This window comes from Pseudomonas sp. NPDC089408, from assembly GCF_044749445.1.
In the GTDB taxonomy this organism is placed as follows: Bacteria; Pseudomonadota; Gammaproteobacteria; order Pseudomonadales; family Pseudomonadaceae; genus Aquipseudomonas.
On sequence record NZ_JBIVHY010000008.1, the window covers coordinates 1 to 115343 of the forward strand.

The following is a 115343-nucleotide window of genomic DNA, read 5'->3' on the forward strand; positions in this document are numbered from 1 at the left end:
CATTAGCGTTACGCGCTCTTCGATGGTCAAGTGGGTGTAGTGAGTAGTCATGCAGCACCTTACCTCGGGTGTTGCACTTGGTCACTGAGACCGCCAAGCCCTTGGGCGCATACACCTTCACCTTGCCGGCCTTGACATCCTCTTCATTGATCACACCTCGAACCCCGCCATAGTGGTCGACGTGACTGTGAGTGTAAATCACCGCCACAACCGGCTTCTTGGGCCGATGTTTGTAATACAGGTCAAGCGCAGCCTTGGCCGTTTCACTGGAAATCAGCGGGTCGAAAATGGTGATACCTTCCTTGCCTTCCACGATGGTCATGTTGGAAAGGTCGTAGTTACGCACCTGATAAATACCGTCGGTAACCTCGAAGAGACCCGATATGTTGATAAGCTGCGACTGCCGCCAAAGGCTGGGGTTGGTGGAAGCCGGTGCAGCTTGCCCTTCCTTGATGAAGCTGTACTTATTTGGGTCCCAAATCATATTACCGCTAGGACCTTTAATCGGTTCGGTAGGAAGCGGTGCGATGAAACCTTTGTGAGCCAGTTCAAAAGAGGTTTTGTCGTTAAAGGGAAGCTCCTTGAGAAGCGCATCGTTTGCAGCTTTGGTGGCATCCGTGGCGGGTTTCGGAGCTTCTTCGGCCCAACCCTGAGCTGCAAATGCAATAGCACTTGCTAACAAAAACGACGACCCTAACTTCCATAGTGATGACGGCGTTCCAGAGGCTTTACGAGGCGTATTCGGTTTGGCAACCAATGTCATGACAAACTCCCTTTGAAGTGAGCGCCGTACCAAATCGGCAACTGCCAGCAGTTAAAAAAGCCATAAATTCAAGCACTAACATTCCGCCAACCATGTTAGGACTCTACGGTTTATCGACTCCCGATAAGAAACGGGACGCAACGCTGTCCAACAGAATTTTCACATTAGGCGACTTTCAAAGCCTTTCAAGCAAAAACTCTAAAAACATTTCAAATGCCTCTAGCTGAAACGCTTAATGATGGCCATACAATATCAATCAACATTAATAACTAAGCAAAATAAAAAAATCTTGATACATGACCTTTGGCTATAACGACTATCTCGGCTTACGTGAATTTTATTAAGCTTCGCTTATTGTTTTCCGCATCAAAGCCAGTCTACGCTCTTATCAACGACCCTTTTTCTTCCATCGGACAGAACCTGATGAAAAACACGCCTATTTTAATTAGACATATCTCCGAACTTACAAAAACGCTTTCTGAAATATGTAACGGATCCTTCGATAAGCGACCGAAAAGCTACGGACATACCGCAGTGGATGGTCTGGTTGATTCGATAAATATATTGTTAGATAGGCTGGAGCATAGCGAAGCACGCGACAGAACCATTCTTGAAGGCATGGAGGACGGCTATTTCGAACTAGATATATATGCGCGCATAACGTCCTGCAACCCCGTATTTTGCAGAATGTTGGGCTACGCGGCTACTGTCCTGAAAGGCCGAACCTTTTCTACGCTCCAGCCACACCAGCAAGCGCATTTAACCACAGCACCTAGCGTGACAGAAACGGAAGTCGGAGCACCCGCCTCAACTTGGTTAAATCGCGCAGATGGAAGCGTTGGGTACTTTGAAGCCCACCTCTCGAGGATTTCTGATTCGAGAGGCGGTATTGTAGGTTATCGAGGTATACTGCATGATGTAAGCAAACACGTGCACCATCAAAAAAATTTATATGAAATGGTTTATCGTGATGCGTTGACCGGGCTTGGCAATCGCAAAGCTTTTTATCGTGACCTTGAAATAGCCATCAAGAACGGCAGCTCGCCCCTAACACTGGCCTTCATTGACTTAGATCACTTCAAACAAGTAAACGACACTTTCGGTCACGACGCAGGCGACGCAATTTTAGAATGCAGCGCAGATCGCCTACGCAACGTTCTGCGCTCAACAGATAACGCTTATCGACTTGGAGGCGACGAATTCACACTTATTTGTCAACACACAGAAGACACCGAAGCAATTCAGCTTTCTAAACGCCTTCTCGATGCGTTTTCAGCACCCTTTGCAATCGATGGAACGCTAATTGATTTTGTAACAGTTAGTATTGGTTTGGCTATCGCGCCAAACCATGCAAAAACAGCAGCCACCCTTCTCAAATGCGCGGATGAAGCGATGTATGAAGCCAAGAAGAAGCGTGGCACTTTCTACGTCTACGCTTCAAATTAAAAGAATACCGAAACTGGAGAAGCCCGCCTCTACCATATGGTCTCGCCGGTCGCCATCAACGAGTTGTTCAACCTCGCCAGCAAGCAGGTGCTAAGCCAGCTCAATGAGGTATTTTTGATGGCTTTCAGTGTGCGTCGCTTCGTCTCGCCCAAAGGCCGGGCTTTCGCTGCCTCCACCAGGAAACGGTCGATAATCTGCTTGACTGTATGCCCTACCCGGGTAGCGCGTTCGATAGCACAAGGCTCAGCCAACTCGGTTTCCCGTCGCTTCGCCCAAGCCACCGCAGCCTGTTTGCGGGCGAACATTTGGCTCTCTTGGTAGACTGTCACCTTGTTGTGATTGATGCGGATCTGGACGAGGTAGCTAGCGCTGCCATCGGCCTTTTTACGCGTTCTGACCGCTGCCATTTGAGATTGGTACACCTCGTCTGTCGATTGGTACATTGCATCAAGCGCTTGGTAAAAACGCCCCAAAACCCCGAAAATTGGTACAAAACACGTTGAACGAAATGACTGCAAAATCAGGCTACAAGCCAGAAACCACGCGCCTTGAGCCGTCACGCCGCTTTAGCGTTGCCCCTATGATGGACTGGACGGATAGGCACTGCCGGTTCTTCCTGCGCCTGCTCTCCAAACACACCCTGCTCTACACCGAAATGGTCACCACCGGCGCCCTGCTGCACAACGACGCCCAGCGTTTCCTGCGCCACGACGTCTCCGAGCACCCGCTGGCCCTGCAGTTGGGCGGCAGTGCGCCGGCTGACCTGGCCGCCTGTGCGCGATTGGCCGAAGACGCCGGCTACGATGAGGTCAACCTCAACGTCGGCTGCCCCAGCGACCGCGTGCAGAACAACATGATCGGCGCCTGCCTGATGGCTCACCCAGCGCTGGTGGCCGATTGCGTAAAGGCCATGCGTGATGCGGTGTCGACCCCGGTTACGGTCAAGCACCGCATTGGCATCAACGGCCGTGACAGCTATGCCGAGCTGTGCGACTTCGTCGGCCAGGTGCGTGAGGCGGGCTGCCGCAGTTTTACCGTGCATGCGCGTATTGCGATTCTGGAAGGGTTGTCGCCGAAGGAAAACCGTGAAATCCCGCCGCTGCGCTATGACGTGGCTGCGCAGTTGAAGGCGGACTTCCCGGACCTGGAAATCGTGCTTAACGGCGGGATCAAGACCTTGGCTGAATGCCAGGTGCACCTTGAAACCTTCGATGGCGTGATGCTGGGGCGTGAGGCGTATCACAACCCTTACCTGCTGGCCGAGGTGGATCAGCAGCTGTTTGGCAGTGAAGCGCCAGTGGTCAGCCGTAGCGAGGCGCTGGCGCAGCTGCGGCCTTATATCGTGGCGCACATGACAAGTGGTGGCGCGATGCACCATGTTACCCGGCATATTCTGGGGCTGGCCCAGGGATTCAAAGGCGCGCGGCGCTTCCGCCAGTTGCTGTCGGCGGATATTCACAAGGCGGCGGAGCCGCTGGCGGTGTTTGATCAGGCGGTGGAGTTGTTGCAAGGGCGTTGAAGCAGAAGCAGGAAGGTATCGCGGTCGGTGTAGGAGCGGCCTTGTGTCGCGATGGGCTGCGTAGCGGCCCCAGGATCTTCGGCGCGGCAGCGATTATGGGGCCGCTGCGCGCCCCTTCGCGGGTAAACCCGCTCCTACGGGGGGGGGCCGTGCGGGCTGTGGGTTTTGTGTAGGGGGAACCTCGGGGCTACCTGGGACTCGAATCTTCACCTTCGTACCGCCCTCCTAGGGCAAGCCCACACCTGACGGCCCTTGAGCGGCCGTCGGGGCTCGGGTAATGTCGAGTCATTGCACAGGACAGAGCACGCCCATGACCTCCAAGCTGGAACAACTCAAGCAGTTCACCACCGTGGTCGCCGACACCGGGGACCTGGACGCCATCACCCGCCTGAAACCGGTCGATGCCACCACCAACCCGTCGCTGCTGCTCAAGGCCGCCGCCATCCCGGGCTACGCCGACCTGCTCAAGCAGGTAAAAGCCGATGCCAAGGGCAATGTCGACCTGGCCTGCGACAAATTCGCAGTCGCGGTGGGCTCGGGCATTCTCAAGGTCATCCCAGGGCGTATCTCCACCGAAGTGGATGCCCGTCTGTCGTTCGACGAACCGGCCCTGCTGGCCAAAGCGCGCACGCTGATCGACCTGTACGAAAAAGCCGGTGTCGGCCGTGACCGCGTGCTGATCAAGCTGGCCTCCACCTGGGAAGGAATCCGCGCCGCCGAGAAGCTGGAAAAGGAAGGTATCCAGACCAACCTCACCCTGCTGTTCTCCTTCGCCCAGGCCCAGGCCTGCGCCGATGCCGGGGTGTTCCTGATTTCGCCGTTCGTGGGGCGTATCTATGACTGGTACAAGAAAAGCACCGGCCAGGAATACGTGGGTGCCGAAGACCCGGGCGTGCAATCGGTCACGCGTATCTACAATTACTACAAGGCCAATGGTTACAACACCGTGGTCATGGGCGCCAGCTTCCGCAACATTGGCCAGATCGAACAACTGGCCGGCTGCGACCGCCTGACCATCAGCCCGGACCTGCTCGACAAGCTGGGCAGCGACCAGGGCGAGCTGCCGCGCATCCTGAAGCCGGGCAACGCCGGTGAGGCCAAGCAGGTACTGAACGAAAGCCACTTCCGCTGGGCGATGAACGAAGATGCCATGGGTACCGAGAAGTTGGCCGAGGGTATCCGCCAGTTTGCCCGGGACCAGGAAAAGCTGGAGAAGTTGATGGCTGAAAAGGCCTGATACAGTTCGGGTTTGCCAGACGGGCGGGAAGTGTTCAGCATTTTCCGCCCGTTTTGTTTTGCCAAGTCTCAGTTTTATATTGAATTTTCGGGCCTCTTCGCGGGTAAACCCGCTCCCACATCAATTGGTGTAGGAGCGGGTTTACCCGCGAAGAGGCCCGATAAGCCACCCGAGCTGTCAATGACCTCCTCTACCTCCTTGCCCCTCGTCCTCACCGGCCCGGTACTGCGCCGCCTGGAACCCCAGCGCCTGGCCATCTGGCTGGTCGCTACCCAACCGCTTCAGCCCGCGTTCATTTTCCCGGCTAGCGAGGCCCAGGTCGATTGCCAGGTGATCCCGGTAGGCCAGCATGCGTTCATTCACCTGCTGGATATCCAGTTCGCCCACCCCCTGCCCCGCAACCAGCAGCTCGACTACGACCTGTTGCTCAACGGCCAAGGCATCGCCGGCTGGGCGCCGCACCTGCTCTATCCTGGCCAGCAGCGTCCAAACCTGGTGTTGCGCGATCGCCTTGACCACTTGCTGCACGGCTCCTGCCGCAAACCGCACCACCCGGCTGCTGACGGCCTGCTGTGCGCCGATCGCCTGCTGCAGGCCTGCACAACGCCCGAAGAGCGCCCCGCTGTATTGCTGATGACCGGCGACCAAGTGTATGCCGACGACGTCGCCGGCCCGATGCTGCGCGCGATCCATGGCTTGATCGCGCGCCTGGGCCTGTTCGACGAGCAACTGGATGGCGCGGTGGTCGACGACAGCCAGGCGCTGTACCAGCACCCGGCCAGCTACTATCACCGCGCCGATCTGCTGCCCGCGCAGGAACGTAACGAAACCCTGCGCGAACGCTTCTTCGGCGGCAAGCGCAAGCCGATCTTCTCGTCCAGCAACGCCGACAACCACCTGGTGACCTTTGCCGAGGTCATGGCCATGTACCTGCTGGTGTGGTCGCCCGTCCCTTGGCAGTTGGTAGGCCTGGACATGCCCGAAGGGCTCAGCGACCCGCATCAGGACCGTTACCGGCAAGAACTGCCGCTAATCCAGGGCTTTGCCGACAACCTCGATCAAGTGGCGCGGGTGATGGCCCACCTGCCCTGCCTGATGATCTTCGACGACCACGACATCACCGACGACTGGAACCTTTCGGCGCAGTGGGAGGAAACCGCCTACGGCCACCCGTTCTCGCGGCGGATCATCGGCAATGCCCTGCTCGGCTACCTGCTCTGCCAGGCCTGGGGCAATGACCCGGAAGCCTGCAAGCCTTTGCTCGATCAATGCCAGGCGCTGACCAGCCACAATCAGGACGCGCTGATCGGCGACTTGCTGCGTTTCCAGGGTTGGCAGTTCAGCCTGCCAACCGAGCCACCGTTGCTGGTATTGGACACCCGCACCCGCCGCTGGCGCAGTGAAAGCAACCTGGCCAAACCGTCTGGCCTGCTGGACTGGGAGGCGCTGAGTGAACTGCAACACGCACTGCTCGACCACCCTTCGGCAGTCATCGTGTCACCTGCGCCGATTTTTGGCGTGAAGCTGATTGAAACGGTGCAGAAAGTATTCAGCTGGCTGGGCTACCCGCTGCTGGTGGATGCCGAGAACTGGATGGCCCATCGCGGTGCGGCGCAGGTCATCCTCAATATCTTCCGCCACTCGCGTACGCCGGGGCATTACGTAGTGCTGTCCGGGGACGTGCACTACTCGTTCGTCTACGAAGTGCTGATTCGCCACCGCCAGCGCAGCCCGCATTTGTGGCAGGTGACCAGCAGCGGGATCAAGAACGAGTTTCCGCGGCGCTTGCTGGATGTGCTGGACCGCCTGAACCGCTGGCTGTATTCGCCGCGCTCGCCGTTGAACTGGTTTACCAAGCGCCGGAAGATGGAGGTGGTGCCGCGTACGCCCAGCCACAGCAAGGCTGGGGAGCGGTTGTGGAATGGGGCGGGGTTGGGGCAGGTGTTCTTTGATGAACAGGGGCGGCCGGCGCGTGTGTATCAGCTGGATGCGGGTGGGGGTGAGGCGACCGAGTTTGTTGGCCGAGCCTAGTCAACCCAGGGGTAATCTACTGCCTGGACCGGCCTCTTCGCGGGTGAACCCGCTCCTACATGGGCCAGTACAAATCCCTGTAGGAGCGGGTTCACCCGCGAAGAGGCCGGCACAGGCTAAAGGTCAGGTCCGCTCCAGCGCACTGACCAGGTCATGGAAGGCTTCACGGTTGGAATCGTTCAGGCCCATCAGGATCTTGTGTGCCTCCAATACCTTGGAGCGCACCACGTCTTCGTTCTGGTCCTGCGATGGCAGGTCGGTCAGGCATTCCGGGCACGGAATCGGACGATCGACGATGTTGAACACCTGATCGAAGCCCATCGATTGCAGCAACCGGGAAATGTCCGGGTTGGTGGTGACCACGGTCGGCAGCAGGCCAACCTTTTGCCGCGACAGGATCGACAGCTTGGCCAGCAAGCCCAAGGTGGTGCTGTCGATGCTCTCGGTTTCGGTGAGATCGATGACAATCGCCGAGAAGTTCAGCGCAGTGAAGATCTTCTCGATCGTCGCATCCAGCGCCGAACACAGGGTCAGGCGCACTTCACCGACAAACTTCAGTACGAAGGTACCACTCTGCTCGGCGAACTGGATTCTACCGGTACTCATTGAAGGTTCCTGCTCAACACCAATAGGGCGATATCATCCGGCATCTCCCCAAGCGTAGCCAATCCAAATCGTTGACGCAGCCCATCCAGGCTGCCACCTGCTGCCTTGACGATTTCCGGCAAGGCGGCTTCTTTATCTTTGAGCGTATCACCCGGCAAAAGGTCCAGAATGCCATCGGACATCAGGCTGAGGCTGAACTGCGGCGGCAGCTCCACCACCAGGTCCTGGTAGGTGGCCTCGTCGAACAGCCCCACCGGCAGGCCGCGGCCTTCCAGGTAGCGGGTGTGCTCGGGGGTGTACAGCACCGGCAGCGGCAAATGCCCGCCCACTGCGTAGGTCAGCAGCCCGGACTCTTCGTCGATCACCCCGCCGACCATGGTGACGTGCTTGCCCAGCTTGCTGTTTATCAGGCCGCGGTTGATGTGGCTGAGCACTTCAGACGGTTTGAACTCGCGCATCTTGCTGCGCTTGAGCTCGAACATGAGGCGCGTGGTCATGAATTTCAACAGCACGGTGACAAACGCCGACGACGCGCCATGCCCGGAAACATCGGCAAGGTAGAAGGCAATGCGCCGTTCGTCCACACGGAAGTAGTCGACAAAATCACCCGACAGGTACAACGACGGGATGATCTGGTGCTCGAAGGCAAACGCGCCGGCCGCCCAAGGGCTTTCCGGCAGCATGTTCATCTGCACCTGGCGACCGGCGGTCTGGTCTTCCTGCAGCAGGTGCAGGCTGGCCTCCAGCTCGCGGTTGGCGGCTTCGAGCTTGTCGCGGTAACGCTGGTTTTCCAGCACCAGGCGCGAACGGTCGAGGGCGCGGCGCACCGAATGCTCGAGTACGGCCAGGTCTTCCAGCGGCTTGATCAGGTAGTCGGCGGCGCCCAGGCGTAACGCCTCCACCGCATCACTCATGACGCCTGCACCGGACACTACGATCACCGGCAACTGCGGCGCACGTTCGCTGACCTGGCGGATCAGTTCGAGGCCGCCCATCTGCGGCATGCGCAGATCGCAGATCACGAGGTCGGGCTGGTGTTCTTCGAAGACCTGAAGCCCCTGCTGGCCATTACCGGCCTGGAGGACGCTGAAGCCACTGTCTTCGAGATAGGCGGCGAGGCTCGCACGGACCACGTCGTCGTCATCGATGATCAGCAGCGTTGCACTGGTTTTCTGCATGTGGGCGAACGGCGCCGATTTAGGTTGGTGCAGTGGTGTCGGCAAGGCAGACGGCCAGCTACGGGAATTCTTTGTGGTCACACTCTACTTGAGTTGTAGGACAAGAACACCTGTCCGGCAACTGTCCGGCAACTGTGAGCGCTACCTTGTAAGGCGCAGACGGTACTCCCATCCGCCAGGGGTTTCAAGCATGCAAGGGTAGACCTCGCCGCTCTTTACAGGGCAAATCACCGGGAGTTATAAGAAAGTCGACCAGCGCAACCCGATGGGAAGGATGCAGCATGCCCCACACGCCCTCCAGCCACAGCGAGAAACGCGATTTCATCCGCATGCGCATCGACACCGAGGTCAGCCTGCTGCATGCAGGCCAGGTCATCGCGGCGGTGTGCCTGGACCTGTCCAGCGGCGGCATGCAGGTGCAGGCGCCAGAACATTTTCAGGTAGGGGACCAGATCGAGGTGCGGATCGACTCCGACCACCCGGCGCTGAAGGGGCTGCATGCCAGCACCGAGGTGGTGTGGCTCGCCGACCAGCCGGGCGGGCAACAGAAGTTCGGTTTGCGCATTCTGGCGATGCATTGAACCCGGGGCCGCTTGGCGGCCCCAAGGCTCACCGATCAGAAGTCGTCTTCGACCTCGCCATCCTTGACCTTGAACTCGCGGTTCTGCAGGTAGGCATTGCGAATGAAGATGTACTTGTCACCCTGGATCAGCTTCTCGGCCGACAGCAGGCTGGCGCGGGTGTTGATCACATCCAGGGCAAAGATCGAGTTGCGGGTCGGCACATGATCGATGTAGCGGTACGGTTTGGTATAGGTGTCCGGGTACTTGGCCACGCCATCACGCACAGTGCTTGGGCCCAGCAACGGGATGACCACGTACGGGCCGCTCGGTACCCCCCAATAGCCCAGGGTCTGGCCGAAGTCTTCGTCACTGCGCTGCAGGCCCATTTTGGTGCCCACATCGAAGAAACCGCCCAGGCCGAAGGTGGTGTTCACGATCAGCCGCGCAGTGTCCACGCCCGCCGCATGCGGCTTGAGCTGCAGGATGTTGTTGGCCAGGTTGGTCACGTCACCCAGGTTGCGAAAGATGTTGTGAATGCCATCTTCGAGGAACTGCGGGGTAACCGCCTCGTAGCCCTTGGCCAGCGGCTTGAGGGCATAGGTGTCGACCGTATCGTTGAAACGGAAGATCGGGCGGTTGACCGCTTCCCAGGGATCTTCCTCGGTGGCAGCCTGAGTGGCTGCCACGGGCGCCAGCAGCATGCTGGCGCAGACACAGGCCTGGGTGACTCGTTCGATCACACTGGCACCGATCCTACGCATAGATGTCTCTCCATCGGATTTCTCGGCCGCAAGCGCAACGGGTCGCGCTGCTGTTAAGGCGGCAGTATAGAGGCTTGCGGGCTGATAAACAGCTTTACACATTTTTGCTCAATATTTTGTGAACAACTGTTGCGCAAGGGCCAGTGTCACAGGGCGGTAACAATCAACGCATAGCCTGCGGACTATTTGGGGGAAGTTGCCATGGACGCTGCACCCGCCTTTACCGCTGTGCTGTTCGGCCTGCGCGGCTGCCTGGTGCAGGCCGCCAATGGCGCCCCCTCGCCCGCCCCCGGCGCCCTGGCGACCCTCTCCGGCCTGCGTCAGCGCCAGGTGCCGTGCATCTGGCTGGATGACCTTGCCAGCACGCAAAGCAAGCGCCTGGCCCATGTGCTGCCTGACTGGCTGCCGGGGCATTCGGTGAACGGGGTGCGCTGGCCGGCGCCGAATGCCTGCTGGCAAGCCTTGATGACCCTGGACAGCGAACGCCTGGACGGCTGCGTGTTGGTCAGCGGCGACCCGCGCTTGCTCCAGTCGGGCCTTAACGCGGGGCTATGGACGGTCGGCCTGGCTGCCTGCAGCCCGTTATGCGACCACAGCTCACAGCAATGGCAAGCCCTGAGCCCGCAGGAACAGGACCTGGCCCGCGGCAAGGCGACGCTGGCGTTGTTCAGCCTGGGCGTGCACTCGGTGATCGACCACCTCGAAGCGCTGGACACCTGCCTGCAGGACATTGCCCTGCGCCGGCGCAAAGGCGAAAAACCCTGATACAGCCGCGTTGACGCGGATCATGCAAAGCAGCGGCAGGTGGATTACGCTGAACACAAACCAGAACCTTTGCCGCTTCGCTGAGGTCCATGGTTTTGCCAAGCCATTGATGGAGAACAGCCAATGCCTGCCCGCGAATTGCAAGAGCGCCTGAACAGCTTGCGCGAGCAACTGGACCGTAACGTACCGCTTTCGGAAGAAGAGCTGGCCGCACTGCACGAAGAAGCCCGCCAGATCGAGGCGCAACTGAAGCTTGAAGAAGCCACGCCGGACAATAACCTGGTGGACGGTGTGAACCTGGCGATCGAACGCTTCGAGGCCGACCACCCCGACCTCACCGCCACCCTGCGCAGCATTGCCAATTCGCTGCACAGCATGGGGATCTGAGATAGCTGGGGTGCTTTGCACCCCAGCGCGACACAAGGCCGCTCCTGCAGGGTCCGCGCAATTTTCTGAACTTGCGCGAGCCCTGTAGGAGCGGCCTTGTGTCGCGATGGGCCGCGAAGCGGCCCCGGCATACTTGAACCTTACTGGCGAACCAGGCGTTTATTATCCGGGCTGATCGCCCCCGTGCTGCGGTACGGGTTGATATCCAGCCCACCCCGGCGCACATAACGCGCATACACCGTCAGGTGCTCCGGCTGCAGCAGGTTTTTCAAGTCCAGGTAAATGCGCTCCACGCACTGCTCATGGAAGTCGGCATGCTGGCGAAAGCTGATCAGGTAGGTCAGCAGGCTGGCGTGGTCCAGCGCCCTGCCCTTGTACTCGACCACCACGCTGCCCCAGTCCGGCTGGCCGGTCACCGGGCAATTGGACTTCAGCAGGTGGCTGTGCACGGTTTCTTCCACCACGTGCTCCGTGCTGCAGCACAGCAGTTCTGGCTGCGGCTGCTCGTAGTTGCTGATGGCCACGTCCAGTGCATCGATGCACAGGCCCGGCAAGGCCACCACCCCCTGGGCCTCGACTTCGGCCAAGGTGCGCACCTTCACCCCCACCGGTTTGCCGGCCGCCGCAGAGAGGTCTTTCTCCAGGCAGGCCTGCAACTCACCCAGCGACGCGAACACCGTCTGGTTCAGCGAGTTGAGGTACAGCTTGAACGACTTGGACTCGATGATGTTCGGCGAATCGGCCGGAATGGCGAACTCGCCGATCGCCACCACCGGCTTGCCCGAAGGCAGCAGCCAGCTCAGTTCGAAGCAGTTCCAGTAATCCACGCCCTGCCACGGCAAGGTCTGGGCAGTAACCCCCAGCTCAGCCCATTTGGCAGTACGCGGAATGGGGAACAGCTGCTCCGGGGAGTAGGTGGCGATGTATTCGCTGGATTTGCCCAGCGGGGAGTGTTCGGCAGCGGGATGCATGGAAACTGACCTGAAGGTTCGAAATTGCCCCTAGTCTACCGGTTTTGCACCCCGCCTTGCAGGGCCAGTCACTCGATGGTCAATGCCCCGACCATGCCGGCCTGGTAGTGCCCCGGTACGTTGCAGGCAAACTCGATAGGCGCCGACTTGCGGAAGGTCCAGGTCAGCTCGGCGCGCTGGCCGGGCATGACCAGTGCGGTGTTGCCACCCGCGTGGCCATGGCCGCCACCATGATCCATCGCTTGGCTGTTGCTCATCATCTGGCCATGATCCATGCCCTCATGGTTCATGCCCCCGCTGAACAGCTTGCCTTGCATGGCGACCATTTCCTTCTGGTGCTCGGCATGCATGCCCTTGTCGCCGAGGTTGAATTCGTGCGGCAGCTTACCTTCGTTTACCAGCACGAAGCGCACCGTTTCGCCCGCCTTCACCTCAAGGTTCCCGGGCTCGAAGGCGATATCCTTGAGCACCACATTTACCGTGCGGGTGGCCTTGGAAGCCGGGGCTGGTTCGCCGAAGGCGAAGGTTTGCGCCTCACCGGCAAAGGTCGGCAGGCTGGCCAGGGCAAGGGCGGCGGCGATGAGCAGGCGTTTCATGATGACTCCGGGAATACACAACGGGATGCAGCCACATTAGTCAGGGGCGACTGGCAGCGACCTGACAGGCAGATTACAACTTTGTCAGCTTGAGCGTGCCGGCACATCGTCACGTATCATTTCAGCATCACCCGGTCCCTGTGGGAGTCAAGCCACCTGATGAAACTGCTGATCGTCGAAGACCAGGCCCGTACCGGCCAGTACCTGAGCCAGGGCCTGAGCGAGGCCGGCTTTACCACCGAACTGGCCACCGATGGCGAGACCGGCCAGTTCCTTGCCCTGACCGGTGATCACGCCCTGCTGATCCTCGACGTGATGCTGCCCGGCCGTGACGGCTGGCAGATCCTGCAGGCTGTACGCCAGGCCGGCCTGGACACACCGGTGCTGTTCCTCACCGCCCGCGACGCCGTCGAGGACCGCGTACACGGCTTGGAGCTGGGCGCCGACGACTACCTGGTCAAGCCGTTCGCCTTTTCCGAACTGCTGGCCCGGGTGCGCAGCCTGCTGCGCCGTGGCACCAGCCCCAACCAGGACACCACGCTTAGCCTGGCCGACCTGCGCCTGGACCTGATCCGCCGCCGCGCCGAGCGCGCCGGCCAGCGCATTGACCTGACCGCCAAGGAATTCTCCCTGCTCGAACTGCTGCTGCGCCGCCAGGGCGAGGTGCTGCCAAAGTCGCTGATTGCCTCGCAGGTGTGGGACATGAACTTCGACAGCGACACCAACGTGATCGAAGTGGCAATCCGCCGCCTGCGCCTGAAAATCGACGACCCGCACCCCAACAAGCTGATTCACACCGTGCGCGGCATGGGTTACGTCCTCGAAGAGCGCGCCGACTGATGCGCGGGCTATCCCTCGGCAGCCGCCTGGCCTTGCTGTTCGCCGCCTGCACCGCCGCCGTCTCGCTCGGGGCCGGCTTGCTGTTCAGCCGCGCCAGCGAACAGCACTTCGTCGAACTTGACCAACAACTGCTGGACTCGCGGCTGTCGCTGTTTCGCACGCAGCTGGCGGGCATCAGCAGCATGGATGACCTGAAGGCACGCCTGCCCGCCCTGCGCGACGCGCTTAGCCATCAGGCCGACCTGGCCCTGCGCATCAGCAGCGCTGAAGGCACCCCCTGGTTCGAAAGCCGCAGCGGGCTGCCGCAGGCACCGCTCGCCGCCGGGCTGGCCACCTTGCATGCACAGGGCACCGACTACCGCAGCCTGGCCGTGCACCTGATGCAGGGTGCCACGCAGTCGCCACAACTGACCCTGTACCTCGACATCACCCACCACCAGCACTTCCTGCAAGGCATGCAGCGCCTGATCTGGCTGACGGTCGGCCTGTCGGCACTGGCCACCGCACTGCTCGGTGCCTGGGCCGCACGTAGCGGCCTGCGCCCGCTGCGGCAAATGGGCCAGGTGGCTGCCAGCGTGTCAGCCCGCTCACTGACTACCCGGCTGCCGCTGGCGCAGATGCCCGAAGAACTGGCCGAACTGGCCAACAGCATGAACGCCATGCTTCAGCGCCTGGACGATGCCTTCCAGCGCCTGTCGGCGTTTTCGGCCGACATCGCCCACGAGCTGCGCACACCGCTGTCCAACCTGCTGACCCACACCCAGGTCACCCTCACCCGCCCGCGCAGCCTGGAGGAATACCGCGAAGCCCTGCATGGCAACCTGGAGGAGCTGCAATGGATGGCGCAGATGATCAACGACATGCTGTTCCTGGCCAAGGCCGATCATGGCCTGCTGGTGCCGGGGCAGGCGCCACTGGCCCTGCACGAAGAAGTGGATGCGCTGCTGGAATACTACGCGCCGCTGGCGGAAGACAGCGACGTGCAGATGCTGCGCGAGGGTGAAGCCGTACTGCACGGTGACCGGCATATGCTGCGCCGGGCGCTGTCCAACCTGCTGGATAACGCCTTGCGCTTTACTGCGGCGGGCGGGCAGATACGGGTGACGCTGGCGCCGGGGCCAAGCATCAGCGTGGCCAATACGGGGGCGGCTATCGAGCCGGCTGCTTTACCGCGGTTGTTTGATCGTTTTTACCGGGTGGACCCGGCGCGACGCGAGAGCAGTAGTGAGCATGCGGGGTTGGGCTTGGCGATTACCCGGTCGATCGTGCAGGCCCATGGTGGGCGCATTCGGGCGGAGTGTGAGGATGGATGGACGCGGTTTGTGATTGAGTTCACTGAAGATCGGTGAAATTGGGGCTGCTTTGCAGCCCATCGCGACGCAAGGCCGCTCCTACAGGGATCGTGTCAGTCTGGGAGCGCGCGGTCGCTGTAGGAGCGGCCTTGCGTCGCGAAAGGGGCGCAAGGCGCCCCCAACAATCTCACAGGAAACTATACAGCCAGGCCAATCGCCGGCTGCACCTGCGATGCCCGATACGCAGGATAAATGGTCGCCAAAAAGCTCATCACCAGCCCCGCCGTGCAGATCATTACCACATCCCCCCACTGCAACTGCGACGGCAAACTGCTGACGAAGTACACATCCGAAGTAAAGATGTGCTGCCCGCTCACCCGCTCCAGCCAACCGACAATCTGACTGACGTTGAACGCCGCAATCACCCCCAGCACACCACCAATCAGCGTGCCGACAATACCGATCAGGCTGCCCTGGACCATGAACGTGCCCATGATCTGCGCCGGCGTGGCGCCCAGGGTACGCAGGATGGCAATGTCCGGCCCCTTGTCGTTCACCACCATCACCAGGGTGGCAATGATGTTGAACGCCGCCACCGCGATGATCATCATCAGCAACAGGCCGATCATGGTCTTCTCCATTTTCATCGCACTGAACAGGCTGCCCTGGGTGTGCGACCAGTCATCGGCGCGGTAGGCGTCGCCCAACCCGGCAGCAATGACCTTGGACACCTGCGGTGCGGCATACAGGTCGTGCAGCTTCAGGCGCACGCCCTGTACCTGGCCTGGCGCCCAGCGCTGCATCTCGGCGGCATCGGCCACATGGATGTAGGCCTGCGAGCCATCCAGCTCGGCGCCGACCTTGAAGATGCCGACCACGGTCAGGCGCTGCATGCGTGGGGTGATGCCGCCCGGCTCCTTGCTGATTTCCGGCACGATCAGGGTCAACTTGTCGCCGGTGTTCAGGCGAAAACGCCGAGCCGTCAGCTCGCCGATGACCACACCGAACTCGCCCGGCTGCAGATCCTGCAAGCGGCCCTGGACGATATGCTGGCCAACGATCGAGACCTTGCTTTCCTCGGCCGGGTCGATACCGCCCACCTGGATCGGCTGCATCGCACCTTTGTAAGAGAGCATGCCTTCCATCTCGGTAATCGGCGCTACCGCCATCACCGCCGGGTTTTGCAGGGCCGCGTCGGCCACCTTGTGCCAGTCGCCCAACGGCTGCACGCCAAGGATGGCGGCATGCGGCACCAGGCCAAGGATGCGCGAGCTCATTTCGCGCTGGAAGCCGTTCATCACCGACAGCACCACGATCATCGCCAGCACGCCCAGCGACAGGCCGATCATCGAGGTCATCGAAATGAACGAGATGAAGTGGTTGCGGCGCTTGGCTCGGGTGTAACGCGCGCCGATGAAGATGGGCAAGGGTCTGAACATGTACGAAATCACCCAATGAAAACAGGAAAACGGGGCAGCACCTGCTGCCCCGTGCAGTCGATCAGATTGCCACCAGGTGGCCGTCGTCGAGCTTCAATACACGGTCCATCTGGCGCGCCAGGTTGAGGTCGTGGGTAACCACCAGGAACGCTGTGCGCGAGGCGCTGGACAGCTCCTGCATCAGTTCCTGAATGCCTTGGGCGGTATGGTGGTCGAGGTTGCCGGTAGGTTCGTCGAGCATCACCAGGCCAGGGCGGTTGACCAGTGCCCGGGCAATCGCCACGCGCTGGCGCTCGCCCCCGGACAGCTCGGCCGGCTTGTGATTGAGGCGATGGCCCAGGCCCACGCGTTTGAGCAGTGCCTCGGCGCGCTCACGTGCCTCGGGTATAGGCGTGCGACCGATCAGCAGCGGCATGCACACGTTCTCGATGGCAGTGAACTCTGGCAAGAGGTGGTGGAACTGGTAGACGAAGCCCAGCTCGCGGTTACGCAACAGGCCACGGGCACGCTCGCCCAGCGCGGACAGCTCTTCGCCCGCCAGCCAGACACTGCCCTGGGTTGGCCGGTCGAGGCCACCCAACAGGTTGAGCAGGGTGCTCTTGCCAGAGCCCGAGCTGCCGACGATGGCAATGCGCTCACCGGCGTGCAGTTCCAGGTTGAGGCCGGACAGCACTTGTACCGACTCCGGGCCCTCGTCGTAGGACTTGCCCAGGTTGCGGCAACTCAGAACGGCTTTATCACTCATGCGCGACTCACTCATAACGTAGCGCCTCTGCAGGCTGGGTGCGCGCCGCACGCCAGGCCGGGTACAGGGTGGCGAAGAAACTCAGGACCAGCGCCGCACCACAGACCATGTAAACGTCCTGGGCCTGGATCTGCGATGGCAGGTAATCGATGAAATACACGTCGGCGTTGAGGAACTTGTGCCCGATCAGCTTCTCGATGCCGGCGATCGCTGAACTGACATTCAGCGCCGCAAGAATGCCGACCACCGCGCCGATCAGGGTACCGATCACCCCGATCACCGTACCCTGGACCATGAAGATGAGCATGATCTGCCCGGGCGTGGCGCCTAGGGTGCGCAAGATGGCGATGTCGCCACGCTTGTCGTTGACCACCATCACCAGGGTGGAAATGATGTTGAACGCCGCCACCGCCACAATCAGCAGCAACAGCAGGCCGATCATGGCCTTTTCCATGCGGATCGCCTGGTACAGGTTGCCGTGGGTGCGGGTCCAGTCGCGGCTGTAGTACTCCTGGTCACCCAGCTGCTGGGCGATGCTCCAGGCAACGCGCGGCGCCTGGAACAGGTCGTCGAACTTCAGGCGCAGGCCTTGTACCTGATCGGGCTTCCAGCGGTGCAGGCGGGACAGGTCGCTGATGTTGGTCAGGCCCAGGTAGCCGTCGATTTCGCCCGCGCCAACGTGGAAGGTGCCAACCACGGTGAAGCGCTTCATGCGCGGGAACATGCCGGCCGGGGTCACGCTGACCTCGGGGGCGACAAAGGTGAGCTTGTCGCCAATGGCCACGCCCAGCTTGGCCGCAGCCTTGTCGCCGATCATGATGCCCCACTCGCCCGGGGCCAACTGGTCCAGGCGGCCCTGCAGGACGAAGTTGTCGATGATCGACACCTCGCGCTCGCGGGCCGGGTCGATGCCATTGAGCAGCACCTTCTGCACCTTGCCGTCATGGGTCAGCAGGCCCTGCATCTGGGTGAACGGCGCAACCGCCACCACCTGCGGATTCTGCTTTACTTGTTGGGCAAGGGCCTGCCAGTCGGCAATGGGCTGACCGCTCTCCAGCGTGGCATGGGGAATCATGCCCAGCACGCGGGTGCGCATCTCGTGGTCGAAACCGTTCATCACCGACAACACCACGATCATCACCACCACGCCCAGGGCGAGGCCGATCATCGAGGTCAGGGAAATGAACGAGACGAAGTGATTGCGTCGTTTGGCACGGGTATAACGCGTGCCGATAAATGCGAAAAGAGGTCTGAACATGTCGGGGCTTGTTCGGATGAAAGGGAACGTCCTTGTGGCGAGGCGCCTACGGCGGCTTTACACTCGGACCACCGCCGCTACCTTGGGTTCGCCATGACGACATTAGACGAAGAAGATCGCCGCGAATATTACCGCATCGAAGATCGGATCGCACTTCAAATCAGCCCTCTCAGCGCGGCCGAAGCCCTTGACCCAGATGTGTTGCAAGATGATTCCCCGCTGTTCAACCTGCTCAGCGAGCTGCACCTGTCCGACTTCGAGTCGCAGCACCTGCTGCGCCAGCTGAGCGACAAGGACCGCACCCTCGCCGCCTTCCTGCGCGCGCAGAACAAGCGCCTCGACCTGCTCAGCGCGGTGGTTGCGCACACCCTGCTCGGCGAAGTGGGCCAGCCACAGCCGGTAAAGATTTCCGAGGGCGGCATCGAGTTCGTGCAAACCTCGCCGGTTGCCCCCGGCACCCAGGTAAAAGTAAAAATGGTACTGATGCCGCGCGCCCACGGCCTGTTGCTGCGCGGCAAGGTCACCCATTGCGACGCACGCGCCAACGGCGGCTTCGAGGTGGGTACCGAATTCATCGACATGTCCGACGCCCAGCGGCAACTGCTCGCCCGTTACATCCTGCAGCGCCAACAGCAGCAACGGCGCCAGCAACTGGAACAGAACACCCCAGCCTCCTGAACCTGTTTTCTCTGATTTGAAGGAACGAACGTGACCCTGATCTACGGCCATCGCGGCGCCAAGGGCGAAGCACCCGAGAACACCCTGACCAGCTTCCAGCAGTGCCTGGCCCACGGCGTCAACCGCTGCGAGCTGGACCTGCACCTGTCAGCCGACAACGAGCTGATGGTGATCCACGACGCCACCCTCAAGCGCACCACCGGCCGGCGCGGCAAGGTGGTCGAGCACCCGGCCTCGGAACTGGTCAAGATCGACGCTCGCAAAGGCGGCCCGGGCCATGTACAACCCTGCCCCATTCCGACCTTGCAGGCGTTGTTCGAAAAATGCCCGTTCGAGCACTGGCAACTGGAAGTGAAAAGCGCCTCGCGCACCCGCGCCGCCACCACGGTGCTGGCAATTCGTGAGCTGGCACAGCAATACGGCCTGCTGGACAAAGTGACCATCACCTCCAGTTCGCGCGAAGTACTGGGCGCTGCGCTAGAGCTGGTACCGGACGTAAAGCGCGGGCTGGTGGCCGAATACGCCTGGCTCGACCCACTGAAGGTGGCACAGAACTACGGCTGCGAGCTGCTGGCGTTGAACTGGACGCTGTGCACCCCCGAGCGCCTGCTGAAAGCGCAGGGCCAGGGTTTGCACGTGTCGGTATGGACAGTCAACGAACCGGCACTGATGCGCCGGCTCGCTGATTTTGGCGTGGACAGCCTGATTACAGACTTTCCCGGTTTGGCCAAGACCACCCTCGGGCAGGGTTGAAATCGGTCTCTCCGACCGGCTCAGGCCACCGGTCGGAGCCGCTCAAAAAAGCCGGTTCAGGCCGTCGTAGGCAGCTACCCGATAGGCTTCGGCCATGGTCGGGTAGTTGAACGTGGTGTTGACGAAGTACTTGAGGTTGTTCTGCTCACCCGGCTGGTTCATGATCGCCTGGCCAATGTGGACAATCTCCGAAGCCTGGTAGCCGAAGCAGTGCACGCCGAGGATTTCCAGGGTTTCGCGGTGGAACAGGATCTTCAGCATGCCCTGCGGCTCACCGGCGATCTGCGCACGCGCCATGCCCTTGAAGAAGGCCTTGCCCACTTCGTACGGCACCTTGGCCTGGGTCAGCTCCTGCTCGTTCTTGCCGATCGAGCTGATCTCCGGAATGGTGTAGATGCCGGTCGGCACATCGTTGACGAAGCGCCAGCTGCCATTGTCGACGATGCTGCCAGCGGCCGAGCGACCCTGGTCGTGGGCGGCACTGGCCAGGCTTGGCCAGCCGATCACGTCACCGGCGCCATAGATGTTCGGCACGCTGGTGCGGTAGGCCTCGTCGACCTCGATCTGGCCACGGCTGTTGACCTTGATACCGATATTCTCCAGGCCCAGCTTGTCGGTGTTGCCGGTACGGCCGTTGCACCACAGCAAGGCGTCGGCCTTGATCTTCTTGCCCGACTTCAGGTGCAGGATCACCCCGTTGTCCAGGCCTTCGACGCGCTCATACTCTTCGTTGTGGCGCACGGTGATGTTGTTGTTGCTGAAGTGGTAGCTCAGCGCCTGGGAGATTTCCGAATCGAGGAAGCTCAACAGCTGGCCACGGTTGTCGACCAGCTCTACCAGCACGCCCAGGCCGCTGAAGATCGATGCGTATTCGCAACCGATCACGCCGGCGCCATACACGATCAACTTGCGCGGCGTGTGGCTGAGGCTAAGGATGGTATCGCTGTCGTAGACGCGTGGGTGGTGGAAGTCGATATCCGCCGGGCGGTACGGGCGCGAACCGGTGGCGATGATGATGTGCTTGGCGTTGAGCTTTTCGACCACGCCGTTCGGGCAGACCACTTCGACGGTCTGCTCGTCGGCGAAGCTGCCGGTGCCGAAGAACAGGTCGACGCGGTTACGGGCGTAATAGCCGGTACGCGAGGCGACCTGCTTGGCGATGACCTTCTCGGCGCTTTTCAGCACGTCCGGGAACGAGAACCAGCGTGGCTCACCGATGGCGCGGAACATCGTGTTGGTGTTGAACTGCATGATCTGCCGCACCGAGTGACGCAGTGCCTTGGACGGGATGGTGCCCAGGTGCGTGCAGTTGCCACCAACCTGGCGACGGTCATCGACCATCGCTACCTTGCGCCCTGCTTTGGCGGCGTTCATTGCCGCGCCTTCACCGGCCGGGCCGGAACCCAGCACCACTACGTCGTAGTTGTAGACAGCCATGCGTACTCCTTCAGAACTGGCCCGCAAGCCACGGTCGCTCGCGGGGCGCGATCATGCCGCCGGGGCGTCATGAGAAAATTCGGGTGCAGTCTAATCAAGCGTGAACGCCGCGCACATTAACCCTTGGTCGCGTCGTAGGCCAATTTTGCCCGCACTACATATGCTTCACCCTTTCCCTGGCGGCAATCATCCCTGCTTGTGCTTTCACTCGCCTTTCACCGCCCGTTCGAACGCGGGCGTAGCTCGGGAGACGAAGCCACCCTCTGCCCGAGTCACCAAAACCGCGGCCAGGCCATGCGCCACGGCAAAATCCCAGCCCTGTTCAGGGCCCAGGATCAGCAGCAGCGTCGAATAGCCATCAGCCTGCAGCGCCGAGGCGGCAAGCACGGTAACCGCGGCCAGGTCGTGTTCGACCGGGCGCCCGAGGCGGGCATCGAAGGTGTGTGAATAGCGCCGGCCATTCTGCTCGAAATAGTGCCGATAGTCACCCGAGGTTGATACTGAAAGGCCATTGACCGGGATGATCTGGCGGGCGATCTGGCGGTCCTCGCGTGGCAGCTCCAGGGCGATGCGCCAGGGGCTGCCATCGGGTTTGCGGCCGACCGCCTTGAGTTCGCCGGTGGCCTCGGCGACAAAACTGGCGATGCCCATGGCCTGCAGCCTGGCAGCGATCAGGTCGACAGCATGGCCAGCGGCGATGCTGTTGAAATCGAGCTGCACCGGGGCGTCCTTGCACAGGGCCTGGCCGTCGATATGCAGGTGCCGGTAACCGACGCGCTGGCGCACCTGGGCCAGGGCCTGCGGGTGGGGCACTTGCTCGTGGCGGGCCTGGGGGCCAAAGCCCCACAGGTCGAGTAATGGCTCTACCGTGAGGTCGAAGGCGCCGTCGCTTTGCTCAGCCAGGTGCTGCCCGAGGCTGACCAGTTCGAGCATGTCGGCCGGCAAGGCCAGGCACTGGTTGGCGGGCAACTGGTTGAACTGGCTGACGGTGGAGTCGCCGCGGTAGGTCGAATAGTGCTGGTCGATGCCGTGCAGAATGGTTTCGACTGCAGCCTGCACCTGAGCCGGCGCGGGGCCGCCCGGCTCGCGCACGTACTGGATGCTGTAGCTGCTGCCCATGGTCGGGCCGCCCAGGCGCTCCAGGGTTGGGCCTTGGTTGCAGGCGGTGAGCAGCATCAAGATGAACAATAGAGCTGTGCGCAATCGGAGTTTCTCAGTTCGACATGCCTGCACGGTCATTGTAGGAGCGGCCTAGTGTCGCGAAAGGGCCGCAACGCGGCCCCAGCAATTTTTGCATCACCACCGAAATCCTGGGGCCGCTTTGCGGCCCTTTCGCGACACAAGGCCGCTCCTACAATGACCGCGCCAGCACGAACAATATTCAGGCAAAAAAAACGGGAACCCGAAGGTTCCCGTTTTTTCATTGCCTTACAAGCGAATCAGCGTGGAAACGCTGGCGGGTTCACACCGGCCATGTCTTCCATCACGCGAACCACCTGGCAGCTGTAACCGAATTCGTTGTCGTACCAGACGTACAGGACAACGCGGTTGTCGTTGGCGATGGTTGCTTCAGCGTCAACCACACCGGCGTGGCGCGAGCCGACGAAGTCGGTCGAAACCACTTCCTGCGAGGCAACGTAGTCGATCTGCTTGTGCAGTTCGGAGTGCATCGCGGTCTGGCGCAGGTACTCGTTGATTTCGTCCCGAGTAGTGGCCTTTTCCAGGTTCAGGTTGAGGATGGCCATCGAAACGTTTGGCGTCGGTACGCGAATGGCGTTGCCGGTCAGCTTGCCCTTCAGCACTGGCAGTGCCTTGGCGGCAGCGGTGGCGGCGCCGGTTTCGGTGATGACCATGTTCAGCGGCGCGGCACGACCACGGCGGCTGCCCTTGTGGAAGTTGTCGATCAGGTTCTGGTCGTTGGTGAACGAGTGAACGGTTTCGACGTGGCCATTGACGATGCCGTACTGGTCGTTGATGGCCTTGAGCACCGGCACGATGGCGTTGGTGGTGCAGGAAGCGGCCGAGATGATCTTGTCATCGGCAGCGATGTCGCCGTGGTTGATACCATGCACGATGTTCTTCAGCGCGCCCTTGCCAGGTGCGGTGAGGATTACACGGGCAGCGCCCGGGCAGGCCAGGTGCTGGCCCAGGCCATCGGCATCACGCCATACGCCGGTGTTATCGACGATCAGCGCGTTATCGATGCCGTACTGGGTGTAGTCGACTTCGCTCGGGCTCTTGGCGTAGATAACCTGGATCAGGTTGCCGTTGGCGGTGATGGTGTTGTTGGCTTCGTCAATGGTGATGGTGCCATCGAACGGGCCGTGCACCGAGTCACGGCGCAACAGGCTGGCACGCTTGACCAGGTCGTTTTCGGCGCCCTTGCGCACGACGATGGCGCGCAGGCGCAGGCCGTCGCCGCCACCGGTTTTCTCGATCAGGATACGCGCCAGCAGGCGGCCGATGCGGCCGAAGCCGTACAGGACAACGTCAGTGCCTTTGCGCGCCGAAGCGTTCTGCTGGCCAACCACTTCGGCCAGCTCTTCACGGACGAACTGCTCGGCAGTGCGGCCATTGCCTTCCTGCTTGAACTTGTTGGCCAGCTTGCCCAGGTCAACCGAAGCGGCGCCCAGTTTCAGCTCGCTCATGGCCTTGAGCAGGGGGAATGTCTCGTGGACGGACAGTTCGGTTTCGTCGGCTTGACGGTGACGCGCAAAGCGATGCGCCTTGAGGATCGAGATAACCGAACGGTTGATCAGGCTACGGCCATAAATCGAGCTCACCACGTTGTTGTTGCGGTAGAGCTGACCGATAAGCGGGATCATCGCTTCAGCCAGGGCTTCACGATCAATCCACTCACCAAGACACTGGTCGGGCTTCTGAGTCACGGGAACCTTCCACATGTAGGGACAGAAAAAAGGGGCTACATTATGACGCCCCAACGCGGAACCGGCAATGAGCGCCTGTCGTAGGGACGCACGCCAGCGTTCATGGCCTTTCGAGCCTGACAGCCGGCACCGTCACCGGTACAATCGGTCTCTTTGCCGCAACGCTTGGAGTGCAATCTCCCGTGTCAGTTCTGCGCCTACCGCAAATGTCGGCCACGGCCGGCAAACAAACCTGGGGCAACCTGCCCGGTGCCGCCCTCAGCCTTGCCATCGCCGAGGCCGCCAGCAGCGCTGGCCGCTTCACCTTGCTGCTGACGGCCGACAGCCAGGCCGCCGACCGTCTGGAACAGGAGCTGCGCTTCTTTGCCCCGGACCTGCCGGTGCTGCCGTTTCCCGATTGGGAAACCCTGCCCTACGACCTGTTCTCGCCGCACCAGGACATCATCTCGCAGCGCATCGCCAGCCTGTACCGCCTGCCGGAGCTGAGCCACGGCATCCTCGTGGTGCCGGTCACAACCGCCCTGCACCGCCTGGCGCCCACGCGTTTTCTGCTGGGCAGCAGCCTGGTGCTGGATGTCGGCCAGACCATCGACGTCGAGCAGATGCGCTTGCGTCTGGAGGCCAGCGGCTACCGTTGCGTCGACACCGTCTACGAGCATGGCGAGTTCGCCGTGCGTGGCGCACTGATCGACCTGTTCCCGATGGGCAGCAAGCTGCCCTACCGCATCGACCTGTTCGATGACGAGATCGAGACCCTGCGCACCTTCGACCCCGAGACCCAGCGCTCGATCGACAAGGTCGACTCGATCCGCCTGCTGCCGGCGCGCGAGTTCCCGATGCAGAAAGAGGAAGTCACCCGCTTCAAGGCGCGTTTCCGCGAGCGCTTCGACGTCGACTTCCGCCGTAGCGCAATCTTCCAGGACCTGGCCAGCGGCATCATCCCTGCCGGTATCGAGTACTACCTGCCGCTGTTCTTCGAAGAAACCTCAACCCTGTTCGACTACCTGCCGGCCGATACCCAGGTGTTCTCGCTGCCGGGCGTGGAGCAGGCCGCCGAACACTTCTGGAACGACGTGCGCGGGCGTTATGAAGACCGCCGCGGCGACCTCAGCCGGCCACTGCTACCGCCGGCCGAGCTATTTCTGCCGGTAGAAGACTGCTTCGCCCGGCTCAAGCAATGGCCGCGGGTGGTGGTCAGCAGCGACGACCTCGACGCGGGTGCCGGCCGCGAGCGCTTCCCGGCACGCGCCCTGCCCAACCTGGCCATCGAAGCCAAGGCCAACCAGCCACTGGCCGAACTGGCCAGCTTCCTCGACCAGTTCCCGGGCCGCGTGCTGTTCACTGCCGAATCGGCAGGCCGCCGCGAAGTATTGCTGGAGCTGCTCGAACGGCTGAAGCTGCGGCCGCACACCGTCGACGGCTGGGACGACTTCATTACCGGTGCCGAGCGCCTGGCAATCACCATCGCCCCGCTGGACGACGGCCTGCTGCTGGACGACCCGGCCATCGCCCTGATCGCCGAAAGCCCGCTGTTCGGCCAGCGTGTAATGCAGCGCCGGCGCCGTGACAAGCGCGGCGAAACCGCCAACGACGCGGTGATCAAGAACCTTACCGAGTTGCGCGAAGGCGCGCCGGTGGTGCACATCGACCACGGTGTAGGCCGCTACCTGGGCCTGGCCACCCTGGAAATCGACGGCCAGGCCGCCGAATTCCTCACGCTGGAATACGCCGAAAACGCCAAGTTGTATGTGCCGGTGGCCAACCTGCACCTGATCGCCCGCTATACCGGTAGCGACGATGCCCTGGCACCCTTGCACCGGCTCGGCTCGGAAACCTGGCAGAAAGCCAAGCGCAAGGCCGCCGAACAGGTGCGTGACGTGGCCGCCGAGCTGCTCGACATCTATGCCCGCCGCGCCGCGCGCAAGGGCTATGCATTTGCCGACCCGTCGGCCGACTATGCCACCTTCAGCGCCGGCTTCCCGTTCGAGGAAACCCCTGACCAGCAAGCCGCCATCGAGGCCGTGCGTGCCGACATGCTGGCACCCAAGCCGATGGACCGCCTGGTCTGCGGCGACGTCGGCTTCGGCAAGACCGAAGTGGCCATGCGCGCAGCGTTCATCGCCGTGCACAGTGGCCGCCAGGTGGCCGTACTGGTGCCCACCACCCTGCTCGCCCAGCAGCACTACAACAGTTTCCGTGACCGCTTTGCCGACTGGCCGGTAACCGTCGAAGTGATGAGCCGCTTCAAGTCGGCCAAGGAAGTGGCCGCCGCCGCTGCCGACCTGGCCGAAGGCAAGATCGACATCCTGATCGGCACCCACAAGCTGCTGCAGGACGATGTGCGCTTCAAAGACCTGGGCCTGGCCATCATCGACGAAGAGCATCGCTTTGGCGTGCGCCAGAAGGAGCAACTGAAGGCCCTGCGCAGCGAGGTCGACATCCTTACCCTCACTGCAACGCCAATCCCGCGTACGCTGAACATGGCAGTGGCGGGCATGCGCGACCTGTCGATCATTGCCACGCCGCCAGCGCGCCGCCTGTCGGTGCGCACCTTCGTCATGGAACAGAACAAGAGCACGGTCAAGGAAGCGCTGCTGCGTGAGCTGCTGCGCGGTGGCCAGGTGTATTACCTGCACAACGATGTGAAAACCATCGAGAAGTGCGCCGCCGACCTCGCCGAGCTGGTACCCGAGGCACGTATCGGCATCGGCCATGGGCAGATGCGCGAGCGCGAGCTGGAACAGGTGATGAGCGACTTCTACCACAAGCGCTTCAACGTGCTGGTGGCCTCGACCATCATCGAAACCGGTATCGACGTGCCCAGCGCCAATACCATCGTCATCGAGCGCGCCGACAAGTTCGGCCTGGCGCAGCTGCACCAACTGCGCGGCCGGGTTGGCCGTAGCCACCACCAGGCCTATGCCTACCTGCTCACGCCCACCCGGCAGAAGGTCAGCGCCGACGCCGAAAAGCGCCTGGAGGCAATCGCCAACACCCAGGACCTGGGCGCCGGCTTCGTGCTGGCCACCAACGACCTGGAAATCCGCGGTGCCGGCGAGCTGCTGGGCGAAGGCCAGAGCGGGCAGATCCAGGCGGTTGGTTTCACCCTGTACATGGAAATGCTCGAGCGCGCTGTCAAGGCAATCCGCAAGGGCACCCAGCCCAACCTTGAGCAGCCGCTGGGCGGTGGTCCGGAGATCAACCTGCGCCTGCCGGCGCTGATCCCCGAGGACTACCTGCCCGACGTCCATGCACGGCTGATCCTGTACAAACGCATTGCCTCGGCCGCCGACGAAGAAGGCCTCAAGGACCTGCAGGTCGAGATGATCGACCGCTTCGGCCTGCTGCCGGAGCCGACCAAGAACCTGATGCGCCTGACCTCGCTCAAGCTGCACGCGGAAAAGCTCGGCATCAAGAAAGTCGATGCCGGCCCCAACGGCGGCAAGCTCGAGTTCGAAGCCGAAACCCCGGTCGACCCGCTGACCCTGATCAAGCTGATCCAGGGCCAGCCCAAACGCTACAAGTTCGAAGGCGCGACCCAGTTCCGTTTCCTGGTGCCGATGGAACGCCCCGACGAACGCTTCAATACTCTGGAGGCGCTGTTCGAGCGCCTGACCCCACAGCCTGCCTAAGGAAGATCCATGCGTGCCATCCGTTGCCTGACCTTGCTGCTGGCGCTGTTCGCCCCGGCGGCCTTCGCCGAAGGCCTGTATCAGGTAGAAATGATCCTGGTGCGGCAGAACAGCGTGCCTGCCTTTACCAGCCCGTTCGCCCCGGAAGACTGGAGCGCCGGGGCCCCGCGCCTGGAGAAAGACGCCGAGCGCCGCCTGGCACTGGAAGATGAAGCCACCCGCCTGGAGGCTACCGCCGACTACACCGTGCTGATGCACAAAGCCTGGCAGCAACAGGTTGGCAGTGCACCCAGCCGCATCGCCCTGGGCGAAGGCGCCGAGCAGTTCGGCCACTTCCCTATCGAAGGCAACCTGAGCATCGGCGAAGGCCGCTTTATCGCCGTCGAGGCCAATTTCTGGGTCAACCAGCTGGACGGCAACGGCAGCGTGCTGCAAAGCGAGCAGTTCAAGCAGAGCAACAGCAACGTCAAGGGCGGCCAGCTGACCTTCCTCGACGGCGGGCACCTGGCAGTGCTGCTGAAGGTGACACCGCCGGGTACGCCGAAAATGCCGGCGATGGACCCGGAGATGATGGAGCAGTGATGTGAGCGATGGCGACGCGCAGTTCTACACACAGGCAACCGATGATTGGTACAACTGGTTTGAGCGCGGCACGCTCAGCCGAGGCCGTGCCTATTCCCTGGAAGGCCGAGTAGGGCAGTTATCCATCGAAGGCATGGTGATCCATGCCGAGTGCGTAGGCTCGCAAGGCCGCGTTTACCAGCAGTACATCACCTTGACGGCGAGCGAGGACGGTCTGGAGGTCAACGGTAATTGCAGTTGCCCGGTCGCCATCAACTGCAAGCATTGTGCAGCAGTACTTTTTCACCTGCGCCATGCCCCACCCCCCGCCCCCGCTCGCGCCCCATCCTCCTCAGCCTTGTCGCCCGAGCTGAACTCTTGGGTTTGCGCCCTCGAACAACCTGCAGAACAACCGTCCGCCAAACCCGATCGCAAGGGCCGCGCACTGTACTATCAGATAGTGCCGGATCAGGATGTCTGCCACTTGAGAGTACTCAAGGGGACACGCCAGCCAGACGGTACGCTTGAGTTACTGCGGGTCACGTCACTTCCGGAACTGATTTATTACCCACCTCGGTATGTCACCGATGCCGACAACCGCTTGCTCAGGCTCATGGGCACCCTGGCGGAACGAGGCGGTTTGATGGGCGGGATCGTCTTGTCAGGCACCGAGGGGGCAGAACTGCTGGGCTACGCCATGTCCACGGGGCGCCTGCTGCTTGACAAACAGGGCGATACGCCCCTGCGCCAGGGCCCGCAATGTCATGCGCATTTCCGCTGGATACGGCTGGACAGCGGCTCCTATCGTGGCAGCTGGCACGCCGCAGAGCACACGTTCAACGTAGTCCTGCCCCTTGAACCACTGCACTACGTAAACACTGAAACGGGCGAAATCGGCAAGCTCACGCACGATCTGGACCCTTTCATCGCCAGCCAACTGGCCCGCGCACCGGTTGTCCCAGAGCATCTGGTAGTGCCCTTGAGCCACAGGCTCAATGCGCTCAATCGCCAGGTCCCTACCCCTACTCCGGTAAAGACCGAAGACATTGACGGCATTTCACCTAATGCCCAACTGACGCTTGGCAGCCTGGAGTTCAGCGCCTACATGCCCAAGACGGGCCGCATGCAACGACAGTTGCAACACCGCGCCGCACTGGCGTTTGACTATGACGGCCTGCATGCCAGTGGCAGCGACGACAAACCGCTGACCCGTCTGAAAGGCAGCGCCAGCCAGCGTATCCGTCGTCAGCCCCAGGCTGAACAGGCGCTGCGCAAGATACTGCGCGACTTCGGCTTCAAACCCGCCACCCGTCAGAGCAAGGCTTTGCCCGACAGCGCCGGCGAGATGTACCAACTGCCCGACGACGAAGCCTGGCTGCGCTTTGCCCGCGAAGGGCTGCCGCGCCTGCGCGAAGCCGGCTGGGACATCGACATCCACCGCGACTTTGCCTTCAACCTGCAAGAGGTAGACGACTGGTACGCCACCATCGACGAAGCCCCCGGCCACGAATGGTTCGACCTGGAGCTGGGTATTGTGGTCGACGGCCAGCGTCACAGCCTGTTGCCGATCGTGCTGCAACTGCTGCGCAGCAGCCCTGAGTTGCTGCGCCCCAGCGAGCTGGCCCGGCGCAGCGACGACGAACACCTGCTGATCGACCTGAATCGCGGCCGCCTGGACGCCCCGGCCCTGCGCGTCGCCCTGCCCTACGGCCGCATCAAGGCCGTGATGGGCACCTTGGGCGAACTGTACCTGCACGAAGACACCGCAGGCCCGGCCCTGCGCATGGAACGTGCCGACGCCGCGCGCCTGAATGAAATCGAAGGCCTGCCGCTGCACTGGGAAGGTGGCGAACATGTGCGCGACCTGGGCCGCCGTCTTCGCGATGCCCGCGACCTGCAGGTAGAGCCACCCACCGGGCTACAGGCCAGCTTGCGCCCCTATCAGCAGCAAGGCCTGAACTGGTTGCAGGCACTGCGCGAGATAGGTACCGGCGGTATCCTCGGCGACGACATGGGCCTGGGCAAGACCCTGCAGGCCCTGGCCCACCTGCTACTGGAAAAACAAACCGGGCGCCTGAACGCCCCGGCTCTGGCGGTGATGCCGACCAGCCTGATACCCAACTGGCTGGACGAAGCCCAGCGTTTTGCCCCCGACCTTCATGTACTCGCCCTGCACGGGCCGGGGCGCAGCAAGCACTTTGCCAAGCTGCATGAATACGACCTGGTCCTGACCACCTACGCGCTGGTGCCGCGCGATCTCGAACACCTGCGCACCCAAGCCTGGCACGTACTGGTTCTGGACGAGGCGCAGAACATCAAGAGCAGCACCAGCAAGGCCGCCCTCGCCGTCTGCGAGCTACAGGCCAGCCAGCGCCTGTGCCTGACCGGCACGCCGATGGAAAACAACCTGGGCGAACTGTGGTCGATCTTCCACTTTCTGATGCCGGGCTGGCTGGGTGATCTCAAGCGCTTCAACCAGGACTATCGCACGCCGATCGAGCGCCACGGCGACACCGAACGCATGGCCCACCTGGCCAGCCGCATCCGCCCGTTCCTGTTGCGTCGCACCAAGGAACAAGTGGCGACCGAGCTGCCAGCCAAGACCGAGATGGTGCACTGGGTCGAACTCAGCGACGCCCAGCGCGATACCTACGAGGCCGTGCGGGTAGCCATGGACCAGAAGGTCCGCGACGAAATCGCCCGCAATGGCGCCGCGCGCAGCCAGATCGTGATCCTTGACGCGCTGCTTAAGCTGCGCCAGGTGTGCTGCGACCTGCGCCTGGTCAAGGGCGTGGAAAGCAAAGGCAACCAGGCCGACAAAGGTAAGTTGGGTGCGCTGCTGGAAATGCTCGAAGAGCTGCTTAGCGAAGGCCGCCGGGTGCTGTTGTTCTCGCAGTTCACCTCGATGCTGGCGTTGATCGAGCAGGAATTGGAAAAGCGCAAGATCCGCTACAGCTTGCTGACGGGCGACACCCGCGATCGACGCAAGCCGGTGCAGCAGTTCCAGCAGGGTGACAGCGAGGTATTCCTGATCAGCCTCAAGGCCGGTGGCGTGGGCCTGAACCTGACGGCGGCGGACACGGTGATCCACTTCGACCCGTGGTGGAACCCGGCCAGTGAAAACCAGGCGACCGACCGCGCCTACCGCATTGGCCAGGACAAGCCGGTGTTCGTGTTCAAGCTGATTACCCGGGGGACGGTGGAAGAGAAGATCCAGTTGTTGCAGCAGGAGAAGGCGGCGCTGGCGGCAAGTTTGCTGGATGGCGGGCAGGCTGGGCAGTGGCGGCTGGGGGATGAAGAGATCGAGGCGTTGTTTGCGCCATTGCCTGGGAAGCGTGGGCGGTGAGTGTTTCGGGGCGCATGACTTGAGGGTTTTGTCGCCTGTGAGATCGAGCGGCGCTTCGCGGGACAAGCCCGCTCCCACATCTGTTTCGGGCCAATCACTCCTGTGAGGCCACCGCTGTCCGCCTTGTTTGTTCCATTCAATATTGAAGGTTACGCAGTTGCTTTTCATCCATCTCCAGCCATGCACCAAAACTGCAACCTATCTGGCACAGGAATGATTGGCCCGAAACAGATGTGGGAGCGGGCTTGTCCCGCGAAGCGCCGCGCGGGCGGCGCTCGATCTCACAGGCGCTGAAATGTTTCGGCGAACTCCCCAACCAGGTCAATCGACCAGCTGCGCCTCCTTCAACGCCCCCAACGCCTCCAGCCACCGCGGCTGCTGGCGATAGTCGGTCCGCGCAAAGCCCTGCCCGCGCATCCGCGCAATCCGCGGCGAGGGCTTCACCTTCATCCGCTGCGCCGCACTCAACGCCAGCTCCGCCGCGGCCCGGTCATTACACACCAGGCCCATGTCACAGCCAGCGCTCAACGCCGCCTCGATACGGCTGGCCGCATCACCCACCACATGGGCACCAGCCATCGACAGGTCATCACTGAAAATGACGCCGTCAAAGCCCAACTCGCCACGCAGGATGTCCTGCAGCCAGCGCCGCGAGAAGCCAGCCGGCTGGTTGTCGACTTGCGGGTAGATCACATGCGCCGGCATCACCGCCGCCAGCTGCCCGCTCAGGCGGCTGAACGGCACCAGGTCGGCCTGGCGCAGCTGCTCAAGGCTGCGCTCATCGGTCGGGATGGCCACATGCGAGTCGGCCTCGGCCCAGCCGTGCCCCGGGAAGTGCTTGCCACAGGCAGCCATGCCCGCCGCATTCATGCCACGGATGAACGCCCCAGCCAGTTGCGCGGCGCGTAGCGGGTCACCCTCGAAAGCACGGCTGCCGACCACGGCGCTGCGCTGATGATCCAGGTCGAGTACCGGGGCGAAGCTCAGGTCAAGGCCAACCGCCAGCACCTCGGTCGCCATCAGCCAGCCACACTGCTCGGCCAGGTATTCGGCGTTGTCGTTGTCGGCCAGCGCGCGCATGGCTGGCAGCCGTACAAAACCCTGGCGCAGGCGCTGCACGCGGCCACCTTCCTGGTCCACCGCCAGGATCAGCTCAGGGCGAATGGCGCGGATGGAAGCACACAGCTCACGCACCTGGCGCGGGCTGTCGATGTTGCGGGCAAAGATGATCAGGCCAGCCACTTCGGGCTGGCGCAGCAGGTGACGGTCTTCGGCGGTCAGCCATTTACCGGCGATATCCACCATCAGGGAGCCTTGCAGGCTGACGGTCATGGGTAATCCTTCATTGAAGACTGAACAGAAGCCGCGCTAGCTTAGCCCAAGCGCAACGCCCCGCCCAGCCTTCACGCCTTGGCGGTGGTAGCGCTGGTCTTGCTGCGCGGGCGCAGTTGCGCAGTGGCCATGGCGTCATCGGTAACGCCACTGTCAGCGCGCATGCCCGCCGCCAGGAACGGCACCATCAGGCGCATCACCTGCTCGATCGAGGTGTTGATGCCAAAGTCGGTCTCGGCGATCGCACGCAGGGCCTTGATGCCCGACATACTGAAGGCGGCGGCGCCGAGCATGAAGTGCACGCGCCAGAACAGCTCCAGCGGCGGAATACGAGGCGCGGCTTCGTTGACCAGCAGCATGTAGCGGCGGAACACCTTGCCGTACATGTCTTCCAGGTAACGCCGCAGGTGGCCCTGGCTCTGGCTGAAGGCCAGGCCAAGCAGGCGCATGAAGATCGACAGGTCGTTGTTGCTGCGCGGCTGCACGGCCAGTGCCTGCTCGACCAGCATTTCCAGCAGCTCTTCGAGGCTGGGCTTTTGCTCCGGCTTGGCCTGGCGACGCTCCAGTTCACGCTCCAGGCTGGCGCAGAACGGCCCGAGGAAGCGTGAGAACACCGCCTGGATCAGCGCCTTCTTGGAGCCGAAGTGATAGTTGACGGCCGCCAAGTTGACCCCGGCCTTGCTGGTAATCAGCCGCAATGAGGTCTCGGCGAACCCCCTTTCCGCGAACAACTGCTCGGCAGCATCGAGAATGCGTTCAACGGTTTCCGATTGGGCCATGACTACTCCGAGTACTCCGCCAGACAAACAGGTGTTTGAAACATACGTTTCAGCCCTGCATCTGTCAAGGCTCGGTGACCGGGCGGTCGCCATTTAAAAGCGCCAGCCGGCAAGCTGCAAGCGCCACCTCTACTGTTTATTGCGCGTTATCGCTTGCAGCGCATCCAGTACTGTATATAATCCCAGTCACTGTACAAAAAGACAGAGCGCACAACATGTTGAAACTGACGCCACGCCAAGCCGAAATTCTCGCGTTCATCAAGCGTTGCCTGGAAGACAACGGTTTCCCGCCAACCCGCGCCGAGATCGCTCAGGAGCTGGGCTTCAAGTCGCCCAACGCTGCCGAAGAACACCTCAAGGCCCTCGCCCGCAAGGGTGCGATCGAAATGACCCCGGGCGCCTCCCGCGGCATCCGCATCCCGGGCTTTGAAGCCAAGGCCGAAGAAAGTGGCCTGCCGATCATCGGCCGGGTGGCTGCCGGCGCACCGATCCTTGCCGAACAGCACATCGAGCAATCCTGCAACATCAACCCGGCATTCTTCCACCCCCAGGCCGACTATTTGCTGCGCGTACACGGCATGAGCATGAAGGACGTCGGTATTTTCGACGGTGACCTGCTGGCCGTACATACCTGCCGCGAAGCCCGCAATGGCCAGATCGTGGTAGCCCGCATCGGCGACGAAGTCACCGTCAAGCGTTTCAAGCGCGAAGGCAGCAAGGTCTGGCTGCTTGCCGAAAACCCCGAATTCGCCCCCATCGAAGTCGACCTGAAAGAACAGGAACTGGTGATCGAGGGCTTGAGCGTCGGCGTCATTCGCCGCTGATCCAGGAGGCGTCATGCAGCAGTTCATTCACGCACCCGAGCAAGCCCAGTTGCCGTTGTTCGAAGCATTCCTCGCCCAACCCGTACTACCTGGCCTGAAAGCCAGCGAACTGGCACGCAAGATCACCCAGCCCGAGCTGTTCAGCGAACTGTCGCTGCGCGGCGCCCCCGGGCACTGCCAAAGCCTGCTGGCACCGGTACTGCGCGAGCTGAGTGAAGAGGACGAGACCCGCTGGCTGACCCTGATCGCCCCGCCATCGAGCCTGACCCAGGCCTGGCTGCGCGATGCTGGCCTCAACCGTGAACGTATCCTGCTGCTGCACCCTCGCAGCAACCAAAGCCCGCTGCAACTGGCGTGCGAAGTCTTGCGCCTGGGCCTCAGCCACACCGTGGTCAGTTGGCTGGGCAGCGTCAACGCCACTTCGCGCCAGCAACTGCTGCGCGCAGCCAGTGCCGGAAATGCACAAAGCCTGAACATCCGCCTCGGCTGATGTTCAGGCTTTGCCTGTCACTTCAAAAAGCCTGACGCCCTGCTGCATCATCAGTGCAGCACGCGTGGTCCTTCATCTTTCTCCAGCTCGCCATCCATCAGGCGACCGGCCATCTGCACGCCCACGCTGAGCATGGCCTTGGCCACTTCAACATGCTGGCCCTGCAGGAATACCTTGGCGTCTTCCGAGAAATCCAGGGTTACCAGAGAGCCCTCATCCTCGGCGCGACGCAGTTCGATGCGGCCATCGGGCAACTCGACAATTTCCAGAAACGACGTAGACATAAATGGCAGTTCTCCGCGAAAGGCCAGTATTGTACCAGCCGCTGCGGTTATCAGCACTCACTCAACGCGTCGCGGAAACGTCTCACCAGGCCTTTAAGGTTGTTGCGCCAGCTTTCCAGCTCGGCACGCGACAGCGCTGGATGCTCCGGCTCATCGAGGTTGACCGCCTGGATCAGTGGCTGGGTCACATCGGTTTTTGGCGCTTTCCTGGCGACAGGTGGTCGGAACAAATCGGCATAAGCACTGAGCATTTGCGCCAGCCAGGTCTCGCGCTGGCGGGCCAGTTCCAGCAACTCGGCCACTTCCGGAATGGCGATGCCATTAAGGGTGTCGTCGGCCAGGGCTTGCTCGACCGTTGCCACAACTGGCAGGCGGTAGAACGCGCCGATTTCATGGCACATGCCCAGCAACGCGCCGTACAGGTGAAACAGCGCCGACTCACGCTCGGCCTGGACCAGGCCCTGGGCGTTCATGGCCTGGCTTTGCTCGGCCTTGGCCATGGACTCCAGGGCGAGGCCGGCGAAGAACAATTTCTGGTTGGTGCGGGTGTAGGTTTCCTGGGCCATTTCTGGGCCCTCCCGTGAGGCTGCAAGGCAAGTATTTGCATCATAAATGATTGGGGCCGCTTTGCGGCCCTTCGCGGCGGTTCGGCGCCCCGATGAACCCGCTCCTACAAGGTACTGCGCCGTATTCAAGGGCGGCGCGATACTGTGTAGGAGCGGGTTTACCGGGGCGCCGAACCGCCGCGAAGGGGCGCGAAGCGGCCCCAATTTACAGCACGGTCAGATCAGCGCTTGTCTTCAACCTTCCACGCACCACCATCGTAGAACGCCTTCCAGCCGGTCGGCTTGCCATCCACCTCGGACTGCACGTACTGCTCCTTGGTCTTGCGGCTGTAGCGGATCACCGCCGGGCGACCATCCGGGTCTTTCTGCGGCGCATCGCACAGGAAGTGGTATTTCGGGTCGATCTCATGCTTGTGCGGCACGATCTCCATTACCAGCGGTGCGCGGGTTTCGCGGTTCTTGGGGAACTGGCTGGCCGCCAGGAACAACCCCGAAGCGCCGTCGCGCAACACGTAGGTGTCGTCGACCTTCTCGCACTTGAGTTCCGGCATGTCCACCTTGTCCATCTTCGGTGGTGCCGCTTCGCCGCTCTTCAGCAGCTTGCGGGTGTTCTTGCACGCCGGGTTGGTGCAGCCGAAGAACTTGCCGAAACGGCCCGTCTTCAATTGCATCTCGCTGCCGCATTTGTCGCACTCCAGGCTCGGCCCTTCGTAGCCCTTGATGCGGTAGCTGCCTTCCTCGATCTCGTAGCCGGCGCAATCCGGGTTGTTACCGCAGATGTGCAGCTTATGCTTCTCGTCCAGCAGGTAGGCATCCATCGCCGTGGCGCAGATCGGGCAGCGGTGCTTGCCCAGCAGCACGCGCGACTCCGACTCACCCTCGTCATCCGCAGCAATCTCGTCGCCCGGCACCAGGTTAACGGTGGCCTTGCAACGCTCTTTTGGCGGCAGGCTGTAGCCCGAACAGCCGAGGAACACACCCGTGGAAGCCGTGCGGATCATCATCGGCCGGCCACATTCCTTGCACGGAATGTTGGTCATGGTCGGCTGGTTGGCACGCATGCCGTCTTCACTGGACTCGGCAGTCTGCAGCTTCTTGCTGAAGTCGCCGTAGAACTCGTCAAGCACGTTCTTCCAGTCACGCTCGCCCTGGGCCACGTCGTCGAGGTTCTCTTCCATGTCGGCGGTAAAGCCGTAGTCCATCAGGTTGGAGAAGCTCTCCGACAGGCGCTCGGTGACGATATCGCCCATCTTCTCGGAGTAGAAGCGCCGGTTGTGCAGGGTCACGTAGCCACGGTCCTGAATGGTGGAAATGATCGCCGCATAGGTCGACGGGCGGCCAATGCCGCGCTTTTCCATTTCCTTGACCAGGCTGGCCTCGGTGAAGCGTGCCGGTGGCTTGGTGAAGTGCTGGCTCGGGTCGATCTGCAGCAGCTTCAGCGCCTCACCCTGGACCATCTCTGGCAGCACGTCATCTTCGCCCGGCTTGCTCTGCTGTGGCAGCACGCGGGTATAACCGTCGAACTTGAGGATACGGCCCTTGGCGCGCAGCTCGAAGTCGCCGGCAGCCACAGTAACGCTGGTGGACAGGTACTGCGCCGGTGGCATCTGGCAGGCCAGGAACTGGCGCCAGATCAGCTCGTACAGGCGCTCGGCGTCCCGCTCCATGCCACTGAGCTTGGTCGGGTGAGTGTTCACGTCGGAAGGACGAATGGCTTCGTGCGCTTCCTGGGCGCCTTCCTTGCTGCCGTAGACCAGCGGCGCCTCAGGCAGGTACTGCTTGCCGAATTCGCGCTCGATGTAGCTACGCGCCATGTCCAGGGCGTCGCCCGACAGGTTGGTCGAGTCGGTACGCATGTAAGTGATGTAGCCCGCTTCGTACAAGCGTTGGGCCATCATCATGGTCTTTTTCACACCGAAGCCCAGGCGATTACTGGCTGCCTGCTGCAGGGTGGATGTGATGAACGGTGCCGACGGCTTGCTGCTGGTGGGGCGGTCTTCGCGCTTGACCACACTGTAGCTGGAAGCCTTGAGCTTCTCCAGCGCCGCCATGGCCTGGGCTTCGTTCAACGGTTTGAAGGCCTCGCCCTTCTCGCGCGCCACTTCGAAACGCACCTTGGCGTTTTTCGCCGTACCGAGGTCGGCGTGGATCTCCCAGTACTCTTCCGGGATGAACGCACGGATTTCACGCTCGCGCTCCACCACCAGCTTCACTGCTACCGACTGCACGCGACCGGCGGACAGGCCACGGGCAATCTTGGACCACAACAGTGGCGAAACCATGTAGCCGACCACACGGTCGAGGAAGCGCCGGGCCTGCTGGGCGTTGACCCGGTCGATGTCCAGCTCGCCCGGTTGCGAGAACGCTTCCTGGATGGCCTTCTTGGTAATTTCGTTGAACACCACGCGCTTGTAGCGGGTGTCGTCGCCGCCGATGGCCTCGCGCAGGTGCCAGGCGATGGCTTCCCCTTCGCGGTCCAAGTCGGTTGCGAGATAGATGGTGTCAGCATCTTTGGCCAGGCGGCGCAGCTCTTCGATCACCTTTTCCTTGCCAGGCAGGATCTCGTACTTGGCCTTCCAGCCGTGGTCGGGGTCCACGCCCATGCGCGCCACCAGTTGGCGGCGGGCCTTTTCTTTTGGCGACAGGGCCGGAGCCTCACCCGCAGCAGCCTTGCCACGCTTGGCGGCCGGCTCTTTGCTTGCGCTGGCCGAACCGCTGGTGGGGAGGTCTCGGATATGGCCGATACTCGACTTCACCACGTACTGGTTGCCCAGGTACTTGTTGATGGTCTTGGCCTTGGCCGGGGATTCCACAATGACCAGCGATTTGCCCATGGATCGGAGTATTCCTGAATCTGAAGATAAAAAACGCGTCAGGTGCCAGACGCGGCACCGCTATATATAGTGGCAAAAGTGTGAGGTCAAGTTCGAACGATCACGCCCGCGACTTGCCGAGCAACCCGGGCAGCCCCTCTTCGGCCTTGACCAAAGCAAAGCGTGGCACCTGCTCGCCGTCAACCTCGACGGACTCCTGGAACATCGAAAGTGGCCGCACCCAGAAGCTGTAATCACCATACAGGCATTGGTAGAACACCATCCACTCTTCGTTCTCGGAGTGCCGCGCAACACTGAAGACACGGTACTCAGGCCCTTTGTAATGCCGGTATACGCCTGGTTGTATCTGCATGTTGCCCACCCTCTTGAATAAACCTGAAAAAAACAAAACCGGGGCACAAGGCCCCGGCTGCTGTCCCGCTACGCGATCAGACGCGTTCGAAGACAGTGGTGATACCTTGACCAAGGCCGACGCACATGGTCGCCACCCCCAGGGTACCGCCATTTTGCTTCATGACATTGAGCAGGGTGCCGGAAATACGTGCCCCGGAGCAACCAAACGGGTGGCCCAAGGCAATGGCGCCGCCGTGCAGGTTAACCTTCTCATCCATCTTGTCGAGTACTTTCAAGTCTTTCAGCACTGGCAGGGCCTGTGCAGCGAAGGCTTCGTTGAGCTCGATGAAGTCGATGTCGGCCATGGTCAGGCCGGCGCGCTTGAGGGCTTTCTGGGTCGATGGCACCGGGCCGTAGCCCATGATTGCCGGATCGACGCCGGCCACCGCCATCGAACGGAGTACCGCCAATGGCTGGATACCCAGGTCCATGGCACGCTGGCCGGACATGACGATCATGCATGACGCGCCGTCGGTGATCTGCGACGAGGTACCGGCCGTGACCGTACCGCCCTTCGGGTTGAACGCAGGCTTGAGCGACGCCAGGCCTTCGAGCGTGGTTTCCGGGCGAATGGTTTCGTCGAAATCGAACACCTTCAGGAAGCCGTTCTCATCAAAGCCCTGCATCGGGATGATCTCGTCCTTGAACTTGCCTTCGACCGTGGCCTTGTGGGCCAACTGGTGCGAACGCACGCCGAACAGGTCCTGCTGCTCACGGGTGATGCCGTGCATCTTGCCGAGCATTTCTGCAGTCAGGCCCATCATCCCGGAAGCCTTGGCGGCATGCAAGGACAGGTGCGGGTTGGGGTCGACGCCGTGCATCATGCTGACGTGGCCCATGTGCTCCACGCCACCCACCACGAACACATCGCCGTTACCGGTCATGATCGCCTGGGCAGCGGTGTGCAGTGCACTCATCGACGAGCCGCACAGGCGGCTGACGGTCTGCGCTGCGGAGGTGTGCGGGATCTGGGTCATCAGCGAGGCCATGCGGGCAATGTTCCAGCCCTGCTCCAGGGTCTGGTTGACGCAGCCCCAGATCACGTCCTCGACTTCTTTCGGGTCGACCTTGCCGTTGCGTTCCAGCAGCTTGCTGATCAGGTGCGCCGACATGTCTTCGGCGCGGGTGTTGCGGTGCATGCCACCCTTGGAGCGGCCCATTGGCGTGCGACCGAAGTCGACAATCACCACGTCTCTTGGATTCAGGCTCATATCAAATCTCTCGCTCTAGCTCGTTGACCGCTCAGTTGAAGAAGCGCTGGCCGCTCTTGGCCATTTCACGCAGCTTGGCGGTCGGGTGGTACAGCGGCCCCAGGTCGGCGTACTGATCGGCCAGGGCAACGAATTCGGCGACACCGATCGAGTCGATGTAGCGCAGCGCACCACCGCGGAAAGGAGGGAAACCAATGCCGTAGACCAGGCCCATGTCGGCTTCGGCGGCGGTTTCGACGATGCCGTCTTCCAGGCAGCGCACGGTCTCCAGGCACAGCGGCACCATCATCCAGTTGATGATGTCTTCGTCGGTGACTTCACGCTGTTCGAACACGACCGGCTTGAGCACGTCGAGCACGGTGGCGTCGAAGACCTTCTTCGGCTTGCCGCGCTTGTCGGTTTCGTAGGCGTAGAAGCCCTTGCCGTTCTTCTGGCCCAGGCGGTTGGCTTCGTACAGCGCATCGACGGCCGAGCGGCGCTCGTCCTTCATGCGGTCCGGGAAGCCTTCGGCCATGACGTCACGGCCATGGTGGCCGGTGTCGATGCCAACCACGTCCATCAGGTAGGCCGGGCCCATCGGCCAGCCGAACTTTTCCATGACCTTGTCGATGCGCACGAAGTCGACACCGGCGCTGACCAGCTTGGCGAAACCGCCGAAGTAAGGGAACAGCACGCGGTTGACCAGGAAGCCCGGGCAGTCGTTGACCACGATCGGGTTCTTGCCCATTTTCTTGGCGTAGGCCACGGTGGTGGCGACCGCCACTTCACTGGACTTCTCGCCACGGATCACTTCCACCAGCGGCATCATGTGCACCGGGTTGAAGAAGTGCATGCCGACGAAGTTTTCCGGGCGCTTGAGTGCCTTGGCCAGCAGGTTGATGGAGATGGTCGATGTGTTGGAGGCAAGGATTGCATCCTCTTTTACCTGCCCTTCCACTTCAGCCAGTACCGCCTGCTTGACCTTCGGGTTCTCGACCACCGCCTCGACTACGATGTCGACATTGGCGAAATCGCCATAGGACAGGGTCGGGCGAATGGCGTTGAGTGCCTCGGCCATCTTGGCCGGGGTCAAACGCCCCTTGTCGACGCGGTTGCCGAGCAGCTTGGAGGCCTCGTTCAGGCCCAGCTGGATGGCTTCCTCGCGAATGTCCTTCATCAGGATCGGGGTGCCCTTGACCGCCGACTGGTAGGCGATGCCGCCCCCCATGATGCCGGCGCCGAGCACGGCGGCCTGCTTCACGTCGTGGGCGATTTCGTCATGCGCCTTGGCCTTGCGCTTGAGCTCCTGGTCGTTCAGGAACAGGCCGATCAGGCTTTCGGCTACCGAGGTCTTGGCCAGCTTGGCGAAGCCTGCGGCCTCGACTTCCAGGGCCTTGTCGCGGCCGAAATTGGCGGCTTTCTGAATGCTCTTGATGGCTTCGACCGGGGCCGGATAGTTCGGGCCGGCCTGGCCGGCGACGAAGCCCTTGGCGGTTTCGAAGGCCATCATTTGCTCGATGGCGTTGAGCTTGAGCTTTTCCAGCTTCGGCTGGCGCTTGGCCTTGTAGTCCAGCTCGCCGCTGATGGCGCGCTTGATCAGGTCCAGGGCACCGGCCTGCAGCAGCTCTGGGGCAACCACGGCATCGACGGCACCGACTTTCAGGGCGTCTTCGGCGCGGTTTTCCTTACCGGCGGCGATCCACTCGATGGCGTTGTCAGAGCCGATCAGGCGCGGCAGGCGCACGGTACCGCCAAAGCCCGGGTAGATACCCAGCTTGACTTCCGGCAGGCCGATCTTGGCGCTGGTGGACATGACCCGGTAGTCGGCCGCCAGGCACATTTCCAGGCCGCCACCCAGGGCGATGCCGTTGATGGCGGCAACGGTCGGCACTTCGAGGTCTTCGAAGGCGTTGAAGATGCGGTTGGCTTCCAGGTTGCCGGCGACCAGTTCGGCCTCGGGCAGCTTGAAGTTGTCGACGAACTCGGTGATGTCGGCGCCGACGATGAACACGTCCTTGCCACTGCTGACGATAACGCCCTTGACCGAGGCGTCGGCCTGGATGGCTTCGACGGCCTGGCGCAGCTCGTTCAGGGTCAGGCGGTTGAACTTGTTGACGGACTCACCCTTGAGGTCGAACTTGAGCTCGACGATGCCACTTTCAAGAGCCTTAACCGTGATGGCTTTACCTTCGTAAATCATCAACTGATCTCCACGATATGGAAGCTGAACTGTACACGCCGATCGCTGCAGCAAGAGCAGGCCTATCTGCCCCGCCCCAGGCACACCCGTCAGCGCGCTAGTCGGAAGTATGGCTTGGCGTCATGACATACAAACGCTCAATTCATACGCCCGTTTGATTTGGGTGTGCACACATTCTCCGAAAAGATCGACGTTGTCAAATGCTCACGAGCACGGCGAAAACGCGACTTTCCGGTCATTTTGTATCGCCCTGGTACAAAACATGATGACAGTGATCGCCGAACATTCATGTCAGCGATTGACTATGGCGCCGAAGGAACGTTGCAGTTTTCTGGTGTAGGGCCTGGGTTTGATGATGGCATTGAGATCGAGCGCCGCCCGCGCGGCGCTTCGCGGCACAAGGCCGCTCCCACATCTGTTTCGGGCCAGTTATTCCTGTGCCCTTGGTGCATGGCTGGGGAACAATGAAAAGCAACTGCTTCCCCTTCGATATCGAATGGGACAAACAAGGCGGACAGAGGCGACCTCACAGGAGAGATTGGCCCGAAACAGATGTGGGAGCGGCCTTGTGCCGCGAAGCGCCGCGCGGGCGGCGCTCGATCTCGACAACACCGCAAATCCCCCGCCAGGCACCTCGCAGCCCACCCTCACCCGCCCCAAAAAATTCCCCAACCACATCACTGGCAACCGGCTACACTCCCACTTGCTTGAAATGTATACCCGGCCTGCCTGGCCTTTTCTGCGACAGCAGAACGCAAAGCGGCGACTTGGCACCCCACCCCTTCAGGGGTATGCCAAGCCGCCGCTTTGTCGTTATGTGTTGTGAAACTCCCACAGGGAGTGGTGTCAGCTCAAGAATCAGCTGTCAGGCCAAGGTTTCAAGGACGTAGGCAACATCCTGCAATACAGCCGTATCGCCCCGCTCGGTCCAGTACAGGGCAATCATCCGCGCATCGGCCTCGACCTTGTAAACGCTTGCCGGCAAGCGCGCCAATGCCTCGACAAAGCGAGGATCTTCGCAGGGTTCACGCCACTGGTTCCACCACACTCCCGGGCTGACTTGCCAGAAGCTGAAGCTGTCTTCATGCCCGCGGCGGCGCGCCCGATGGTACTGCGGGCAAGGGCTTGGCGGCTCTTTCTCCAGCCAGTGCGGCCACTGCTGCGGCGCCAGTTGCATGGCCAGCCCCATGCGCCGCGCCTCCAGGCGCAGCTTCATCTGCTCGCTCTGTTTGCGCGAACTGCGCAGCCAGGAAAGCGGGCTGAGAATCAGCGCAAGGATTGACACCACCAGCAATACCGTCATATCAGTAGACCCCATAAAGCGTTGCAAATGAGCTGGTTAGCCATTTTTCACGGAAGACCCGCCCAAAAGCGACCATACTTCTTCTATCGCGATTGTCAGGAGTACCGCTCATGCAATACGAACATTTGTTGGTCGCCGTCGACCTGACCGAAGAATGCGACCCGGTGATCAAGCGCGCCATGAAGCTCGCCGAGCCCTCAGGCGCCAAGGTGTCGCTGGTGCACATCGTCGAGCCGATGGCCATGGCCTTTGGCGGTGACGTCCCCATGGACCTGTCGCAACTGCAACAGCAGCAGTTCGACCAGGCCAAGGAGCGCATGGAGCGCCTGTTCAACAAATACCCGGATATCAACCGCGGCGATTCGCACCTGACCTACGGCCAACCGCGCCAGGAAATCCACCAGTTGGCCAAGGACCAGAAGTGCGACCTGATCGTGGTCGGCAGCCATGGCCGCCATGGGCTGGCCCTGTTGCTAGGGTCGACAGCCAATGACGTGTTGCATGGCGCGCCGTGTGATGTGCTGGCGGTGCGGTTGCAGAAGAAGGATTGATTTAACCTGTAAAGGGTCTTCGCGGGTGAACCCGCTCCTACAAGGGATCGCATACCCTTGTAGGAGCGGGTTCATCGAGGCGTCGAACCGCCGCGAAGAGGCCGGATCAGGCTAACGCCAATCAGCCTTCCAGCTCAGCCCAGCGCTCTACCAATACATCCAGCTCGCCCTGCAGCTTCTCGATCTTCGCCAGTACCGCGGAAGTTTCCGCAATCGGCCGCTGATAGAACCCCGCCGCATTCACTTCTTCCTGGGCTTCTGCCATGCGCTGCTCCAGTGCGTCGATCTGCCCCGGCAGCATCTCCAGCTCACGCTGCAACTTGTAGCTGAGCTTCTTCTTCGAAGCCTCTTCCACCACCGGCGCAGCAACAGGCTCTGGCTTGGCCTCGACTTTCTCCACCACCGCACTGTTGAGCGCAGACTTGCCGCCCTTGCTCTCGGTCACGCCCAGCAGCTTCGGCGAGCCGCCCTGGCGAATCCAGTCTTCGTAGCCACCGACGTACTCACGCACCTTGCCCTCGCCCTCGAACACCAGGGTGCTGGTGACGACGTTGTCGAGGAAGGCCCGGTCGTGGCTGACCATCAGCACGGTGCCCTTGTAGTTGGACAGCACCTCTTCAAGCAGCTCGAGGGTTTCCACGTCCAGGTCGTTGGTCGGTTCGTCGAGGACCAGCAGGTTGGCCGGCTTGCTGAACAGCTTGGCCAGCAACAGCCGCGCACGCTCACCACCCGACAGTGCCTTGACCGGCGTGCGCGCACGCTGGGGGCTGAACAGGAAGTCGCCCAGGTAGCTCAGCACGTGGCGGTTCTGGCCATCGATCTCGATGAAGTCGCGGCCTTCGGCAAGGTTGTCGATTACCGTCTTTTCCAGGTCAAGCTGGTGGCGCATCTGGTCGAAATAGGCCACTTCCAGCTTGGTGCCACGCTCCACCTTGCCTGCGGTCGGCTCAAGGTCGCCCAGCATCATCTTCAGCAGGGTAGTCTTGCCGGTACCGTTGGCGCCCAGCAGGCCAATACGGTCCTGGCGCTGCAGGACCATGGAAAAGTCCTTGACCAGCAAAGGCCCGTCGGCGTGATGGAAGCTGACGTTCTCCAGCACCATCACCTGCTTGCCGGACTTGTCTGCCGCTTCGATCTGGATGTTGGCCCTGCCTTGGCGCTCGCGGCGCTCGCCACGCTCCACGCGCAGGGCCTTCAGTGCACGCACACGGCCTTCGTTGCGGGTACGGCGCGCCTTGATGCCCTGGCGGATCCACACTTCTTCCTGGGCCAGGCGCTTGTCGAACAGCGCGTTGGCGGTTTCTTCGGCGGCCAACGCCGCCTCCTTGTGCACCAGGAAGCTGGCGTAGTCGCCGTTCCAGTCGATCAGGCCGCCACGGTCCAGTTCGAGAATGCGGGTGGCCAGGTTCTGCAGGAAGGAACGGTCGTGGGTGATGAACAGCACCGCGCCGTTGAAGCCGCGCAGGGCCTCTTCGAGCCAGGCGATGGCACCGATGTCCAGGTGGTTGGTCGGTTCGTCGAGCAGCAGCAGGTCAGGCTCCGACACCAGCGCCTGGGCCAGCAGCACGCGGCGGCGCCAGCCACCGGACAGCTCGGCCAGGGTCTTGTCGGCGGGCAGTTGCAAGCGGCTGAGGGTGCTTTCCACCACTTGCTGCAGGCGCCAGCCGTCACGGGCTTCCAGCTCGTGCTGGACATGCATCAGCTTTTCCAGGTCTTCGTCACCCTGGATGTTCATGCTCAGGTGGTGGAACTGCGCCAGCAGTTCGCCGACGCCATCCAGGCCAGCCGCTACCACGTCGAACACCGTGCGCTCGTCGGCCACCGGCAGCTCTTGCGGCAGTTCGCCGATCTTCAGGCCCGGGGCGCGCCAGATTTCGCCGTCGTCGCCCTTCTGTTCGCCCTTGACCAGGCGCAGCATGCTCGACTTGCCGGTGCCGTTGCGGCCGATGATGCACACCCGCTCGCCACGAGCGATCTGCCAGGACACTTTGTCCAGCAGCGGCATGGCGCCGAATGCGAGGGACACATCGCTGAATTTGAGCAGGGTCATGTTGGTCTCCATAAATCGGGCGCGCATTCTACCTGACTTGGCACCCGACGGCACCCGCCAGGGTAAACGGCGAGCAGCTGGCGACATCCGGTCGAACTTAATATCCCGATACAAGCACAGTGCTTTCACCCGCAGCCGGCAAACGGCTAAGCTAAGGCAATAGCTTCCAACAGTGCTGGCTTCGCCGTCACTTCCCCATGGTTCAACTGCCCGGACGTATCATGCGCAGCCGCCTGTTACATATTGCATCCTGCCTGCTGCTTACCGCTGCCACCTGCGCGGCACAGGCTGCCGACCTGACCTTGCAACGCCAGTACTACGACGAGGCCAAGCGTGCGCTGGCCAAGGGCGACAAAGGCCCGTACCTGCGTTATGCCCAAGCCCTGAGCGACTACCCGCTGACGCCCTACCTGGCCTACGATGAGCTCACGGCCCGCCTGAAAAGCGCCAGCAACCAGGAAATCGAGGGTTTCCTCGCCAAGCATGGCGACCTGCCCCAGGCCAACTGGATGAAACTGCGCTGGTTGCGCTGGCTGGCCGAACGCGGCGAGTGGGATACCTTCGTCAAGTACTACGACCCCAAACTCAACTTCACCGAACTGGACTGCCTCAATGGCCAGTACCAGCTCAGCCATGGCCTGCGGGCCGAAGGCAACGCCACCGCCGACAAGCTGTGGAACGTCGGCAAGTCGCAACCTGCCGCGTGCGACACACTGTTCGGCATGTGGGCGACCGAAGGCCAGCTGACCGAGAGCAAACGCTGGGAACGCACCAAGCTGGCGGCCCAGGCGCGCAACTACGGCCTGGCCAACAACCTGGTCAACACGCTGACCACCCTTGGCCCGCAGGGGCGCCTGCTGGTTGACGTGGCACAGAAGCCCGAGCTGCTCAACCAGCCGTCGCGCTTCACCCCGGCCAACGAGGCGATGTCCGATGTGGTAAGCCTCGGCCTGCGCCGCCTGGCCCGCCAGGACCCGGAGCGGGCCATGGCGCTGCTCGACGATTATGCCCAGCGCATGCACTTCTCCCGCGACGAAAAGGTGGCCATCGCCCGCGAAATCGGCCTGACCCTGGCACGCCGCTATGACCCGCGTGCGCTCGACCTGATGACCCGCTACGACCCCGAACTGCGTGACAACACCGTCAGCGAGTGGCGCCTGCGCCTGTTGCTGCGCCTGGGCCGCTGGGAGGACGCCTACGAGTTGACCAAGCGCCTGCCGCAGGACCTGGCCGCCAGCAGCCGCTGGAAGTACTGGCAGGCACGCAGCCTGGAACTGGCACAGCCGAACAACCCGCAGATCCCGCTGCTGTACAAGACCGTGGCGCGCGAGCGTGACTTCTATGGCTTCCTCGCTGCCGACCGGGCGCAGACGCCGTACCAGCTCAACAACAAGCCGCTGCTGCTGAGCCCGCAACTGGTCAAGAAAGTGCGCAACACCCCGGGCATCCAGCGCGCACTGGAGTTCCACGCCCGCGGCCAGATCGTCGAAGGCCGCCGCGAGTGGTACCACGTGAGCCGCCACTTCACCCGTGACGAGATGGTCGCCCAGGCGCGCCTGGGTTATGAGCTGCGCTGGTACTTCCCGGCCATTCGCACCATCAGCCAGGCGCAGTACTGGGACGACCTGGACATCCGTTTCCCTATGGCCCACCGCGATACCCTGGTACGCGAAGCCAAAGTGCGCGGCCTGCATTCGAGCTGGGTGTTTGCCATCACCCGCCAGGAAAGCGCCTTCATGGAAGACGCACGCTCACCAGTGGGTGCCAGCGGCCTGATGCAGCTGATGCCAGCCACGGCCAAGGAAACCGCTCGCAAGTTCAGCATTCCGCTGGCTTCGCCGGCGCAGGTGCTGAACCCGGACAAGAACATCCAGTTGGGCGCGGCCTACCTGAGCCAGGTGCACAGCCAGTTCAACGGCAACCGGGTACTGGCCTCGGCAGCCTACAACGCCGGGCCGGGGCGTGTGCGACAGTGGCTGAAAGGCGCCAAGCACCTGAGCTTCGATGTGTGGGTAGAGTCGATCCCGTTCGACGAAACGCGCCAGTATGTGCAGAACGTGCTGTCGTATTCGGTGATCTATGGGCAGAAGCTGAACGCGCCGCAGCCGCTGGTGGACTGGCATGAGCGGTATTTTGATGACATGTGAGGTTTGCTGAGCCTCTACCGGCCTCTTCGCGGGTAAACCCGCTCCTACAAGGGTTATGAGCTCGTTGTAGGAGCGGGTTTACCCGCGAAGAGGCCGGTACAGGCAATATATCTACTCCAGCACCTCCACCTGCATCCCTACCTCCAATCTGCCACTGCCATCTACCGCCAGGTTCTGCCCGAACAGCACATCCCCCTCCTTTTCACGAAAGGTCTTCAGCGTAGCCATCGGCTCGCGGTCTTCACTGCGCTCGCCCGTAGCCGGATCGATGGTAGTGAAGACGCAGCGCACACTGGGCTTGAGCACACGAAACTCCAAGCTGCCAATACGAATGCGCTTCCAGCCATCTTCGGCAAACGGTTCAGCGCCCTCCACCACCAGGTTGGGCCGAAAGCGCAGCATCTCCATCGGCCGACCAACGCGCCGGCTCAGCTCGTCCAGCGAGCCCTGGCCAATCAGCAGCAAGGGGAAGCCATCGGGAAACGCCGCCCGGTCACTGTTGAAGCCATAACCGTTGGGCAAGTAGCGCGCACGCTGTTCCGGGCAATGCACCAGGCGCACGGGCTTGCCCAGCAGCTCGCTCAGCCAGGCCGCCGCCGCATCTCCTGCGTCCGGCACGCGCAGGGTATCGCGCCAGATGGTCACCCCGCGCAGGGCATCATCGGCAGGCGGCACCGCCACCCACAGCGGCGCCTGACCAGGTGCCTGCAACAGCAACCGGCCGTTGTCGTCATCGCTCGCCGTGATCTGGCCGAGCCGTGGCCAGGCGCGTTGGGTCAGGAAGCGTCCGTTTTCTTCCTCCACCACCATCCAGCGCCGGTCGCCCTGCAACCCCAACAAACCCACCGCTGAAGCCTGCAGGCCTTGTGCCTGCCCCGACTTCAGCGGGTATCGATACAACTCACTGAGAAACATCCCTGCCGCCTCGCGTCATGCCAAAAGCCAAGCTTATACCTGGCCGGCCCGGCAATCACGCAGTGGCGGTATCCAGCAGCAGGCGTTGCTTGACCACGTCGACCAGGCGATCGGGCTGGAACTTGGAAAGGAAGTTGTCACAGCCGACCTTCTTCACCATGGACTCGTTGAAACTGCCCGACAGCGAGGTGTGCAACACCACGTAAAGCTGGCGCAGGCGCGCATCGCTACGAATCTCGGTGGTCAACCGGTAGCCGTCCATTTCCGGCATTTCGGCGTCGGTGAACACCATCAGCAGCTTTTCGCATACGTCTTCGCCGGCATCGGCCCAGCCCTTGAGCATGCGCAGCGCTTTCAGGCCATCACTGGCCACATGCAGCTTCACGCCCAGCTGGGACAGGGTGTCGCGCAACTGCGCCAGGGCCACGCTGGAGTCATCCACCAGCAGCACCTCGCGCCCACGTGCCCGGGCCAGCACCGGGTCGGCAAGTTTTTCGCCAGAGACGCGGGCGTTGTACGGCACGATTTCGGCCAGCACCTTCTCCACGTCGATCACCTCCACCAACTGGTCATCGACCTTGGTGATGGCAGTCAGGTAATGCTGGCGCCCGGCGCTGGAAGGCGGCGGCATGATCGACTCCCAGTTCATGTTGACGATGCGGTCGACACCGCCCACCAGGAAGGCCTGCACTGAGCGGTTGTACTCGGTGACAATGATGGTGCTGTCCGGCCCCGGTTGCAGCGGGCGCATGCCGATTGCCTGGGACAGGTCGATCACCGGCAAGGTCTGCCCACGCAGGTTGACCACACCACAGACAAAGGGATGACGCTGCGGCATCAGGGTCAGCTTGGGCAGCTGCAGCACTTCCTGAACCTTGAACACGTTGATCGCGAACAACTGGCGACCGGCCAGGCGGAACATCAGGATTTCCAGGCGGTTCTCACCTACCAGTTGCGTGCGTTGGTCTACCGTGTCGAGAATGCCAGCCATTGGAAAACCCCCAGGCTTGAGTCGAAAAAGGTGAAATCATCTACCCTGTATCGGCGGCTTCCCGCACACCTTGACCCATGCGGGAAAATGCCGAGCAGGCAATTGATATCACTTTACCATCATGCTTTACTGCGGGCACTCCGTGACAAAACAACGGCAGGCCAAAAGTTCCCCACCTTAGCTTCGCATCAGGGAAACCCTTAGGAGCAATCGGGTGCAACCTGATGTTCGCGATATCCTTTAGCCATTAATGTGACGCCATTCTCATTGCATGAATGGAGTCAGGCTTTTGTTAGCTATCGTTTTGGCGTGCCCGTCCCTTGCGCCTACCCCACGCGCGGGGACCTGATCATGGACACTGCCTTATCGTTCGATGACGCCCTGCAGGGCTTCCTGCTGGATGCCCAGGTACTGCTGTCCCAGGCCCAGGAATGCCTGCAGCATCTGGAGCTGATCGACAATGACCCGGATGCCTGCCGTTGCCTGGACAACGCCCTCGACAGCCTCGCCCGGCAGGCCACACGCCTGGGCCTGCGTGAAGTCGCCCACTACGCCACCGCCCTGCAACAGTTACTTGCCCCGGCTTGTCACGGCGGCTGCCTGCCCCGTGAAGCCCTACCCGCGATAGGGGCCTGCCTGACCCTGCTGGCCTGGCAGCTGGAACTGGTCGATACCCGTACCGGGCGGCTTAACCTGGACATCGGCGAGCAGCTGGTACTGCTGGGTGAGCTGGCCAAGGTCGTGCAACAGCCGTTCGCACCCGCCTGCGCGTCCTGCGATGAAGAAGGCAACGTGTGCATTCACCCACATGACACCATGATCTCCGGCAGCCGCAGAAGCCGGTCCAAACCTGCGCACTAAAACTGAGCCAAAGTGCAACTAAGCACGATTATCCAAGCCCCATCAGGGTCAAACTTGGAAAGTTCTCCATGTTTTCAACGGGCCCTGTTGAAACATTACCGCATAGTTGCTGCACAAGTTCGACCAGCGCGATTAAAGGGTGGCACTTTGCTACTCGCCACGGCCCGACCAGCAGGCGTTTCAAAGCGTTACCCAGCCGCGACCGATGCCAGGCGAAGTGGTAATATGCGCCCCCACACACGTTTGCGACCGCAAAAAAGGTTGCACATCACGTGTTCGAAAAAACATCGAAAGTACTGCGCCAAAGCCTCTGACCAGCATTGTGCAAGGCCTCCATCAGCAATACTTCAGTGGCTTCCTTATTTATGCTCCCACGCTTGAAGATTCCCATGCGTTGCTGTTCCCGCGCTGCCCTGCTGCGTTGGCTGACAGTCGGGCTGTGTGTGGCCTCGCTGGTCACCAACCTGCTGCTGTACCTGGCCAACCTGGCAATCCCCGCCAGCCTGCTGGTGCTGCAATTCGCCGCAACGCTGGGGGCGGCCGTGCAACTGGGCCTGGGCGCCAGGTCGATCAGCCTGCGCCCGGCCGAGCTCGCCGAGCGCATGCTCAAGGTGCAGGAAGACGAGCGCCAGCATCTGAGCCGGGAGCTGCACGACGATATCGGCCAGTTGCTCACCGCCGCCAAACTGCAGCTGCAATGGCTGCAACGGCGCATGCCCGACGAACTGCAGGGCCACTGCGATGCCCTGCGCAGCACGCTGGATGACACCCTTGGCGCCGTGCGCGATGTGTCCTCCCTACTCAACCCGCGGCAACTGGCCAGCCTGGGGCTCGAAGCCAGCCTGCGCGCACACTTGGTGCGCACCCTGGCCAGCAGCGGGGTGCAATGGAGCCTGGCATGCAACCAACGCCTGGGAGGCATCGACGAAGCCGTGGCCATGGCGGTGTTTCGCATCACTCAGGAAGCCGTGACCAACATGCTGCGTCACGCCCAGGCACACAACCTGGTCATCCGCCTGCAACGCACCCCCGAGGGCCTGGCGTTGTCGATCCGTGATGATGGCCGTGGCTTTGTGCCCGCCCGCCACCCGGCCGAAGCTGGCCAGCGCGGCCTGGCCGGCATGCACGAGCGGGTCACCGCCTTGCACGGCAGCCTCGACATCACCAGCCAGCTTGGCCTGGGCACGCGGATAGAAGCGGTGTTCCCGTGGCCACCGCGCACCCAGCAACGCGCCAGGAGTACTGCCACCCATGACCTGTAGACTGCTGCTGGTAGACGACCACTCGCTGATCCGTGCCGGGGTACGTGCGCTGGTTTGCGACATCCCCGGCTACGGTGTGATCGGTGAAGCCGATGATGGCAGCCAGCTGCTCGAACAGGTGCGCACACTGGCGCCCGATATTGTCCTGCTGGACATTTCCATGCGTTCAACCAGCGGCCTGGACGCCCTCACTCAATTGCGGGCCAGCGGCAGCACCTGCAAGGTGCTGGTCTTGTCGATGCATACCGACCCGGACCTGATCATGCGCGCCCTGGAAAGTGGCGCCCACGGCTACCTGCTCAAGGACACCAGTGCCACCGAGCTGGAGCAGGCCCTGGAGGCGGTGCGCCACGGCGAACGCTACCTCAGCCCGGCCATCGCCCACACCGTCATCAACCAGGCATTACAGCACACCAGGCAAGGCAAGCACGGCACTGGCGAGCGGCACAACCTGACCGCGCGGCAGCTGGAAATCCTGCGCCTGATCGTGCGTGGCAAATCCACTCGGGAAATCGCAGCGGGCCTGGGCCTGTCGATCAAGACGGTGGAAACCCATCGCTCGCAGATCATGAAGCGCCTGCAGATTCACGATGTGGCTGGCCTGGTGCTGTTTGCCGTGCGCGAAAAAATCATCAGCCTGGACGACTGAGCAACGGCGACCCGGGCGGCAGGTGCAGCTGCAAGGCAGCGGGCCTGGCCTGAAAGCGCAGGTTGTCGGCTTGCAAGGGTTCGCCATCAAGGTTGATGTCCAGCCCCTGCGAACTCTTGATCTCCACCCACGGCAACCTGGCCCGTACGAACAGGCCGTCGCCCGCCAGCAGGTCGCGCAACGCTCCGACCACCTCTTGTGGCGCAGGCAGGATGGCGACGTCGAGCAAGCCGTCGTTGACCACGGCTTCCGGGCACAGTACCTGCCCGCCACCGGCCTGGCGGCCATTGCCGATACCCAGCGCCAGCAGCGGCCCCTGCCAGTGAAAGTCCGGCCCTTGCAGCTCCACCGAAGCGGCCTGCAGTTCGCTGAAGCGAGACAACCCCGTGAACAGGTAGGCGGCACCGCCCAGTACTTTCTTCAGGTCTTCGGAAGTATTGGCGGTGACCTGGCTGCCGAAGCCGCCCGTCGCCATGTTGAGGAACAGCTGATCGCCGACCTGACCAAGGTCGATGGGTTGTGGCTCGACATTCAGCAAGGCCAGCGCCGCGGCCGGTTCGAGGGGAATGCCGGCGGCCCTGGCAAAATCGTTGGCAGTGCCTAATGGCAACAGCGCCAGGCTGGCGTTGGTAGCGGCCTGCCCCATGGCCTGCGCCACATCGCGCAACGTGCCGTCGCCGCCACCCGCGACGATATGGCTGTAGCCCGCCGCCAGCGCCTCGGTAACCAGGCGCTGCGCGTCACCCGCCTCCCAGGTCACCCGCACATCCAGCACCCAGCCGGTGTCGCGCAGGTCGCCCACGGCACTGCGCAGTTCTTCGTTCATCGCCTGCTTGCCGTGCAGGACCAGCATCGCCTTGCGCTCTTGCATGTGCGCGTCTCCGTGAAATTGGCCAACCCTGATCTCGACCACAGGCTTGCACAGATCGTTGCATGCCCGCCCAAAAACAGGGATAGCACCAGCCTTCGGTTTGAGAAAATGATGGCATTCTTCACACAGTCGACAATGCCCGACTATGCTCTGCTAATGAACTTTTGACACGTTTTTGACCTGAGCAGGAAACACCTTCAGATGAGTCAGCTTTTTGACTTCTGAATGCCCAGGCCCGCCTTACCCCTAGCCAAGGACGCGCCTCCCGGCAGTGCGTTGCACACTGCCGTCGGGCGCGTCTTGCCATCTGCAGCCGTCAGCGAGGGCCACAGGCCATGCGCATTCTCTGGACACTGCCTTACCTGCCCTGGCCGACCACCAGCGGCTGCAAGACCCGGCAATATCACCTGATACGCGCACTGGCCCAGCGCGGCCACCGGATAACCCTGCTGGTACAATCGAAAATCCCCCTCAGCGATGCCGCACGAGAGGCCCTGGAACCGCTGCTCGAACGCCTGATCGTGCTGCCGCGACGGCCGCTGCACAACCCGCTGAACCTGCTGGCATCACCGATCATCGACTACCCCATGCGGGCGATCATCAATGGCCTGTCCTCGCGCCTGCGGCACCGCTTCGAGCAATTGCTGGACGAACCCTGGGACGTGATCCAGATCGAGCACAGCTATAGCTTCCAGCCGTTCGAAAAAGCGCTACAGGCCCGTGGCCTGCCCTACATGCTCAGCGAGCACAACCTGGAGTCGGTGACGGGCAGTGCCTGCCACGATCGCCTGCCGCTGTGGCTACGCCCTCTCAATGCCTTTGACCGCTGGCGCTACCGGCGTTGGGAACACCGGGTGCTGCGCCAGCCCACCGAACTGGTAGCAGTCAGCGCCCACGATGCCGAACTGATCGGGCAGATCAGCGGGCGCCCGGTGAACGTGGTGGTGAATGGCGTGGATTGTGATTTCTATGAGCCCGTGCAACCTTCGCTGCACAGCCAGCGCCTGCTGTTTGTCGGCAACTTCGAGTACGGTGCCAACCTGGAGGCCATCGAGTGGGCACTGGAAGACATCATGCCTCAGGTGTGGATGAGCAACCCAGCCGTGCGCCTGGCGATAGCCGGGCATGCCATGCCGACCAGCTGGAAGCTGCACTGGAATGACCCGCGCATCGAATGGTTCGGCTACCGCCCCGACCTGCGTGAACTGCAGCGGCGTTCCGCGCTGTTTTTTGCGCCACTGCGCTATGCCGGAGGCTCAAAGGTGAAAATCCTCGAAGCGATGGCCGCCGGCTTACCGGTCATCACCACCGGCAAAGGCATTTCCGGCCTGGCAGCGAACAATGGCGAACACTACCTGGGCAGTGATGACGGCGACCAACTGGCGTTGTTGATCACCCAACTGCTCAACCAGCCTTGGCGCATGAGCCAGTTGAGCGCGGGTGGGCGCCAGTTCGTCCGTCAACGCCACGACTGGAGCGTGGCTGCCCAGCAACTGGAAACCGTGCACATGCGCCTGACCCAGGCGGCACCGGCCAAAGCAGCGCCGCTGGCCGGGGCTTGGGTGGGACGCTCAGCCAAGTAGCTCGCTGAAAGGAATGAACGGCACGCTGTCACCCGGCTTCGGCGTGCTGCCTTCGCGCACCTCCACCAGCCCCTCGGCCCAGGCCGCGCTGCGCAGCACACCCGAACTCTGGTTCTTGTAGATGCGCACCTGGCCGTGCTCGATGCGCGCGCGCAGGTATTCGCGGCGCGTGCCTGGCTTGGGCCAGTCAAAGCCCGCCGGCATGTCGAAACGCAGTGGTGTAACATCGGCCACCCCTTGGCGCCGCAACAGATAGGGCCGGGTCAGCAGGCCAAAGGTGACCAGGGTCGAGGCCGGGTTACCTGGGAGGCCGATCACCGGTACGCCCTGGAAGTGGCCGAAGGTGAGCGGCTTGCCCGGCTTGATCGCCAGCTTCCATAACACAAGCTCGCCAGCTCCGCGCAGGGCAGCGCCGAGGTAATCGGCCTCGCCCACCGAAACCCCGCCAGTGGACAGGATCAGGTCGACATGGCCCAGCCCGGCCAGGCAGGCGCGGGTGCGCGCCAGGTCATCCGGCAGGATACCAGCATCGACCACCTCGCAACCCAGCCGCTGCAACCAGCTGACCAGCAGCCTGCGGTTACTGTTGTAGATCTGCCCAGGCCCCAGCGGCAGGCCAGGCTCGACCAGTTCGTCGCCAGTGGACAGCACGGCCACTTTCACCTTGCGTACCACGTCCAGGCGGCCATGGCCCAGCGTCGCCGCCAGGCCTAGCTCGATCGGCCCAAGGCGGGTGCCGGCGTTCATCACCTGCTCACCCTTGCGGGTTTCCTGGCCCTGAGGCCGAATGTTCTGTTCGGCTTGCAGCGGCTCAAGGAAGCGAACCCGGCCGTCTTCAAGCACTTCGGTGTTTTCCTGCATCTCGACGCAGTCGGCACCTTCCGGCACGGGTGCGCCGGTAAAAATGCGTGCGCAGGTACCTGGTTGCAGCGGCTGTGGCGCATGGCCGGCGAAAATCCGCTGGCTGACCGGCAACGGCTGGCCCTGCCAGTCGGCCTGGCGCAAGGCGTAGCCGTCCATGGCGCTGTTCGGCCAAGGCGGCAGGTCGAGCGAGGCCACCAGGTCGGTGGCCAGCACTCGGCCTTCAGCCTCGGCCAATGGCAGGTTTTCGGTTTCGCGAATCGGCGCCGCCTCGGCCAATGCCAGCAGTTGTTCCAGGGCTTGTTCCACCGGCATCAACGGCCGGGCCGGGCGGACCTCAGCCACGGCTGTCACAGGCCGCTGCCTGCTTCAGGTGGGGTACGAAGTTGCACGGGCGATGGCGGGCGTCGAGCTGCTCGGCGAGGATGCCGTCCCAGCCGGTACGCACGGCATTGGTCGAGCCCGGCAGGCAGCACACCAGGGTGCCGTTGGCCAGCCCGGCCAAGGCACGCGACTGTATGGTGGATGTGCCGATATCAGGCACGGAGATCTGCCGGAACAACTCGCCAAAGCCATCCACCTGCTTGTCCAGCAGGCAGGCCACCGCCTCGGGGGTGCTGTCGCGGCCGGTGAAGCCGGTACCGCCAGTAATCAGCACGACCTGCACGCGGTCATCGGCAATCCAGGTGGCGACCTGGGCGCGAATCTTGTAAAGGTCGTCCTTGAGCAGCACACGCTCAGCCAAGCGGTGGCCGGCGGCGCTCAGGCGGTCGACGAACATCTGCCCGGAGGTGTCGGTATCAAACGTGCGGGTGTCGCTGACCGTTAGCACGGCGATGTTCAGCGGCACGAAGGGGGTATCTGCCTTGGCTTTCATGGGTGTCGGTCACCAGAAGAGGGATGGCCGCATTTATATCACAGCGCGGCTTTTGCGACGCTGCGCCCCTCCGGTTTGCCCTGGGTCAACGGCACGGATTTGTCGCTATGCTGCACTTGGAGTGAACTTGCACTAACGTGCTGCGTCATAACTGTCATCCAGCACCATCGCAATTGGAGAACAACGATGATCAAACGGACCCTTCCCGCCTTTCTGCTTGTCCTTGGCTTGGGCGCCCTCGCCGGTTGTGCCTCGCCGACCGTCATTACGCTGAACGACGGTCGCGAGATCCAGGCCACCGACACGCCGAGTTTCGATGAAGACTCCGGTTTCTACGAATTCGAGCAATTGGACGGCAAACGTACGCGCCTGAACAAAGACCAGATCCGCACCGTCAAAGAGCTCTGATCTGGTCCCGGTTTTGGCAAAGGCCCTTTCAACAACAAGGGCTTGCTGGCCAAAACCGGATGCAGTAGGATTTTGTTCATCGGAGTGTAGCGCAGCCAGGTAGCGCGTCTCGTTCGGGACGAGAAGGCCGCAGGTTCGAATCCTGTCTCTCCGACCAGATCCTCATGAAAAGCCCGCCTTGTGCGGGCTTTTTTTGTGGGAGCGTGTCAACCATGAGGGTGTTTCAGGCAGTCAGGCGCGAGGTGACTTCGCCCAGTTGCCCCGACAAGCCATGCAGGCGCTGGCCGGCCTGTTCGGTGTGTTGCACGGCCTCCTGGTTGGCCGTGGCAATGCGGGTGATCTCGATCAGGTTGCGCGAGATGTCCTCGGCCACGCTGGTTTGTTCTTCAGCCGCAGTAGCAATCTGCCGGTTCATGTCGCGAATCGCCTCTACGGCCTGGGTAATGCGCTGTAGCATTTGCCCGGCCTGCTCCACCTGTTTCGCCCCTTCCTGGCTGCGTTGCTGACCACTTTCGATGGCCTTCACCGCCTCCACCGACTGCACCGCTTCGATGATCTGGTGGATTTCGGCAATCGACGCGGCCGTGCGCTGAGCCAGGCTGCGCACCTCATCGGCGACCACCGCAAAACCGCGCCCGGCCTCGCCAGCGCGGGCCGCTTCGATGGCCGCGTTGAGCGCCAGCAGGTTCGTCTGCTCGGCAATGCCGCGGATCACTTCCAGCACTTTGCCTATGCGCGTGCTGTCATGCTCGAGGTCGCGAATCACCGCCGCCGTGCCGGCAATCTCGCGGTTGACCACACCGATGATGTCGATGGTCTGCTGCATCACCTGCTCGCCCGCCTGGGCACTGTGGTCAGCGTCGTCTGCCGCGCGGGCGGCCTCGGCGGCATGCCGGGCGACCTCTTGGGCGGTGGCAGACATTTCATGCATGGCCGTGGCCACCTGGTCGGTCCGCTGGAACTGGTCATGGGTGCCGCGGGCCATGTCGCCAGCAATACTGCGCAGCTGGCCGCTGGCGCCTTCCAGCTCCTGGGCATTGTCCTGCAACCGGCCAACGGTGTCGGCCAGGAAATCGCGCAGGGTGTTGGCGGCCCGCGCCAGGCGCCCCAGTTCATCCTCGCGACGGCTGTCGACCCGGGCGGCAAAACGGCCCTGGCTGAGCTGGGCGACATACTCGATCAGCTGGCGGATCGGCTCGATCAGGTTGCGGTTCAGCAGCCACAGGCTAAACAGGCCCACCAGAAGCGCCGACCCCAACATCACCAGCACGCCCAGCCATACCGTGCGCTCGGCACTGGCATTGATACTGGTCGCCCGCTGGCGGGCATCGGCACGCAGTTGCTCGACCAGTTCGCTCATCTGCTCACTGGCAGCGCGGTCCACGCCTTTTACCGCCTGGTCGCCGGCTACCGGATCACCGCCTGCCGCCAGGAAAGCCTGACGCCCCTGTGCATAGGCCTGACCCAGCTGCCGGTGGCTTTCTCGCAGTTGCTGCAGTGGCGCCTTGAGCCTGGCATCGCTGCTGTCAATCAGTTGCCCAAGCAGTTGCTGCACCTGCTGCTCACGGGCCTGGAACTGCTGCCAGTACTTGTCCATCTCTGCCGGCTGGCGCCCGCGCAGCAGCACGTTCTTCCATTCCTGCACCTGGATCTTGAACTGCAGGTTTGCTTCGTCGATCAACTGCGAGGCGCGCAGCGGCCCGTCTACCAGCTCGGCATAACCGCGCACACTGGACGACAGAAACTGGAAACACACCAAGGCGATCAGCAGCATCGCGACCACACTGCCGCCGACCAGCGAGAGAATTTGCACTCTGAGGGATTTACGCAACATCGAGGGTCTCGAAACCAGAGGGAAAGACTGGGGCCGCTGTGCGGCCCATCGCAGGCAAGCCAGCTCCTACAAAAGCAGCGCAATGCTTCAGCACATACGCAACCCGTGTAGGAGCTGGCTTGCCTGCGATGGGCTGCAACGCAGCCCCCATGACTGGCAGGCAAAAAAAAGCTGCCATCAAGCAATGGCAGCCAGGTCGAGCACTTACGCAACAGTCGAGGCAGATACTCTCAGGCAATTGCTACAGAAATATTACAACGCCGCGACACCTTACCCACTGGTGAACTGCAAGGCCGCCAGCCGTGCATACAGCGGGCTTTCCTCGATCAACTGGCGATGGCTACCCACCGCCACCAATCGGCCTTGGTCAATCACCGCAATGCGCTCGGCATGCTGCACCGTGGCCAGGCGATGGGCGATGACCAGCGTGGTGCGCCCGGCCATCAGGCTGGGCAGCGCTTGCTGGATCAAGTGTTCGCTTTGCGCATCGAGGGCGCTGGTGGCTTCGTCCAGCAGCAGGATCGGCGCATCGACCAGCAATGCCCGGGCAATCGCCAGGCGCTGACGCTGGCCACCGGACAGGCCGATGCCGCCCTCGCCCAGCGGGGTCTGGTAGCCTTGCGGCAGCTGCCGGATGAATTCGTCGGCATGTGCGCCGCGGGCCGCTGCTTCAACCTCGGCCTGGGTCGCCTCGGGGCGGCCATAACGGATGTTGGCCTCCACCGTGCCACGAAATAGCGCGGGGTTCTGCGCCACCAGGGCGAACTGCCGGCGCAACAGGTCAGGGTCCAGTTCGGTCAACGGCTGGCCGTCGAGCAGGATGCGCCCTTGCTGCGGGTCGTAAAAGCGCAGCAACAGATCGAACAAGGTCGACTTGCCTGCCCCCGAGGGGCCTACCAGGGCGACGGTCTGCCCAGGTTCGATGGCCAGGCTCAAGCCATCGACCGCCGCCACGCCGGGCCGTGACGGGTAGGCAAACACCAGCGACTGCAGCTCGATACGCCCGCTGGCCCGCTGCTGTGGCAGCGCCACGGCAGGTGGCAGAATAGCGCTGCGTGCTGCCAACAGTTCGGCAATGCGCTCGGCGGCACCTGCGGCACGCTGCAGCTCACCGATCACCTCACTGAGGGTGCCGAAGGCGCTGCCGACGATCAGGCTGTAGAACACGAATGCCGCCAGTTCGCCAGCGGAGATACGCCCGGCGATCACATCCATGCCACCCACCCACAGCATCACCCCCACCGCCCCCAACACCAGCACGATCACCAGGGTGATCAGCCAGGCACGCTGGGCAATGCGCTTGCGGGCCACGGTAAAGGCTGCCTCGACCGTACCGGCGAACAGTTCACGGTCATGCGCCTGGTGGTTGTAGGCCTGCACGGTCTTGATCTGCCCCAGCGTCTCGGCCACGTAGCTACCCACATCGGCAACCCGGTCCAGGCTCTGCCGCGACAGGCTGCGGACCCGGCGGCCAAATAGCAGGATTGGCGCCAGCACCAGCGGCAGCGCCACCACCACGATGCTGGTGAGTTTGGGGTTGGTGATGAACAGCAACACCACGCCGCCGATGACCATCAAGGCATTGCGCAGGAACATCGACAATGACGAGCCGATGACAGATTGCAGCAGGGTGGTGTCTGCGGTCAGCCGTGACTGGATCTCAGAGCTGCGGTTGTCTTCGAAAAAGCCCGGATGCAGGCCGATGAGGTGGTCGAACACGGCACGGCGGATATCGGCTACGCAGCGTTCACCGATCCATGACACCAGGTAGAAGCGGCTGAAGGTGCCTACTGCCAGCGCCAACACCAGCAGCAGGAACAAGCCGATGGTCTGGTTGAGCTGGTGCGCGGAACGGGTCATGAAGCCCTGGTCGACCAACAGGCGGATACCTTGGCCCATGGACAGGGTAATGCCGGCGGTGACCACCAGCGCGAGCAAGGCCAGCATGACCTGCCGGCGATACGGGCGGATGAACCGCCAGGCCAGGCGCAAGGCGCGGCGTTGGCGCGGGGAGACTGATTCGGGCATGGCAACGACCATAATCACAGGGAAACCGCAGACTACCATTCATCCTGCCGGGGGAAGTGCCCGTAGGTTGCTATAGCCCATTGGTCTAACCAGACTATGGAGCTTTCACACCGTTTCTGTTGGACTGTGCCTGCCGAGACACGGTAGCTGTCACAGGCCGGTCACGGCGCAGGTCTAACCTGAGCTTGAACCTGATGAGGAGAAAGTGCATGAGCTTGCAGCATGGCAATGACAACCAGAAGCCCCAGACCAACCCGCAACCGCAGGTGTGCGGTTCGCTGATCGACGGCCAGGGGCGCGAAGTACCGATCACCGAGCAGATGATCCAGCAGGCCTGCAAGGTCCTGGAAGAAAGCCGGGTCGAGCGCGTACGCAAAGGTTGATCGGCGAATTCCTAGCAACCCGGCGCTTGCGCCGGGTTTTTATTTGCCTGGCAGTCGGCGTGCGCATAGCCCTGTAGGAGCGCATGATCCTGGAGCGGGGACTATCAGACCAACACACCACCCAGGGCACTCACCAATTGCGCCAGCTGCGGCGACTCGCCACGCAGGCGCACGGCCAGCCCCTCGATTTCGCGCCGTGGCGGGTACTGCTTGCGCAACTGGTCGAACGCCGCACGCTGCTGTTGCGGGTCATCGCTCAGGCTGCGGCGGAAATCGGCATCGTCGCGGCGCGGGTCATACACGGCGCGACACAGGGTGGCCAAGGCCCAGGCCGGGTCGGTGCTGGCATCCAGTTCGATCTGAGCCAGCGTTGGCCTGGGCAGCAGGTCGGCCAGTTGTACCTGCTCGTCCACACCGAGGAAGCGGCACAGCGCCTGGTAGATCTGCGCCGTGCCACGCTGGCGGCCGTCCAGGCTGTAGCCGGCGATGTGCGGTGAGGCCAGGGTGCACAGGTCGGCCAGTTGCAGGTCGACTTGCGGCTCGCCCTCCCAAACGTCCAGCACCGCATGCACGTCTTCACGGTCCAGCAGCAGCTCGCGCAAGGCGGCGTTGTCCACCACCGGGCCACGGCTGGCGTTGACCAGCCAGGCGCCTGGGCGCAACTGCGCCAGCTGCGCCTGGCCCAGCAGGTGCCAGGTCGGGTGCTCGCCACCGCGCTGCAACGGGGTATGCAGGCTGATCACATCGCACTGCTGGACGATGGTTTCGAGGCTGACATAGTCACCACCTTCGGCAGCCTGGCGAAGCGGGTCGCACACCAGCACCTTCCAGCCCAGGCCGTGCAGCACGCGCACCAGGCGCCCGCCCACTTCACCTGCACCGACCACGCCGTAGACGCGCTCGGGCAGCGCCACGCCATCCAGTTCGGCCAGGGTCAGCAAGCTACCCAACACGTAATCGACCACGCCGCGGGCATTGCAACCTGGTGCACTGCTCCAGCGAATGCCGGCTTCGGCAAAGTAGTCCAGATCCAGGTGATCGGTCCCGATGGTACAGGTGCCAACGAAGCGTACACGGCTGCCTTCGAGCAACTGACGGTCGACCTTGGTCACCGAGCGCACCAGCAGGATATCGGCGTCCTTGACGCAGGCTGCATCGAGGCTTCGGCCGGGGTAGCGGCGAATTTCACCGAAACCTTGGAAGAAGGCATCGAGCAGCGGGATGTTCTCGTCGGCAACTATCAGCATGGCGCTCTCCTGTCTGGGGAACGCAGTGTAGGCGCAACGCCGGGCGTGTTCCAGAGCGCTTCAGTCGGCTTTTTTGCGAATCCAGTAGAGGAACGTGCCGGCGTCCTCTTGCTGTTGCAGCAGTTCGTGGCCGAGGAAGTTGCAGAATTTGGGGATATCGCGGCGGGTCGACGGGTCGGTGGCGATGACCTTGAGCAGGCCGCCGGCGGCCAGGTTGCGTACGTGCTGGTGCAGCATCATCACTGGCTCTGGGCAGTTGAGGCCGGTGGCGTCGAGGACGGCGTCAGGGGTGAAATCGGTCATGGGGGGCTCCGAAAATGTTCGCTATTGTCGCGCATAGCGTTGTTTCGACCAAGGGGCCTCGGACATATGCCTTCAGGTTTGTGTGTGCATCGAGATCGAGCGCTGCCCGCGCAGCGCTTCGCGGGGCAAGCCCGCTCCCACAGTCTGTTTCGGGCCAATCAGTCCTATGAGGTCACCGCTGTCCGCCTTGTTTGTCCCCTTCGATATCTGAAGTGGGCGCAACTGCTTTCCATTGATACCAGTCATGCACCAAGGCGGGCACCGGTAATTGCACAGGAGAGATTGGCCCGAAACAGACTGTGGGAGCGGGCTTGTCCCGCGAAGCGCCGCGCGGGCGGCGCTCGATCCCAACACCAACCCAAAACTCCAGCCATGCACCTGCAGCCACACAGAATCCAAGCTCTGCGCTATAGCCTCAGCGCGGTTTCAAGTCCAACCTACGCAGATGACAAGTCACTTCCTCACGGTCGTGATACAGCTGCTTGCAAGCAATCGAAACCCGAATCTTGCGTGCCTTGAACGTCGCTTCCATGCGATCAAGCAACCGCCGCACCTCGGCATAGCGTTGCTTCATCGGCAACTTCAGGTTGACCACCGCCTCGCCACACAGCCCCTCCCCCAACCAGGTCTCGATCAGCGAGGTAGTACGCGCCGGCTTCTCGACGATATCGCAGACCATCCAGTCCACCGGCTGCTTCGGCTGCCAGGTAAAACCATCGGCCATCAGGTGCTGAACCAGCCCGGTATCCATCAGGCTCTCGGCCATCGGCCCGTTGTCGATGGCCGTCACCAGCATGCCGCGCCGCACCAACTGGTAGGTCCAGCCTCCCGGCGAAGCGCCCAGGTCGACGCCGGTCATGTCATCACCTAGCCGCTGCTCCCACTGCTCACGCGGGATAAACTGGTGCCAGGCCTCTTCCAGCTTGAGCGTCGAGCGGCTAGGGGCTTCGCGGGGGAACTTCAGGCGCGGGATGCCCATGGGCCACAATGCGCTGTTGTTGGCCGCAGCTACGCCGGCAAATACCCGTCGGCCACTGATGAAGGTGAGCAGCAAGCGTGGGCGGCTGGCGTCGTCGACCAGGCGGCCGGCCTTTTCCAACGCTTTGCGCAGCGGCACTTCGAACTTGCGGCAGAAGGTAGACAGCTCCTTGCCTTCGTTGCTGTCCAGCACTTCCAGCCACAGGCTGCCGAACACCGGGAAGTCGGCCAGGTGTGCCAACAATACGCTGATGCGGTCACTTTCCGGCAGCTCGACATAACCACCGCGGGCCCACTGCCGCGGGAAAATCAGCTGGTTGAAGCGCAGCTCACCCGTCAACCGCTCGGCTCCGCCCTCCTCGCTGCAGACAAACTCGGCGCTGGCACTTTGCGGCTTGCCTTTGGCATAGCCGGCAACACCCAGGCGGGCGGCATGTTCGCTGATTTCAGCGCAAACCTCACCCTCGAAACCGGGCCGGCAATGCATGAACAGGGTATTCATCTCTCACTCCACTACGGCGGGCGCGCAACAGGCGCCGGCAGGGCGGCGATAATAAAGGAAGTTCGGAACCAGCGACACGTCCCGCCGGTCCAGAAAAGGGTCAGGGGCCACAAACCGGTCTAACCTGACCATTCAGCCAGGTCCGTGCCGTGCGGACCGATACAGAGCGGTGCCACCGGTAAACCATGAGTAATTGCCGGGCACCGGCGCAGAAGGAGTTGGCAATGCCCTCGCTCGATAGCCTGAACACCCTCACGCCGCTCAAGGTCGGCGACCAGACCTACCACTACTTCAGCCTCACCAAAGCCGCCAGCCAGTTGGGCGACCTGCAGCGCTTGCCCATGTCACTGAAGGTGCTGCTGGAAAACCTGCTGCGCTGGGAAGACGGGAAAACAGTCACCGGCGACGACCTGCGCGCCCTTGCCCAGTGGCTGGGCGAGCGCCGCTCCGACCGCGAAATCCAGTACCGCCCGGCGCGGGTACTGATGCAGGACTTCACCGGCGTACCGGCAGTGGTCGACCTGGCCGCCATGCGTGCCGCCATGGCCAAGGCCGGCGGCAACCCGCAGCGCATCAACCCGTTGTCGCCAGTCGACCTGGTGATCGACCACTCGGTCATGGTTGACCGCTACGGCACACCGCAAGCGTTTGGCGAAAACGTCGACATCGAAATGCAACGCAATGGAGAGCGCTATGCCTTCCTGCGCTGGGGCCAGAGCGCCTTCGACAACTTCCGCGTGGTACCACCGGGTACCGGCATCTGCCACCAGGTCAACCTGGAGTACCTCGGCCGCACGGTGTGGACCCGTGAAGCCGATGGCCGTACTTACGCCTTCCCCGACACGCTGGTCGGCACCGACTCGCACACCACCATGATCAACGGCCTGGGCGTACTCGGCTGGGGTGTCGGGGGTATCGAGGCAGAAGCGGCCATGCTTGGCCAGCCGGTGTCGATGCTGATCCCGGAAGTGATCGGCTTCAAGCTGACCGGCAAGCTGCGCGAAGGCATTACCGCCACCGACCTGGTGCTGACGGTGACGCAGATGCTGCGCAAGAAAGGTGTGGTGGGCAAGTTCGTTGAATTCTACGGCGACGGCCTGGCCGAGCTGCCTCTGGCTGACCGCGCAACCATCGCCAACATGGCCCCGGAATACGGCGCCACCTGCGGTTTCTTCCCGGTCGATGACGTCACCCTGGGCTACCTGCGCCTGTCGGGCCGCCCCGAAGCGACCGTGCAACTGGTCGAGCAGTACTGCAAGGCCCAGGGCATGTGGCGCCTGCCCGGCCAAGAGCCGCTGTTCAGCGACACCCTGGCGCTGGACATGCACGAGGTCGAAGCCAGCCTGGCCGGGCCCAAGCGGCCACAGGACCGTGTGGCGCTGGGCCAGGTCAGCCAGGCCTTCGACCACTTCATCGAACTGCAACCCAAACCGCTGGCCAAGGAAGTTGGCCGCCTGGAAAGCGAAGGTGGCGGCGGTGTGGCGGTGGGCAATGCCGACCAGGCCGGCGAGATCGACTACAGCCACCAGGGCCAGAACCACACCTTGCGCGATGGCGCCGTGGTAATTGCCGCCATCACCTCGTGCACCAACACTTCAAACCCCAGCGTGATGATGGCGGCCGGGCTGGTGGCGAAAAAGGCCCTGGAAAAAGGCCTGCAACGCAAACCCTGGGTCAAGAGCTCGCTAGCGCCTGGCTCCAAGGTGGTCACCGAATACTTCAATGCCGCCGGGCTCACGCCCTACCTCGACCAGCTCGGTTTCGACCTGGTCGGCTACGGCTGCACCACGTGCATCGGCAACTCCGGGCCGCTGGATGAAGCGATCGAGAAAGCCATTGGCAGTGCCGACCTCACCGTCGCCTCGGTGCTGTCGGGCAACCGCAACTTCGAAGGCCGCGTACACCCGCTGGTGAAGACCAACTGGCTGGCTTCGCCGCCACTGGTAGTGGCCTATGCCCTGGCCGGCAGCGTGCGCGTGGACCTGACCCGCGACCCGCTGGGCACCGGTAAGGACGGCCGACCGGTCTACCTGCGCGATATCTGGCCTAGCCAGCAGGAAATTGCTGCAGCGGTGGCCAAGGTGGATACGGCCATGTTCCACAAGGAATACGCCGAGGTGTTCGCCGGTGATGCGCAATGGCAGGCCATCGAAGTGCCACAGGCCGCCACCTACGTGTGGCAGGACGACTCCACCTACATCCAGCACCCACCGTTCTTCGACGGCATTGGTGGGCCGCCACCCGCTATCGCCAACATCCACGGCGCGCGAGTACTGGCACTGCTGGGCGACTCGGTGACCACCGACCACATCTCCCCGGCCGGCAACATCAAGGCCGACAGCCCGGCCGGGCGCTACTTGCGCGGGCAAGGCGTGGAACCCCGCGACTTCAACTCCTACGGCTCGCGACGCGGCAACCATGAAGTGATGATGCGCGGCACCTTTGCCAACATCCGTATCCGCAACGAGATGCTGGCGGGTGAAGAAGGCGGCAACACCTTGCATGTGCCCACGGGCGAGAAGCTGTCGATCTACGACGCGGCCATGCGTTACCAGCAGGCAGGCACCCCGCTGGTGGTCATCGCCGGGCAGGAATACGGCACCGGCTCCAGCCGCGACTGGGCGGCGAAGGGCACCAACCTGCTTGGGGTGAAAGCGGTGCTTGCGGAAAGCTTCGAGCGAATTCACCGCTCCAACCTGGTAGGCATGGGCGTGCTACCGCTGCAGTTCAAGGCCGGACATGACCGCAAGCAACTGGGGCTGACCGGCAAGGAGCAGATTGACGTGCTGGGCCTGGACGGGGCCCAGATTCGCCCGGGCATGAGCCTGCCATTGCGCATTACCCGCGAGGATGGCCGGCAGGAGCAGATCGATGTGCTATGCCGCATCGATACCCTGAATGAGGTGGAGTACTTCAAGGCCGGGGGGATTCTGCATTATGTGTTGCGGCAGTTGATTGCGGGGTGAGGGCTGTAAGTCCGGCTGGAGAAGTGTAGCGCCTGTGAGATCGAGCGCCGTTAGTGTTCACCGAGACATTTTCAGCGCTTATGAGATCGAGCGCCGCCCGCGCGGCGCTTCGCGGCTAAAGCCGCTCCTACGTTTGTTTCGGGCCAATTATTCCTGGGGGATTTGCGCGCGAACGCCTTGGCGCACGCCTCGATATCGTGTCGTACAAACAAGGCGGTCGCGCGCGCCTGACACAGGAGGGACTGGCCAGAAACAAACGTAGGAGCGGCTTTAGCCGCGAAGCGCCGCGCGGGCGGCGCTCGATCTCACAGGCGCTGAATGTGTCAAGGCGAACGCTCCGGCGCTCGATCTCGCAGGCGCTGAAAATCCTTCGGTGAACATCTGCGGCGCTCGTCTCACAGGCGCCAACCCTCTAACGCCCCACACCTCTTCCCCCAACCACCCAGCACTGGCTCTTTGCCATGCATTCGGTCATCATCCGACTTACCCGTCATTAAACAGCAGTAAAACCGCAATAATGACGCCAACGGTTTCGAACGTGCATTTCGCCTAGACCAAAGCGACTGATGGCTCATTGCCACAGATCAAGCACTTTAAATAATCATTCAATAAAACCAGTGGCTTGCCGATACCTGTCGAAAGCCCTGCGGACTATCAACCCATGCGTAACAACCAGCCGATTACCCAGAGAGAACGGACTTTCCCTGCCCAGCAGCGGTTGATCTCCACCACCAACGCCAAGGGCGTGATCACCTATTGCAACGATGCCTTCATCGATATCAGTGGCTTCACCCGCGAAGAGCTGACTGGCGCACCGCACAACCTGGTACGTCACCCCGACGTGCCGCCTGCAGTGTTTGCCCATATGTGGCAAACGCTCAAGCAGGGCCAGCCATGGATGGGTATCGTCAAGAACCGCTGCAAGTCTGGCGACCATTACTGGGTGAACGCGTACGTCACGCCAATCTTCGATAACAATCAGGTGGTCGGCTTCGAGTCTGTGCGGGTCAAGCCCACTGCCGAACAGATCCGCCGCGCCGAAGCCCTGTACCAGCGCATCAACCAGGGCAAGCCGCCGGTACCGCGCCGTGACAAATGGCTGCCGGTACTGCAGGACTGGCTGCCATTCATCCTGATCAGCCAGGTAGGCTTCCTGATTGGCAACTGGCTGGGCCATTCGTGGGGCTTTGCCTTGGCCGCCGGGCTCTCGGTACCGCTGGGCCTGCTCGGCCTGAGCTGGCAGCAGCGCGGCCTCAAGCGCCTGCTGCGCCTGGCCGAGCAGACCACCTCCGACCCGCTGATCGCGCAGATGTTTACCGATAGCCGTGGCGTACAGGCGCGCCTGGAAATGGCCATGCTCAGCCAGGACGCCCGCATGAAAACCTGCCTCACCCGCCTGCAGGACAGTGCCGAACACCTCAGCGACCAGGCGCGCCAGTCCGATGCCCTGGCACACAAGAGCTCTTCGGGGCTGGAGCGCCAGCGGGTGGAGACCGAACAGGTCGCCGCCGCCGTCAACCAGATGGCGGCTACCACCCAGGAAGTGGCCAACCATGTGCAGCGCACGGCCGACGCCACTCAGGAAGCTAACCGCCTGACCAGCCAGGGCCGGCAGATTGCCGGGGAAACCCGCGAGGCCATCGAGCGCCTGTCGGCGGCGGTGGGCGAAACCGGGCAAACGGTTACGCAACTGGCCAAGGACAGCGACGAGATTGGTGGTGTGGTCGACGTGATCAAGGGTATCGCCGACCAGACCAACCTGCTGGCACTGAACGCGGCCATCGAAGCGGCGCGTGCCGGTGAAATGGGCCGCGGCTTTGCCGTGGTGGCCGACGAGGTGCGCCAGTTGGCCCAGCGTACCGCCGAATCCACCGGGCAGATCCACGGCCTGATCGCCAAGCTGCAACAAACCGCCAGCAATGCCGTACTGACCATGGAAACCGGTCACCGCCAGGCGCAGGAAGGTGTCGATCGGGTTATGCAGGCCGACGAGGCGCTGGTGGGAATCAGCGAAGCGGTAGCCAACATCACCGACATGGCTACCCAGATTGCGGCCGCGACAGAAGAGCAGACAGCGGTGGCCGACGAGATCAGCCGCAATATCAGCACCATCGCCCAGCTGGCCGACCAGACCGCCGAGCAGGCGCAGCATTCGGCGTTGCTGAGCGAAGAGCTGACCAGCACCGCGGGGAGCCAGTATTCGTTGGTGGAGCGGTTTAACCGCTAAGTACAGGCTTGCGCGGTCTTTGTAGGAGCGGCCTTGTGTCGCGAAAGGGCCGCGAAGCAGCCCCAAGATTTCAGGGCATATGCATAAATTGCTGGGGCTGCTTCGCAGCCCTATCGCGACACAAGGCCGCTCCTACAAGGAACGCGCAGCCTGACTGGCGGCATTACCAATCCAGCCGCAAACGGCTTTCGAAATAGCGCTCTTCCCCACTCAACGGGTCCTCGAACCGCAAGCTCTGCGCCAGCAGTTTCAGCGGCCGCTGGTAATCGTCTTCCCCGTTGAGCAACTGCGGATAGAACGGGTCATTGCTGATCCCCGCTCCCAAGGCTGCCATGTGCACGCGCAATTGATGGGTCTTGCCGGTCACCGGCGACAGACCATAGCGCCACAGCTCGCCATTCTTCTCCAACACCTCAGCCAGGGTTTCGCTATTGGCCTCGCCTTCTACCTCATGCATGCGGAAAAACGGCTCGCCATGCACCAGGCGGCTTTTGTGCACCAATGGGAACTGATGCTGCGCCATGGCGGCAGCGATGGCCTGGTAGCGCTTGTCGATGCGTCGCTCGGGAAACAGCCGCTGGTAGGCGCTGCGCGTGTGCGGGTTGGCGGAAAACAACACAAGCCCTGCAGTGTGCCGGTCAATGCGATGTAACGGCACCAGGTGCGGGTTATCCAGGCGGCGGATCAGCCGGCGCAGCAAGGTCTGCTCAACGTACTCACCCGTCGGTGTCACTGGCAAAAAATGCGGCTTGTCGGCTACCACCAGATGCTCGTCCACATGCAGCACGGCCTCATGCACGGGGATCGGCCGCTCATTTGGCACTTCGCGGAAATAGTGCAAGCGCATGCCCCGCTTGTACGGCAGCTCGGCGGCAATTGCCCGCCCTTCGGCATCCAGCACGCGACCACGGGCAAAGCGGTCGAGCCATTGGGCGCGGTCGATGGCCTTGAAATGGTCACACAAGCAATCGAGCACTGTCGCCCAGTTGCCGGGGGGCAGGCACACCGTGCTGGCTTGCTGGCGGGCGGGGTCGAAAGGTGCGGTCATGGCAGGGCTCAAAACGTTCACGGCCGCGCATTATCCCCCAAGCCTGCGAACTCAACCAGCCTGGGCCATCGCCTCGCTGCGCGCCTTCAGCCAGCGCAGCACTTGCACCGGTTCCCAGCGGGCTGGGTCGTACAGGGCATAGAGCAACCCTTGGTAACCCACCACATCCAGCCCACGGTGGTAGCCGGCACGCTGGAACAAGGCTTCGATCTCGGCGAAGCAGGTATTGAAGTGGACCTTGCCGAACGGCGTGCGGTCGTCGGTCACCAGGCCTTCGAGGCGCAGTTCCAGAACGGCGTCGGCCACCCGTTCCACGGGCATGCGGTTGACGCTGTACTTGAGTTGCTCAACGTTGAGCATGGCTTTACCTCGATACTGTATTTATATACAGCATACGAACATCCCCTTGTTGCCGTCAATGCGCTTCATTGCAACCCCGGCAGATAGCGGCCGCCTTTATGGATGGTCAACACCTGCCGGCGCGGCGTACCACGCGCCACGGACAAATGCACCCAGTCATCGAACTCCAGGATCAGCTGATCAAAGGGCACAGCACTTTCCATGATCCGGCGCACGGTTTCCCGTGGGCTCACTTCGATCACCGTGAAATCTGCTGCCAGCCCTTGTACATGCTGGCTGTTCGGGGAACCGCCGATAAGCCGGTTGACCTTCTCGCTGCGAAAACCGCTACTGACGATGATTGGCATACCGAACAATGCGCGAACCTGTTCCAGGGCACAGCACAGCAGCTGCAGGTTGGCCTTGGCTTCGGGAGGGGGGGTGTTATCGAAACCGTCCCTGGCAGCGAGCTGGGAGACGGTCATTTCAGCGAAGGTGAAATGGGGAGTGATCAACATGGCGAACTATTCCGATGATGGAGAAGGACACCGGCACTCGTGCGCCGGCACCTGATCATCAGCTCGCATCAACCGCCATGGAGCAGGGTTGCAACTCCTCTGCAGCCATCATTGCCCAAGAAATGCCACCACCTGTTCGGCATCGAACGGCCAATGCAGTTCGCCACCGTTGTCGCAGCGCCGCAGCACCGGAATGATCAGGCCGTAGCGCTCGAACAGGGGCTCGCTCTCGGCGACATCGACCAGTTCCACCAGCAGGCCATGGTCGACGAAGGGCATCAGCACCGCCTCGGCCACTTCACACAAGTGGCAGCCGAGGGTGCCGAACAGTTGGCATTCAGGCAGCATGGGGCAGGTCCCGGTTTGGCATGCAGAGAAGCCTATTCTAGGTCGACCGCGCCCGTCATGCACTTGGCCTGGATCAATCCTGGCTGGTGGCGCCAATACGGTGCAGCGACAAGTCGGCACCCTGGAACTCCTGCTCATGGCTCAAGCGCAGGCCATGCACCGCGCGCAGGGTACCGTAGACGGCAAAGCCACCGGCCAGTGCCACCACCACCCCCATCAGGCTGCCCAGCAACTGGCTGAACAGGCTGACACCGCCCATGCCGCCGAGCGCTACCTGGCCAAAGATGCCGCAGGCAATGCCACCCCACACACCGCACAGGCCATGCAATGGCCACACACCCAGCACGTCGTCGATCTTCCAGCGGTTCTGCGCCGCGGTGAACGTCCAGACGAACAGCGCGCCCGCCACCAGCCCGGTCGCCAGCGCACCCAACGGGTGCATCAGGTCGGAGCCGGCGCAAATCGCCACCAGCCCGGCCAGTGGGCCATTGTGCAGGAAGCCCGGGTCGTTGCGCCCGGCCAGCAACGCCGACAAGGTGCCGCCAACCATGGCCAGCAGTGAGTTGATCGCCACCAGGCCGCTGACGCCTTGCAAGGTCTGGGCGCTCATGACGTTGAAGCCGAACCAGCCGATGATCAGGATCCACGAGCCCAGCGCCAGGAACGGAATACTCGACGGCGCGAACGCCACCAGCCGGCCGTCGCGATAACGCCCGCGGCGTGCGCCCAGCAGCAGCACCGCCGCCAGCGCCAGCCAGCCGCCCATGGCATGCACCACCACCGAGCCGGCAAAGTCATGGAACGGCGCACCAAAGCGCGCCTGCAGCCAGGCCTGCACGCCCAGGTTGCCGTTCCACACCACGCCCTCGAAGAACGGGTAGATGAACGCCACGATCAATGCCGTGGCACACAGTTGCGGCACGAAGCGCGCGCGCTCGGCGATACCCCCGGAGATGATCGCCGGGATCGCTGCGGCAAAGGTCAGCAGGAAGAAGCACTTGACCAGCGCATAGCCATGGTCGGCCGCCAGCGTTGCTGCAGGCTGGAAGAAGTTGACACCATAGGCGATCCAGTAGCCTATAAAGAAGTACACCAGCGCCGAGATGGCAAAGTCGCTGAGGATCTTCGACAAGGCGTTGACCTGGTTCTTGTGGCGCACGGTGCCCACTTCGAGGAACGCGAAGCCGGCGTGCATGGCCAGCACCAGAATGGCGCCCATGAGAATGAACAGGGTGTTGGAACCGTGGACCAGGGAGTCCATTGCGCTGTGCATGTTATCCATGAAATAGGCAGACCTGCTGAAAAAGGCACCAGGACAGTTCAAGAACCTGCATCCCTGCACCGAATCGGTGCCAGCCCCTGCCCTGTTTCAACAACGTGGCTTGGGCCTGCGTGGTTTTTTCTTGGGTTTGTCGTGGATTGGGTTAAGGTTTAACGGTATTTGCTGCGCTGACGCCCTGAATCGGCGCAAAACCCGCCAGTGGTGCCCCGCAACGTGGCAAAGACATAGCAAGGCCCATACCAGCACACGTACCAGCACCGGCACTTGAACCTTCCACGCGTGCTGTCACTCGAACTACCAACATTCATCGACAGGGAGAGACCCATGGCCAGCAAATCGGCAAAGACTGCTCAAGAGATATTGATGGCGGACTTCCAGGCCTTGGTGCGCGACACCGAGAAACTGCTGGCTGACACCGCCAACCTGGCCGGCGACCAGGCCGACGAATTGCGCGAACAGATTCACGACCGCCTGGCCCAGGCCCGCGAAACCTTGCAACTGACCCAGGACTCGGTGCGCGACCGTGGCCAGGCGGCACTGGGCAGTGCCGAGCAGTATGTGCAGGAAAACCCGTGGCAGGCGATCGGCATCGCCGCGGGTGTCGGCCTGCTGATCGGCCTGCTGGCCAACCGGCGCTAAGGGGTTCCCATGGAGAATGAAGCCAACGGCGCCGGCCCCTCGGGCAGGCGCCTCGGCGCGGCCGCGCTGGGGCTGCTGCACAGCCATATCGAACTGTTCGGTATCGAGTTGCAGGAGCAGAAGGGCCGCACCTTGCGCCTGCTGCTGTTCGCCGGTCTGGCACTGGTGTTCGCCCTGCTGCTGCTGACGGCGCTTTCCGGGTTGCTGCTGGTATTGCTGTGGGACAGCTATCGCCTGGCCGGCATCATCGGCCTATGCGTGTTCTATGGCATTGCAGCGCTGTATTGCGGGTTGCGCCTGAAGGCGGCGGTGTTCGACGAGTCGTCACCGTTCGGCGCCACCCTCGAAGAACTTGCCAAGGACCGGGAGCGCCTATTGCCATGAGCCTGCCAGAACTGCCAAACACGCGTAACCCGCGCGAGCTGCGCAAGGCACTGCTGCGTCTGCGCATGGAGATGCACCGCCAGGAAATCCGCCATGAATCCGGGCAACTGCTGGAGCCGCTGCGCCGCGTGCGCGGCATGGGCAGCTCGCTGCACGAGGGGCTGGGTATCAAGCATGCGCCACTGTGGGGGATCGGTGCCGTGGTGGCGCTGGGCTTCCTGACCGGCAAGGGCGTACGCAGTGGCAACCTGGCACGGCTGGTGCGCCTGGGCAGCAGCCTGCTGCCGCTGGTGCGCCTGTACCTGCAAGGCAACCGCCGCCCCTGACGACGTGTATTGCCCCCTGTGGGAGCGGGTTTACCCGCGAATGCGGCAGTGGAGCCAGCGACGCATTCGCGGGTAAACCCGCTCCCACAGGGTCTGTATCGACCTGCCCCTTGCGCATCTGTACATGACACCGGAAGCTATAACCTTCGATCCACAGGAGACCGCGCCTTGGACTGGCACACCCTGCTCACCCGCGAACGCCTGGGCAAAGCCCTGTACAGCGCCGATGAACTCGGGCGCAGCCCCTTCCACAAAGACCATGACCGCATCATCTTTTCCGGTGCCTTCCGCCGCCTCGGGCGTAAGACTCAGGTACACCCGGTTTCCAGCAATGACCATATCCACACGCGCCTGACTCACTCGCTGGAAGTCAGCTGCGTCGGTCGCTCACTGGGCATGCGCGTGGGTGAAACCCTGCGCGACAGCCTGCCGGACTGGTGCGCCCCCAGCGACCTGGGGATGATTGTGCAGTCGGCTTGCCTGGCCCACGACATCGGCAACCCGCCGTTCGGCCACTCCGGCGAAGATGCCATCCGCCACTGGTTCCAGCAGGCAGCCGGTCGTGGCTGGCTCGATGACATGAGTGACGACGAGCGGGCCGACTTCCTCAACTTCGAAGGCAACGCCCAGGGCTTTCGTGTGCTCACTCAGCTGGAGTATCACCAGTTCGACGGCGGTACCCGGCTGACCTACGCCACCCTCGGCACTTACCTCAAGTACCCCTGGAGCGCCCGTCACGCCGACGCCCTCGGCTACAAGAAGCACAAATTCGGCAGCTACCAGAGCGAGCTGCCGCTGCTCGAGCAGATCGCCCGCAAGCTCGGCCTGCCACAGCTGGAGCACCAGCGTTGGGCACGCCACCCGCTGGTTTACCTGATGGAAGCGGCCGATGACATCTGCTATGCACTGATCGACCTGGAAGACGGCCTGGAGATGGAGTTGTTGCAATACGCCGAAGTCGAAGCCCTGCTGCTCGACCTGGTTGGCGACGACCTGCCGGAAACCTACCGCCAACTCGGGCCGGGCGATTCCCGCCGGCGCAAGCTCGCCATCCTGCGGGGCAAGGCCATCGAACACCTGACCAACGCCGCCGCCCACGCCTTCGTCGAGCAGCAGCGGGCGCTGCTGGCCGGGCAGCTGGCAGGTGACCTGGTCGAGCACATGCACGGCCCGGCCAAGCGTTGCGTGCTGCAGGCCAAAGACATGGCACGCAACAAGATCTTCCAGGACAAGCGCAAGACCCTGCACGAAATCGGTGCCTACACCACCCTGGAGATTCTGCTCAATACCTTCTGCGGCGCTGCACTTGAACAGCACGGCGGGCGCACGCCGTCGTTCAAGAGCCGGCGCGTACTCGACTTGATCGGCAACAATGCGCCAGACCCGCACGGCTCGTTGCACGGCGCGTTCCTGCGCATGATCGATTTCATTGCCGGCATGACCGACAGCTACGCCAGCGAAATGGCCCGGGAAATGACCGGGCGCTCCAGCCCGACCTGACCTGCCGCGGTGCAGACTGGGCTCGACCCGGCGCTGCACCGCATATTGAAGGAAACTTCCTACATATACTGGCGGCAAACTAAACAGCACGTATAAAAATCAATGAAAAGTTACCAAACACGCTTTGACACCGGGTTAAACACGCCTATTTCGTAGCCCGTTTTGTTTTATCCTGTAAGCCATTTCCCATAAACGGCTAACAGCCCTTCCTCCCGTGCCCGACGACTTCCAACTGCGATAAGGTGCCGGCTGTCACCCTCAGTCGCCCGCAGGGAAGTTGAACATGCACTCCATATTTATTGTCGACGACCATCCGGTCATCCGCTTGGCCGTCCGTATGCTGCTGGAAAACCAGAACTACAAGATTGTCGGCGAATCGGACAACGGCGTGGACGCCATGCAGATGATTCGCGAGAGCAACCCCGACCTGGTCATTCTCGACATCAGCATCCCCAAGCTAGACGGGCTGGAGGTACTTGCCCGCTTTCAGGCCATGGCCCTGCCCATAAAGGTTCTGGTACTGACCGCACAATCGCCGGCATTGTTTGCCATACGCTGCATGCACTCGGGCGCTGCCGGCTACGTGTGCAAGCAGGAAGACCTGAGCGAGCTGCTCAGTGCAATCAAGGCGGTACTGGCCGGCTACAACTATTTCCCCAGCCAGGCAATCAAGCACAATCAGGCGGTAGATGCCGACTTGCAACTTTTTCGCCAGGTGAATGACCGCGAACTGATGGTGCTGCAACTCTTCGCTCAAGGCCGCAGCAACAAGGAAATTGCCAAGGGCATGTTCCTGAGCAGCAAGACCGTCAGTACCTACAAGAAGCGCCTCATGCACAAACTTCAGGTCAGTACACTGGTCGACCTGATCGAGATGGCCAAGCGCAACGCGCTGGTCTGAGCACGGTCATGGCTCGCCCTATCGCCTACCTGTTCGTCGCACTGCTGCTGTTCTGCAGTGTGGCACGGGCTACCCTGCACGAGGCCTCATCCTTCACCCTGCTTCCTCGATCTCCGAGCGGGCCGCCCCATTACCTGTTAACCGACGAGCAACGGCAATGGCTCGAAAACCGCGATGAGCTGGTGCTGGGGACATCCGCCCCCGACTACCCGCCGTTCGACATCACCAGCGGTGGCCGCGACTATCAGGGTCTGACCGCCGAATACGCAAACATGGTCGGCAACGCCTTGCAGTTGCCGGTGCGGGTGCTGCGTTTCTCCAGTCGAGAGGCAGCGGTGGAGGCGCTGAGGCTCGGTGACATCGACTTGCTGGGCAGTGCCAATGGCTACGAAGCAGCCAGCGACGGTTTGGCCTTGTCACACCCCTATGCTGTCGACCAGCCCGTGCTGGTCACCCGTGAAGACGAGACCCGGCCACTGGATACCGGCTTGAAGGGCCTGCGCCTGGCCATGCTCTATCACTACCTGCCCAAACAGGAAGTGCTTGGCGCCTACCCCAAGGCCGAACTGCTGGCGTTCGGCTCCACCAGCCAGGCCCTGAATGCCGTGGCCTTTGGCCAGGCCGACGTGTTCATCGGCGATACCATTTCAACCCACTACCAGCTAAACCGCGGCCACCTGCCACGCCTGCGCATGACCCACTTCGGCAAACACGAGGCCGTCGGCTTCGGCTTTGCCCTGCGCCAACAAGACACGCTGCTGTTGGAGCTGGTGAACAGCATCCTCGACAGCCAGACCCCGGCCATGCGCTCCAGTATCTTCAAACGCTGGAGCGCAGGCAGCGACCTGTTGCTGAGCGACCGTAAACTGCAACTGAGCGAAGCCGAGGAACAATGGCTCCTGGATCATCCGGTCATGCGTGTGGCCATCGATGACACGGCGGCGCCGTTATCCTTCTTCGACGGTTCGGGGCATTTTCGCGGCATTACCGCCGATCTGCTCGAACTCATACGCCTGCGCACCGGTTTACGTTTCGAAGTGCAACATGCCAGCGGCATCGCCGACATGATCGCCCGCCTGAAAGATGGCCGGACCGATGTCATCACCGCGCTGACCAGCACCGGGCTGGCAGAGGACGACCTGCAACTCAGCCGCCCTTATCTGGAAAGCGCCTATGTGCTGGTCAGCCGCAAGGACGACAAGGCGCCAGTTTCTCTGGAAGCATTGGGGGGGCATCGCGTTGCCATTACCCGTTACAGCACAATGGACGCCATGTTGTCCCGTGAATATCCGCAAGTCGGCTGGGTTGAAACCGAAAGCGCGTTCTATGCCATGGCATTGCTCAACAGCGGCGCAGTCGATGCAGTCATCACCACCCTGATCGATGCCAACTACGCGTTGGCAAACAACCGCGAACTGGTCATCCGTGCTTCGGTCGGCAGCGAACCTGCCACCTTCGCCATGGCTACCACCGCCGCGTCGTCGGCGCTGGTGTCGATCCTCGACAAAGCCCTGTTGAGCATTTCACCGGAGGAGCTGGGGGTGATCAACAACCGCTGGCGCGGGTATGGCCAACACAAGGGCAACAACACCAAGGGCTACAGCCGCCTGGCCTTGCAAGTGGTGATGGGCACAGCCGGGCTGTTGCTACTGGCTTTGCTCTGGAACGCTCGGCTGCGGCTGCAGATTCGCCAGCGCCAGCGCGCCGAACGCGCGCTGAACGATCAACTGGCATTCATGCGCGCCCTGCTCAACGGCACCCCCCACCCGATGTACGTACGCGACCGCGAAGGCTGCCTGAAAAGTTGCAACTACAGCTACCTGGAAGCCGTGCAGGCCCGCTCCGAAGAGGTTATCGGCAAACAGCTGGAAGCCAGCCTGTTCACCGACTGCGAACAGACCCGGCAAATCCAGGCCGACTACCTGCAGGTCATGGCCGCAGGCTCGCCGCTGATCAAAGACCGACCGCTGCGAATCAAGGGCCGGGAGCTGACCATCTACCACTGGATCCTGCCCTATCGCGACTCGCTCGGCGAAGTGCAGGGCATCATCGGTGGCTGGATCGATATCAGCGAGCGCCGCCAACTGGTCATGGAGCTGCGCCAGGCCAAACAGCAGGCCGACGATGCCAACCGGGCCAAGAGCACCTTCCTGGCCACCATCAGCCACGAAATCCGCACGCCGATGAACGCCGTGATCGGCATGCTCGAACTGGCGGTAAAGCATGCCGACCAAGGCCGGGTGGACCCTGGCGCGCTGGAGCTGGCACACCATTCAGCCAAGGACCTGCTAGGCCTGATCGGCGATATTCTCGATATCGTGCGCATCGAGTCCGGGCACTTGTCGCTGGCCCCGGAGGTGGTCGACCTGGCTGCCCTGGTCGAATCGGTGGGGCGCATTTTCGATGGCCAGGCACGCCAGAAAGGTCTGGCCCTGGAGGTTACAATCGACCCATCCGCGCGCTGCCACGCCTTGCTCGACCCCTTGCGGTTCAAGCAGGTGCTGTCCAACCTGGTGAGCAACGCCATCAAGTTCACCGAGCATGGCCAGGTGCGTATCTGCGTCTGCCTGCTGGATGAGGGTACCAGCACACCCGCCGTGCTGGAGCTGGAGGTGCGCGACAGTGGCATTGGCATCCATGCCGACGACTTGCAGCGCCTGTTCAACCCCTTCATCCAGGCCAACCCGCACAGCCAGGGTGCCCGCGCAGGTACAGGGCTGGGCCTGGCTATCTGCCGCAACCTGTGCGAGATGATGGGTGGCAGCCTGTCGATCAAGAGCCTGGAAGATGTAGGTACCCAGGTACGCATGAAAATGCCACTGCATCGGGTCGATGCGGCTGAGCAACCCACACCGCTGCCCGAGCGCCTCGACGCGCCCGACCCACGCCTGAGCGTACTGGTGATCGATGACCACCCGGCCAACCTGCAATTAATGGCGCAACAGCTTGGCTACCTGGGCCTGAAACACGCCAGCGCCCCCGACGGCCGTGAGGGCCTGGCGGTCTGGCGAGCCGGCGACTTCGATGTGCTGGTACTGGACTGCAACATGCCGCACATGAATGGTTACCAGCTGGCCACTGCCGTGCGCGCCGAAGAACGGCATGGCAAGCGGCCGCGCTGCACCATCCTCGGCTACACCGCCAACGCGCAGCCGGAGGTACACCGCAAATGCCTGAGCGCCGGGATGGACGACTGCCTGCTCAAGCCTATCAGCCTCAGTACCCTCAGCCAGCGCCTGGCCGGCATTCGCCCGCGCCGCCGTTTGCGCCCCCGACGCAAGCTGTACCAACTGGATGGCCTGGCCGCAGTGGTCGGGCCGGACCCGGACGATCGCCAGCGTTTCCTGCAGGCCTTGCAGCAAAGCCTGCAGGCCGACCTGACCCACCTGATGGCGCTGCATCCGCAGCATGACAGCGGTGCCATTGCCGATCAGGCTCACAAGGTGCTCAGTGCCGCACGCATGCTGGAGGCGCCCTGCCTGATGGCAGCCTGCGAAGCGCTTGAGGTCGGCGGCCTGTCCACCGACCAGGTGCGCCTGCGGCGCCAGGCACTGGCACGGCACATGTGCCGAGTGGAACGCGCCCTGGCCAAGGAACTGGCCACCAGCAACGATACTCAGGCAGGCAGCCAGGCGTGTTAACTGGTAGACTGCGCGGCGTTATTACCTAAGAGGATTGTTTCATGGCCACAAACCGCTCCCGTCGTCTGCGCAAGAAGCTGTGTGTCGACGAGTTTCAGGAATTGGGCTTCGAGCTGAACCTGGAATTCAAGGAAGATCTGGATGACCAGGCAATCGATGCTTTCCTCGACGCGTTCCTGGCAGACGCCATGGACGCCAACGGCCTGGACTATGTAGGCGGTGACGATTACGGCCTGGTGTGCTCGGTCAAACGCGGCTCGGTCAGCGAAGAACAGCGCGCCGCCGTTGAAGCCTGGCTCAAAGGCCGCAGCGAACTGACCAAGGTTGAAGTCAGCCCGCTGCTGGACGCCTGGTACCCGGAAAAGCCAATCAACAAGGCTGAGTAATACCCAGCCCGGTTTGATTGATGAAAAGGCCACCCTTCGCGGTGGCTTTTTTATTGGCGATGCTTTTCCGTCGAACGTGGCGCATCGTCGCTACGCTTGGGGCATAATGCGTACTCTTTACGTCGTGGGGCCATCATCTCTTACAGCCCCAAAGCCCTTTTCCCTCGCTGCAGGGTACTTACTCACTATGATTAAAACGCTTCGTCCCCTCATGCTTGCCGGCCTGCTGTTGCCACTCGCCTTGCCCAGCCACGCCGCCGCCGTCAATACCACGCTGCCTGCCAAAGTGCAGCAGGCACTGAAGGCCAACAAACTGCAGGACACCGCGCTGTCGCTGGTCATGCTGCCGCTGGACGGCCCCGGCACCCCGACCGTGTTCAATGCCGATGTCTCGGTGAACCCGGCCTCGACCATGAAACTGGTCACCACGTACGCGGCCCTCGAACTGCTTGGCCCGACCTTCCAGTGGAAAACCGAGTTCTACACCGACGGCACCCTGAGCAACGGCGTGCTCAATGGCAACCTGTACCTCAAGGGTGGCGGCGACCCGAAGCTGAACATGGAAAAGCTCTGGCTGCTGATGCGTGACCTGCGCGCCAATGGCGTGCGCACCGTCACGGGTGACCTGGTGCTGGACCGCAGCCATTTCGTGCAACCCAACCTGCCGCAGTTCAACGACGACGGCGGCGACGTCAACAAGCCCTTCCTGGTCAAGCCCGACTCGCTGCTGGTCAACCTCAAGGCCCTGCGCTTCGTGGCCCGCAACGATGGCGGCAAGGTCACCATCGCGGTCGAGCCGCCGATTGCCAGCATCCGCATCGACAACCAGGTCAAGGCCGTGGCGTCGAAACAGTGCACCGGTGACGTGCGCTACAACCCGGTGCCCCAGGGCGACGGTATCAGCGTAACGGTCAGCGGCCAGTTGGGTGACGGCTGCAACTCGCAAACGTACCTGTCGTTGCTTGACCACCCAACCTACGCTGCCGGTGCCGTGCGTGCCATCTGGAACGAGCTGGGCGGCACCATCCAGGGTGGCGACCGTATCGAGAATGTGCCGAAGAGTGCCCGCCTGCTGGCCCGCGCCTTCTCGCCTGACCTGGTGGAAGTGATCCGCGACATCAACAAGTACAGCAACAACACCATGGCCCAGCAGTTGTTCCTGAGCCTGGGCGCGCAGTTCCGCACCGATGCCGATGGCGACGATGCCCGTGCTGCCCAGCGCGTGGTGCGCCAGTGGCTGGCGAAAAAGGGCATTACCGCACCGCACCTGGTGATGGAAAACGGCTCTGGCCTGTCACGTGCCGAACGGGTCAGCACCCGGGAAATGGCCGAGATGCTGCAGGCCGCCTGGAAGAGCCCCTACGCCGCCGAGTTCATGAGCTCGATGCCGCTGGTGGGCATGGACGGCACCATGCGCAAGCGCCTCAAGCGCACGGCCATGACCGGTGAAGGGCATATCAAGACCGGCACACTGAACACCGTGCGGGCGATTGCAGGTTTCAGCCGCGACAGCAACGGCCACACTTGGGCCGTGGCGGCCATCCTCAACGACCCGAAACCGTGGGGTGCCTCGCAGGTGCTGGACCAGGTGCTGCTGGACCTGTATCGCCAGCCGAAGCTGGCAGGTAGCACTGCAGCTAACTGATTTTACCGCCCCTTCACGACATGACCGGCTGACGCGGTCGGTGTAGGAGCGGCCTTGTGTCGCGATGGGCTGCGCAGCAGCCCCGGCAATTCTTGCTGCGAAGCTGAAATCCCAGGGCTGCTGCGCAGCCCATCGCGACACAAGGCCGCTCCTACACCGACCGAGCCGCCCTACAGTCACCCTTTCAGGCCGACTCACCCTCCACCCGGTCCCGCCCGGCCTGCTTGGCCGCATACACCCCGGCATCGGCGCGTAACAGCAGGGCATCAGCACCCTCACCCGGCCGCCAACCGGCCACACCAAAACTCGCCGTCACCTTGCCCACGCCGTCTACCGTCGCATTACGCACGCCTTGCCACAATTCCAGCGCCAGCAGCCGTGCCTGCTCGGCATCGCTGCCCGGGCACAGCACCATGAATTCTTCCCCGCCCAACCGGCAGAACACATCGGTGCGCCGCAACCGCTGACCGATGCGCTGGCACAGGCTGCGCAGCACCCGGTCGCCGACAGCATGGCCAAAGCGATCATTGATGCGCTTGAAATGGTCGATGTCGAGCATGATCACCGCCAGTGCCTGGCCATCGCGCTGGGCCCGCTCCAGTTCGACCTTGAGCCGCTCCTGGAAGTAGCGACGGTTATGGATACCGGTCAGCGAGTCGGTCACCGACAGCGCCCGCAACTCTTCCTCCACCCCCTTGAGGTCGGAGATGTCGGTCAGATAGCCGTGCCACAGCGTGCAGCCCTGCTCACCCACTTCCGGCGTTGCCTCGCCACGTACCCAACGCAGCCCGGCCCGCGGCAGGCAGACCCGGTACTCCTCACGCCACGGCGACAAGTGCTCGGCCGAGTAGCGCACCGAGCGGCGCACGCGCTCCAGGTCATCAGGGTGAATACGTTCGAACACCACCGTGGCATCCTTACGCAGCTGCTGCAGGTCGACTTCGTAGATGTCGTACAGCCCCATGCTGGCATACGGGAAACACGAATGGCCGTTGGCATCCAGGCGATACTGGTAAATGCCACCCGGCACCTCGGCACTGAGTTTCTCCAGCAAACGGTCACGCGCCGCCAAGGCTTCATGCACCCGGCGCCGCTCGGTAACATCAATGCAGATGGCCAGGTAACCTACCCACAACCCCTGCTCGTCGAGCATGGCAGTGACCAGCATGTTGGCCACCAGTTGGCTGCCATCGGCGCGCAGCAAGGTCCACTCACCGGGCTCGGCACCTTGCTCCTGCACCGTTTCGGCAAACATCGCCTGGCCGCCGGCAATGGGCCGTCCAAAGCGCACGCTCAAGGCATGGGCGCGCAGGTTCAGCTCTTCGGGCAGCACCAGGTGTTCAAGGTGCAACTGGCCAATCGCCTCGCTGGCCGGGTAACCGAGCATGCGTTCGGCGCCGGCGTTGAAGGTGCTGATCACCCCTTTGAGGTTGGTGGCGATGATCGCCACCTGGGTCGCGGCATCCAGCACGCTGCGCAACTGGTTGTGGGTGCCACGCAGCGACTGTTCGCTGACTTGCAGCTCGGCAGTACGCTGCTCGACCAGGGCCAGGGCACGTTGGCGCTGGCTGAACAGGCTGTACAACAGCACGCTGAGCAGCACGCTCAACAAGCCCCCCAGCAAGCTCACCGCCTGCACCGCCGAAGAACGGTTGGCCTGCACGAAGGCCAGGCTCGGCTGGATACTCAGCTGGAAAGGGTGGTCGGCCAGGTGCAACAGCTGATGGCTGGCCAGCGCCAACGGCGCGACCGGGTTCTGCGAATCGAACATCACTTCAGGGCCATGCAGCCCCGAGGGATCGACAATGCGCACCACCAGGTTGTCATCCGCCGCGACCGGCCGACCGTCACTGACCAGCTGCCGCAGGCTCAACAAGGCCAACACATAACCCGCCGCTGCGCCATTGGGGTTGGCATCGGAAAACACCGGCGCCACCATCAGCAGGCCGCGCGCGCCCGAGTGGCTATCGAACATGGCCAGCGGTTCGGACACGGCCATACTGCCCGGCCCCAGCGCCCGCGCGAGCGCCGCCTGCGGCGCGCCCTGGCCAGCCAGGTCAAGGCCATACGGCAGCCCAGGCGATTCGCCGGACTGGGTATACAGCACGGGAAAATAATGGTCGCGCAACGGCGCACGCTGCCATTGGCCAAGCTCATCCTGATCGCGAATCACATAGCCCGGGCCGGAATGGACACTGGCCTGGCGTTCGAACTCGGCACGCTGTGCAGCCTCGACGCGCGGCGCCCAGGCATAGGCCAGGGTACGCTGCAGCAATGGCCGAGCGTAACCGTCGAATTCGCGGGGGGTAATGTCGTTGGAAAAGCTGAAAAACCGCCGCAGCCCGTCCAGGCGCTGCTGCTGTTCGTCAAAGCGCTCGGCTATTCGGCTGAAGCGCTCGCTGGCCAGCAGCTCGAAGCGCTGGCGCAACTGCTGCTTGTAGAAGGTTTGCGCGGCCAGTGCCAAGGCGGCTGTCAACAGGCCGCCCGCCACCAATGCAACCAACGCCATCGCCCAGGCGGACACCGCCTCTGTACGCAGGCCAAGTAACCCCGCACGCACGCCACACTTTGACATACACCCATCTCGTCACGTCAGCGTCCTGCGGATTATCTTGCCCTGCACTCAGTTATAGCTATTGGCCATTAGCCGTGCAATGTACCTCGTCGCCTCAGCGCAATTGCAGACGCCAGGCACGGTGGATGCGATTGTTACGGGCGAAGTCCGGGTCCAGGGTCTGGGCCGTGATTTCTTCCACCGCGTAACGCGTCATCAGGTGTTCGTCCAGCTGGAACTTGCGGAAGTTGTTGGAGAAGTACAGCACACCACCGGGTGCCAGGCGGGCCATGGCCAGGTCCAGCAACTGCACGTGGTCACGCTGCACGTCGAACACACCTTCCATGCGCTTGGAATTGGAGAAGGTTGGCGGGTCGATGAAGATCAGCTCGTAGCTTTCGCGGCAGGCTTCCAGCCAGGCCATCACATCGCCCTGCTCCAGGCGGTTGCGCTCGGAGAAGCCATTCAGCGCCAGGTTGCGCCGTGCCCAGTCCAGGTAGGTTTTCGACAGGTCGACACTGGTGGTGCTGCGGGCGCCGCCCTTGGCTGCATGCACGGTGGCCGTGGCGGTGTAGCAGAACAGGTTGAGGAAGTGCTTGCCGGCAGCCTCGCGCTGGATGCGCATGCGCATCGGGCGGTGGTCCAGGAACAGACCGGTGTCGAGGTAGTCGGTGAGGTTGACCAGCAGCTTGACGCCGCCTTCGTTCACCTCCTGGAAGCGTCCCTCAGTAGCCTGGCGTTCGTACTGGCGGGTACCGCTCTGACGCTCGCGGCGCTTGAGCACCACGCGCTGAGGGGAAATGCCCAGTGCCTGCGGGATGGCTGCCAGCGCATCGAGCAGACGCGCCTGGGCCTTCTCCGGGTCGATCGAACGGGGAGCTGCGTACTCCTGTACGTGAACCCAATCCTGATAGAGGTCAACCGCCAGGGCATATTCGGGCATGTCGGCGTCGTACAGCCGGTAGCAATCAATCTGCTCGCGCCGGGCCCATTTGCCCAGTTGCTTGAGGTTCTTCTGCAGGCGGTTGGCAAACATCTGCGCACCTTCCGACAGGCGCGCCGGTTCGCTGGCCGCTGACACTTGCTGGCGGACTTCGGCATTGTCAGCCTGGGCTTCGCGACGCTCACCGGTCACGAACTGGTCTGGCTGTACCTTGAACAGCAGCAGCTTGCAGGGCAACGCGCCGTTCCAGAATGCGTATTGCTTGTGGCTGCGGATGCCCATGCGCTTGCCCAGTTGAGGCGCGCCGGTGAACACCGCCGCCTCCCAACCCATGCAGGCCTGGCGCAGGCGCTCGCCAAGGTTCTGGTAGAGGTACAGCAGGCTGGCTTCGTCACCCAGGCGCTCGCCGTACGGCGGGTTGCTGATGACCAGGCCTTTCTGGTTCTGGTCCGGGCGCGGCTCGAAGGTGCTGACCTCGCCCTGGTAGATCTTCACCCAGTCACCCAGGCCGGCTCGCTCGACGTTGTTGCGGCCTGGCTGGATCAGCCGTGGGTCGGCTTCGTAGCCACGGATCCACAGCGGTGGCTTGGCCAGGCCGGCCTGCGCGCGCGCCTGCGCCTCGTCGTGCACCTTGCGCCACAGGGCTGGCACATGGCCCAGCCAGGCGCTGAAGCCCCAGCGTTCACGCTTGAGGTTGGGCGCAATATCGGCGGCGATCATTGCCGCTTCTACCAGGAAGGTACCCACACCGCACATCGGGTCGGCCAGCGCGCCACCTTCAGCGGCAATGCGAGGCCAGCCAGCGCGGATCAGCACGGCTGCCGCGAGGTTTTCCTTCAGCGGCGCAGCGCCTTGCTGCAGGCGGTAGCCACGCTGGTGCAGGCTATGCCCGGACAGGTCGAGCGAGAGGATCGCCTCGCCACGGTCCAGGCGCAGGTGCACGCGCACGTCAGGGTCGATTTTTTCCACCGACGGGCGCAGGCCTTCGCGGTTGCGCAGCTTGTCGACGATCGCATCCTTGACCTTCAAGGCGCCGAAATGGGTGTTGTCGATGCCCGAGCCATGGCCGCTGAACTCCACGGCCAGGGTGCCATCGGCCGCCAGGTGGTCGGCCCAGTCGACGGCATTGACACCGTCGTACAGGTCATCGGCGTTCTTCATGGAGAAGCGCTTGAGCACCAGCAGTACGCGGTTAGCCAGGCGCGACCAGACGCACAGGCGGTAGGCGGTTTCCATGTCGGCTTCGCCGCGAATGGCCGATGTGTGCTCACGCACTTCGTCAAGGCCAAGGCCCTTGGCCTCTTCGGCAAGCAGGCCTTCAAGGCCTTTGGGGCAGGTGAGGTAAAGTTCGAAACGGTCCGACATGAGTATTCCAGAGCCTTGGGCTATTTGACTGACGAGGCGACGCATCGCCCCGCGATGTTTGCCCGCACCCCTTTCCAGCAGGCGTGCGGGTGGCGATTTGCGGCACACCCATGTGCCGCAAGAGGCCGGGCCACCTGACCGATCTGCGCTTGGCCGGGTGGCAAAGACAGCTTAGATCATCAGGCAGTACTAAAAATTCTGGCGATGCCGGGGACGATGTGACCCTTCGTCGCATTTCAAATTATTTCTTTCACTCACCGGCAACGCTGGCGAAATGACGTCAATGATCGGCAAACCCCGATCATAGCGGCCTCAGGGTCAAACAAGGTTGAGTCGCATTTATTTACTTATCCCCTCACCCTCACAAACGTTACGCCCTTATGACAAATCGATCATTCACACCGTGACTCGCATTCGATAGAACTGGTCTCAGGCCGCTTCGCAACGAGGCGGCACTTTCAGCTCGCCACGCCGGCAGCGAGCGCAAACCGGCAGAAAGACTCTGCCCGGCCTCGGAGAGGCCGACGGGACATTACAGTCAACAAGTGAGGGCAACACCCTATGAGAAGACTTAAGCGTGATCCGTTGGAAAGAGCATATTCACGTGGCTACCAATACGGGGTCACCGGCAAATCCCGCGAACTTTGCCCGTTCAATCTTCCTTCTGTTCGCCAAGCCTGGATTAACGGCTGGCGCGAAGGTCGCGGTGATAACTGGGACGGAATGACTGGCACCGCTGGCATCCATAGACTCAACGAAAATCACGCCGTTGGCTGATCGAGGACACTGAATTCGATTTACCATGCACGCCCTATCCGGGCGGCGGGCGAAGGCCCAGGGGCCCCTTGAAGGGGCCCTTTTTATGCCTGGAAAATTTCGTCAACTGCACTGGCCTATTCGCGGGTAAACCCGCTCCTACAACTACCTACTTCCTCTGTGGGAGCGGGTTTACCCGCGAATGGTCCTGTCAGGTTTACCGCGGCATAGCAGCGATAGCATCCACCGCCTCGCGAATCAGCGCCGGCCCCTTATAAATGAAGCCCGAATAAATCTGTACCAGGCTCGCCCCCGCCGCAATCTTCTCGGCAGCATGGCGGCCTTCGGTAATGCCACCGGCGGCAATGATCGGCAACTTGCCACCCAGCTCACCGGCCAGCACCTTGACGATGTGGGTGCTCTTCTCCAGCACCGGCGCGCCCGACAGGCCGCCCGCCTCGCCACCAAACGGCAGCGCTTCGACACCCTCACGGCCCAGCGTGGTGTTGGTGGCAATCACCGCATCCATGCCTGACTCCATCAGCGCAGCGGCCACCAAGGCAGTTTCTTCATCGCTCATGTCCGGGGCAATCTTGATCGCCAGCGGCACGCGCTTGCCATGGGTTGCGGCCAACTGCTCACGGCGCTCGGCCAGGGCATCGAGCAGTTGCTTGAGCGAGTCACCGAACTGCAGGCTGCGCAGGCCAGGGGTGTTTGGCGAGCTGACGTTGACGGTGATGTAGCTGGCGGCGGTGTAGACCTTGTCCAGGCAGACCAGGTAGTCATCGACGGCGCGCTCGACCGGGGTGTCGAAGTTCTTGCCGATGTTGATGCCCAGTACGCCGTTGTAGCGCGAAGCGCGCACACGGCCGAGCAGGTGATCGACGCCTTGGTTGTTGAAGCCCATGCGGTTGATGATGGCCGTGGCTTCGGGCAGGCGGAACAAGCGTGGCTTGGGGTTGCCCGGTTGCGGACGCGGGGTGACCGTGCCGATCTCGACAAACCCGAAGCCCAGTTGGGCGAAGCCGTCGATGGCTGCGCCATTCTTGTCCAGGCCAGCGGCCAGGCCCACCGGGTTGGCGAAGTTCAAGCCCATGACCGAAACCGGCAATGCCGCCGGTTGCTTGCACAGCATGCCATTGAGGCCGAGACGGCCACCGGCGCCGATCAGGTCCAGGGACAGGTCGTGGGAAGTTTCCGGGGAAAGCTTGAACAGCAGCTGGCGGGCCAGGGTATACATGGGCGGGCAAGGCTCAGGGTGAGTGAGGGGGCGATTATAGCCAGCGCGGGGCCGGCAGGACAGTAAATCGTGGGCGCGCTTGGCACATCGGTTGCACCGGTTCAGCCCACAGCCTTATCAGTACGGGCGAGGAACCTTGTGAACACTGTACCCCGAGCAACGCCCCTGGCCTGGGTAAACGGCAGCGACGCACCCGAAAAGCCCAGCCTCGACATCGGCTTCATGGCCCTGACCGACTGCGCCTCGGTGGTTGTTGCCGCCACTCAAGGTTTCGCCCAGCAGCACGGCCTTACCTTGAACCTCAAGCGCCAGGGCTCGTGGGCCGGGCTGCGCGACAAACTGGTCAGTGGCGAACTGGATGCCGCGCATTGCCTGTATGGCCTGGTCTACGCCGTGCACCTGGGCATCGGTGGCGTCCCTGCCAGCGACATGGCCGTGCTCATGGGCCTTAACCAGAACGCCCAGGCCATCAACCTGTCCCCGGCCCTGCAACGCAAGGGCGTGACCAACCCTGAAGCACTGGCGCGGTTGGTGCACCAGCACGGCGCACGCTTGACGTTCGCCCAGACCTTCCCCACCGGCACCCACGCCATGTGGCTGAATTACTGGCTGGCCAGCCAGGGCATCCACCCGCTGCGCGACGTCGACAGCGTAGTGGTACCGCCTGCACAGATGGCCGCACACATCCAGGCCGGGCGCATTGACGGCTTTTGTGTCGGCGAGCCCTGGGCAGCCGATGCCGCGGGCAAAGGCCAAGGCTTCACCCTGGCCACCAGCCAGTCGATCTGGCCGGACCACCCGGAAAAAGTCCTGGCCTGCGGCCGTGCCTTTGCCGAGCAATACCCCAACAGCGCTCGCGCGCTGATCAAGGCGATCCTCGCCGCCAGCCGGTTCATCGAGCAAAGCCCGGAAAACCGCCGCAGCACTGCGCAACTGCTCAGCGGCAGCGCGTACCTGGACACCACGCTGGACAGCATCGAGCCCCGCCTGCTCGGCCACTACCAGGACGGCCTGGGCAACCATTGGCAAGACCCGCATGCCCTGCGCCTTTACGACCATGGCCGGGCCAACCTGCCGTACCTGTCCGACGGCATGTGGTTCATGACCCAGTTCCGCCGCTGGGGCCTGCTGCGCGAAGACCCGGATTATCTCGGCGTGGCCCGCCAGGTCCAGCAACTGGTGCTGTACCGCGAGGCAGCGCAGAGCCTGGGCGTGCCGTGCCCTGAACAACCGATGCGCAGCAGCCTGCTGATCGACGGCACCCGCTGGGACGGCAGCGACCCTTATGGCTATGCCCGCAGCTTCAGCCTGCATGCGCTGGGCGAACTGCCCGATGCCCGTGTTGGCGCGTGAGGGAACGAACATGTTGCGCATCCTGCTGATCGACGACACCCAACGTAAACTCGGGCGCCTCAAGGCAGCCTTGATCGAGGCCGGCTTCGAGGTCACCGAAGCCCCAGGCCTGACCATCGACCTGCCCGCCTGCGTCGAAACGGTGCGCCCGGATGTGGTGCTGATCGATACCGACTCACCGGACCGCGATGTGATGGAACAGGTGGTGCTGGTCAGCCGTGACCAGCCACGCCCCATCGTGCTGTTCACCGATGAGCACGACCCCGGGGTAATGCGCCAGGCGATCCAGGCCGGCGTCAGCGCCTATATCGTCGAGGGCATCCATGCAGCGCGGCTGCAGCCGATTCTGGATGTGGCCATGGCCCGCTTCGAAAGTGACCAGGCGCTGAAGGCGCAACTAGTGGCGCGCGACCTGCAACTGGCCGAACGTAAGCGCATCGAGCAAGCCAAGGGCCTGCTTATGAAAATGAAGGATTGCAATGAAGAGCAGGCCTACACCCTGATGCGCCGCCAGGCCATGAGCCGCCAGCAGAAGCTGATCCAGGTGGCCGAGCAGATCATTGCCATGCACGAGATGCTGGGGTGATGGGCTAGCCATGGCATTTTCAGCGCCTGTGAGATCGAGCGCCGCCCGCGCGGCGCTTCGCGGGGCAAGCCCGCTCCCACATTTGTTTCGGGCCAGTATCGCCTATGCCAGCGCGAAACCGCCTTGTTGGTCCGACACGATATCGAGGAGCACGCCAAAGGGTCGCGCGCCAATGGCGCAGGCATAACTGGCCCGAAACAAATGTGGGAGCGGGCTTGCCCCGCGAAGCGCCGCGCGGGCGGCGCTCGATCGCACAGGCGCTGAAAATCTCAAGCCAGCCCCAGCCCACAGTTGGCCCATCTCTTGCTGAGCAAACCTCACCGGTAGCCAACGGCGGTTGCCCCACTTAATCCCGACAAAGACGTCGCTCTCCCCTCCACCTTCCGTGGAGCGGGTGGCGGCGTCTTTTTCGTTCCGTTGCATTGCCGAGTGAGGTGTTCGATGAGTACCAGCTTCTGGAAATCCGGGCATGTGCCCACGCTGTTCGCCGCGTTCCTGTACTTCGACCTCAGCTTCATGGTCTGGTACCTGCTGGGCCCGCTGGCGGTGCAGATTGCCGCCGACCTGCAACTGAGTGCACAACAACGGGGCCTGATGGTGGCGATGCCTATCCTGGCCGGGGCGATCCTGCGCTTTGCCATGGGCGTGCTGGTCGACCGCCTGTCACCCAAGACCGCCGGGCTGATCGGCCAGCTAGTCGTCATCATCGCCCTGGCCGCTGCCTGGCACCTGGGCGTGAACAGCTATGAACAAGCATTGCTGCTAGGCGTTTTCCTCGGCTTCGCCGGTGCCTCATTCGCCGTGTCGCTGCCGCTGGCCTCGCAATGGTACCCGCCCCAGCACCAGGGCAAGGCCATGGGCATCGCCGGCGCCGGCAATTCCGGCACGGTATTCGCCGCCTTGCTGGCGCCGGCACTGGCAGCCGGCTTTGGCTGGAGCAATGTGTTCGGCTTCGCGCTGATCCCGCTGTCACTGGCACTGGTGGTGTTCGCCCTGCTGGCGCGCAATGCCCCGCAACGGCCCAAGCCAAAGGCCATGGCCGACTACCTCAAGGCACTGGGCGACCGCGACAGCTGGTGGTTCATGTTCTTCTACAGCGTCACGTTCGGCGGCTTCATCGGTCTGGCCAGCGCCCTGCCCGGTTACTTCAGCGACCAGTACGGCCTGAGCCCGATCACCGCCGGTTACTACACCGCAGCCTGCGTGTTCGCCGGCAGCCTGATGCGCCCGATCGGCGGCGCCCTGGCCGACCGCTTCGGCGGTATCCGCACCCTGCTGGGCATGTACAGCGTGGCAGCCATCTGCATTGCCGCAGTCGGCTTCAACCTGCCGTCTGCAGCGGCGGCCCTGGCACTGTTCGTCAGTGCCATGCTCGGTCTGGGTGCCGGCAATGGCGCGGTGTTCCAGCTGGTACCGCAGCGCTTCCGCCAGGAGATCGGGGTAATGACCGGTCTGATCGGCATGGCCGGCGGCATCGGCGGCTTCCTGCTGGCGGCCGGGCTGGGCACCATCAAGCAGCACACTGGCGATTACCAACTGGGGCTGTGGCTGTTTGCCAGCCTGGGCCTGCTGGCCTGGTTCGGCCTGCATGGCGTGAAACTGCGCTGGCGCACTACCTGGGGCTCGGCTGCAGTCACTGCAGCGCGGGTCTGAGGCACACCGATGAGCCTGCAACTGAGCTTTGCCCAGGCCAGCGCCACCGGGCCGCGCGCGGAAAACCAGGACGCCCTGCGCCTGGTCACCCCGACGCCGGAGCTGGCGGCCAGCAAAGGCTACCTGTTCGCCCTGGCCGACGGTGTCAGCCAGTGTGCCGACGGTGGCCTGGCGGCGCGTGCCAGCCTGCAGGCGCTGGCGCTGGATTACTACGCCACCCCGGCCACCTGGAGCGTGGCCCAGGCCCTCGACCGCCTGCTGCTGGCACAGAACCGCTGGCTGCGCGCCCAGGGCAGTGGCCAGCCGTTATTGACCACGCTTAGCGCGCTGGTGCTGCGCGGCCGGCGCTTTACCCTGGCCCACGTGGGCGACTGCCGGGTGTACCGCTGGCACGCCGGGCACCTGCAATGCCTGAGTGAAGACCATGTGTGGGACCAACCGGGCATGCAGCATGTGCTGAAGCGCGCATTGGGCCTGGACCAGCACCTGCTGGTGGATTACCTGGAAGGCGAGCTGCAGCCAGGCGAATGTTATCTGCTGCTCAGCGACGGCGTCTGGGCCAGCCTGGGCGACCGGCATATCCAGGCGGTGCTGCGCGAGCAACCCGACCTGCAACTGGCCGCTGACACTTTGGTTGCCAGCGCGCACCTTAAGGGTAGCCAGGACAACGCCAGCGCCTTGCTGGTGCAGGTCGAGCAACTGGGCACGAGCAACCTCGGCGACACCCTGGCACAACTGCAGCACTGGCCGGTGCCCCAGCCGCTGCGAGAAGGCGAGGTAATCGACGGCTGGCAGGTAGAAAAACTGCATGCACACAGCCGCCAGGCCCTGCTGTACCAGGTGCGCGATGAGCAAGGCCAGGCATGGCTGCTCAAGACCCTGCCACCTGCCCGCGAGCAAGAGCCTGGTGCTGCACAAGGGCTGTTGCTGGAAGAGTGGTTCTTGCGCCGTGTCGCCGGCCGGCACTTCCCCGAGCTGCACGCCTGCAGCCAGCGCCAGCAGTTGTACTACGTGATGCGAGAATACCCCGGCCAAAGCCTGGCGGCGCTGCTGGCCGAAAACGGCCCCTTGCCGCTGCCCCAATGGCTGGAAATCGCCCGGCAGTTGCTGCAGGCAGTCGGGGTGTTGCACCGGCGTAACCTGCTGCACCGCGACATCAAGCCAGACAACCTGCACCTGGGCCGCGATGGCCAGTTGCGCGTGCTGGATTTTGGTGTGGCCTACTGCCCTGGCCTGTCCGAAGACCCGCTGCACGACCTGCCCGGCACACCTTCGTACATTGCCCCTGAAGCGTTCGACGGCCACCCGCCCTGCCCGCGCCAGGACCTGTATGCCGTGGGTGTGACGCTGTACCAACTGCTGACCGGGCACTACCCGTATGGCGAAGTGGAGGCCTTCCAGCGCCCGCGCTTCGGCCAGCCGGTCAACCCCGCACGCTACCGGCCCGACCTGGCGGAATGGTTGCAGCACAACCTGCAACAAGCCGTGGCTGCCGACCCGGCGCAGCGCTTCGAAACGGCCGAACACTGGTTGCTGCTGCTCGAGCGCGGCGACCGTCAGGAACTGCCTAGCCGTTCACGGCCATTGCTGGAGCGCGAGCCGCTGAAGGTGTGGCGCACCCTGGCCCTGCTGTCCCTGCTACTCAACCTGATATTACTGCTCACCCTGCTAAAGGGCTGACTGCAGCTTGCCGATGAGGAAACCCTGATACATGCAAAAGTGTGGCGGGTCTGTGCCGGCCCTGGTGACCCTGAACTGCTCAATCCAGGGGACAAGTTGAACCTGTGGGAGCGGGTTTACCCGCGAATAGGCCTGCACAGGAAACACAAATCCAAGGCAAAGAAAAACCCGGCCGAGGCCGGGTTTTCCGTGAAACTTCAGGCCAATTACTTGGACTGAGCTTCAACCTGCGCTTCAACGCGACGGTTAACAGCGCGACCTTCTTCGGTGGCGTTGTCAGCAACCGGACGGGTTTCGCCGTAGCCAACCGAGTCAACACGGCTGGATTCTACGCCGTACTGCTGGGTCAGGACTTGCTTGACAGCGTTGGCACGACGCTCGGACAGCTTCTGGTTGTAAGCGTCTGGACCCACGGAGTCAGTGTGACCTTCAACCACGGTAGTGGTTTGTGGGTACTGCTTCATGAAGTCAGCCAGGTTTTTGATGTCGCCGTAGCTGTTTGGCTTGACGACCGACTTGTCGAAGTCGAACTTGACGTCCAGCTCAACACGAACGACTTCGGCAACAGCCGGGCAGCCGTCGGCGTCAACGGTAACGTTGGCCGGGGTGTCTGGGCACTTGTCGACGTTGTCGCACACGCCATCGTTGTCGGAGTCGGAGCAGACTTCAGCAACTGGAGCTGGAGCGGCTGCGGCTTGCTTCGGGCTACCGCCGAAGTTCAGACCAACACCAACGCTTGGCGCCCACTCGGTGTCGCCCTGGTCGATGTTGTACTGAGCTTCTACGCCGGCACGGGCGTAGAACATGTCGGTGATGTACCACTTGGCGCCAGCGCCAACGTTGGCGAAGGTGGAGTGGTCACGACCGCCACGGCCGGTCTGGCCCAGCGACTGGTGCGAGAAACCAGCAGATACGTACGGACGGATGGCGTCGTACGGGTTGTTGAAGTGGTAAACGGCGTCCAGGGCGGTGTTCGAGCCCTTGATGTTCTTGCCGTCTTCGCCACGAGCGTTGTGCACTTCGTCGTAGCCCAGACGCAGTTCAACGTCGTCGGTCAGGAAGTAACCGATCGAACCGCCGAACAGGTTGCCGTCGTTCTTGAAGTCGCGCTGGCTGTCGAAGAATTCTTTCTTGTAGAAGATTTCAGTCTCGACGGCGCCTTGACCTTGTGCCATAGCGCCAATCGAAGTGGCGGCTACGAGCGAACCAATGGCCAAGCCCAAGGTGTTTTTCAATTTCATCCGTTAAATCCCCATCTGGTGATAGTTAAGCAGTCCCACCACAAACAAGGGGGACAACTCGACGGCAAGTCTAGCAGAACTCGCCGATCCGTTAGAGATATTTGCACGCCACTAAGTTTCATCCAGGCCTGCAAATTTCTCCCGAAGCTTGTCTAGCGCGCGCTTGTAGCGCATTTTCGTCGCGCTCAGGCCCATGTGCATGATGTCGGCAATTTCCTGAAATTCCAGTTCTGCGACAAAACGCAGCACCAGGATTTCCCGGTCAATCGGGTTCACATGCACCAGCCATTTGTCCAGCCCGCCTTTTTCTTCCGGTTTCGGGGCCTTGTCTTCGGACGCCTCTTCTATAGGGTCCAGACTCAAGGCATCCATCAACCGGCGCTTACGGCGCTCCTTGCGATACTGGGTAATGCACTCGTTGTAGGTGATGCTGTAGAGCCAGGTCTTGAACTTGGATTTACCCTCGAAGTTCTTCAGCCCGTACAGCACTTTCAGCATCACTTCCTGACAGACATCGTCCGCGTCACGGTCGTTCCCCAGATAACGCGCACAGACGTTGAACAGGGTCCGCTGGTAGCGCCGCATGAGCTCCTCATAGGCACGGGTAACGTGGTACAGCTCCTCATGCGAACGCGCCACCAACTCTTCGTCGGTGAGCTCGCGGGGGTCATAACGCATGGGCGGCGAATGAACTTTATTCAAAACGGATCTGGCCGACAGTCAGGTCAATGTCGCCGCGCGACCCCGTGGGTCGAATTTCGCGGCGGCATACATTAACAGCTTTTGTGCGGTTAGCGGCTATTGACACGCTGCTCAAGCAACTCGCGGTTGGAAAGCGATACCAGTTCGCCATCATCTGTCAGCAGCGTGGTCTTCACCGTTCCGATCTCTTCGATGTGCCCTTCAACCTCTCCAATCCGCACCTGCTGGCCGACCTGATACAGCTCGCGCACATAGATGCCCGCCAGGATTTGCCCGGCGATTTCGCGGCTACCCAGGCCCATGGCCAGGGCAACGGCCAGACCAACGGTAATCAGCCCGATCACGATCACGTGGTTCAGCAGGTCGGTTTTCACCTCCAGCTGGCTGATGGCGACCGAGATACTGATGATGATCACCAGGCCCTGGGTGATACGCCCGAGGCCCGCCGAATATTCCAGGCCGATGCCTTCGGCAGCACCGCGCACCAGGCCGTTGGCCACCTGCGCCAGTAGCACGCCGGCCAACAGCACCAGCGCTGCGCCGAACACTTTGGGCAGGTACAGGGCGAGCATGTCAAGGGTCGCCGATACCCGCTCAAGGCCCAGCGATTCAGCCGCCGAAACCAGGAAGATGAGCAGCACGAACCAGTAGACGATCTTGCCGATCAGGGTCGAGATCGGCACCTGGATGCCAACCCGGCCGAGCATCTTGGTCAGGCCGGTGCCGGCCATCAGGCGGTCCAGGCCAAACTTGGCCAACAGCTTGGACAACAGCGTGTCGAGTAGCTTGGCCACCACGAAACCGAGCAGCACCACGACCAGCGCGCCGAACAGGTTAGGGATGAAGTTCGCTACCTTGGTCCAAAGGGCGGTCATTGCGGTGACCAGGCTCTGGGTCCAGAGATCGAGTTCCATATTCAATCGGCCTTATCTGCTTTGCTGCCGCTGGCAGCGTTGCGGGAAGAGTGTCGACGCACCGGCGCGACATGCGCCGAGCCATTGTTCACGGCGATCAGCAGCGCCTGGCACCAGCGGCCAAGCAAGCTGAACAGATCACCTGCGCCCACCTGACGGTTGGCGGTTTTCAGTACACGACCCAGGCAAGCGGCGTCGTCCCGGTCGTCCCGGTCGTTGCCGGAGGGTGATGCCTTGAGCAGGTCGCGCAGGGATTCTTCAAACGGATCGTGCATGGGCACCTCGCGCAGTGTCAGTCAGAGACGAGATGGCCGGGCGATGGGTCACACATCGCGTTGGGACGAATGTTTCGAATTGAGTGCGCGCTGGCTTCTTCGCGGGCAGGCAATACATGCCTATACCCACCGCAACCGCCGGAACAACCACCACTGCCCCACTGCCAACCCCAGCACGACTATGCAGGCAAACAGGAAGCCCAAGGGGTTTTCCGCCCCGGGGATGCCGCCGACATTGATGCCCAGCAGCCCGGTAATGAAGCTCATCGGCAAGAAGATGCAGGTGATGATGCCAAAGCGGTACATGGTGCGGTTCATCCGCTCGCTGCGCCGCCGGTCTTCGCTTTCCAGCACCAGCGCGGCACGCTCACGGGTCAGCTCCAGCTCTTCGAGGTAGCGGATCAGGCTGTTGTTCAACTCGTTCCAGTAATCGGCATCGGCATTGGCGAACCAGCTCCACTTGCTGCGCGACAACTGGGCGTAGATTTCCCGCTGCGGGGCCAGGAAGCGGCGCAAGCCGGCGGCGCGACGGCGAATCTGCTGCAGGCTGCCGTGCTCCGGCGTATACCGTTCGTCGGATTCGACCTTTTCTTCCTCCAGGTCGACCAGCTCGGCCAGGTCACTGACCAGGCCCTGGACCTTTTCGGTCAGCAGCTCGCCCATCAGCAGCAACAGCTCGGACGCCGATTTCGGCCCCCTGCCCTGCTCCAGCTGCTGGAGTATTTCGTCACTGGCGCGCAACGGCCGCAGGCGCAGCGAGATCACCCGCTGCGCCTCGGCAAAGATACGCACCGAAACCATGTCTTCGGGCTCGGCGCCCGGGTTGAGGTTGACCCCGCGCAGAAACAGCAACAGCTGCTCCTCGGCCATGGGCAGCAGGCGCGGACGGGTGTTTTCTTCCAGCAGCAGCTCGCAGGCGAACTCGCTCAGGCCGCTGTCGTGCAGCAGCCAGGTGCGGGTTTGCGGATGACTGCGGTCCCAGTGCAGCCACAGGCTCTGCTCCGGTTGCAGTTGCAGGTCGTCCAGTTCGGTACGGGCAATCGAGCGCGCGCCACCTTTGCCATCGAGCACCAGGGCATGCACCAGCCCCCACTGCGCGTTGTCTTCCTCGAACATCAAAGCTCCATCAGCGCGTGCGGCGCATCACTCCGGCATTTTCAGCAGGCTTGGCGAAACCAGTACGCCATTGTTGTCGGCATACACATATTCGCCCGGGCGGAAGGTGACGCCGGCGAAGGTCACTGCCACGTTAAGGTCGCCGATGCCGCGTTTGTCGGTCTTCATCGGGTGGCTGGCCAAGGCCTGCACGCCGACGTCGGTCTGGATCAGCACGTCGACGTCACGCACACAGCCATAGATCACCAGGCCTTCCCAGCCATTTTTGGCAGCCTTTTCGGCGAGCATGTCGCCCAGCAGGGCCCGGCGCAGCGAACCACCGCCATCGACCACCAGCACCTTGCCCTTGCCATCGAGTTCGACCTGCTCCTTGACCAGCGAGTTGTCTTCAAAGCACTTGATGGTGACGATCTGGCCGCCGAACGAGTCGCGGCCACCGAAGTTGCTGAACATCGGCTCCAGCACTTGTACCAGGTCCGGGTAGGCGTCACACAGGTCGGGCGTTACGTAATGCTGCATGGGAAGCTCCTGTCAGTCACAACGAAAGCGGGTATCGGCCAAGGCTACACCTTGGAGGCCGTTGCAGTCATCCCGGACCGGGTGGTCATATGTGTTTTGTCTGTGCCGGCCCTTTCGCGGCTAAAGCCGCTCCTACAACGGCACGCGCCGTCCTCTCATTGTAGGAGCGGCTTTAGCCGCGAAGAGGCCCGCACAGGCGCAATCAACTCAACTGGCAGGCACAGCTTCCACAGCCACAGTGGACGCATGCACCGCCAGCAGCGGATTACGCAGCCAGCGCTCAACCAGTGGCCACACCTGCACCTGCGCAGCCTTGCTCACCAGCATGTCGACATGCCCGAAAGCCTCGAAACCTTCTTCACGCCCCAGCCGCAGGAACTGCTTGCGCTCGCCCCCAAACTGTTCGAACAGCTTGCGACAGGCCCACACCGGGTCTTGGAAATCGCCCGCGCCAGCCACCGCCAGCAGCGGCACATCGACCTCGGCCAGCCCGGCCCACCAGTCGTGCTTCTTGTCGCCAAAGCGCCCGAACAGGCCATGCCAGCGCATGCTTTCAAGGGCCAGGCCAATCGGCTCGTCCTCCGGCCCACGCTTGAAGCGAGGCCCGGAAATCTGCCCCCAGCGCTTGAGCACCAGCTTCGCGCCCCAGGCCAGCGGCGGTACTTTCAACGGCCAGTACACGCGGCTGATCTGTGTACCGAACAGCGCCACGCTGGCGACTTGATCAGCCTCCAGGAAGCCACCGCCCAGCGCTGCAGCCAGGGTCGTGCCCCCCAGTGAGTGGCCAACCCAGTGCGGCGCCTGGCCCGACTGCTCGCGCACAAAGGCATTGATCAGGGGCAGGTCCTCCCGGGCATAGGCGGCTACGCTGTTGTGCTTCCAGGCAAGGTTGCGCGGCGACAGGCCGTGGCCGCGCATTTCCGGGATCCACACATCGAAACCAGCGCGCGCCAGGTAGGCGCCAAGGCCGACGCCTTTGGGCGAATACCAGAAACGCCGGTTGGAAAAACTGCCGTGCAGAAGAATGACCGGCACGCCCTGGGGCTGGCGTTGGTCAGCCAGCCCTAGGCGGGTCACGGCCAACTCGACGCTGGGGTCAGGGCTGTTGCCGGCCTTGATCCGGTACACGTCTTCGCTGAGGTCACCGCGGCGCTCGGCACTGAGCAAGGCCACGGGAAATAAAGTGCTGCTGCTTTGCATAAGGTTGCTTGGTGCACAAAAAAGGCGGGATCCATTGCTGGAGCTCGCCCTGGAAAAAACCAGGCGGGGGTACGCCAGACGTCCCTCCGCATTTTTACTGCGTCAGGCCGCGCCTTGGCCTTCGGCCAGGAAGAACCAGGTTTCGAGTACCGAGTCCGGGTTCAGCGACACGCTTTCGATGCCCTGTTCCATCAGCCACTTGGCCAGGTCCGGGTGGTCCGATGGGCCTTGGCCGCAGATGCCGATGTACTTGCCGGCCTTGTTGCACGCGGCAATGGCGTTGGCCAGCAGCTTCTTCACCGCGGGATTTCGCTCGTCGAACAGGTGCGCGATGATGCCCGAGTCACGGTCCAGGCCCAGGGTCAACTGGGTCAGGTCGTTGGAGCCGATCGAGAAGCCGTCGAAGTACTCCAGGAACTCTTCGGCGAGGATGGCGTTGGACGGCAGCTCGCACATCATGATCACGCGCAGGCCGTTGTCGCCGCGGGCCAGGCCGTTTTCAGCCAGCAGGTCGACAACCTGGCTGGCTTCGCCCAGGGTGCGTACGAACGGCACCATGATCTCGACGTTGGTCAGGCCCATCTCGTTGCGCACACGTTTCAGCGCACGGCACTCGAGCTCGAAGCAGTCACGGAACGATTCGCTGATGTAGCGCGAAGCGCCGCGGAAGCCCAGCATCGGGTTTTCTTCTTCGGGCTCGTACAGCTTGCCGCCGATCAGGTTGGCGTACTCGTTGGACTTGAAGTCCGACAGGCGCACGATGACCTTTTTCGGGTAGAAGGCGGCTGCCAGGGTGCTGATGCCTTCGACCAGTTTCTCGACGTAGAAGCCGACCGGGTCGCTGTAGCCGGCAATGCGCTTGTCGACGCTGTCTTTCAGGTCGGCTGGCAGGCCGGCGTAGTTCAGCAGCGCCTTGGGGTGCACGCCGATCATGCGGTTGATGATGAATTCCAGGCGCGCGAGGCCAACACCTTCGTTCGGCAGTTGGGCAAAGTCGAAGGCGCGGTCCGGGTTACCGACGTTCATCATGATCTTGAACGGCAGCTCGGGCATGGCATCGACCGAGTTCTGCTTGACGTCGAAGCCCAGTTCACCTTCGAAGATGAAACCGGTATCGCCTTCGGCGCAGGAAACAGTCACGCCCTGGCCGTCCTTGAGTATCTGGGTGGCGTTGCCGCAACCGACCACGGCCGGGATACCCAGCTCACGGGCGATGATCGAGGCGTGGCAGGTACGCCCGCCACGGTTGGTGACGATGGCGCTGGCGCGCTTCATGACCGGTTCCCAGTCCGGGTCGGTCATGTCGGATACCAGCACGTCGCCCGGCTGGACCTTGTCCATTTCCGATACGTCGTTGATCACGCGGACCTTGCCGGCGCCGATGCGCTGGCCGATGGCACGGCCTTCGACCAGCACGGTGCCCTTTTCCTTCAGCAGGTAGCGCTCCATGACATTGGCGCTGGAACGGCTCTTCACGGTCTCAGGGCGGGCCTGGACGATGTACAGCTTGCCGTCGTCACCGTCCTTGGCCCACTCGATGTCCATCGGCCGCTGGTAGTGCTGCTCGATGATCATTGCTTGCTTGGCCAGTTCGCTGACCTCGGCATCGCTGAGGCAGAAGCGTGCGCGCTCGGCGCGGTCGACTTCGACGGTCTTGACCGAACGGCCGGCCTTGGCTTCGTCGCCATAGACCATCTTGATCGCCTTGCTGCCCAGGTTGCGGCGCAGGATGGCAGGGCGGCCGGCCTGCAGGGTGTTCTTGTGCACGTAGAATTCGTCAGGGTTGACCGCACCCTGCACCACGGTTTCGCCCAGGCCGTAGGCGCCGGTGATGAACACCACGTCGCGGAAGCCCGACTCGGTGTCGAGGGTGAACATGACGCCGGCGGTGCCGGTTTCCGAGCGGACCATGCGCTGTACGCCGGCAGACAGTGCCACCAGCTTGTGGTCGAAGCCCTGGTGCACGCGGTAGGCGATGGCGCGGTCGTTGAACAGCGAGGCGAACACTTCCTTGGCCGCGCGGATCACGTTATCGACGCCACGGATATTGAGGAAGGTTTCCTGCTGACCGGCGAACGAGGCGTCCGGCAGGTCTTCGGCGGTAGCCGAGGAGCGCACGGCAACGGCCATGTTGTCGTTGCCGGCGGCCATTTCGGCGAACGCCGTACGGATTTCCGAATCCAGACGTGCCGGGAATTCGGCTTCCATGACCCACTGACGGATCTGCGCGCCGGTCTTGGTCAGGGCATTGATGTCATCCACGTCCAGCGCGTCGAGCGCGGCGTGAATCTTGTCGTTCAGGCCACTCTGCTCGAGAAAGTCACGGTACGCCTGCGCCGTGGTGGCAAAGCCGCCCGGCACGGACACCCCGGCACCTGCGAGGTTACTGATCATCTCGCCCAGGGATGCGTTCTTGCCCCCCACATGCTCTACATCATGGACGCCGAGCTTATCGAGGGAAACTACGTACTCTACCAAGGTGATCTCTCCACTAACTGTGTTGGAAAAGCTCAAAAGGCGCCCGCCTGTCTTCTATGACTTGGCCGGGCGTTTGTGGCCTGTACCTGGAAAATAGGCTTTGCAAATGTGGCAGAATGACGACAGCCGCATTCGGCAAACCGAACTTATCATATCCAAGAATCTTCATCAGCTTAAGGCCCAGATCGCAAATGAAACGAACCGCGTTCTTCATCTCCGACGGCACCGGTATCACTGCCGAAACCCTGGGCCAGAGTCTGCTCGCGCAATTCGAGAGCATTCCGTTCAACAAATTCACCCGTCCGTACATCGATTCACCCGACAAGGCGCGAACCATGGTCCAGCAAATCAACGCTGCGGCCGAGCGCGACGGGGTGCGCCCGATCATCTTCGACACCATCGTCAACCAGGACATCCGCGAGATCCTGGCCACGTCGAACGGGTTCATGATCGACATCTTTTCTTCGTTTTTATCCCCGCTCGAGCAGGAATTGACCGCCCATTCGTCGTATTCCGTCGGCAAATCGCACTCGATTGGCGGCAACTCCAACTACATGGAGCGCATCGAGGCGGTGAACTTCGCCCTCGACAACGACGACGGCGCGCGCACCCATTACTACGACAAGGCCGACCTGATCCTGGTGGGTGTGTCGCGTTGCGGCAAGACCCCAACCTGCCTGTACATGGCCATGCAGTTTGGCATCCGCGCCGCCAACTACCCGCTGACCGAAGACGACATGGAGCGCCTGCAGCTGCCGGCGGTGCTGAAAAAGCACCACAACAAGCTGTTCGGGCTGACCATCGACCCTGACCGCCTGACGGCCATCCGCCACGAGCGCAAGCCCAACAGCCGTTATTCGAGTTTTGCCCAGTGCGAGTTCGAGGTGCGCGAGGTGGAAAGCCTGTTCCGGCGGGAGAACATTCCCAACATCAATTCCACGCATTTTTCGGTGGAGGAGATTTCGGCGAAGATTCTGGTGGAGAAAGGGGTGGAGCGCAGGTTCAAGTAAGCCTGTACAACCCTTGAAGCCTGCACAGGCCCTGTGGGAGCGGCCTTGCGTCGCGAAAGGGGTGCGTAGCGCCCCCATGATTTCAGCTACGCCGCACATATCGCCGGGGCTGCTTTGCAGCCCTTTCGCGACACAAGGCCGCTCCTACAGGGATTGCGCAAGCCCCAAAACAAAGCCCCGGCATCGCTGCCGGGGCTTTCTTTTACCTCACTACACGCCTCAGGACGGCACCACTGCCGCCTGCCCGCTCATGGCCAGGTCGACCAGCTCGCGGTTGGCCACCGCGTACATCGCATAGTCGGTGCCGGTGGCGTTGCGCAGGTCGTCGAGCATGGCGCGCCAGCGCTCCACCATCACCCGGTGCTGCTCGGCCCACAGTGCCACACGGGCGTCCATGTCATCCGGGGCATCGGCCATCTGCAAGACCGAGATGGTGATAGCCCGCTGCTGCAGGTCGATGTCGTCGCGGAACGCCTCGCGGGCCAGTGCCTGCCAGTTGTTCTCCACCGGCAGGTTGCTGATTTCCTGCAGGTACCAGGTCAGGTCCAGCGCGCTGCCCACGGCGAAGAACGCCTTGGCCACCTGCGCCGGCTCATGCCCGGTCACGTCGGCTGCTTCGATGATCGGTAGCAGGGTATACAGGTGGCTGGTGCCGGCAACCATGCGCGCCAGCAACTCCGGCACACCGGCCTCGACGAAGCCCTGGTAGCGCACCATCCAGCGTTCGCGGGTCGGCCCTTCGAGCAGTTCGTCCAGCTTGAGCCCCAGTTGCGCGATCTTCGGCCCGAAGTGCGCGGTGTCACGCCCGGCATCCTGCTCGTTGCGCCGGCTACGCAAGAACCAACGGGTAGCCCGGCGGCCCAGGCGCATCAGCTCGTCCATCAGGGTCAGCTGGATTTCGGCCGGCACCTGGTAGTCGAGCGCCTCGATCTGGCGGAACCAGTGTGGCAGGTGGAAAATGTCACGCACGATCACGTAGGCCCCGGCCACATTGGCCGGGCTCATGCCAGTCGACTCTTTCAGGCGCTGGACGAAGGTGATGCCCATGTTGTTGACCAGGTCGTTGGCGATCTGGGTGCTGACGATTTCGCGCTTCAGGCGGTGGCGGCGCATGGCCTCGGCGAACTTGCTGACCAGCGACGGCGGGAAGGCGGTTTCCATGTCGCGGGTCAGGTAGTCGTCGTCCGGTACCAACGATTTGAGCAACTGCTCCTTGAGGTCGATCTTGCTGTACGAGATCAGCACCGACAGCTCGGCACGGGTCAGACCCTGGCCGGCAGCCAGGCGTTCTGCCAATTGCTCTTCGGACGGCAGGAACTCGATGGCGCGGTCCAGCTTGCCGCGTGCCTCCAGGTCGGCCATCAGGCGCTTGTACTCGGCAATCCGCTCGCGGGCACGGCGGGCGGCCAGCGACAGCGCCTGGGTCTGCTTGTAGTTGTTGCCCAGCACCAGGCCGGCCACTTCATCGGTCATGCTACCGAGCAGCTGGTTGCGCTGCTTTTCGGTCATGTCGCCACCCTGCACCACTTCGTTGAGCAGGATCTTGATGTTGACCTCGTGGTCGGAGCAGTCCACGCCGCCGGCGTTGTCGATGAAGTCGGTGTTGGTGGCGCCGCCGTTGAGGCCGAACTCCACCCGGCCAAGCTGGGTCATGCCCAGGTTGCCGCCCTCGCCGACCACCTTGCAGCGCAGTTCGTTGCCGTTGACCCGCAGCGCATCGTTGGCCTTGTCGCCGACATCGGCGTGGCTTTCGGTGCTGGCCTTGACGTAGGTACCGATGCCGCCGTTCCACAGCAGGTCTACCGGGGCCTTGAGCAGCGCATTCAGCAGCTCGGTCGGGGTCAGGCGGTCGGCTTCGATGGCGAAGCGTTCTTTCATCTGCGGGCTGATGGCGATGCTCTTGGCACTGCGCGGGAAGATCCCGCCGCCTTCGGACATGATGCTGGTGTCGTAGTCGCTCCAGGCCGAGCGCGGCAGGTCGAACAGGCGCTTGCGCTCGGCAAAGCTGGAGGCAGGCTCGGGGTTGGGGTCGATGAAGATGTGCAGGTGGTTGAACGCCGCCACCAGTTGCAGCTTGTCGGACATCAGCAAGCCGTTGCCGAACACGTCGCCGGCCATGTCGCCGACACCAATGACCGTGATCGGGTCTTGCTGCACGTTGATGCCGCGCTCGCGGAAGTGGCGTTGCACGCCCACCCAGGCGCCGCGGGCGGTAATGCCCATCTTCTTGTGGTCGTAACCGGCCGAACCGCCCGAGGCAAAGGCGTCGCCCAGCCAGAAGCCGTAGTCGATGGCAATGCCGTTGGCGATGTCGGAGAAGGTCGCGGTGCCCTTGTCGGCCGCCACCACCAGGTACGGGTCGTCATCGTCGTGGCGCACCACGTTGGCCGGCGGCACCACGCCACCGTCCTTGAGGTTGTCGGTGATGTCGAGCAGGCCGGAAATGAAGATGCGGTAGCACGCCACGCCTTCGGCGGCGATCTCGTCACGCCCGCCGCCCAGCGGCAAGCGACGCGGCAGGAAGCCGCCCTTGGCGCCGACTGGCACGATCACCGAGTTCTTCACCTGCTGGGCCTTGACCAGACCGAGCACTTCGGTGCGGAAGTCTTCTTCGCGGTCGGACCAGCGCAGGCCGCCGCGGGCAACATTGCCGAAGCGCAGGTGCACGCCCTCGACCCGTGGCGAGTAGACGAAAATCTCGAACTTGGGTACCGGCTTGGGCAGCTCGGGGATCAGCTTGGGGTTGAACTTGAAGCTGAAGTACGATTTGTTCTGGCCGTTGGCGTCCGGCTGGTAGAAGTTGGTACGCAGGGTGGCCTTGATCAGGTCCAGGTAGCGGCGCAGGATGCGGTCTTCGTTCAGCACCTGCACGTCGTCCAGCGCGGTCAGGATAGCCTGTTCCAGGCGCTGCTGCTTGTCGTCCAGGTCGTCCTGGGTGAGCTTGCGCGCCAGGTAGAAGCGGGTCTTGAACAACCGGGTCAGCTCGCGGGCAATGTCGGTGTGGTTGTTCAGGGTGCTGGCGATATAGCCGAGGTCGAAGCCCAGGCGGATCTGCTTGAGGTAACGGGCGTAGGCGCGCAGCAGGGCAACGTCGCGCCATGGCAGGCCAGCGGTGAGCACCAGGCGGTTGAAGGCGTCATTTTCGGCATCGCCCCGGACGATGTGGATAAAGGCGTCCTGCAGGGTGTCGTTGAGCTGCTGGATATCCAGGCTCAGGCCTTCGCTGTAGGTAAAGGCAAAGTCGTGGATCCAGTATTCACGGCCACTGGCATGGCGTAGGCGGTACGGGAACTCACCGAGCACGCGCAGGCCGAGGTTTTCCAGGATCGGCAGCACGTCGGACAGCGCCAGCGGCGTGTCGGCGTGGTACAGCTTGCAGTGCAGGATGCGCTCGCCCACCTGGGTCAGTGGCTGGTAGAAACTCATCGCCAGCGGCTTGTGTTCCGTCAGGTTCAACACATGCTGCAGGTCGACCACCGCCGAGTGCGCGGCAAAGCGCTCACGGTAACCGGCCGGGAAGCCTTTGGGGAAGTCGGCAAGGATGTTGGTGCCCTGGGCTTCGCCGAAGTTCTCCACCACCAGCGCCGAGTAGTCGTCATGCCACGAGCGGCACGCCTGGATGACTTCGCGCTCCAGTTGCTGCGGGTCGATATCGATACGGTTCTTCGGGTCGACCCGCAGAATCAGCTGCACACGGGCCAGTACCGATTCCGAGAAGAAGGTCCAGAACTCGCAGTCGCTGGCCTTCAGGCGCTCCATCAGCACTTGCTGGATCTTCTGGCGCACTTCGGTGGAGTAGATTTCCCGCGGCACGTAGGCCAGGCAGTAGCAGAAGCGGCCGTACGGGTCCTTGCGCAGGAACACACGGATCTTGTTGCGCTCCTGGATCTGCACGATTGCCATGACCGTGGTGAACAGTTCGTCGATCGGCGTCTGGAACAGGTCGTCGCGCGGCAGCACTTCCAACACCTGGGCCAGTTCCTTGCCCAGGTGTGCCTTGGGGTCGAAGCCCGAGCGGCGCTCCACTTCGGCCACTTTCACGCGGATATACGGAATGGCATGCACGCTTTCGCCATACACCGACGAGGTGTACAGGCCCATGAAGCGGTGCTCCTTGATGACCTTGCCGTCGGCGTCCAGCTGGCGGATCGACACGTAGTCCGGGTAGGCCGGGCGGTGGACGCGGCTAGGCAGCGCGGCCTTGGCGAACGACAGCAGCAGCGGCTCGTTGAGGTAGGCCACGGCGTAGTCTTCGATGCGCAGCTCTTCGGCGGTCAGGCCCACCCGCAGGCGGCGCGGCAGGCCGAGGAACGACTGCTCGTCGTAGACCATCTGGCCACCGGAGGCGTCGCCCTTGACGGTGAATTCTTCATAGCCCAGGAAGGTGAAGTGGTTGTCCAGCAGCCATTCCAGGAAGGCCTTGACCTCGCCCTTCTCGTTTTGCGCCGGGCCGAAGGCGGTCTGTTCCACCTCGGCCACCACTTGACGCAGCTTGGCCTTCATCGGCTCGAAGTCGGCAACCGCCACCCGCACCTCAGCCAGCACCTGCTCGATCTCGCGGGCCAACACGGTCAGCTCGGCGGCGTTGGCGCAGCGGTCGATTTCCAGGTACATCAGTGACTCATGCTGCACGCCCTCGCCCTGGCTGCCTTTTGGCAGCAGTTCCAGCAGCTCGCCCTTGGCGCCACGGCGCACGCTGAGCACGGTGGTCTGCAGGGTGTGAATGCTGTAGCCGCGGCGGTTGAGTTCGGTGCGTACCGAATCGACCAGGAACGGCAGGTCGTGGTGCAGCACTTCGACCACCGAATGGGTCGACTGCCAGCCGTTACGTTCGTAATCGGGGTTGTACACCCGCACTTGCGGGGTTTCGGGGTCGAAACGTTCGATGATGCGCCAGGCTGACAGGGTGCAGCCGGCCAGGTCGGAAAGCCTGCGCTGGGTGAGTTCGTCCAGAGAGATGATGCCGAAGAACTGCTCGGCGAATAGCGCCACTTGTGGCAGGGACTGTTCGCTGATGTGCTGCGCCAGGGCCGCTTGCAGTTGATGCTGGAAGTCGGCTTTGCTGGCTGCGGTGAAGAACGCCATCTGTGGTACTCCGCTTGGGCTTTGTAATAGTTGAAGCGTCGCTGCGTGCGCCATGTACGGATCAACGATAGCCAACCCGTGGCAAGGCGGACGGTAAAAACCAGGCGTTGAACGTGCGCAGGCACGCCCAGGGCTGGGCGAAGCTTAACGACTGATCGGTCATCAAGGCTTGCAGCGCTGCGACAATTTCGGTCAAGGGGCGGTAACTTTACGTTTATGCATGTAGCCAAGACTGTCAGAATTCCCTTCCGTTTCCTTTGATCCGAGCCTGATCATGCAAATCAACACTGCCCTGCTGTTCGCCACCCCTTGCGATGACGAGGAAGACAACATGGCGACCCTGTGCTGCCACAGCGACAAGGGTCAGATGTTTCTGCTGACCCGCTACCCGGACGAAGACACCGTCGACCTGACCCTGGATGACGAGCCGTCGACCCTGGACGGGCTGAAAGTGACCTTGAGTGCCAAGCGCCTGCTGATCGAAGTGGCGGCCGGCGACCGTGATGCGCTGAAGGGCGACGAGGTGCTGGAGATCAACCTGACCAGCGAACTGAGTGACCTGGATGAGGTGAAGGAAACCTTGGAGAACATCCTGGCCGGAACTGGAACCTTTGTCTGCGAGCTTTGAATTATCACTCGCTGCATAGCGAGAACACGGTCCCACCTGGCCTGCATCACCTTCAAGGCACAGAACCTGTAGGAGCGGCCTTGCGTCGCGATGGGCTGCGCAGCAGCCCCGGCAATTTATGCATCTGTGCGCAAACCCTGGGGCTGCTGCGCAGCTCATCCGACCGGTCCGGCGCCCCGGCAAGGCCGCTCCTACAAGGGCCAGTGCTGGCCAGAGGAATCATGAAAGACAGTTGCTCCCACAAGGATCACTCAAGCGCTTGTTGCATTTCTTGGGCCTGCACCCGCAACGCCTCACAAAACGGCTCCACCGCCGCCGAAGCCGGCCTATGGTCCGGCCGGATCAGCATCACCTGGTACGGCACCGACACCCGCAAGCGGCGGATCGGCAGCCCGCCCTGCGCCGCCTCCAGCCCGCTCAGCGGGTTGATGATCGCCACCCCCAGGCCTTGGCGCACCATCGCACACACCGACGCCGCACTGGTGGTCTCGATCACCGTGCGGCGGTTTACCCCCGCGGCACGAAAGTGCTGGTCCAGGCGCTGGCGGTAGGTGTCCAGGCTGGCCAGGTTGATGAAGTCAACCTCGTGGAAATCGCTCAGCTCCAGCTCGGCCTTGGCCTGCAACGGGTGGTGCGCGGGCAATACGCACACCATGTTGGCGCTGAACAGCAACTCGCCATAGGCACCGCGCGGTATCTGCTCGACCTCGGTCAGGCCCAGGTCATGCTGCTGGGCCACCAGTGATTCCTCCAGCAACGGCGACTCCTGCGCCAGGATGCTCACGCTCACCCCCCGGTGCTGCTGGTGAAAGCGCTGGCAAGCCTTGGGCAACAGCGTTTGCGAGAACAGCGGCAGGCAGGTGATGGCCAGCCGGCCCTGCTCGAAATTGCGAATAGCCTGGGCAAAGCGGTCGATCCGCTCCAGCCCGACGTAGGCGCGCTCGACCTCCTCGATCAACAGCAGCGCCTGGGCCGTCGCCACCAGGCGGCCACCCTCGCGCTCGAACAGGTTCAGCCCGGTCACCTGCTCCAGCCGCGCCAGTTCACGGCTGACGGTGGGCTGCGAGGTAAACAGCAGGCGCGCTGCACCGGTGACGCTGCCCGCCGCCATGATGGCGCGGAACACTTCGATATGGCGGATGGAGAGTTTCACTGTAAAGACCTGCGAGATGACAACAGCCATATCAGATATGAATAGCCGGTAGAAAAATAGCTATTTTTATGAATTCACGCTTTACCTCATGCTGGGGGCCTTCCTGATATGAGAAGCGCCACCATGACTGCAACCTTCACCCTCCTGGCCGAGGCGGTCCGCCAGCACGGCTCGCCGCTGTGGGCCTACGATGCCAGCACCATCGCTGAGCGCGTGGCACAGCTGAAGGTGTTCGACACCGTACGCTTCGCCCAGAAAGCCAACCCCAACCTGCACGTGCTGCGCCTTATGCGTGGCCACGGCCTGGTGCTGGACGCGGTATCGCTGGGCGAAATGGAGCGGGCCTTCGCTGCCGGTGCCAGCGTCGCGGGCGACCCGGCGGGTGTGGTGCTGACCTGCGATGCGCTGGACCGGCCGACCCTGGAGCGGGTGGTGGCAGAACAGATCGAAGTCAACGCCGGCTCAATCGACATGCTGCGCCAGTTGGGTGAGCGTTCCCCGGGCCACCGCGTGTGGGTGCGCATCAACCCGGGCTTCGGCCATGGCCACAGCCGCAAGACCAATACCGGCGGCGAAAACAGCAAGCACGGCATCTGGCATGAAGAACTGGACGAAGCGCTGGCGGTGATCAAGGCCCATGGCCTGCACCTGGTGGGCGTGCACATGCACATCGGCTCCGGGGTGGATTACCAGCACCTGGAGCAGGTGGCCCGCTCGATGATCGAGCTGATCGGCCGCCTGGGCGTGGACATCGAGGCGTTTTCCATCGGCGGCGGGCTATCTACCCCGTACCGCAGCACCGACAAGCCGGTCGACCTGCAGCGCTATGCCCAGACCTGGGCGGTGGCACGCAAGGAAATCGAAGCGATGCTCGGCCACCCGGTGCGCATGGAGATCGAACCTGGCCGCTTCCTGGTGGCCGAGTCCGGTTACCTGGTGGCCGAGGTGCGTGCAGTGAAACAGGTGGGGCGCAATACCTTCGTCATGATCGACGCTGGCTTCAACGACCTGATGCGCCCGGCCATGTACGGTGCCTACCACGGCATGACCCTGCTCGATGCCAACGGCCAGCCGGTGGACCGCCCACGCCAGCCGACCGTGGTGGCCGGGCCGCTGTGCGAGTCGGGTGACGTGTTCACCCAGGATGACCAGGAGCTGACTCCGCAAGACCTGCCCCAGGCCCAAGTGGGCGACCTGTTGGTCATTCATGACGCCGGCGCCTATGGCGCGTCGATGTCCTCGAACTACAACAGCCGGCCGCTGCTGCCGGAGTTCCTGATCGAGAATGGCGCCCTGCGCATGATCCGCCGGCGGCAGACGGTGCAGGACTTGCTGGGTCTGGAGGCAGGGTTCTAACAAGCATGCACGATCCCCTGTAGGAGCGGCCTTGCGTCGCGATCGGGGTGCGAAGCACCCCCACGGTCTTCATACCCATGCACAATCGCCGGGGCCGCGTTGCGGCCCTTTCGCGACGCAAGGCCGCTCCTACAACGACCGCGTAAACCCTGTCGGCACTGCAAGGCCCTTGCAATCGAATCCTCCCCCAATAACAATGCGATCAATTCCCATTAATAATGCGGTCTTGACGCCATGTCGACGCTCGATTCCCAGGCCCTGCACCAGCTGTACAGCGAGAACAACAGCTGGCTGAAGGGTTGGCTGCGCGCCCGCCTGGGCAATGCCGCCGATGCCTCGGACCTGGCCCACGACACCTTCCTGCGGGTGATGACTGCCCGTAATCAATTGCCGATCCGCGAGCCACGCAGCTACCTCAGCGCCATCGCCCGCTCGCTGCTGATCGACAAGGGCCGCCGTCGCACCATCGAACAGGCCTACCTGCAGGCCCTGGCCCTGCGTCCGGAGCCGGTGGAAGTCTCGCCCGAGGTGCGCCTGTCGATCATCGAAATGCTGGTAGCAGTAGACAGCCTGCTCGACGAACTGGGTGCCAAGACCCGCGCCATCTTCCTGGCCGTGCAACTCGAAGGCCTGACCTACGGGGCAGCGGCTGAGCGCTTTGGCGTGTCGGTCACTACCGTGAAGAATCACCTGATCAAGGCCATGACCCGCTGCCTGCTGGTAGTCGAAGGCTGAGCACATGGAACTCAAGACGCTCGAAGCCGCCGCGACCTGGTATGTACAACTGAACGACGGCGCCAGCAACGACGCCCGCACCCAGGCCTGGCAGCAGTGGCTGCAGGCCAGCCCGCAACATGCCGCCGCCTGGGCACGCGTGGAAAAACTCCAGCAGCAATGGGCCATGGTGCCGGCGCAGGCGGCGCTGTCCAGCCTGGGGGCAGCCCAGGCACAGCGCCGTGACGTGCTGAAAGTGCTGAGCCTGCTGCTGGCCATGGGTGGCGGCGGCTGGCTGGCAGCTGAACAGGTGCCCTACCACGCGCTGTTGGCCCAGCAACGTACCGGCACCGGCGAACGGCGCACCCTGCAATTGGCAGACGGCTCGCAACTGGAGCTGAACGTGGGTACCGCGCTAGACGTGCGCTATGACGCCAAGGTGCGGGCGATCCAGTTGTACCAGGGGGAAATCCTGGTGAAACCGGTCAGCGACCGGCAGCAGCGCCCGTTCATCGTACACACCGACGATGGCAGCATCCTTGCCCGCAGTACCGCGTTCAGTATTCGCAAACTGGCGCAGCAGACGCGGGTGGGTGTACTGCAGGCCTCGGTCGAGGTGCGTCCGCAACGCCATCTGGACCGGGTGCTGCAACTGCAAGGCGGGCAGCAGGTGAGCTTCGGCCCCGACGACCTCACCAGCCCCCATGCCCTGCCCGCCGACTCCACGGCGTGGCTGCAAGGCATGCTGAGCGTGAACGACTGGCGCCTGGGCGATTTCATCGAAGAGCTGGGGCGCTACCGGCCAGGGGTGCTGCGCTGCGCCTCGTCGATCCAGGCCATGAGCATTTCCGGCGCGTTTCGCATCGACGACACCGACATCGCCCTGGCCAACCTGCCGAAAACCCTGCCGGTGAAGGTGCGTTATCTCAGCCGCTACTGGGTCAGCGTGGAACCTGCCTGAACACCCGTTGAAAAAACTTTCAGTGAAATCTTGCTGATTTCGATTCTCGTCCGTCCCTGACACAAGCCGCGACGACAGCGACTTTCTGCCATGACTCGGAAGGATCACGTAATGCCCCACCTGCACCCCACCCCTGCAACCACGCTGAGCCAGGCTGTGCGCCTGGTGCTGTTCGGCATGTCACTGGCCAGCGCACCGGTCGCGCTGCTGATGCCTGCCCAGGCCATGGCGCAGAGCCAGACCGCCTACCATATCGCCGCTGGCCCATTGGGCAATGCCATCACCCAGTTCGGCGTGCAGGCGGGCGTGACCATTTCGTTCGACACCGCACAGACACGCAACCTGACCAGCAATGGCCTGGAGGGCAGCTACAGCATTGAGGAAGGGCTGGTACGGCTGCTGGGCAACAGTGGCTTGCAGGCGCAGCGCCAAGGCAACGGCGGTTATGTGCTGGTGCCTGCCGACAATGGCACGGCCATGGAACTGGGACCGTTGAACATCGACGCCAACCGGCTGGATGCGA

Annotated in this window: 95 protein-coding genes, 1 tRNA gene and 2 pseudogenes (1 of these 98 running past the window's edge); 46 read left to right on the plus strand and 52 right to left on the minus strand. The window is 62.7% G+C overall.

Annotated elements, in window-relative coordinates; translation table 11 throughout:
• Nucleotides 1-763 (minus strand): MBL fold metallo-hydrolase (locus ACIP02_RS14870; protein ID WP_400617544.1); only part of this gene is annotated, 763 nt, incomplete at its 3' end.
• A gap of 423 nt (nt 764-1186) precedes the next feature.
• On the opposite strand from ACIP02_RS14870, the gene ACIP02_RS14875 reads away from it, so the two are divergent.
• Nucleotides 1187-2209: a diguanylate cyclase domain-containing protein gene (locus ACIP02_RS14875; protein ID WP_400617545.1), complete on the plus strand. Its 1023-nt coding sequence runs from the start codon at nt 1187-1189 to the stop codon at nt 2207-2209.
• Between the two features lie 101 nt (nt 2210-2310).
• On the opposite strand, the pseudogene ACIP02_RS14880 reads toward ACIP02_RS14875, so the two are convergent.
• A pseudogene (locus ACIP02_RS14880) lies at nt 2311-2616 on the minus strand (site-specific integrase); the annotation flags it as partial.
• 101 nt (nt 2617-2717) lie between these two features.
• Here ACIP02_RS14880 and dusA point away from each other — a divergent pair.
• The 3 genes from dusA to ACIP02_RS14895 all read left to right on the plus strand — a co-directional run bounded on the left by dusA (nt 2718) and on the right by ACIP02_RS14895 (nt 6996).
• Nucleotides 2718-3728 (plus strand): tRNA dihydrouridine(20/20a) synthase DusA, encoded by a 1011-nt coding sequence (dusA, locus tag ACIP02_RS14885; RefSeq protein ID WP_400617546.1) that lies wholly within the window; start codon nt 2718-2720, stop codon nt 3726-3728.
• A 310-nt stretch (nt 3729-4038) separates the two neighbouring features.
• On the plus strand, nt 4039-4965 hold the full coding sequence (tal, locus tag ACIP02_RS14890; protein ID WP_400617547.1) for a transaldolase: 927 nt from the start codon (nt 4039-4041) through the stop codon (nt 4963-4965).
• A 180-nt stretch (nt 4966-5145) separates the two neighbouring features.
• Nucleotides 5146-6996 carry an alkaline phosphatase D family protein gene (locus tag ACIP02_RS14895; protein ID WP_400617548.1) on the plus strand — a complete coding sequence of 617 codons (1851 nt, stop codon included), beginning with the start codon at nt 5146-5148 and terminating at the stop codon, nt 6994-6996.
• A 123-nt stretch (nt 6997-7119) separates the two neighbouring features.
• On the opposite strand, the gene rssC is transcribed toward ACIP02_RS14895, so the two are convergent.
• Nucleotides 7120-7602 (minus strand): anti-sigma factor antagonist RssC, encoded by a 483-nt coding sequence (rssC, locus tag ACIP02_RS14900; RefSeq protein ID WP_051098867.1) that lies wholly within the window; start codon nt 7600-7602, stop codon nt 7120-7122.
• Entirely contained in the window at nt 7599-8780 is a 1182-nt protein-coding gene (gene rssB / locus ACIP02_RS14905; RefSeq protein ID WP_400617549.1) for a two-component system response regulator RssB, read from the minus strand. The genes rssC and rssB overlap by 4 nt, the downstream gene beginning before the upstream one ends.
• A gap of 281 nt (nt 8781-9061) precedes the next feature.
• On the opposite strand from rssB, the gene ACIP02_RS14910 reads away from it, so the two are divergent.
• Nucleotides 9062-9361, plus strand: a complete 300-nt coding sequence (locus ACIP02_RS14910) for a PilZ domain-containing protein (protein ID WP_400617550.1) — start codon at nt 9062-9064, stop codon at nt 9359-9361.
• A 35-nt stretch (nt 9362-9396) separates the two neighbouring features.
• Here ACIP02_RS14910 and ACIP02_RS14915 read toward each other — a convergent pair whose 3' ends face one another.
• Nucleotides 9397-10104 carry a VacJ family lipoprotein gene (locus ACIP02_RS14915; RefSeq protein ID WP_400617551.1) on the minus strand — a complete coding sequence of 236 codons (708 nt, stop codon included), beginning with the start codon at nt 10102-10104 and terminating at the stop codon, nt 9397-9399.
• A gap of 201 nt (nt 10105-10305) precedes the next feature.
• On the opposite strand from ACIP02_RS14915, the gene ACIP02_RS14920 reads away from it, so the two are divergent.
• Nucleotides 10306-10869, plus strand: coding sequence for a phosphonoacetaldehyde phosphonohydrolase-related protein (locus tag ACIP02_RS14920; protein WP_400617552.1), 564 nt, complete (start codon nt 10306-10308; stop codon nt 10867-10869).
• 123 nt (nt 10870-10992) lie between these two features.
• A complete protein-coding gene (locus ACIP02_RS14925) occupies nt 10993-11256 on the plus strand; it encodes a DUF4404 family protein (RefSeq protein WP_003248815.1) in 264 nt (87 codons plus the stop codon).
• 140 nt (nt 11257-11396) lie between these two features.
• Here ACIP02_RS14925 and queF read toward each other — a convergent pair whose 3' ends face one another.
• Nucleotides 11397-12227, minus strand: a complete 831-nt coding sequence (gene queF / locus ACIP02_RS14930; RefSeq protein ID WP_400617553.1) for an NADPH-dependent 7-cyano-7-deazaguanine reductase QueF — start codon at nt 12225-12227, stop codon at nt 11397-11399.
• Between the two features lie 68 nt (nt 12228-12295).
• Complete coding sequence (locus tag ACIP02_RS14935) at nt 12296-12823, minus strand: plastocyanin/azurin family copper-binding protein (protein ID WP_400617554.1); 528 nt, start codon at nt 12821-12823, stop codon at nt 12296-12298.
• A gap of 159 nt (nt 12824-12982) precedes the next feature.
• On the opposite strand from ACIP02_RS14935, the gene cinR reads away from it, so the two are divergent.
• Entirely contained in the window at nt 12983-13663 is a 681-nt protein-coding gene (gene cinR / locus ACIP02_RS14940) for a two-component system response regulator CinR (protein ID WP_400617555.1), read from the plus strand.
• Nucleotides 13660-15012, plus strand: a complete 1353-nt coding sequence (locus ACIP02_RS14945; RefSeq protein WP_400617778.1) for a heavy metal sensor histidine kinase — start codon at nt 13660-13662, stop codon at nt 15010-15012. Before cinR ends, ACIP02_RS14945 begins: the two co-directional genes overlap by 4 nt.
• A 140-nt stretch (nt 15013-15152) precedes the next feature.
• Here the strand turns inward: ACIP02_RS14945 and ACIP02_RS14950 are convergent, their stop codons facing one another.
• The 3 genes from ACIP02_RS14950 to ACIP02_RS14960 all read right to left on the minus strand — a co-directional run bounded on the left by ACIP02_RS14950 (nt 15153) and on the right by ACIP02_RS14960 (nt 18397).
• Nucleotides 15153-16394, minus strand: a complete 1242-nt coding sequence (locus tag ACIP02_RS14950) for a lipoprotein-releasing ABC transporter permease subunit (protein WP_400617556.1) — start codon at nt 16392-16394, stop codon at nt 15153-15155.
• Between the two features lie 61 nt (nt 16395-16455).
• Nucleotides 16456-17139 (minus strand): lipoprotein-releasing ABC transporter ATP-binding protein LolD, encoded by a 684-nt coding sequence (gene lolD, locus ACIP02_RS14955; protein ID WP_171577286.1) that lies wholly within the window; start codon nt 17137-17139, stop codon nt 16456-16458.
• Between the two features lie 7 nt (nt 17140-17146).
• Nucleotides 17147-18397 carry a lipoprotein-releasing ABC transporter permease subunit gene (locus ACIP02_RS14960; RefSeq protein ID WP_400617557.1) on the minus strand — a complete coding sequence of 417 codons (1251 nt, stop codon included), beginning with the start codon at nt 18395-18397 and terminating at the stop codon, nt 17147-17149.
• 93 nt (nt 18398-18490) lie between these two features.
• Between ACIP02_RS14960 and ACIP02_RS14965 the strand changes: the two genes are divergently transcribed.
• Entirely contained in the window at nt 18491-19075 is a 585-nt protein-coding gene (locus tag ACIP02_RS14965; RefSeq protein ID WP_400617558.1) for a PilZ domain-containing protein, read from the plus strand.
• A 30-nt stretch (nt 19076-19105) separates the two neighbouring features.
• Nucleotides 19106-19828: a glycerophosphodiester phosphodiesterase gene (locus ACIP02_RS14970; RefSeq protein ID WP_400617559.1), complete on the plus strand. Its 723-nt coding sequence runs from the start codon at nt 19106-19108 to the stop codon at nt 19826-19828.
• A 42-nt stretch (nt 19829-19870) separates the two neighbouring features.
• Here ACIP02_RS14970 and sthA read toward each other — a convergent pair whose 3' ends face one another.
• The 3 genes from sthA to ACIP02_RS14985 all read right to left on the minus strand — a co-directional run bounded on the left by sthA (nt 19871) and on the right by ACIP02_RS14985 (nt 24168).
• A complete protein-coding gene (gene sthA / locus ACIP02_RS14975) occupies nt 19871-21265 on the minus strand; it encodes a Si-specific NAD(P)(+) transhydrogenase (protein WP_400617560.1) in 1395 nt (464 codons plus the stop codon).
• A 204-nt stretch (nt 21266-21469) separates the two neighbouring features.
• Nucleotides 21470-22468 (minus strand): FAD:protein FMN transferase, encoded by a 999-nt coding sequence (locus ACIP02_RS14980; RefSeq protein WP_400617561.1) that lies wholly within the window; start codon nt 22466-22468, stop codon nt 21470-21472.
• Between the two features lie 236 nt (nt 22469-22704).
• Nucleotides 22705-24168 (minus strand): glyceraldehyde-3-phosphate dehydrogenase, encoded by a 1464-nt coding sequence (locus tag ACIP02_RS14985; protein ID WP_346645626.1) that lies wholly within the window; start codon nt 24166-24168, stop codon nt 22705-22707.
• A 167-nt stretch (nt 24169-24335) separates the two neighbouring features.
• On the opposite strand from ACIP02_RS14985, the gene mfd reads away from it, so the two are divergent.
• The 3 genes from mfd to ACIP02_RS15000 are packed head-to-tail and all read left to right on the plus strand — an operon-like array spanning nt 24336 to nt 31692.
• Nucleotides 24336-27785, plus strand: a complete 3450-nt coding sequence (mfd, locus tag ACIP02_RS14990; RefSeq protein WP_400617562.1) for a transcription-repair coupling factor — start codon at nt 24336-24338, stop codon at nt 27783-27785.
• A gap of 9 nt (nt 27786-27794) precedes the next feature.
• Complete coding sequence (locus ACIP02_RS14995; RefSeq protein WP_400617563.1) at nt 27795-28367, plus strand: CsiV family protein; 573 nt, start codon at nt 27795-27797, stop codon at nt 28365-28367.
• A 1-nt stretch (nt 28368) separates the two neighbouring features.
• Nucleotides 28369-31692: an SNF2-related protein gene (locus ACIP02_RS15000; protein ID WP_400617564.1), complete on the plus strand. Its 3324-nt coding sequence runs from the start codon at nt 28369-28371 to the stop codon at nt 31690-31692.
• Between the two features lie 321 nt (nt 31693-32013).
• Here the strand turns inward: ACIP02_RS15000 and nagZ are convergent, their stop codons facing one another.
• Together nagZ and ACIP02_RS15010 are read right to left on the minus strand one after the other, a co-directional pair.
• Complete coding sequence (nagZ, locus tag ACIP02_RS15005) at nt 32014-33012, minus strand: beta-N-acetylhexosaminidase (protein ID WP_400617780.1); 999 nt, start codon at nt 33010-33012, stop codon at nt 32014-32016.
• Between the two features lie 83 nt (nt 33013-33095).
• Nucleotides 33096-33803 carry a TetR/AcrR family transcriptional regulator gene (locus ACIP02_RS15010; protein WP_201206567.1) on the minus strand — a complete coding sequence of 236 codons (708 nt, stop codon included), beginning with the start codon at nt 33801-33803 and terminating at the stop codon, nt 33096-33098.
• A gap of 215 nt (nt 33804-34018) precedes the next feature.
• Between ACIP02_RS15010 and lexA the strand changes: the two genes are divergently transcribed.
• Nucleotides 34019-34627 carry a transcriptional repressor LexA gene (lexA, locus tag ACIP02_RS15015; protein WP_110745794.1) on the plus strand — a complete coding sequence of 203 codons (609 nt, stop codon included), beginning with the start codon at nt 34019-34021 and terminating at the stop codon, nt 34625-34627.
• Nucleotides 34628-34640: 13 nt separating this feature from the next.
• A complete protein-coding gene (gene sulA, locus ACIP02_RS15020) occupies nt 34641-35117 on the plus strand; it encodes an SOS-induced cell division inhibitor SulA (protein ID WP_400617565.1) in 477 nt (158 codons plus the stop codon).
• A 50-nt stretch (nt 35118-35167) separates the two neighbouring features.
• Here the strand turns inward: sulA and ACIP02_RS15025 are convergent, their stop codons facing one another.
• The 7 genes from ACIP02_RS15025 to ACIP02_RS15055 all read right to left on the minus strand — a co-directional run bounded on the left by ACIP02_RS15025 (nt 35168) and on the right by ACIP02_RS15055 (nt 43887).
• The gene (locus ACIP02_RS15025; RefSeq protein WP_201206570.1) at nt 35168-35401 is read right to left on the minus strand and encodes a hypothetical protein; all 234 of its coding nucleotides are present in this window, start codon (nt 35399-35401) and stop codon (nt 35168-35170) included.
• A gap of 50 nt (nt 35402-35451) precedes the next feature.
• Nucleotides 35452-35967, minus strand: coding sequence for a DUF6586 family protein (locus ACIP02_RS15030; protein WP_400617566.1), 516 nt, complete (start codon nt 35965-35967; stop codon nt 35452-35454).
• A 221-nt stretch (nt 35968-36188) separates the two neighbouring features.
• Nucleotides 36189-38801 carry a type I DNA topoisomerase gene (gene topA / locus ACIP02_RS15035; RefSeq protein WP_400617567.1) on the minus strand — a complete coding sequence of 871 codons (2613 nt, stop codon included), beginning with the start codon at nt 38799-38801 and terminating at the stop codon, nt 36189-36191.
• A 100-nt stretch (nt 38802-38901) separates the two neighbouring features.
• The gene (locus ACIP02_RS15040; RefSeq protein ID WP_400617568.1) at nt 38902-39153 is read right to left on the minus strand and encodes a DUF1653 domain-containing protein; all 252 of its coding nucleotides are present in this window, start codon (nt 39151-39153) and stop codon (nt 38902-38904) included.
• Between the two features lie 76 nt (nt 39154-39229).
• Entirely contained in the window at nt 39230-40405 is a 1176-nt protein-coding gene (fadA, locus tag ACIP02_RS15045; RefSeq protein ID WP_400617569.1) for an acetyl-CoA C-acyltransferase FadA, read from the minus strand.
• Between the two features lie 31 nt (nt 40406-40436).
• Complete coding sequence (gene fadB / locus ACIP02_RS15050; RefSeq protein ID WP_400617570.1) at nt 40437-42584, minus strand: fatty acid oxidation complex subunit alpha FadB; 2148 nt, start codon at nt 42582-42584, stop codon at nt 40437-40439.
• An 865-nt stretch (nt 42585-43449) separates the two neighbouring features.
• Nucleotides 43450-43887, minus strand: a complete 438-nt coding sequence (locus ACIP02_RS15055) for a hypothetical protein (protein WP_019096202.1) — start codon at nt 43885-43887, stop codon at nt 43450-43452.
• Between the two features lie 110 nt (nt 43888-43997).
• Here ACIP02_RS15055 and ACIP02_RS15060 point away from each other — a divergent pair, with 110 nt between their 5' ends.
• Nucleotides 43998-44438 (plus strand): universal stress protein, encoded by a 441-nt coding sequence (locus ACIP02_RS15060; protein ID WP_201207176.1) that lies wholly within the window; start codon nt 43998-44000, stop codon nt 44436-44438.
• Between the two features lie 121 nt (nt 44439-44559).
• On the opposite strand, the gene ACIP02_RS15065 is transcribed toward ACIP02_RS15060, so the two are convergent.
• Nucleotides 44560-46488, minus strand: a complete 1929-nt coding sequence (locus tag ACIP02_RS15065) for an ATP-binding cassette domain-containing protein (RefSeq protein WP_400617571.1) — start codon at nt 46486-46488, stop codon at nt 44560-44562.
• 221 nt (nt 46489-46709) lie between these two features.
• Between ACIP02_RS15065 and ACIP02_RS15070 the strand changes: the two genes are divergently transcribed.
• A complete protein-coding gene (locus tag ACIP02_RS15070) occupies nt 46710-48635 on the plus strand; it encodes a transglycosylase SLT domain-containing protein (RefSeq protein ID WP_400617572.1) in 1926 nt (641 codons plus the stop codon).
• A 111-nt stretch (nt 48636-48746) separates the two neighbouring features.
• Here the strand turns inward: ACIP02_RS15070 and ACIP02_RS15075 are convergent, their stop codons facing one another.
• Together ACIP02_RS15075 and ACIP02_RS15080 are read right to left on the minus strand one after the other, a co-directional pair.
• The gene (locus tag ACIP02_RS15075) at nt 48747-49550 is read right to left on the minus strand and encodes an MOSC domain-containing protein (protein ID WP_400617573.1); all 804 of its coding nucleotides are present in this window, start codon (nt 49548-49550) and stop codon (nt 48747-48749) included.
• 55 nt (nt 49551-49605) lie between these two features.
• Nucleotides 49606-50541 carry a chemotaxis protein CheV gene (locus ACIP02_RS15080; RefSeq protein ID WP_201207172.1) on the minus strand — a complete coding sequence of 312 codons (936 nt, stop codon included), beginning with the start codon at nt 50539-50541 and terminating at the stop codon, nt 49606-49608.
• A 351-nt stretch (nt 50542-50892) separates the two neighbouring features.
• Here ACIP02_RS15080 and ACIP02_RS15085 point away from each other — a divergent pair, with 351 nt between their 5' ends.
• The 3 genes from ACIP02_RS15085 to ACIP02_RS15095 all read left to right on the plus strand — a co-directional run bounded on the left by ACIP02_RS15085 (nt 50893) and on the right by ACIP02_RS15095 (nt 53313).
• Entirely contained in the window at nt 50893-51402 is a 510-nt protein-coding gene (locus ACIP02_RS15085) for a histidine kinase (RefSeq protein ID WP_400617574.1), read from the plus strand.
• 365 nt (nt 51403-51767) lie between these two features.
• Nucleotides 51768-52664 (plus strand): sensor histidine kinase, encoded by an 897-nt coding sequence (locus tag ACIP02_RS15090; protein ID WP_400617575.1) that lies wholly within the window; start codon nt 51768-51770, stop codon nt 52662-52664.
• On the plus strand, nt 52654-53313 hold the full coding sequence (locus ACIP02_RS15095) for a response regulator (protein ID WP_400617576.1): 660 nt from the start codon (nt 52654-52656) through the stop codon (nt 53311-53313). Before ACIP02_RS15090 ends, ACIP02_RS15095 begins: the two co-directional genes overlap by 11 nt.
• On the opposite strand, the gene yegS is transcribed toward ACIP02_RS15095, so the two are convergent.
• Entirely contained in the window at nt 53297-54184 is an 888-nt protein-coding gene (yegS, locus tag ACIP02_RS15100) for a lipid kinase YegS (RefSeq protein WP_400617577.1), read from the minus strand. The two genes, ACIP02_RS15095 and yegS, sit on opposite strands and share 17 nt — an antisense overlap.
• 335 nt (nt 54185-54519) lie before the next feature.
• Here yegS and ACIP02_RS15105 point away from each other — a divergent pair, with 335 nt between their 5' ends.
• A complete protein-coding gene (locus tag ACIP02_RS15105; protein WP_400617578.1) occupies nt 54520-55767 on the plus strand; it encodes a glycosyltransferase family 4 protein in 1248 nt (415 codons plus the stop codon).
• Here ACIP02_RS15105 and glp read toward each other — a convergent pair.
• Nucleotides 55756-56982: a gephyrin-like molybdotransferase Glp gene (gene glp, locus ACIP02_RS15110; RefSeq protein ID WP_400617579.1), complete on the minus strand. Its 1227-nt coding sequence runs from the start codon at nt 56980-56982 to the stop codon at nt 55756-55758. The genes ACIP02_RS15105 and glp overlap by 12 nt on opposite strands.
• Nucleotides 56966-57505 (minus strand): molybdenum cofactor biosynthesis protein B, encoded by a 540-nt coding sequence (gene moaB, locus ACIP02_RS15115; protein ID WP_400617580.1) that lies wholly within the window; start codon nt 57503-57505, stop codon nt 56966-56968. The genes glp and moaB overlap by 17 nt, the downstream gene beginning before the upstream one ends.
• A gap of 186 nt (nt 57506-57691) precedes the next feature.
• On the opposite strand from moaB, the gene ACIP02_RS15120 reads away from it, so the two are divergent.
• Both ACIP02_RS15120 and ACIP02_RS15125 read left to right on the plus strand, forming a co-directional pair.
• On the plus strand, nt 57692-57913 hold the full coding sequence (locus tag ACIP02_RS15120; protein ID WP_400617581.1) for a YgdI/YgdR family lipoprotein: 222 nt from the start codon (nt 57692-57694) through the stop codon (nt 57911-57913).
• Between the two features lie 80 nt (nt 57914-57993).
• Nucleotides 57994-58070: transfer RNA gene (locus ACIP02_RS15125), tRNA-Pro, on the plus strand.
• A 66-nt stretch (nt 58071-58136) separates the two neighbouring features.
• Here the strand turns inward: ACIP02_RS15125 and ACIP02_RS15130 are convergent.
• The 3 genes and pseudogenes from ACIP02_RS15130 to ACIP02_RS15140 form a co-directional block, all read right to left on the minus strand.
• Nucleotides 58137-58898, minus strand: coding sequence for a methyl-accepting chemotaxis protein (locus tag ACIP02_RS15130; protein WP_400617782.1), 762 nt, complete (start codon nt 58896-58898; stop codon nt 58137-58139).
• A 117-nt stretch (nt 58899-59015) separates the two neighbouring features.
• A pseudogene (locus ACIP02_RS15135) lies at nt 59016-59747 on the minus strand (HAMP domain-containing protein); the annotation flags it as partial.
• 270 nt (nt 59748-60017) lie between these two features.
• Nucleotides 60018-61775 carry an ABC transporter transmembrane domain-containing protein gene (locus ACIP02_RS15140; RefSeq protein ID WP_400617582.1) on the minus strand — a complete coding sequence of 586 codons (1758 nt, stop codon included), beginning with the start codon at nt 61773-61775 and terminating at the stop codon, nt 60018-60020.
• Nucleotides 61776-61984: 209 nt separating this feature from the next.
• Between ACIP02_RS15140 and ACIP02_RS15145 the strand changes: the two genes are divergently transcribed.
• A complete protein-coding gene (locus ACIP02_RS15145; RefSeq protein WP_400617583.1) occupies nt 61985-62158 on the plus strand; it encodes a PA1571 family protein in 174 nt (57 codons plus the stop codon).
• A gap of 104 nt (nt 62159-62262) precedes the next feature.
• On the opposite strand, the gene pdxB is transcribed toward ACIP02_RS15145, so the two are convergent.
• The 3 genes from pdxB to rlmM form a co-directional block, all read right to left on the minus strand.
• Nucleotides 62263-63405: a 4-phosphoerythronate dehydrogenase PdxB gene (gene pdxB / locus ACIP02_RS15150; protein WP_400617584.1), complete on the minus strand. Its 1143-nt coding sequence runs from the start codon at nt 63403-63405 to the stop codon at nt 62263-62265.
• A gap of 60 nt (nt 63406-63465) precedes the next feature.
• Nucleotides 63466-63708, minus strand: a complete 243-nt coding sequence (gene tusA / locus ACIP02_RS15155) for a sulfurtransferase TusA (RefSeq protein WP_012271322.1) — start codon at nt 63706-63708, stop codon at nt 63466-63468.
• 415 nt (nt 63709-64123) lie between these two features.
• Nucleotides 64124-65188 carry a 23S rRNA (cytidine(2498)-2'-O)-methyltransferase RlmM gene (gene rlmM, locus ACIP02_RS15160; protein ID WP_400617585.1) on the minus strand — a complete coding sequence of 355 codons (1065 nt, stop codon included), beginning with the start codon at nt 65186-65188 and terminating at the stop codon, nt 64124-64126.
• Between the two features lie 224 nt (nt 65189-65412).
• On the opposite strand from rlmM, the gene acnA reads away from it, so the two are divergent.
• On the plus strand, nt 65413-68154 hold the full coding sequence (gene acnA / locus ACIP02_RS15165; RefSeq protein WP_400617586.1) for an aconitate hydratase AcnA: 2742 nt from the start codon (nt 65413-65415) through the stop codon (nt 68152-68154).
• 661 nt (nt 68155-68815) lie between these two features.
• On the plus strand, nt 68816-70381 hold the full coding sequence (locus ACIP02_RS15170) for a methyl-accepting chemotaxis protein (RefSeq protein WP_400617587.1): 1566 nt from the start codon (nt 68816-68818) through the stop codon (nt 70379-70381).
• A 163-nt stretch (nt 70382-70544) separates the two neighbouring features.
• On the opposite strand, the gene ACIP02_RS15175 is transcribed toward ACIP02_RS15170, so the two are convergent.
• The 5 genes from ACIP02_RS15175 to ACIP02_RS15195 form a co-directional block, all read right to left on the minus strand.
• Entirely contained in the window at nt 70545-71429 is an 885-nt protein-coding gene (locus ACIP02_RS15175; protein WP_400617588.1) for a pseudouridine synthase, read from the minus strand.
• Nucleotides 71430-71480: 51 nt separating this feature from the next.
• On the minus strand, nt 71481-71789 hold the full coding sequence (locus tag ACIP02_RS15180; protein WP_400617589.1) for a transcriptional regulator: 309 nt from the start codon (nt 71787-71789) through the stop codon (nt 71481-71483).
• Between the two features lie 65 nt (nt 71790-71854).
• The gene (locus tag ACIP02_RS15185; protein WP_400617590.1) at nt 71855-72286 is read right to left on the minus strand and encodes a D-Ala-D-Ala carboxypeptidase family metallohydrolase; all 432 of its coding nucleotides are present in this window, start codon (nt 72284-72286) and stop codon (nt 71855-71857) included.
• A gap of 108 nt (nt 72287-72394) precedes the next feature.
• Nucleotides 72395-72634: a glutaredoxin family protein gene (locus ACIP02_RS15190; RefSeq protein ID WP_400617591.1), complete on the minus strand. Its 240-nt coding sequence runs from the start codon at nt 72632-72634 to the stop codon at nt 72395-72397.
• 73 nt (nt 72635-72707) lie between these two features.
• The gene (locus ACIP02_RS15195) at nt 72708-73916 is read right to left on the minus strand and encodes an ammonium transporter (protein WP_400617592.1); all 1209 of its coding nucleotides are present in this window, start codon (nt 73914-73916) and stop codon (nt 72708-72710) included.
• A 324-nt stretch (nt 73917-74240) separates the two neighbouring features.
• On the opposite strand from ACIP02_RS15195, the gene ACIP02_RS15200 reads away from it, so the two are divergent.
• From ACIP02_RS15200 to dacB, 8 genes are all read left to right on the plus strand, one after another.
• Nucleotides 74241-74555, plus strand: a complete 315-nt coding sequence (locus tag ACIP02_RS15200; protein WP_012271313.1) for a YqjD family protein — start codon at nt 74241-74243, stop codon at nt 74553-74555.
• Nucleotides 74556-74564: 9 nt separating this feature from the next.
• Entirely contained in the window at nt 74565-74939 is a 375-nt protein-coding gene (locus tag ACIP02_RS15205; RefSeq protein WP_201207128.1) for a phage holin family protein, read from the plus strand.
• Nucleotides 74936-75265 carry a hypothetical protein gene (locus ACIP02_RS15210; protein WP_201207127.1) on the plus strand — a complete coding sequence of 110 codons (330 nt, stop codon included), beginning with the start codon at nt 74936-74938 and terminating at the stop codon, nt 75263-75265. Before ACIP02_RS15205 ends, ACIP02_RS15210 begins: the two co-directional genes overlap by 4 nt.
• A 168-nt stretch (nt 75266-75433) precedes the next feature.
• The gene (locus ACIP02_RS15215; protein WP_400617593.1) at nt 75434-76765 is read left to right on the plus strand and encodes a deoxyguanosinetriphosphate triphosphohydrolase; all 1332 of its coding nucleotides are present in this window, start codon (nt 75434-75436) and stop codon (nt 76763-76765) included.
• Nucleotides 76766-77048: 283 nt separating this feature from the next.
• Nucleotides 77049-77666 carry a response regulator gene (locus tag ACIP02_RS15220; protein WP_400617594.1) on the plus strand — a complete coding sequence of 206 codons (618 nt, stop codon included), beginning with the start codon at nt 77049-77051 and terminating at the stop codon, nt 77664-77666.
• A gap of 8 nt (nt 77667-77674) precedes the next feature.
• Nucleotides 77675-81307 carry an ATP-binding protein gene (locus tag ACIP02_RS15225; protein WP_400617595.1) on the plus strand — a complete coding sequence of 1211 codons (3633 nt, stop codon included), beginning with the start codon at nt 77675-77677 and terminating at the stop codon, nt 81305-81307.
• Nucleotides 81308-81348: 41 nt separating this feature from the next.
• Nucleotides 81349-81693 (plus strand): YggL family protein, encoded by a 345-nt coding sequence (locus ACIP02_RS15230; protein WP_201207123.1) that lies wholly within the window; start codon nt 81349-81351, stop codon nt 81691-81693.
• Between the two features lie 187 nt (nt 81694-81880).
• Nucleotides 81881-83338, plus strand: a complete 1458-nt coding sequence (dacB, locus tag ACIP02_RS15235; protein ID WP_400617596.1) for a D-alanyl-D-alanine carboxypeptidase/D-alanyl-D-alanine-endopeptidase — start codon at nt 81881-81883, stop codon at nt 83336-83338.
• Between the two features lie 184 nt (nt 83339-83522).
• Here dacB and ACIP02_RS15240 read toward each other — a convergent pair whose 3' ends face one another.
• Entirely contained in the window at nt 83523-85913 is a 2391-nt protein-coding gene (locus ACIP02_RS15240; protein WP_400617597.1) for a diguanylate cyclase, read from the minus strand.
• A 94-nt stretch (nt 85914-86007) separates the two neighbouring features.
• Nucleotides 86008-88200, minus strand: a complete 2193-nt coding sequence (gene rlmKL / locus ACIP02_RS15245) for a bifunctional 23S rRNA (guanine(2069)-N(7))-methyltransferase RlmK/23S rRNA (guanine(2445)-N(2))-methyltransferase RlmL (protein WP_400617598.1) — start codon at nt 88198-88200, stop codon at nt 86008-86010.
• A gap of 561 nt (nt 88201-88761) precedes the next feature.
• Here rlmKL and rmf point away from each other — a divergent pair.
• A complete protein-coding gene (rmf, locus tag ACIP02_RS15250) occupies nt 88762-88977 on the plus strand; it encodes a ribosome modulation factor (RefSeq protein WP_003248687.1) in 216 nt (71 codons plus the stop codon).
• 196 nt (nt 88978-89173) lie between these two features.
• Here rmf and ACIP02_RS15255 read toward each other — a convergent pair whose 3' ends face one another.
• Nucleotides 89174-90196 (minus strand): quinone-dependent dihydroorotate dehydrogenase, encoded by a 1023-nt coding sequence (locus ACIP02_RS15255; RefSeq protein ID WP_400617599.1) that lies wholly within the window; start codon nt 90194-90196, stop codon nt 89174-89176.
• A gap of 138 nt (nt 90197-90334) precedes the next feature.
• Between ACIP02_RS15255 and ACIP02_RS15260 the strand changes: the two genes are divergently transcribed.
• The 4 genes from ACIP02_RS15260 (at nt 90335) to ACIP02_RS15275 (ending at nt 95468) form a co-directional block, all read left to right on the plus strand.
• Nucleotides 90335-91549 (plus strand): CmpA/NrtA family ABC transporter substrate-binding protein, encoded by a 1215-nt coding sequence (locus tag ACIP02_RS15260; protein ID WP_400617600.1) that lies wholly within the window; start codon nt 90335-90337, stop codon nt 91547-91549.
• 10 nt (nt 91550-91559) lie between these two features.
• Nucleotides 91560-92135: an ANTAR domain-containing response regulator gene (locus ACIP02_RS15265; RefSeq protein WP_400617601.1), complete on the plus strand. Its 576-nt coding sequence runs from the start codon at nt 91560-91562 to the stop codon at nt 92133-92135.
• A 441-nt stretch (nt 92136-92576) separates the two neighbouring features.
• The gene (locus tag ACIP02_RS15270) at nt 92577-93788 is read left to right on the plus strand and encodes a nitrate/nitrite transporter (protein WP_400617602.1); all 1212 of its coding nucleotides are present in this window, start codon (nt 92577-92579) and stop codon (nt 93786-93788) included.
• 9 nt (nt 93789-93797) lie between these two features.
• Nucleotides 93798-95468: a protein kinase gene (locus ACIP02_RS15275; protein WP_400617603.1), complete on the plus strand. Its 1671-nt coding sequence runs from the start codon at nt 93798-93800 to the stop codon at nt 95466-95468.
• Between the two features lie 206 nt (nt 95469-95674).
• Here the strand turns inward: ACIP02_RS15275 and ACIP02_RS15280 are convergent, their stop codons facing one another.
• The 8 genes from ACIP02_RS15280 to ppsA all read right to left on the minus strand — a co-directional run bounded on the left by ACIP02_RS15280 (nt 95675) and on the right by ppsA (nt 103913).
• On the minus strand, nt 95675-96709 hold the full coding sequence (locus ACIP02_RS15280) for an OmpA family protein (RefSeq protein WP_400617604.1): 1035 nt from the start codon (nt 96707-96709) through the stop codon (nt 95675-95677).
• Between the two features lie 111 nt (nt 96710-96820).
• Nucleotides 96821-97387, minus strand: coding sequence for an RNA polymerase sigma factor SigX (gene sigX / locus ACIP02_RS15285; protein WP_016500791.1), 567 nt, complete (start codon nt 97385-97387; stop codon nt 96821-96823).
• Between the two features lie 113 nt (nt 97388-97500).
• The gene (locus ACIP02_RS15290) at nt 97501-98325 is read right to left on the minus strand and encodes a mechanosensitive ion channel family protein (protein ID WP_004376138.1); all 825 of its coding nucleotides are present in this window, start codon (nt 98323-98325) and stop codon (nt 97501-97503) included.
• Nucleotides 98326-98327: 2 nt separating this feature from the next.
• Nucleotides 98328-98600 (minus strand): hypothetical protein, encoded by a 273-nt coding sequence (locus tag ACIP02_RS15295; protein WP_028697557.1) that lies wholly within the window; start codon nt 98598-98600, stop codon nt 98328-98330.
• 120 nt (nt 98601-98720) lie between these two features.
• The gene (locus ACIP02_RS15300) at nt 98721-99716 is read right to left on the minus strand and encodes a zinc transporter ZntB (RefSeq protein ID WP_400617605.1); all 996 of its coding nucleotides are present in this window, start codon (nt 99714-99716) and stop codon (nt 98721-98723) included.
• 27 nt (nt 99717-99743) lie between these two features.
• Nucleotides 99744-100235, minus strand: a complete 492-nt coding sequence (gene rraA, locus ACIP02_RS15305; protein ID WP_400617606.1) for a ribonuclease E activity regulator RraA — start codon at nt 100233-100235, stop codon at nt 99744-99746.
• Nucleotides 100236-100442: 207 nt separating this feature from the next.
• On the minus strand, nt 100443-101435 hold the full coding sequence (locus ACIP02_RS15310; protein WP_400617607.1) for an alpha/beta fold hydrolase: 993 nt from the start codon (nt 101433-101435) through the stop codon (nt 100443-100445).
• Nucleotides 101436-101537: 102 nt separating this feature from the next.
• On the minus strand, nt 101538-103913 hold the full coding sequence (ppsA, locus tag ACIP02_RS15315; protein ID WP_400617608.1) for a phosphoenolpyruvate synthase: 2376 nt from the start codon (nt 103911-103913) through the stop codon (nt 101538-101540).
• Nucleotides 103914-104104: 191 nt separating this feature from the next.
• On the opposite strand from ppsA, the gene ACIP02_RS15320 reads away from it, so the two are divergent.
• Nucleotides 104105-104923 (plus strand): pyruvate, water dikinase regulatory protein, encoded by an 819-nt coding sequence (locus ACIP02_RS15320; RefSeq protein ID WP_012271263.1) that lies wholly within the window; start codon nt 104105-104107, stop codon nt 104921-104923.
• A 219-nt stretch (nt 104924-105142) separates the two neighbouring features.
• Here the strand turns inward: ACIP02_RS15320 and ACIP02_RS15325 are convergent, their stop codons facing one another.
• Entirely contained in the window at nt 105143-110008 is a 4866-nt protein-coding gene (locus ACIP02_RS15325) for an NAD-glutamate dehydrogenase (RefSeq protein ID WP_400617609.1), read from the minus strand.
• A gap of 274 nt (nt 110009-110282) precedes the next feature.
• Between ACIP02_RS15325 and ACIP02_RS15330 the strand changes: the two genes are divergently transcribed.
• Nucleotides 110283-110636 carry a hypothetical protein gene (locus ACIP02_RS15330; RefSeq protein ID WP_108481445.1) on the plus strand — a complete coding sequence of 118 codons (354 nt, stop codon included), beginning with the start codon at nt 110283-110285 and terminating at the stop codon, nt 110634-110636.
• A 247-nt stretch (nt 110637-110883) separates the two neighbouring features.
• Here ACIP02_RS15330 and ACIP02_RS15335 read toward each other — a convergent pair whose 3' ends face one another.
• Complete coding sequence (locus ACIP02_RS15335; RefSeq protein WP_400617610.1) at nt 110884-111789, minus strand: LysR family transcriptional regulator; 906 nt, start codon at nt 111787-111789, stop codon at nt 110884-110886.
• Nucleotides 111790-111912: 123 nt separating this feature from the next.
• On the opposite strand from ACIP02_RS15335, the gene lysA reads away from it, so the two are divergent.
• The 4 genes from lysA to ACIP02_RS15355 all read left to right on the plus strand — a co-directional run.
• Complete coding sequence (gene lysA, locus ACIP02_RS15340) at nt 111913-113145, plus strand: diaminopimelate decarboxylase (protein WP_400617611.1); 1233 nt, start codon at nt 111913-111915, stop codon at nt 113143-113145.
• A gap of 234 nt (nt 113146-113379) precedes the next feature.
• Nucleotides 113380-113880: a sigma-70 family RNA polymerase sigma factor gene (locus ACIP02_RS15345; protein ID WP_400617612.1), complete on the plus strand. Its 501-nt coding sequence runs from the start codon at nt 113380-113382 to the stop codon at nt 113878-113880.
• Nucleotides 113881-113884: 4 nt separating this feature from the next.
• On the plus strand, nt 113885-114820 hold the full coding sequence (locus ACIP02_RS15350; RefSeq protein WP_400617613.1) for a FecR domain-containing protein: 936 nt from the start codon (nt 113885-113887) through the stop codon (nt 114818-114820).
• 111 nt (nt 114821-114931) lie between these two features.
• Nucleotides 114932-115343: the 5' portion of a TonB-dependent siderophore receptor gene (locus tag ACIP02_RS15355; RefSeq protein ID WP_400617614.1), read on the plus strand. Its footprint extends 2075 nt past the window's final position; the window shows 412 of its 2487 coding nt (coding positions 1-412); its start codon is at nt 114932-114934; its stop codon lies beyond the right edge, outside the window.

Bases quoted from the DNA above. Each gene is read 5' to 3' on its own strand.
- ACIP02_RS14920 (WP_400617552.1), top strand. From the start codon at position 10,306: ATGGACGCTGCACCCGCCTTTACCGCTGTGCTGTTCGGCCTGCGCGGC.
- ACIP02_RS15225 (WP_400617595.1), top strand. From the start codon at position 77,675: ATGGCTCGCCCTATCGCCTACCTGTTCGTCGCACTGCTGCTGTTCTGC.
- cinR (WP_400617555.1), top strand. From the start codon at position 12,983: ATGAAACTGCTGATCGTCGAAGACCAGGCCCGTACCGGCCAGTACCTG.
- ACIP02_RS15295 (WP_028697557.1), bottom strand. From the start codon at position 98,600: ATGCACGATCCGTTTGAAGAATCCCTGCGCGACCTGCTCAAGGCATCA.
- ACIP02_RS15350 (WP_400617613.1), top strand. From the start codon at position 113,885: ATGGAACTCAAGACGCTCGAAGCCGCCGCGACCTGGTATGTACAACTG.
- ACIP02_RS15240 (WP_400617597.1), bottom strand. From the start codon at position 85,913: ATGTCAAAGTGTGGCGTGCGTGCGGGGTTACTTGGCCTGCGTACAGAG.
- ACIP02_RS15195 (WP_400617592.1), bottom strand. From the start codon at position 73,916: ATGGATAACATGCACAGCGCAATGGACTCCCTGGTCCACGGTTCCAAC.
- rlmKL (WP_400617598.1), bottom strand. From the start codon at position 88,200: ATGTCGGACCGTTTCGAACTTTACCTCACCTGCCCCAAAGGCCTTGAA.
- ACIP02_RS15140 (WP_400617582.1), bottom strand. From the start codon at position 61,775: ATGCCCGAATCAGTCTCCCCGCGCCAACGCCGCGCCTTGCGCCTGGCC.
- ACIP02_RS15205 (WP_201207128.1), top strand. From the start codon at position 74,565: ATGGAGAATGAAGCCAACGGCGCCGGCCCCTCGGGCAGGCGCCTCGGC.
- ACIP02_RS15085 (WP_400617574.1), top strand. From the start codon at position 50,893: ATGGACACTGCCTTATCGTTCGATGACGCCCTGCAGGGCTTCCTGCTG.
- ACIP02_RS15055 (WP_019096202.1), bottom strand. From the start codon at position 43,887: ATGACGGTATTGCTGGTGGTGTCAATCCTTGCGCTGATTCTCAGCCCG.
- rlmM (WP_400617585.1), bottom strand. From the start codon at position 65,188: ATGAATACCCTGTTCATGCATTGCCGGCCCGGTTTCGAGGGTGAGGTT.
- tal (WP_400617547.1), top strand. From the start codon at position 4,039: ATGACCTCCAAGCTGGAACAACTCAAGCAGTTCACCACCGTGGTCGCC.
- rmf (WP_003248687.1), top strand. From the start codon at position 88,762: ATGAGAAGACTTAAGCGTGATCCGTTGGAAAGAGCATATTCACGTGGC.
- ACIP02_RS15300 (WP_400617605.1), bottom strand. From the start codon at position 99,716: ATGTTCGAGGAAGACAACGCGCAGTGGGGGCTGGTGCATGCCCTGGTG.
- ACIP02_RS14875 (WP_400617545.1), top strand. From the start codon at position 1,187: ATGAAAAACACGCCTATTTTAATTAGACATATCTCCGAACTTACAAAA.
- ACIP02_RS15105 (WP_400617578.1), top strand. From the start codon at position 54,520: ATGCGCATTCTCTGGACACTGCCTTACCTGCCCTGGCCGACCACCAGC.
- ACIP02_RS15065 (WP_400617571.1), bottom strand. From the start codon at position 46,488: ATGACCCTGCTCAAATTCAGCGATGTGTCCCTCGCATTCGGCGCCATG.
- sthA (WP_400617560.1), bottom strand. From the start codon at position 21,265: ATGGCTGTCTACAACTACGACGTAGTGGTGCTGGGTTCCGGCCCGGCC.
- ACIP02_RS15320 (WP_012271263.1), top strand. From the start codon at position 104,105: ATGAAACGAACCGCGTTCTTCATCTCCGACGGCACCGGTATCACTGCC.
- ACIP02_RS15145 (WP_400617583.1), top strand. From the start codon at position 61,985: ATGAGCTTGCAGCATGGCAATGACAACCAGAAGCCCCAGACCAACCCG.
- ACIP02_RS15230 (WP_201207123.1), top strand. From the start codon at position 81,349: ATGGCCACAAACCGCTCCCGTCGTCTGCGCAAGAAGCTGTGTGTCGAC.
- ACIP02_RS15185 (WP_400617590.1), bottom strand. From the start codon at position 72,286: ATGTTGATCACTCCCCATTTCACCTTCGCTGAAATGACCGTCTCCCAG.
- lolD (WP_171577286.1), bottom strand. From the start codon at position 17,139: ATGAGTGATAAAGCCGTTCTGAGTTGCCGCAACCTGGGCAAGTCCTAC.
- ACIP02_RS14985 (WP_346645626.1), bottom strand. From the start codon at position 24,168: ATGTGGAAGGTTCCCGTGACTCAGAAGCCCGACCAGTGTCTTGGTGAG.
- pdxB (WP_400617584.1), bottom strand. From the start codon at position 63,405: ATGCTGATAGTTGCCGACGAGAACATCCCGCTGCTCGATGCCTTCTTC.
- lexA (WP_110745794.1), top strand. From the start codon at position 34,019: ATGTTGAAACTGACGCCACGCCAAGCCGAAATTCTCGCGTTCATCAAG.
- ACIP02_RS15025 (WP_201206570.1), bottom strand. From the start codon at position 35,401: ATGTCTACGTCGTTTCTGGAAATTGTCGAGTTGCCCGATGGCCGCATC.
- ACIP02_RS15210 (WP_201207127.1), top strand. From the start codon at position 74,936: ATGAGCCTGCCAGAACTGCCAAACACGCGTAACCCGCGCGAGCTGCGC.
- ACIP02_RS15275 (WP_400617603.1), top strand. From the start codon at position 93,798: ATGAGCCTGCAACTGAGCTTTGCCCAGGCCAGCGCCACCGGGCCGCGC.
- fadA (WP_400617569.1), bottom strand. From the start codon at position 40,405: ATGAGCCTGAATCCAAGAGACGTGGTGATTGTCGACTTCGGTCGCACG.
- acnA (WP_400617586.1), top strand. From the start codon at position 65,413: ATGCCCTCGCTCGATAGCCTGAACACCCTCACGCCGCTCAAGGTCGGC.
- ACIP02_RS15255 (WP_400617599.1), bottom strand. From the start codon at position 90,196: ATGTATACCCTGGCCCGCCAGCTGCTGTTCAAGCTTTCCCCGGAAACT.
- rssB (WP_400617549.1), bottom strand. From the start codon at position 8,780: ATGCAGAAAACCAGTGCAACGCTGCTGATCATCGATGACGACGACGTG.
- ACIP02_RS15130 (WP_400617782.1), bottom strand. From the start codon at position 58,898: ATGGCCCGCGGCACCCATGACCAGTTCCAGCGGACCGACCAGGTGGCC.
- ACIP02_RS15060 (WP_201207176.1), top strand. From the start codon at position 43,998: ATGCAATACGAACATTTGTTGGTCGCCGTCGACCTGACCGAAGAATGC.
- queF (WP_400617553.1), bottom strand. From the start codon at position 12,227: ATGCATCCCGCTGCCGAACACTCCCCGCTGGGCAAATCCAGCGAATAC.
- ACIP02_RS15280 (WP_400617604.1), bottom strand. From the start codon at position 96,709: ATGAAATTGAAAAACACCTTGGGCTTGGCCATTGGTTCGCTCGTAGCC.
- rraA (WP_400617606.1), bottom strand. From the start codon at position 100,235: ATGCAGCATTACGTAACGCCCGACCTGTGTGACGCCTACCCGGACCTG.
- ACIP02_RS15310 (WP_400617607.1), bottom strand. From the start codon at position 101,435: ATGCAAAGCAGCAGCACTTTATTTCCCGTGGCCTTGCTCAGTGCCGAG.
- ACIP02_RS15345 (WP_400617612.1), top strand. From the start codon at position 113,380: ATGTCGACGCTCGATTCCCAGGCCCTGCACCAGCTGTACAGCGAGAAC.
- ACIP02_RS15080 (WP_201207172.1), bottom strand. From the start codon at position 50,541: ATGGCTGGCATTCTCGACACGGTAGACCAACGCACGCAACTGGTAGGT.
- ACIP02_RS15075 (WP_400617573.1), bottom strand. From the start codon at position 49,550: ATGTTTCTCAGTGAGTTGTATCGATACCCGCTGAAGTCGGGGCAGGCA.
- moaB (WP_400617580.1), bottom strand. From the start codon at position 57,505: ATGAAAGCCAAGGCAGATACCCCCTTCGTGCCGCTGAACATCGCCGTG.
- ACIP02_RS15325 (WP_400617609.1), bottom strand. From the start codon at position 110,008: ATGGCGTTCTTCACCGCAGCCAGCAAAGCCGACTTCCAGCATCAACTG.
- ACIP02_RS14960 (WP_400617557.1), bottom strand. From the start codon at position 18,397: ATGTTCAGACCTCTTTTCGCATTTATCGGCACGCGTTATACCCGTGCC.
- dacB (WP_400617596.1), top strand. From the start codon at position 81,881: ATGATTAAAACGCTTCGTCCCCTCATGCTTGCCGGCCTGCTGTTGCCA.
- ACIP02_RS14925 (WP_003248815.1), top strand. From the start codon at position 10,993: ATGCCTGCCCGCGAATTGCAAGAGCGCCTGAACAGCTTGCGCGAGCAA.
- ACIP02_RS15170 (WP_400617587.1), top strand. From the start codon at position 68,816: ATGCGTAACAACCAGCCGATTACCCAGAGAGAACGGACTTTCCCTGCC.
- ACIP02_RS15330 (WP_108481445.1), top strand. From the start codon at position 110,283: ATGCAAATCAACACTGCCCTGCTGTTCGCCACCCCTTGCGATGACGAG.
- ACIP02_RS14935 (WP_400617554.1), bottom strand. From the start codon at position 12,823: ATGAAACGCCTGCTCATCGCCGCCGCCCTTGCCCTGGCCAGCCTGCCG.
- ACIP02_RS15200 (WP_012271313.1), top strand. From the start codon at position 74,241: ATGGCCAGCAAATCGGCAAAGACTGCTCAAGAGATATTGATGGCGGAC.
- ACIP02_RS15040 (WP_400617568.1), bottom strand. From the start codon at position 39,153: ATGCAGATACAACCAGGCGTATACCGGCATTACAAAGGGCCTGAGTAC.
- ACIP02_RS15070 (WP_400617572.1), top strand. From the start codon at position 46,710: ATGCGCAGCCGCCTGTTACATATTGCATCCTGCCTGCTGCTTACCGCT.
- ACIP02_RS15010 (WP_201206567.1), bottom strand. From the start codon at position 33,803: ATGGCCCAATCGGAAACCGTTGAACGCATTCTCGATGCTGCCGAGCAG.
- ACIP02_RS15095 (WP_400617576.1), top strand. From the start codon at position 52,654: ATGACCTGTAGACTGCTGCTGGTAGACGACCACTCGCTGATCCGTGCC.
- topA (WP_400617567.1), bottom strand. From the start codon at position 38,801: ATGGGCAAATCGCTGGTCATTGTGGAATCCCCGGCCAAGGCCAAGACC.
- ACIP02_RS14910 (WP_400617550.1), top strand. From the start codon at position 9,062: ATGCCCCACACGCCCTCCAGCCACAGCGAGAAACGCGATTTCATCCGC.
- fadB (WP_400617570.1), bottom strand. From the start codon at position 42,584: ATGATTTACGAAGGTAAAGCCATCACGGTTAAGGCTCTTGAAAGTGGC.
- yegS (WP_400617577.1), bottom strand. From the start codon at position 54,184: ATGCAAGAGCGCAAGGCGATGCTGGTCCTGCACGGCAAGCAGGCGATG.
- sigX (WP_016500791.1), bottom strand. From the start codon at position 97,387: ATGCGTTATGACCCCCGCGAGCTCACCGACGAAGAGTTGGTGGCGCGT.
- lysA (WP_400617611.1), top strand. From the start codon at position 111,913: ATGACTGCAACCTTCACCCTCCTGGCCGAGGCGGTCCGCCAGCACGGC.
- ACIP02_RS14915 (WP_400617551.1), bottom strand. From the start codon at position 10,104: ATGCGTAGGATCGGTGCCAGTGTGATCGAACGAGTCACCCAGGCCTGT.
- ACIP02_RS14895 (WP_400617548.1), top strand. From the start codon at position 5,146: ATGACCTCCTCTACCTCCTTGCCCCTCGTCCTCACCGGCCCGGTACTG.
- tusA (WP_012271322.1), bottom strand. From the start codon at position 63,708: ATGACCGATTTCACCCCTGACGCCGTCCTCGACGCCACCGGCCTCAAC.
- ACIP02_RS14995 (WP_400617563.1), top strand. From the start codon at position 27,795: ATGCGTGCCATCCGTTGCCTGACCTTGCTGCTGGCGCTGTTCGCCCCG.
- ACIP02_RS15175 (WP_400617588.1), bottom strand. From the start codon at position 71,429: ATGACCGCACCTTTCGACCCCGCCCGCCAGCAAGCCAGCACGGTGTGC.
- ACIP02_RS15290 (WP_004376138.1), bottom strand. From the start codon at position 98,325: ATGGAACTCGATCTCTGGACCCAGAGCCTGGTCACCGCAATGACCGCC.
- ACIP02_RS15190 (WP_400617591.1), bottom strand. From the start codon at position 72,634: ATGCTGCCTGAATGCCAACTGTTCGGCACCCTCGGCTGCCACTTGTGT.
- rssC (WP_051098867.1), bottom strand. From the start codon at position 7,602: ATGAGTACCGGTAGAATCCAGTTCGCCGAGCAGAGTGGTACCTTCGTA.
- ACIP02_RS15265 (WP_400617601.1), top strand. From the start codon at position 91,560: ATGTTGCGCATCCTGCTGATCGACGACACCCAACGTAAACTCGGGCGC.
- ACIP02_RS15120 (WP_400617581.1), top strand. From the start codon at position 57,692: ATGATCAAACGGACCCTTCCCGCCTTTCTGCTTGTCCTTGGCTTGGGC.
- ACIP02_RS15270 (WP_400617602.1), top strand. From the start codon at position 92,577: ATGAGTACCAGCTTCTGGAAATCCGGGCATGTGCCCACGCTGTTCGCC.
- ACIP02_RS15090 (WP_400617575.1), top strand. From the start codon at position 51,768: ATGCTCCCACGCTTGAAGATTCCCATGCGTTGCTGTTCCCGCGCTGCC.
- ACIP02_RS15220 (WP_400617594.1), top strand. From the start codon at position 77,049: ATGCACTCCATATTTATTGTCGACGACCATCCGGTCATCCGCTTGGCC.
- ACIP02_RS14965 (WP_400617558.1), top strand. From the start codon at position 18,491: ATGACGACATTAGACGAAGAAGATCGCCGCGAATATTACCGCATCGAA.
- ACIP02_RS15030 (WP_400617566.1), bottom strand. From the start codon at position 35,967: ATGGCCCAGGAAACCTACACCCGCACCAACCAGAAATTGTTCTTCGCC.
- ACIP02_RS15180 (WP_400617589.1), bottom strand. From the start codon at position 71,789: ATGCTCAACGTTGAGCAACTCAAGTACAGCGTCAACCGCATGCCCGTG.
- dusA (WP_400617546.1), top strand. From the start codon at position 2,718: ATGACTGCAAAATCAGGCTACAAGCCAGAAACCACGCGCCTTGAGCCG.
- ACIP02_RS14950 (WP_400617556.1), bottom strand. From the start codon at position 16,394: ATGTTCAGACCCTTGCCCATCTTCATCGGCGCGCGTTACACCCGAGCC.
- sulA (WP_400617565.1), top strand. From the start codon at position 34,641: ATGCAGCAGTTCATTCACGCACCCGAGCAAGCCCAGTTGCCGTTGTTC.